A 93,490-nucleotide genomic window follows, 5' to 3' on the forward strand; every position below is an offset into this window, starting at 1 on the left:
GCGGCTGGAGCAGCTCAATCTGTATTGAGGCATAGCCGCCTGTGGCGGCACAAGAATTGGGGCCGCGTCAGCGACCCCGCTAGCCGCTTTGAGCGGCTCACATAATGAAGGCCCCCGGCTTTGCCGGGGGATTGTTACTTCCTGAATAACTAACCGAATTGGCGCGTCTGGCCATTCGCCGTCAAGCTGTGGAATCAGGCGGCTTGAGATATCCTGAATTGTGTTCAGTGCATTTTCAAGCTTCCGACCAATCTCATGCTCGGAGACGAGCCTCGCGAGGGCTTCGACCTGCGCCTTCAACGCCGCGATCTCTTCGCCGAGGGCCGACGAGCTATCCGCCGCCTCGTACAGGCGCAGCGCCTCTTGAAGCCGACCGAGGAAGCGCGAGATCTCCTCACCGCGAGTAGTAACCTTACGCGCTTGTTCGGACTTATTTTCCAGGGTGCGGATTTCCTGGCGCACTGCCGCGAGCTCACCCAACAAGCCATCCACCGTTTCGCGCTGCCGAAGCGTCTCTCGCCCTAGCGACTCAGCGACGCTGGGGTGGGATCGCAGGCGAAATTCGATTCCCTCTAGCGCCTCGCATAGCTGATCGATTCTGGCGCGGCCGGCCTCGCTTGGCTCCAGCACAGTCACCGGTTGCGCCGACGACAGACTGCGAATCCATGAAGACAGACCCAACCGATCGCGCTGAATACGCAGGCCGTTGCCGTAGGCATCGCTGCTTTCGTCCAATCGCCGCAACTCATGCAACCGCTGTCGCGACTGATTGAGATTCGCCACTAGTTTGGACTCAGTTGTGCGCAGTTCCGCGAGCCTAATCATAATGACGTCCATCGATGCCAGCGTGGGAGTCGCAGATATGGTGTCGCTCTGCAAGGCGGCGCGCAGCAAGTCAATCGTTGAAGGCCAATCGTTAGGGACAACTGTTTGTGGCGGCAGCAACCCGTATTCGATTGCAAGGCGTACCCAGGCGAAGCCCTCACGCTGCCACGCTGCCCCCGAGTTTTGCCGAGCCTTCAACTCGCTTTCCTTGCGTCTGAGCAAGCGCTGCATGCGGTCTAGGTCGTGGCGCGCCTGTAGTAGCTCAGGACTGACCGCTCCTAGAATGTAGGGAAAGATGGTCTTCAACTTCTCGCGATGTTCCGTCGTGTCAGCCTTGAAGAACATCACGTCTGGGTTGGCGACGATGTTCTGCGGCTGGAATAAGAAGGCCATCAAGTCGCGGAAGCTCGGACGAAACTTGAAGCGATCTTCAGTGCCGGGCTCGAACTGGAGATTCGACAGCCCTGCCAGCCGGTTCAGGACTGCCTTCACATGCTCGACGTTTTGGTTCTTGGCCTGTATTTCTTGCGGCGGCTCAATCTCCGGTGCTTCAAGAAGGAACATGTCGCCGGAGCTCTTCAGTTCGCCGGGCTCCCGACGCGCAAGTAGCTTCTGACCTTCAACAGTGTCGATCAGCACACCGAACCACGAACAGGTCTCGCGAATCACGCCTACCGGGATCGCACACTTATCGGATCCTAGGCAATAGTCAATGATTGGGATGACTGAAGATTTGCCGGTCTTGGACGCGCCGCTGATGACGTTGACCACGCCGGGCTCGAACTTGACTACCCGCGGCTCGCCGCCGCCTCGTGGCCACAAGATGACCTGTCGCAGTTGAAAGTACATCAGAACTCCACTCTAAGGGTATGGGCCACTTGCTGATCGGTAAGGCCGGCGAACCAATATCCGATCTTTTCGGACGCCGGCGCGATGCGACGAATGCGCTCAGGGAGCAATGGCGCAGCCAAGTTGTCGTAAGGACCTACGGACCACATTGTTGCAGTCGCTGGGTCGATACGAATCAGGCCCGACTGCTCGGCGCGAATAAGCGACTCAAGGCTGAGTTGACGTAGCGGGAGCGCTCGGCCGTGGACGGCAATGAGATCCTCTCGCTGCTCACCCAGTTTGCCAACAAACAGGTGCAGGCCAGAGGCCTTGTGTGTACTCAACACCATCTCCAACGTCGGAGCGTGCAGAATCAGGGGCAAAACTAGGAACGCAAGTGGCAGCGTCGCTGCCTGCCCGTCACGCTCTTGGAATCCCAACCCAAACCTCCATAACACGTAGGCCCCCAACGCCTCGTTTTGGACGATTGCGGATTCGCTCAATCGAACCGGTCGACCAACCTCGGTCATTGTTCCCTCTCCTTGTCCAGAAGGGCCTCGTACTCGGCGTGCCAGCCAAGCAGTCGCCGATCGGCCAGATCGTTGAAGCCCCCGTGAGTGAAGTGTCCTGGCAACGCACGGCTATCAAGCGGCACTTCAAGGACAGAGCAGCGGTTGTAAATCGTCCGTCCTTGAACAACCTCTGTCTTGTCTGCGAATAGGTCCTTCACTTCCCCCTGGATTGCGGCATGCTTCCGCAGCAGCGACGCTTCCCAGTCGTCAAAGCTTCCGTCGTAAACGAGCCCTTGCTCTGCCCACGTCGCCTTGTCGCCCGATGTCCGCATGAAATCGCTGGCCGCGCGAAGCTGCTGCTCTTCCGTCGCCTCGATCAATTGCAACTGTTTGATGAAGTCGGGGCGGTTCTTCAAGACGGCCTTTGCGTCGGCCGGGCTCAGCGCTACGGTGAATGAGGGCAGATAGCCAGGAAGGTTGTTCCTTTGAACAAAGGCGTGGAAGTTCTTCCGGAATTCGGCGACGCTGATCTGCGCGGGAATGCCCTTGCGAATGCGTTGGTCAGCCCACTCCTTGGCAATTCCGATCGCCGACTGGCAGATGACATCAATGGATGCCGAGGGTACTGCGGGGGCCAGAAGGACACGCAAGGGCTCAATCGGATCGGCGTCAACACTGACGGCGGAGAATCGTGAGATGAGCGCGTCACGATGGGCATCGGACGCATCTAAGAAGTTCTGAACGTGCGCCATGCACTTGGGCTGCTGCGCGCGCGCTTTCAGCTTCTTTTCGATCTCCTTGACAAGCGCGTGTACTGCCAGTGGCTCGCCGGCGGCGTGCATGGTTGAGCTAACTTTGCCTGCCCGCGGAGGTGTCACGTAGAGCTGAAACCAGGTCTTGGCGGGGTCTATCCTGCCCGACGCAACTAAGTCGATCCAGTTCGCCAACGCCTTCCAAAGATCCTCGGACCAGTCAGAAAGGGCGTTATGGGACAGGGCGCTTTTACATTGTTCCAAGAGTAACGTCCCGTCGGCATAGTGGACGGCAACGTCGTCCAGCAACTCAAGCGACACACTTGAGTCCAGCGGACTGCTGAGAAGGTGGTAACACAGGCGAACAGGCTGCAATGCAAACCCGAGATACGGCCCGGCCGCGCTGTGCTTGACTAAGCCATTCATATGCGCAGTTCCAGGCCCGCGCAGTCAAGCGCGGCCGACCATCGCCAAATCGTATACTCCATGACGCTCCTCGCGTTTCAGCAGTGCTCAGCTTGTCGCTGGCATGCATGCTTTATTATGCGGAGGTTAGCAGCAATGACACGAGAGTATCAAGATGTGGGACAAGCCCTAGTTCCACTTACTCACTATTCCAGCATCGTATTTAACCAGCTACATGCTGAATTGCTACGACAGCAGATTAACGGCAGTTGGCACGCATTTCCCTTTCAATGAACGAGCAGACATGAGCGACTGCTTTTTGGCAGCGAGATTGGCGAGTCGCAAGTCCGAAACGGCTCGGCAGTTCCAGTTCGCAGTATCGGGAAGCTGCCTGGCGAGTAAGTGACAGGTAACCGTCGCATATCGGCTCATCAGGCAAATGCCGGCGAATGGCAGCAAAGGCCGATCACCTGCCTCTGCTGAAAGGCGGAGGCTCGGCCTGAGCTTGGCTAGATCAGCGACAGGTGTTCTGCGGTCCGCGGACCTTCAGGGCTGCACAACCTCAACGGCTAGGATTCGGTATCGGCGTCAGACAGCACCCGCCCCCCAAGGTGTAGTAACGCCCTGCGACCTTCCAACGGAAGGGAGCAGTCATCCGCCAACAGGACGTCGGCCATGGCTGAGCGACCTGGTTTGCCGAATGGGCGAAATATGCCGCTAAGCTGACATTGCGGAAACCGGATAGAATTTGAGGCCCAACAGCGCACCGATGGCGCAAACAAGCCATGCACCATTCAACTTTGGATTCCCCTGATGGATAGCAACGAGAAGAAGGAACTCAGCGAGTCTGACATCAAGGCCAAGTTCATCACGCCGGCGATTGTCCAGGCGGGTTGGGACGAGATGACGCAAATTCGCCGTGAGGTGACCTTGACGCCGGGCCCGGTCGTCGTTCGCGGCAATCTATCCTCGCGCAATAAGAAAAAGAAGAAATTCGCCGACTATGTGCTCCAGAAGGAAAAGGGCGTACCAGTGGCGGTGGTCGAGGCCAAAGAAAACAACTACACCATCAGCCATGGTTTGCAGCAGGCCCTTGGCTATGCCGACATCCTGGATGTGCCCTGCGCCTTCAGTTCCAACGGCGACGGATTTGCCAGCCATAACAAGGTGGCTGCCGAAGGCGAAGACACTGAAACCGAATTCGGGCTGGATGCGTTTCCCTCGCCAGCGGAACTGTGGGCGCGCTACAAGCGTTTCAGAGGCATTGCAGACGATCAGGAATCCCTCGTCACCGAACCCTATCACGATGATGGCAGCAACAAGGAGCCCCGCTACTACCAGGCCGAAGCCATCAACCGCGTGATCGAGAAAGTGGCCCAGGGCGAAAAACGCCTGCTACTGGTCATGGCCACCGGTACTGGCAAGACCTACACCACCTTCCAGATCATCTACCGTCTCTGGAAGGCCAAGAAGGCAAAACGTATTCTTTTCCTGGTCGACCGCAATATTCTGGCCGACCAGACACTGGTCAACGACTTCAAGCCCTTCGGCTCGGTCATGACCAAAATCCGTAATCGCAAGATCGATCCTTCCTACGAGGTTTATCTGGGCCTGTATCAGGCACTCACCGGCCCCGATGAGGAAGACAAGATATTCAAGTCGGTCAAGCGCGACTTTTTTGATCTGATCGTCATCGACGAGTGTCATCGTGGCAGCGCCAACGATGATTCCGCCTGGAAAGAAATCCTCGAATATTTTGACGGTGCCATCCAGCTGGGCATGACCGCCACGCCCAAGGAAACGAAGTACGCCTCCAACATTACCTATTTTGGCGAGCCGATCTACACCTACTCGCTGAAGCAGGGCATTCAGGACGGATTCCTCGCCCCCTACAAAGTGGTACGTATCGACATCGACAAGGACATTCACGGCTGGACGCCCCCGCCCGGCATGAAAGACGATCTCGGCAACGAGATCGAGCAGCGCGAATACAACCAGATCGACATGGACCGCATCCTGGTGCTCAACCAGCGCACCCGGCTCGTCGCCGAGCGCGTCATGAAGCTGCTCAACGCCACCGACCCGTTCCAGAAGACCATCATCTTCTGCGAAGACATCGACCACGCCGAACGCATGCGCAAGGCCATCGTCAATGCTTCCGGCCAGTTGGCGAAAGCCAATAGCAAGTACGTGATGCGCATCACCGGTGACAGCATCGAGGGCAAGGCCGAGCTGGACAACTTCATCGACCCGGAAAGCAGATACCCCGTCATCGCCACCACCTCGGAACTGCTGACCACCGGCGTCGATGCCAAGACCTGCAAGCTCATCGTGCTCGACAAGACCATCAACTCGATGACCACCTTCAAGCAGATCGTCGGCCGTGGCACGCGCATCGAAGAATCGCAGAACAAATACTTCTTCACCATCATGGATTTCAAGAAGGCCACCGAGCTCTTCAAGGACCCTGATTTCGATGGCGAACCGGTCGTCATCTACGAGCCCGAAGATGACGATGACCCCGTCCCCCCCGATCCCGAAGGCGACGGAGAAGAGGGCGAAGCGGGGGGTGAAGAAGGCGAAATCATCAAGAAGTACCACGTCGGCGGTGTCACGGTTTCCATCATTGCCGAGCGAGTCGAATTCCTCGGTGATGACGGCCAGATGGTCACCGAAAGCTACCGTGACTACAGCCGCAAGAACATCCGCCAGGAGTTCACCTCGCTGGACGACTTCCTGCAAAAATGGAACGGCAGCAAGAAGAAGGCCGCCATCATTGAAGCCCTCGCCGAATACGGCATCGAGCTGCCCAAGCTCGCCAGGGAAGTCGGCAAGGACTACGGCGATTTCGACCTCATCTGCCACATCGCCTTTGACCAGCCGCCCCTGACCCGAGCCGAGCGGGCCAACAACGTCAAGAAGCGAAACTACTTCACCCAATACGGCGACAAGGCGCGTGCCGTGCTGGAAGCCCTGCTCGACAAATACGCCGACGAAGGCATTGTCAGCATCGAGAACAACAACGTCCTCAAGCTTGATCCCTTCAAGCAGCTCGGCACGCCGGTGGAAATCATCAACGGCGTCTTTGGTGGCAAGGCTCAATACGAAGCAGCCTTGCAGGCCCTTGAAACCGAACTCTTCAAACAAGCAAGTTAAGCAACACTGGAATCTCAATGAGCAACGTCAGCGGCATCATCAAATCCATCCAGGACATCATGCGCAAGGATGTCGGCGTCGACGGCGACGCCCAGCGCATCAGCCAGTTAGTCTGGATGTTCTTCCTCAAAATCTACGATGATCGCGAAGCCGAAATCGAACTGCTGGAAGACAACTACAAGTCGCCCTTGCCCGAGCATCTGCGCTGGCGCAACTGGGCGGCCGACCCCGAGGGCATGACCGGCGACGAACTCGGCGACTTCGTGAACCTCCAGCTCTTTCCCACGCTGAAGAACAAGCTTGCCGTCAGCGGCCCTACCGGCGAGCGCGCCAAGGTCATCCGCAACGTCTTCGAGGATGCCTACAACTACATGAAGTCCGGCACCCTCATGCGGCAGGTCATCAACAAGATCAGCGAGATCAATTTCAACAACACGCAAGACCGCCACACCTTCGGCAGCATCTACGAGCAGATCCTGAAAGACCTGCAAAGCGCCGGCAACGCCGGCGAGTTCTACACCCCCCGCGCCGTCACCAAATTCATCGTCGACCGGGTCGATCCGAAGCTCAATGAGAGCGTGCTCGACCCGGCCTGCGGTACCGGCGGCTTTCTCGCCTGCGCCATCGACCACAAGCGCACCCGCTACGTGAAGAACGCGGCGGACGAAGCCGTCCTCGTCGCCAGCATCCACGGCGTCGAGAAAAAAGCCCTGCCGCACATGCTGTGCACGACCAACATGATCCTGCACGGCATCGACACCCCGACCCGGATCGAGCACGACAACATGCTCAGCCGCCGCGCCTACACCGACTACGGCGAGGCCGACCGCGTCAACGTCATCATCACCAACCCGCCCTTTGGCGGCATGGAAGAGGACGGCGTCGAAAACCAGTTTCCCGCGACCCTGCGCACTCGAGAAACTGCCGACCTGTTCATGGCGCTGGTCATCCGCCTGCTCAAGAGCCACGGCCGCGCCGCCGTGGTCCTGCCCGATGGTTTCCTGTTCGGCGAAGGCATGAAGACCCGCCTGAAACAGATGCTGCTGGAGCAATGCCATCTGCACACCATCGTCCGCCTGCCCAATGGCGTATTCAACCCCTACACCGGCATCAAGACCAACATCCTCTTCTTCACCAAAAAGCCCGAGGGCGAATGGCCGGCAAGCAAGGAAGTCTGGTTCTACGAACATCCCTACCCCGAGGGCGTAACCAGCTACAACAAGACCCGCCCCATGCAGTTCGAGGAGTTCGCCAGCGAATGCGCCTGGTGGGGCGACGAAGCCGACGGCTTCGCTGCCCGCGTCGAAACCCCACAGGCCTGGACAGTCAGTCTCGAAGACATTGCCGCCCGCAACTACAACCTCGATATCAAGAACCCGCACGTTGGCAAGCAGATCAGCCACGACCCGGAAGAACTCCTGCAGCAGTATCGGGCGCAGCAGCAGGACATCCAGTCGCTGCGCGACCAGCTCAAGGGCATCCTCTCCGCTGCGCTCACGGGAGCGCAGTGAGCATGGCCGCTGTTGAAACACTAATCACGGATCACCTCGATCTGTGGACCGCCGCCCTCAAACGCAAATCCACCGCCGGCCGGGGCTCGTCCAGCAAGGTCGAGATGTACGGCATCAAGAAGCTGCGCGAGCTGGTTTATGAGCTTGCCGCAAAGGGACTTCTAGTTGCCGGGGGTAGAGATACTCGCAATGATTATTTGAATCTGGGCGAAGTTTCCGAATTTGTAATGGGGCAAGCCCCCGCTGGCAATGAATGCAACAAGGATGGCAAAGGAACAGTATTCGTTAAGACAGGAGAATTCGGCCAGCGCTATCCAGAAATAAAAGAGTGGACAACAAAACCTCTCAAATTTGCCCAGAAGGGGGATGTTCTAATTTGCGTCGTTGGCGCAACTATCGGCAAGCTTAATTTTGGTATCGATTGTGCGATTGGTCGTAGCGTCGCTGCGATCAGGCCAAGTCAAAAAATACTTACAGAGTATTTGTACATTTCATTGGTACCTTTTACGATCAAATTGCGACAGAACTCGAGGGGGTCTGCGCAAGGTGTTATTGGTAAAGCTGAGCTTTCAGCGATAAAGATAAGAGTGCCACCGCTCGCCGAACAACACCGCATCGTCGCCAAAGTCGATGAACTGATGGCGCTGTGTGACCAGCTTGAGCAACATACCGACGCCAGCCTCGGCGCCCATCAAACGCTAGTGGAAACCCTGCTGAGTGCGCTGACCAGCGCCGCCGATCACGCGCAATTCGCCAGCGCCTGGCTGCGCATCGCCGGCCACTTCGACACGCTGTTCACGACCGAAGAGAGCATCGACCAGCTCAAGCAAACCATCCTGCAACTGGCGGTGATGGGCAAGCTCGTCCCGCAAGACCCGAACGACGAACCCGCGAGCGAACTGCTCAAGAAGATCGCCGCCGAGAAAGCGAAGTTGGTGAAGGAAGGCAAGGCCAAAAAAGAGAGGCTTCTGCCACCAGTTGGGGATGCTGAAGCGCCATATAGACTTCCGCAAGGGTGGGCGTGGATCAGATTGGGACAGTGTGGAGTATGTTCAACGGGCAAGACGCCAAGTACCAACGAACCAAAATACTATGATGGAGATATTCCATTTATCGGGCCTGGACAAATATCGATTGACGGAGAGTTGTCGGCACCCGAGAAGTTTGTTTCTGAGGCAGGGTTAGAAGAGAGCACTGAAGCAAAACCCAATGACATTTTTATGGTTTGTATTGGTGGGTCAATCGGAAAAGCAGCCATTGCAGACAAGCGACTGGCGTTCAACCAACAAATAAATGCGATACGCCCAATCCTGCTCTCTTCTAAGTACCTTTATGTAGCAGTTTCCTCGAAACATTTCACCGACGGAGTGATTGCATACGCCACTGGTTCGGCCACGCCAATTATCAATCGATCCAAATGGGAAGAGCTTCCGGTCCCAATTTGCTCGATCCAAGAGCAAATTCGCATCGTCGCCAAAGTCGACGAACTGATGGCCCTGTGCGACCTGCTCAAGTCCCGCCTCAGCGATGCCCAAGCCACCCAACTCCACCTCGCCGACGCCCTCGTCGAGCAGGCCATCGGCTGAGTCACAGGACATGACGCCAGCGCTGCACAAAATCTGGTGCGACGAAGACGAACATTATCGCTACGAGCACTTTGCCGATTTCAACGAGTGGCTGGATAGCGAGGAGGGGCAGGCGGCCAGGATTGACTATGGCGTTGACGCCTTGCCCCAGCCCAGCAAGGCGCTGTTTGCTGGGGACAGAAACGGCTACGACGAAGCGTTCCAGGCGTTTCGCAAAGCCTGTCGTCACGAGGCACTGGGCGAGTCCTGGTTTCAGGAGCAGCTTGGCGATGACCATTGGTTCCAGCGCAATGTGGATCACTTCATTCAGCTAGTCGACCTCATGGCAGCCGGGGCGGTGGTGCCGTTTGTCGGTGCGGGCATTTCGGCATCGGCGGGGTTTTCAAGCTGGAAGGAGCATCTGCGCCACCAGGGCAAAACGGCGCATATCGCTGCCGAACGCATCGAAGAACTGTTGGGTGCCGGCGCTTACGAAACGGTGCTGGAAGAGATCGAGGCTATTCGGGGCCGCGAGGTGTTCATTAACGAAATTCGCGATGAGTTCTCCCGCAACCCCACGATCCCGGATGTGGTCTGGCGCATCTCCGAGTTGTTCACGGATACGGTGATCACGACCAATTATGATCGCTTGCTTGAGCAGTCGTTTGAAACCGGCGAGGCTGGCAGGGTTCAGGTGATCAATGGCCTGAATGCGCTGGAGCAGCCCGATCCGAAGAAGATCACGGTCATCAAGCTACACGGGGATATTCGTGAGCCGAAACGCTGCATCCTCAGCAAGAACCAATATGACGAGGCCTACGGCAACGGCAGCCTGAATCTGCACAAACCCATCCCCAAGCTGCTTGCCTACCATTACAAGAACAGCAGTCTGCTCTTTTTGGGCTGTAGCCTGAGTAATGACCGGACGGTTCAGGTTTTCAGGAAGATCAGGGAAGACATGGGGGAAGAGGAGGAGATCAAACAGCACTTCTCCATCGAGCAAGCCCCGGAGACCCTGGACGGGATCGCCCAGCGCAATGCGGAACTGGCCAAGCTGGGCATCACCCCGATCTGGTTCGAGAAAGATCGGTATGAGCTTGTCGAAAGCCTGCTCAGCCTGGCCAAGAACGAGCTGCGGCACCGGGGTGTCGCGCCTGAGCCGCTACCGGTGGACGAATCGCCCATCAAACTGGCGATGGATCTGAGCCATTTCCTCGGCGACTTCATCGACCTGATGCCCTTGCTGCACTGGCTGCACCGGACTGTTCCTCAGTCCGCAACCGGCCAGTATCTTTCCGCCATGCAGCGGGTGTTTCATGCGCATTCGTTTGCGACTCGGCAGACCGACGAGAATCTGAGGATGGCGCTGGATAATCTGCTGCGCGTGTTGTCGAGTTCGCCGGAGTTTGATGGCTATGCCCATGGAAAACTGTCAGTGGCCTTCAGGTGTCTGCAGCAATATCTGAAGTCGATTGGCGAACGGAATTATCTGGACGATGAGTTTGAGTGGAATATCCACGAACTGTTGACCACTCCTGTATTGCAGCTTGAGCCTCTGCTGGCGCACAAAGCTGGCGGCAGCTTTGATTACCACGCCATACGTTTGATTTTTGCCCTGTTGCAGCACGGAAAGCGGCAGCATGGATCGAAAGAGTCATTCTGCGAATTGCCGGGCGCGGTAAGCCATGAGTTTGGTGACTACATCGCCTTGTCACTGGCTACGAATCTGGGTCTCACGGTTCCTGATCGCCTTGATCAAATCTACACGGGTGACATTCAGAGCCTGTGCGAAGACGCCTGGGAAAACCTGGATAAGCCAATCAACCTCGGGTTTGTCGACCGCGTGAAGTTGATGCTTGCTTCGTTTTTTAACTAGTGGCGAGAGACGATGGCTGTTTGGGAGCGATGCCATGTTTATGTCTGGATATTTCCCCTTGTGTCAATTCCTTATTAGTGACAGCAATTCAGGGGCTCGCTCAGCGGATCTCGGCAAAAAGCGAAGAACCAAATCCTTCAGTTCATCTGGCGAAAGAAGTGCTTCGCTCTTCAGTACTTGTATCAGCGTAGGTAAGGCGCGGAGGTGAGTTGGGTCGGCTGAAAAAATCAGCCTTCTTTTAATGATGTGACTTGTATTGCCCACGAGTATGGTCTCGGCCTTATTTTTGGGCCTACACCCATATCGCTGCCCAATGTTCGTAAAGGCCGAAGTCCGGCCTCATATCCGCTTGAACGCTTTGAGAAAATTTGACGGGTGCTTGCTGAAGCGAATGTGCTCCGGCGAATTCAATGGGCGATTCGTTTCAGTGAATGCAGGGGTTATGTAACCCCAATCGCCAAGAGTTGAAAAATAGACGACATAGTCAATTTTTGCCCCCTGCCACTTGTTCTCGACTCGGATCGATTCGTCTTTGCTCTGAATACTCTTCACCTGTATCCGGTAGAAGCTTTCATCATCTGCCACTACGATATCTGTTTTTTTGCCGTGATCAATCACTGGGATCAGAACCTCCCAGCCATCGCTTAGAAGCCAAGCGGATAAGAGTTGCTCATACGACAACTGTTTGTGAGCGGCCAACGTGGTTTGTTTAAGGACTGTGTTTCTTACAGGCATGACATTACCTTTTCAGGTTATGCCGTACGACAGCCAGATGGGCTTCCTGTATACGGACCGAGGCGGTATACCACCGACCTCCCGATAAGCATCACCGCACTGCAAGTGTCAGTAGAAGAGTAGCAAAGGCTGCCAACCTTGCAGTTCGGGCAGATGCCCGCCTCCTGCATAAATGCCACCTTGGCCCAAAGCGGACCGTGATGCGACTATGGCTAGATTATCTGCCTTGGCATGTGGCTGTCAACGGAACTCTAATCCACAACGTGAGCAGCAAATGATGGTGGTCACGGCTTGCAGCCATTGCTCAGCTGGGACGCCAGGAACCGTTCCGGCCGATCACAGGCCTCTGTTGAGATTCGGTTGCTTTGCCTTATGCAAAGGCCGATTTGCCGACTGTGAGGGCGGTGGAGTCGATATTCAATTTCATAACATCGGGGTCCCCGAACGATACGAAATTGAGTTCGGTGGTCGTGCCCTTCATTTCGATGGCACGAGCACCGAGCCTAGTGCATCTGGTTTCTCGGCCGGCCTCTGTTGCGCTTTGTGGGCGCTATCGTTTGGTTTTGAGATTCTTCCTTGAGCCCAAATAGTCTGTCTTGCCAGGCTCGGAATTCCACTGGATGCCAGTACACTCTGCGACCGATTGCTGTCGGCATAGGCAAAGTCCCGTCGCTGATCCAGTAATTAATGGTGCGCATGCTGACAGACAGGAGTTCCGCTGCAAGTTCTTTCGTTACCAACTTCTGAGGCGTGTTCATATCGATGATGGTGGCCAAAGGTTAGTATAGGCCGACTGTTAGACGATCTGTCTCACCATCTCCTTCACCACGGTGTGCAGTATCGTCCTCAGGCAACGGGATTCTCCCGTCAGGGTGATGCCCAGTTCAGGCCGCTCTGCAATCAGGCGAGCGTTTTCTGTTTCTACTTCGGCGTAAAGCGCTTCGGTTTCCGGCACGATGCGCTGGTGCAGTTTGTCCAGAAGTCGCGTCGCGGTGCCTTTGCTCAGGTTCAGTGCTGCACCGGCCTCAAGAAGCAAGGGGCGCGTGATATCCGAAAAATGCTGAACGCCCAGAATCGGCCAGGCGAGTTGACTCTGCTCCGGCCAGGCCTCCCTGTCGAAAGCGGGCGAATCGTAGCAGGCAACGCTGAGGAGATCGTAGAAGGGTGCGAGTTGTATCCCTTCGTGCGAAACCATGAAGCTCAGGTTTTTCAGGTGAGCATCACTGTTGCCGGTTAAAACGTTGAATACCAGCCAACTGAAGAGTCGGGTGCGCGCCACCGCCGGGCTACGGCAAGCATTGGCCAGGGCGGCCAGATTTTCCATACTGCCCTGACTGTATTTGAAGCTGCGATCCAGCCCCAGCAACTGACAGGCATCAATGACATGGCGGCGTTGCCAGCCATTGCGACCGGAGAAGCGGTCGAAGCGATCGATCAGATAGATGGGCGAGGGAACGTAACGGCGATGGACGGCGGGAACCTCCAAACCGAGGCGTTTAGCCAGACGCATCACAAACCACTCGTTGATGACTGAATGCGGGTAGTCGTCGTCTGGGTGGTCAGGCTTGAGGATGTGGGCGGACGGCGTGCTGCCGGCTGGTTCGTACAATTCTTCGTCCTGAAGCACGACGGCGAGCTTGTGCTGCGCACCGGCCAGGGACATGCGTTTGACCGCGCCGTGGGTCAGCGGGGCCTTGGGCAGTTGGCGGATGCGGTTTTCTAGCGCATGGTCGGTTAGTGGATGCAGGGGCTCGTCTTCGGGGAGCGGACGCTCAGGCGGAAGCAGGGTGATTGACCCCGCAGACTCCGCACCGTACCAGGCAAGCAAACCGAAGGCATCCGCTACATCTAGGTCGGCGTCGCCAGCGAGCAAGCGCCGTTGCCCTTCTTCAGGCAGCAGATTGTCGAAATACCATTGAACCGGGCGCCGCGTTGCGCCATCGAGCAACGGGGCGGTGGTGAGCGGTAGATGGGGGCTGAGGGCAAAGCGCTGACTATCATTGAGCCATGCTTCCGAATACCTGAAGCTCCACAAGCCGTTGACCTCCCGAAGCGTACCGACTTCAGTCTGATTGATCAGCGCGCGTAATGATCGGTCGTTCATGACGGCTCTTCGGGGGCGGTCGGCGATTTGATGTAGGGGGCGACGCTGTCTGGTACGTCTATCGTGACCCGAATCCCCAAGCCTTCGAGCACTTGGAAGAGTTTTCCCCAGCGGACCGAGTCGCTGCCGCGCTCGATTTTCCCCAGGAAGTTCTCGCTGACGCCAATACTCCCGGCGGCATCGTCTTGCCGTATCTTCTGGGCCTTACGGGTGGCGCGGACGATCTGGCCGAGTTCGGCGGCGCTGGCGATGGGTATCTTCATGTTCAATCCTCATGTTTGCAAGGATTCTGCGTCAGGATGCCAAGGTATGCAATGAATCCTTAGCATCGTGCGGATTATTTTTTGTTGCCGCTGACTTTTCGGTGTATCCTCGCAATCGTGAGGATTTCTTTGGGGGCGCTGTGGCGATGTTTGATTTATCTGTTCAGAATAAATTCGAGATGAATACAAATATGCCATTGGTGCAACGATTTTGGCGGCAATCGTGCGTCAATGCGGCAAAAAAGTACTGCTTTTTGTTGCACGCACCTGCACATTGCTGCACAATAGAATCATGATTTTTAAGGGTTTTTATTTTGTTGCCGTGCAGCAAAAATTGGCTAAAACGGGTTCGGGACGCAGGGGTCGCATGTTCGAATCCTGTCACTCCGACCAATTTACTGCTAAGAAAAGAAACAAGCCCTGATTATTCAGGGCTTTTTTCTTTTCTGCCTACGCCGTTCTCGGCAGGTAGTGATCGAATTCCTGAATCAGCGCCGGGGCGGTTTCGTCGAGCAGGAAGTTGCGGAAGTTCATGCCGGCCGGCATCAGTCGTTTGGCGTTCATGTGCACCACGTACCAGGTGCGTTCGATCGGGGTGCCGACCACGTCGAGCAGGCTGACTTCGGCGGTTTTCAGTTCCAGCGGCAGGGTGTGCAGCGACAGCAGGCTGATGCCCATGCCGGCCATGACCGCCTGCTTGATCGTTTCGTTGCTGCCCATGCTGATCGTCCGTGCCGGCGTGAACAAGTGGTTCTTGAACATTTCCTCGGCGACGCGCCGGGAGCCCGAGCCTTCCTCGCGCAGCAGGAAGGTTTCCTGACGCAGTTCGTGCAGTTCGAAGCGGCGCGCCGTGCGCAGCGGATGGTCGGCCGGGGCGACCAGCACGTACGGGTGGCGGGCCATCGGTTCGCCGTGGGCGTCGATTTCGACCGGGATACGGCCCATGATCGCCAGGTCGATGGCGTTGTCCTGCAGCTTCTGCAACAACAGTTCGCGGTTGCCGACGGTGAACTGGACGTCGATGCCGGGATGCGCCTGGGCAAACTTGGCCAGCAGGCGCGGCATGAAATACTTGGCGGTACTGACCAGTCCGACCGATATCTGCCCGGTTTCGGCGCCGGCCAGCGCCTGCAGGCTGGCTTCGGCGTCCTTGATTTCGCCGAGGATGCGCAAGGCGTGATGCACCAGCAGCTCGCCGGCACCGGTCAGGGCGACGCCGCGACCCATGCGCTCGAACAGCGGCAGGCCGACGTTGTCCTCGAGCTGCTTCAATTGCATGGACACCGCCGGCGGCGTCAGGTGCAGCTCTTCTGCGGCGCGGGCATAGCTCAGATGGCGGGCGGCGACGACGAAGATCTGCAATTGGCGCAGGGTCAGGTTGCGGACAAAGTTCATTGGTCGATGAAGTGTTTCCATGAATCGTTCAGGTTTTCCTGACTCTAGGCGGCGCATCGGCGGGCGTCAACGGGTGAGGTTCAAATAGACCATCGGCAGTTGTTCAGGCAGGCGTTCGATGCGGTCGAGAATGCGCCACTGCCGGCCGAAGATCCTGCCGACATAGGCGTCGGCCGCCGGATCGAGACTGAGGCAGAAGCTGTCGATGCCGCTGCCGGCGAGTTCGCCCACCGCCTTGCGGGCGTCGCCCAGCAGGTAGTCCGGATCGCTGACGTCGATGTCGGCCGGCTCGCCGTCGGTCAGTACGAGCAGGATGCGTTTTTCGCTGCGCCGGGCCTCCAGCATGCGCCCGGCGTGCCGCAGCGCGGCGCCCATGCGTGTGGACCAGCCGGCGCTGACGGCGGCCAGGCGCGCCTTGACCGGATCGCCCCAGGCTTCGGAAAAGCCCTTGATGTGATGGTAGCGGACCTCGTGCCGGGTGTTGGAATGAAAGCCGGCAATGGCGCAGGCGTCGCCCAGTTCGTCGATGGCCCAGGCGAGCAGGGCGACGGCTTCGCGGGCGGTATCGAGGATGCTTTGCTGGCCGCCCGGGAGGGTGGCGTTCAGCGACTGCGACAGGTCGATCAGCAGCAGCACGCTGATATCGCGTCCGGCCGTCCGGTGGCTGACCTGGATGCGCGGATCGGGCAGGTGGCCGCTGCGCCAGTCGGTCCAGGCGCGGACGGCGACATCGAGATCGAGTTCGCTGCCGTTTTCCTGGTGGCGGATGCGCACCCGCTCCTGCGGCTTGAGCAGGTCGAGCAGGCGCTTGAGGCGGCAGGCGAGCGGGGCATGCCTGGCCAGCAGTGCGTCGATGTCGGCGGCGTTACCCGGCGGGTGCAGGGCTTCATAGACGGCGACCCAGTCGGGGCGCCAGGTCTGGGCCGTCTCATCCCACTCCGGGTAATGCCGGGGTGGCAGGCCGCTGGGCTCGCTGGCGGCAGCGCTGGGCGGTGGCTCGAAACTTTCTTCCTCGTCGCCGGCTTCGAGATGAATCCACAGGTGGCGGTTGTCGTCGCGGTAGTCGATTTCGGTATCGGCGAAGTGCACCCTGGCGTACTGGTCGCTGGGCAGGCGGCTGCGTGCTGCGTAGGCAAGCGCAATTTCAGCGACAGCCCGGGTGCTCGCCGCGCCGTCGGCCAGGCAGTGCCGGAAACGCCCGGCGAACTCGTCGATCAGCGGATCGGGATCGCTGCCGGTCGGATCGATGCAGGCCCGCGACAGCCGGGTCAGGCGGTGGCGCAGGGTGTTTTCGCTGGCCGCGTCGCAACTGCCCGGCAGTGGTTGCGGGTGGGCGGCCAGCAGGCTGGCGGTGAGGCCGGGGTAAAGCCGCAGCAGCAGGCAGTCGATACGCGCATCTTCGAGCGCTTCGACCGCCAGGCGCTGCATCGGGCTCCAGTTGTCGGCGATCAGCGGCTGGCTCCAGCGGCGATGGCCGGCCATGTGCGCCAGCATCAGCCGGTAACGTGCCAGGCCGCTGCTGCCGGAGCGGTCGTTCAGCACGTCGGGCAGGCGCAGCCCGTCGGCGGCCAGGTAAGGCTGTTGGCGATGCCCGGCGAAGGCGGTCGAATAGGGAACAAGCAGGCTGTCGTCGGCCCACAGGGCGTGCAGACCCAGGCTCAGGCGGCGCTCGACATCGGCAAACAGGGTGCCGCTGCGTTCGCGTTCCAGCAGGTGACGGCTCTCCGGTGTGCGCAAGGCGAAATAGTCGCGTTGCTGCGCCGGATGCTGCGCGGTCAGGCGGATGCCCTGCAGCATCCATTGCCGGACGCCGGCCAGCGGGACGATGGCCAGCAGTTGCGGGGCGCTGCGGAAAAATTCCGGCAAGGCCGGGCTGGGCTCGGTGATCTGGTGGCCGTGGATCGAGCCCGAGGTCCGGTCGGCGAGTTCCAGGGCAATGCACAGGTAGTCGGCCAGGCCGTCGGCGCTGCGCAACTGGCCGACGACGGCGGCGAGCGTCTGCAGCAGCGGGGTGACGGCCGGCGCGTTGGGCGATTTCTGCAGGCTGCGGATCGCCGCCATCAGCGCTGGCAGGGCGAGCGCCTGCGGCACCTGGCGGGCCACGTCCGGCCAGTGTTCGAGAAAGGCCAGCAAAGGCTCGGGGCCGCGCCCGAGTTTGCCGATGGCGCGTGCCGCTGCGAGATATTCCGGCATTTCCGGCGACTTCAGCACCTGCCCGGCAGCGCTCAGGCATTCGTCGAAGACATCGGCGACCACGGCGAAACCGCAGTCGAGCGCGGCCCAGGCCGCCTGCGATTCCGGGCTGGCCATCAGCCGCTGGCGGGCATCGGCAATATTGCGCAGGCCGGGGACTGCCATGTCGTTCAGCCAAAAATCGCGGCGATGGCGTGATCCAGGCTGTCGATCACGTCAATGTCGTCGGTGATCGGGCGGATCATCGCCATGCGGCAGGCGTCGGCCGGGCTGACGCCGCGGACGATCAGGCTGGCGGCGTAGACGACCAGCCGCGTCGAGATGCCTTCATCCAGTCCGTGCCCCTTGAGGCGGCGGCCGGCCTGGGCGAAGTCGACCAGTTGGTCGGCCAACTCGCGGGCAATTCCGGTTTCCGCACAGACGATCCCGCTTTCCAGGGCCGGCGCCGGGTAGTCGAACTGGAAGGCGGCGAAGCGCTGCTTGGTCGATTGCTTGAGATCCTTCACCAGGCTCTGGTAACCGGGGTTGTAGGAAATCACCAGCTGGAAGTCGGGGTGGGCTGCGACCTGCTCGCCCTTCTTGTCGAGCGGCAGCATGCGCCGGTGATCGGTCAGCGGATGGATGACCACCAGCGTGTCCTGGCGGGCTTCGACGATCTCGTCGAGATAGCAGATGGCGCCGAGGCGGGCGGCGACGGTCAGCGGGCCGTCCTGCCAGCGCGTGCCGTTGGCGTCGAGCAGGTAACGGCCGACCAGGTCGGCGGCGGTCATGTCCTCGTTGCAGGCGACGCTGATCAGCGGCCGGCCCAGCTTCCAGGCCATGTACTCGACGAAGCGCGACTTGCCGCAACCGGTCGGCCCCTTGAGCATGACCGGCAGGCGCGCGGCGTAGGCCGCTTCGAACAGCTCGATTTCCTTGCCTTGCGGCTGATAGAAGGGTTTGCGGCAAACCGCGAAGTGGGCGGCATCGTTCATGGCGGACTCCTGGCGGGCGCGGAAGAAAAACCCCGCCGGGGCGGGGTGGGTTAGTGCTTACTTGTGCACGCCGAGCTTGTCGCGCCAGCCCGGGTAGATCTGGTCGGCGTCGTTGGGGAAGGAGGCAAACGCGCGGGCGAACTCCGGATGCTCCTTGGCCCACTCGATCGGGTCGGCCTTGGCCTTCCAGCATTCGTAAGCCTGACGCAGCGACTTGGCGCCGGCGGCCGGGCTGTCGATGTGGCCGTAGGAACCGCCACCGGCCGTGTTGATCACGTTGCCGTGGCCGAGGTTCTCGAAGAAACCGGGCAGGCGCAGCGCGTTCATGCCGCCGGAAATGATCGGTGTCGTCGGCTTCATGCCGTACCACTCCTGGTGGTAAGCCGGGCCGGTATAGCTGTCGCGCTCGATGATGTAGGCGATGGCGCGGTCGTCCTTGTCGCCCTCCATCTTGCCGTAGCCCATGGTGCCGACATGGATGCCGGAAGCGCCCTGCAACCGGCTCATCTTGGCCAGCACGTAGGCGGTGTAGCCGCGCTTCGACGACGGCGAGGTGACGGCGCCGTGGCCGGCGCGGTGGTAGTGCAGGTACTGGCGCGAGAAGTAGCGGCGGGCGGTGGTGACCATGCCCGGGCCGCCGACGTAGCCGTCGACCAGGAAAGCCACCTTGTCGGCATCCGGGCCGAAGGTTTCGAGGATGTATTCGCCGCGGGCGATCATTTCGCCATGGTCGTCAGCGGTGATGTTGGCCGAGAAGATCTTGGCCTGGCCGGTTTCGTCCATGGCGCGCTTCATCGCATCGCGCACCAGCGGGATTACCTGCTTCATCGGGCAGAACACCTGGTTGCCCTGCGGCTCGTCGTTCTTGATGAAGTCGCCGCCCAGCCAGAACTGGTACGCAGCCGCGGCGAACGGTTCGGGGCGCAGGCCGAGCTTGGGCTTGATAATCGTGCCGGCGATGTAGCCGCCGTCCTGCATCGGCCGGCCGAGAATGCGCCACAGGTTGCTGATGTCCACCGACGGGCCGTCGAACAGCTCAATCGCGCGGCGCGGCACGTAGAAGTCGTACATCTTGGCGTGCTCGATGTCGCCCATGCCCTGGTTGTTGCCGATGGTCAGCGTCAGGAAGGAAACGATCATCATCCGGCCGTCGATGACGTTGCGGTCGAACAGGTCGATCGGGTAGGCGATGCGCATTTCCTCGGTCGCCTCGTCGATGTGATAGACCAGCGCATCGACGCCCTTGGTGAATTCGTCGGTGGTGCACACTTCGACATTCGTGCCAGTGGAAGACTCGGCGGCGAAGTGAGCGGCCGCTTCGAGGTAGCCGTAGCCGGCCTTGGGCTTCATCTTGTAGGCGCAGAGAATGTGCTGGCCGCCGGCGATCAGGTCTTCTTCCTTGAGGCTCAGGTCGGCATAGCGGTTCGATTGATCCATCTTTTGTCTCCTTGGTGTATTCGCCGGGTGGCTACGATGGAGACCATATTAGGAAGGGCAAAAGATAAATAACAGTCACGTATTTTTATGGGATTGTTCAGTAATTTCTTATTATTTTGCCGATCCCGCACGGGGAACTTTCCCTTGTCGACCGGTCTAAGCGGCTCCAATCAATCAATGACCTTTTCTGCGGGGTGTTAAATGGATGAGCTTTCCCTGGTCGGCGTCGGCTTCGCCGTGGTGATTTTCGGCATGGCCTGCTTCATGGCCAACAAGCTGGCTTCGAAAAAAGCCTACCACTGAAAGAAAGCCGGGGTTCCCCGGCTTTTTTACGCCGTCTCGTCCGGCGGGCTGAAGAAACAGACCGTGTTGCGCCCCGCGTCCTTGGCTTGATACATCGCCAGATCGGCCTGCTTGAGAATCTCGTCGGGATCGATGCCGTTGCCGATGAACACGCGGATGCCGATGCTGGCCGAGCAGCGGTGTTCAACCTCCTGTCCGGCCGTGTCGCCATGCTTGACGCTCAAGCGGTAGGGTTCGGCCAGCAGGGTGCGGATTTTCTCGGCAATCGTCGCCACCTGCTCGCGTGACACGGCCAGATCGCGATCCAGCTCACGGATGATCACGACAAACTCGTCGCCGCCGAAGCGGGCGACCGTATCCACCTCCCGCACTCCGGCCTTCAGCCGCCTGGCCGCTTCGATCAGCAGCAGATCGCCCGCTTCGTGCCCGTGGAGATCGTTCAGCGGCTTGAAATTATCCAGGTCGAGAAACAGCAGCGCACCGAAAATCCCCGTACGCCGGCTCGACGCCAGACTCTGCCCGAGCCGATCCTCAAGCAGGCGACGATTGGGCAGGCCGGTCAAAGGATCGTAGAACGCCAGCTTCTGTATCTGATCCTGCAGCCGCTTGCGTTCGGTCGTTTCGCGGCTGATCCCGTGGTAACCGGTAATCCGGCCATGCGCATCGCGCTCCGGCTTCGACAGCACCTCCGCCCACAGCAACCGGCCATCCTTGCAGCGATGCTGGACCTCGAAAGTGACCGCGCCGGTGATCGTTCCGTCGGCCTCCTTCTCCTGGCGCTGCTTGATGAGGTTGGTCACCGTCGCGATGCCCTCGTCGGTGAACATCTCGAAAACATGGTGGCCGATCACCTCATCCGCCCTGAAGCCGCGCAGTTTCTCGTCGGTCGGGTTGATGTAGGTGATGAACAGATTCCGGTCGGCGCGCCAGATCACATCGGAAACATCCTCCGTCAGCCGCCGGAACAATGCCTCGCTGGCCCGGAGCGCAGCCAGCTCGTTGCGCATCTGCGCCTGCTTCCAGAGCAGAAACAGCAGAACCGCAAGCAACAACACACCGCCGCCAAGCACTAGCATCCCATCCAACATCACCAGCCAGTCTCCTCTGTTCTCAATCCCGATTGGCATGATGCCTCAACTGGCGGGGAAATGCCGGAAAAGCGCGGCGAAACAGGTGCGCGGGTTCGGTTTGGATTGGCGCATCGTACCGCAGGGAGGGGAGCGGTGGCGATTTTCGGGCAAAAGAGGCGAGTCTGTGGGGCGAGCTGACAGAAGTATTGATCTTGGTCCTACGAGTCAGATTAGATATTCAGTTGCACCGGAAATGATGGGCGGGTAAGGTTGTGCCTGTCCGGTTTCCTTGGGGTGTAAGCAGGTGAATATCAGTGCGAAAGTCTGCGATTCCAACCAGCATGGCCGTTTCCGGGGGGCCTACCTATCTGGGATATTGGGCATATTGCCGTCGACTTCTGGGTTAGCCATTGCATGAACACTGGTATGCCACGTCACGAGGTATGGCGAAAAATGTATCGTGAAAACCGCTATTGTCGGCACCTTAACCAGAAGGAATTAAACCAGCGCATTCGAGACATAGTGCTAAATATGCTTCGCTTGACGCCCGAGGCGAAGATAGGGGTTCCTCCCTTGGAGCCGGCAGGAATGAAGACGATGGAAATCTGGACCCATGTGCTGGAGGAAATGAACCTCCGTCACGGCCCATATCCGAACGGCTTTACACGGGATATTTTTCATTCCGAGCCATTCCCTGACTTTGTTGGAGAACTCGGCAAGAAGGCGGCCGGTGTTCTTGCATCAAGAGGTTTGCGATCAGACGAAATATTTATCAAGTTCGGGAAAGCCGAGCATATGCGGTCTCTTTTCGAAAGAGGGGCTTTGCGCGTGCAATCTGCGAGCTACTACGCCACACCAAGCCACAACGGCGCAATAAAGGATGACGAACTTTCCTTGCCTCTCTCCCTAGCATTGTCGCGTGATGACATCATCAAAGTCGTTCTCAATCCGCAAGACGTGCCGGAAGGGCCCATTGAGCAACGCTTCGATGTCACCTACAACGCTGGCACGGACTACTGGCTGTATTGCGTAAGCAGCGCCGTTGAGCCTCGGCTGTTCGTAGATTTTCAAGCTGACTCGTGTGTCATCATCAAGGATAGAGATCGTTTCCAGCGCCTTCTTACTTTGCAAAATGCAGCGAAGTTTCCAAATACCGGCCATCGTCACGGCGAAGCCGTCTACATCGATCCGCTTTGCCCTTCGACTGTGAAAATTGACGTTCCGATGTCAAAGCACTTCCGGTACGAGTATCAGTGCGAGTACCGCTTTGTGTGGAGGCCAGTAAAGCCGACGGCCAATCTTTCATACGTAGACCTTGAAATCGGTAGTCTTGAAGGTATTGCTGAACTGGTCGTTCTCTAATGCCGAAGCGATGGCTAACCCGTCAGTCGAGAGGTGAGGACGCTCGCTTTCGCGTTAGCCCTCCAAATATGCGCACTCTCCAACTCTTCCTCTGCGCCTCAATTGCAATTTCCATTTCCGCCTGCTCAAGCGACGTTGGTGTGACTGACGTCCAATTTGGATCATTCTCGGGTGTTGGGAGCGGCACCGTAACCTTTCGAGCAACAACTACCTTTTCCAAGGGGCAGGACGTTCAGTTCGGGTGGGCTTTTTCTATGAAGAACCCGCCCCAACAAATCTCTGTTCAGGAAATCGTTGAAGGCCCTTCGGGTACCGTATGGGAGGCGCCACCAAGCGCTTCAGAGGTTCAAGTGACCGACGGAGGAAGAACTGCAACGGTTACGAAAAATTTTTCCAAACCCGGTTCGCCGTTTCTCTTTCACAACTGGTCCATCTCCGAATCGGACCCGCTTGGAAAATACAAAGCCGCACTTCTCATCAATGGCAAACAGATTCGGCAGGTTGAGTTCCAAGTTACAAACTAGCGCAAAACAACCTCTTCTAACCCCCCCAACGAACACCCCGCCAACCCCTCCAGCACCATCCCCGCCCCGCGAAAATTCTGCCCGCGGGTGTATTCGCTGATAGTGACCACGCAGCGCAATCCTGCGGTCAACGCGGATTTCAGGCCCATTTCCGAATCTTCGATGGCCAGGCAGGCGGATGCCGGCAGGGCGAGACGGTTGAGGACCCATTGGTAGATGTCGGGGGCCGGTTTTTTGGCCGGGACGATGTCGCCGGCGCCGATGACGTCGAACCAGCCGGGGGCCTCGGCGCCGAGGTTGGCGCGGAGCAGGGCGTCGACGTTTTCGGGCGTGGTGGTGGTGGCGATGGCTAGGCGGATGCCGGCGTGCCGGGCTTCGCTGATCAGCTGGGCGACGCCGGGGCGTAGCGGTAGCTGGCCCTGATCGACCCGGCGCAGATAGTGCGCGGTCTTGATCTTGTGTAGTTGGCCGACCAGCGCGTCGAAGTCGGGGCGGGCGGCGATGTCCGGGGCGTGTTGCGCGGCGTAGTGGCGGATGCGTTCCTTGCCGCCGGTGATGGCGAGCAATTCGCCGTAGCGCTGTTCGTCCCAGTGCCAGGTCAGTCCGCAGTCGCGGAAGGCGGCGTTGAAGGCCGGGCGGTGGCCGTCGCGCTCGGTTTCGGCGAGCGTGCCATCGACATCGAAAATCAGGGCTTGCAGTTTGTTCATGGCAGCGACGATAGCCACGCGCGCGCGTTCGGGCCAGTCAATCTTGCTGACGCCTGGGTTCAGCGCTATTTAATAAGTCATGCCTTATTTACCGATTAAGAAAGTCTGACTAGGCCTTAACTAAGAAGTCACTTACCTTTGTCTTCAATGCAGTAATACAACAATGATTGGAGACACCATGCATATCGGACGCACCACCCTGTCCAAGTTCGTTATCGAGCAGACGCGCGGCGCGCACAGCGAGATGGGCGCCTTGCTCATCGACGTGGCGGCGGCGGTCAAGACCATTTCCGGTCTGGTCGGCAAGGGCGCGCTGAGCGGCTTTTCCGGTTCGATGGAGTCGACCAATGTCCAGGGCGAGGTGCAGAAGAAGCTGGATGTGTTGACCAACGAGGCCATCCTGCGTCATTGCGAATGGGGTGGCCAGCTGGCCGGCATGGCCTCCGAGGAGATGGACGCGCCGTACGCGATTCCCGCCGAGTACCCGCGTGGCCGCTACCTGCTGATTTTCGATCCGCTCGACGGTTCGTCGAACAGCGACGTGAATGTTTCGGTCGGCACCATTTTCTCGATTCTGCAGCGGTCGACCGCCGGCGACGCCGAGCCGGCCGATTTCCTGCAGCCGGGGGCGCGGCAGGTTGCCGCCGGCTACGCCATCTACGGCCCGTCGACGATGCTGGTGCTGAGCGTCGGCACCGGCACGCACGGGTTTACGCTGCATCGCGAGAGCGGCAATTTCATCCTGACGCATCCCGACATCCGTGTGCCGGAAGCCACCCGCGAGTTCGCCATCAATACGTCGAACGAACGTTTCTGGGAGCCGCCGGTGCAGCGCTATGTCAGCGAGTGCAAGGCCGGCAAGACCGGCATCCGCGAGGCCGATTTCAACATGCGCTGGATCGCGTCCATGGTCGCCGAGGTGCACCGCATCCTGATGCGCGGCGGCATCTTCATGTACCCCAAGGACAACAAGGATCCGGCCAAGCCGGGTCGCCTGCGCCTGCTTTACGAAGCCAACCCGATGGCCATGCTGATCGAGCAGGCCGGCGGCGCGGCCTCGACCGGGCGCGGGCGCATCCTCGACGTGGTGCCGGAAGCGCTGCATCAGCGCGTGCCGGTGATGCTCGGCTCGCGCGAGGAAGTCGAGCGGCTCGAACGCTATCACCACGAATACGATACCGGGGCCGACCGCCCCTTTGCGTCGCCGTTGTTCGCCGAACGCTCGCTGTTCCGCGACTGACGCCGCCCAAGAATTCCATATCCCGGGGAGTCATCCGCCATGTCCGTCAAGCACCCGATCATCGCCATCACCGGCTCGTCCGGCGCCGGCACCAGCACCGTGATGCAGAGTTTCCAGCACATCTTCCGGCGCGAGAAGCTCAACGCCCAGATTGTCGAGGGCGACTCCTTCCATCGCTACGACCGTAAAAGCATGCGCGCCGAGATGAAGGCGCAGGAGGAACAGGGCAACCTCAACTTCAGCCATTTCGGTCCCGAGGCCAACTTGCTGCAGGAACTGCAGGACCTGTTCATCAGCTATGGTCGCGACGGCAGCGGCAAGGTGCGCAAGTACCTGCACGATGCCGGCGAGGCCGAGCCCTGGGGCCAGGAGCCGGGCACCTTCACGCCCTGGCAGGACATTACCGGCGACACCGACCTGATGTTCTACGAAGGCCTGCACGGCGCCTGGGCCGGCGACGGCATCGACATCGCCGCCCAGGTCGATCTGTGCGTCGGCGTCGTGCCCATCATCAACCTGGAATGGATCCAGAAGCTGCACCGCGACCAGAAGATGCGCGGTTATTCGCAGGAAGCGGTGACCGACACCATCCTGCGCCGCATGCCCGACTACGTCAGCCATCTGTGCCCGCAGTTCTCGCGCACCCATGTCAATTTCCAGCGCGTGCCCATCGTCGATACCTCCAACCCCTTCATCGCCCGCGACATTCCCAGCGCCGACGAGAGCATGGTGGTGATCCGTTTCGCCAACCCCAAGGGCATCGATTTCCAGTACCTGCTCAACATCCTGCACGGCAGCATGCTGACCCGCCCGAACACCCTGGTCGTGCCCGGCGGCAAGATGGGGCTGGCGATGCAGATGATCTTCACGCCCATGGTCCTGCGCCTGATGGACCTCAAGCGTCGCGCCTGAGCCACGGAAACTTACCGAGATGGAGAGAGACATGACCACCACCGCATTCCGTCGCGACCTGGCCAACGCCGTCCGCTTCCTGGCCATCGACGCCGTCGAGCAGGCCAAGTCCGGCCACCCCGGCGCGCCGATGGGCATGGCCGACATCGCCGAAATCCTGTGGCGCGACCACCTGCGCCACAACCCGGCCAACCCGCACTGGGCCGACCGCGACCGCTTCGTGCTGTCGAACGGCCACGGCTCGATGCTGATCTACGCGCTGCTGCACCTGACCGGCTACGACCTGCCGCTCGACGAGCTCAAGCGTTTCCGCCAGTTCGGCAGCAAGACCGCCGGCCATCCGGAAGTCGGCCACACGCCGGGGGTCGAGACGACCACCGGGCCGCTCGGCCAGGGCATCAGCAACGCGGTCGGCATGGCGCTGGCGGAAAAGCTGCTGGCCCAGCGCTACAACCGCCCCGGCCACGCCATCGTCGATCACCGCACCTGGGCCTTCCTCGGCGATGGCTGCATGATGGAAGGGATCAGCCACGAAGCCTGCGCGCTGGCCGGCGTGTGGGGGCTGAACAAGCTGGTCGCCTTCTACGACGATAACGGAATTTCCATCGACGGCCATGTCGAAGGCTGGTTCCGCGATGACACCGCCGCCCGTTTCCGCGCCTACGGCTGGGATGTCATCGGCCCGATCGACGGCCACGACGCCATCGCCGTTGCCGCTGCCATTGCCGAAGCCAGGCAGTCGCGCAGCAAGCCGACCCTGATCGTCTGCCGCACCCAGATCGGCTGGGGTTCGCCGAACAAGGTCGGCAGCCACGACGTGCATGGGGCGCCGCTGGGCGCCGCCGAGAACGCCGCCACCCGCGCCGCGTTGAACTGGCCGCATGCACCGTTCGACGTGCCGGCTGCGCTGCGCCGTGCCTGGGACGCCCGCGCCAGCGGCGTGGCGGCCGAAGCGCAATGGCAAGCTGAATTCTCTGCCTACCGCGCGCAATACCCCGAACTGGCCGCCGAATTCGAGCGCACCCAGGCCGGCGGTCTGCCGGAAAACTGGCCCGAAATCCGCGCCGAACTGCTTGCCCAGGCGGCAGCGAAGACCGGCGGCATCGCCAGTCGCAAGTCCTCGCAGAACTGCCTCGATTTCCTGATCGACCGCGTTCCCGAACTGCTCGGCGGTTCGGCCGACCTGACCGGCTCCAACCTGACCGCCGGCAAAGGCAGCGTTGCCTGGCATGCGGCCGGCGAGCGCACGCCGAACTACATCTCTTACGGCGTGCGCGAATTCGGCATGGCGGCGATCATGAACGGCGTCGCCCTGCACGGCGGGCTGATTCCCTACGGCGGCACCTTCGCCGTGTTCTCGGACTATTCGCGCAACGCCATTCGCATGAGCGCGCTGATGCAGCAGCGCGTCGTTCATGTGCTGACCCACGATTCCATCGGTCTTGGCGAGGACGGGCCGACGCACCAGCCGATCGAGCACGTCGGCAGCCTGCGCCTGATTCCCGGTCTCGATGTCTGGCGTCCGTGTGATGAACTGGAAGCGGCAGTGGCCTGGGCCGAGTCGCTGGAGCGCCGCGACGGGCCGAGCGCCCTCTTCCTGTCGCGGCAGAACCTCGACCAATGCGGCGACCGCCCCGGTCGGGCCGAAGAGATTGCCCGCGGCGGCTACGTCCTGCGCGACGCCGACGGCCCCTTGCAGGCGGTGATCATCGCCACCGGCTCGGAAGTCGGCATCGCCCTGGAAGCGCAGCGCGAACTGGCCACCCACGGGGTTGCCGTGCGCGTCGTCGCTATGCCTTGTTGCGAACGCTTCGACCGCCAGAAAAGCGCCTGGAAGCGCGCGGTGCTGCCGCCGGAGGTCGTGCGCATCGCCATCGAGGCTGCGCATCCCGACCCCTGGCGCAAGTATGTCGGCCTGGTCGGCGAGGTGGTCGGCATCGACAGCTTCGGCGCCTCCGCCCCGGCGTCTGCACTCTACGAACATTTCGGGCTGACCGCCCGCCACCTGGCCAGCGTCGTCGTCGAAACCATCGCCCGTGAAAGCGGCAACGACGGCGATTTCTGAACGCGCCAGCGACAAAAGAATTTTTCATAAAATCAGGAGACAAACCCATGCCAATACGGGTGGCAATCAACGGCTTCGGCCGTATCGGACGCATGGCCTTCCGCGCCATCGCCCAGGAGGCCGAGTTTTCCGGGCTGGAGGTGGTCGGCATCAACGACCTGCTCGATCCCGACTACCTCGCCTATCTGCTGACGCACGACTCGGTGCACGGGCGTTTTGCCGGTGAGGTGGCTGTCGATGGCAGCCACCTGGTCGTCGATGGCCGGCGCATCCGCCTGAGCGCCGAGCGCAATCCGGCCGACCTCAAGTGGGGCGAACTCGGCGTCGATCTGGTGATCGAGGCGACCGGCTTCTTCCTCACCCGGGAAAGCTGCCAGGCGCACGTCGCCGCGGGGGCGCGCAAGGTTGTCCAGTCGGCGCCGGCCAAGGACGATACGCCGATGTTCGTGTTCGGCGTGAATCATGCCGACTACGCCGGCCAGGACATCGTCTCGGCGGCGTCGTGCACGACCAACGGACTGGCGCCGGTGGCCAAGGTGCTCAACGACCGTTTCGGCATCAAGCGCGGGCTGATGAGCACGGTGCACGCGGCGACGGCCACCCAGAAAACGGTCGACGGCCCGTCCGGGAAGGATTGGCGCGGCGGGCGCGGCATCCTGGAAAACATCATCCCGTCGTCGACCGGGGCGGCCAAGGCGGTCGGCAAGGTGATTCCGGCGCTCAACGGCAAGCTGACCGGCATGGCCTTCCGCGTGCCGACCTCGGATGTCTCGGTGGTCGACCTGACCGTCGAACTCGATCGCGCGGCGAGCTACGCCGACATCTGCGCGGCCATGCGCGAGGCGGCCGAGGGGCCGCTCAAGGGCGTGCTCGGCTATACCGATGCGGCTGTCGTGTCGACCGATTTCCGGGGCTGCCCGCAGCCGTCGATCTTCGATACCGGCGCCGGCATCGCGCTTGATCCGACCTTCGTCAAGGTCGTCGCCTGGTACGACAACGAATACGGCTATACCTGCAACCTGTTGCGCCTGGCGCGCCACATCACGCACTGAGGAACCCCCATGGCCCTGATTTCCCTGCGCCAGTTGCTCGACCACGCCGCCGAGCACGCATACGGCCTGCCCGCCTTCAACGTCAATAACATGGAGCAGATCCACGCCATCATGCAGGCGGCGGCGGACTGCGACAGCCCGGTCATCCTGCAGGCCTCGGCCGGCGCCCGCAAGTACGCCGGCGAGCCTTTCCTGCGCAAGCTGGTCGAAGCCGCCATCGAGCAGTACCCGGACATTCCGGTCTGCCTGCACCAGGACCACGGCACCTCGCCGGCGGTCTGCCTGCAGTCGATGCGCAGCGGCTTCTCCAGCGTGATGATGGATGGCTCGCTGGGCGAGGATGGCAAGACGCCGACCAACTACGCCTACAACGTCGACACCACCCGCAAGGTGGTCGAGATGGCGCACGCCATCGGCGTTTCCGTCGAGGGCGAACTCGGCTGCCTCGGCTCGCTGGAAACCGGCGAGGCCGGCGAGGAAGACGGCATCGGCGCCGCCGGCAAGCTCGACCACGCGCAACTGCTGACCGACCCCGACGAAGCCGCCGACTTTGTCGCCAGAACCGGCGTCGACGCGCTGGCCATCGCCATCGGCACCAGCCACGGCGCCTACAAATTCACCCGCCCGCCAACCGGCGAAATCCTGGCCATCGAGCGGATCAAGGCGATCCACGCGCGCATTCCCGACACCCATCTGGTCATGCACGGCTCGTCGTCGGTGCCGCAGGAATGGCTGGCGACTATCCGCCAGTACGGTGGCACGATCAAGGAAACCTACGGCGTACCGCTCGAGGAAATCGTCGAAGGCATCCGCCACGGCGTGCGCAAGGTCAATATCGACACCGACATCCGCTTGGCGATGACCGGCGCGATGCGTAAAGCGATGGCCGACAAGCCCGACGAGTTCGACCCGCGCGCCTTCCTCAAGGCCGCCGTGACCGCCGCCCGCGGCATCTGCCGGCTGCGTTTCGAAGCCTTCGGTTCGGCCGGGCAGGCGTCTGCCATCAAACCGATCCCGCTGGATCGCATGGTCGCCCGCTACCGCTGATCTCTACCGATGTTCTCTGCGCGACCCTTGGTCGTTTTCGGGCCCCGCCAGCCGGGGCCATTTTTTTGCTGAGGAAGAGCCCATGAATCCCCTGGAAGCCATCATTGCCCCGAGCATCCTTTCGGCCAACTTCGCCCGTCTGGGCGACGAAGTCAGCAACGTCATCGCCGCCGGTGCCGACTGGATCCACTTCGACGTGATGGACAACCATTACGTCCCCAACCTGACCATCGGCCCGCTGGTCTGCGAGGCGATCCGGCCATGCACGACGGCGCCGATCGACGTGCACCTGATGGTCAAGCCGGTCGACCGCATCGTTCCCGATTTCATCCGTGCCGGGGCCGACCTGATCACCTTTCATCCGGAAGCGTCCGAGCACGTCGACCGCAGCCTGGCGATGATCCGCGACGGCGGCTGCCAGGCCGGCCTGGTCTTCAACCCGGCGACGCCGCTGGACTGGATGGATCACGTCATGGACAAACTCGACGTGGTCCTGCTGATGAGTGTGAACCCCGGTTTCGGCGGCCAGAAATTCATTGCCCAAACCCTGCACAAGGCGCGCGCCGCGCGTGCGAAAATCGACGCCTACCAGCAGTTGACGGGCCGGCGCATCCGCCTCGAAATCGATGGCGGGGTCAATCCCGGCAACATCGCCGAGATCGCCGCCGCCGGGGTCGATGCCTTCGTCGCCGGGTCGGCGGTTTTTGGCGCCGGCCGCGACAGCGATCCGCACCGTTACGATACGATCATCCGGACATTGCGTCAGGCGCTCAAGGAGTCCCCATGAAATTCCGTTCCATCACCTTCGACCTCGACGGCACGCTGCTCGACACCGTCGGCGACCTGGCCGAGGCCTGCCGCCTGATGCTGATCGACCTCGACCAGGCGCCGCGCAGTGAAACCGAAATCCGTCATTTCGTCGGCCGCGGCATGGCCGTGCTGGTCGAACGCTGCCTGACCCGCGACTCGGCCCCCGACGCCGAGCTGATGGCCCGTGGCATCGCCGCCTTTCAGCGGCACTACGCGGCGGTCAACGGTCACCGCACCGAATTCTTCCCCGGCGTCCGCGAAGGCCTCGCCGCCTGGCACGCGACCGGCCTGCCGCTGGCCGTGGTGACCAACAAGCCGGCCGCCTTCACCGAGCCGCTGCTCGAACGCACCGGCATCGCCCATTACTTCCAGGCCGTCGTCTCCGGCGACACCACCCCGCACCGCAAACCGCACCCGGCCCCGCTGCTGCACGCCTGCGCCGCACTCGGCAGCGCGCCCGCCGACAACCTGCACATCGGCGATTCGAAACACGACATCGAAACCGCCCGCAACGCCGGCAGCATGGTGTACTGCGTGCCCTACGGCTACAACGAGGGCGAACCGGTCAATGCCGCCGATTGCGACGCGCTGGTCGCCGATTTGGGCGTGGCGCTGCGACTGGCGTACAGCGCCTGAAATGCAAACAGCCGCCGGCAGGCGGCTGTTGATTGCTGAATGAGCCGGCTCAGCGAACGACCTGGTTCAGCTCGCCCTTGGCGTAGCGCTCGGCCATCTTGTCCAGCGACAGCGGCTTGATCTTGCTGGCCTGGCCGGCGCAGCCGAAGGCTTCGAAGCGGGCGAGGCAGATTTTCTTGGCGGCTTCGCGGGCCGGCTTGAGGTAGTCGCGCGGGTCGAACTTGGACGGGTTCTCGAACAGGTAGCGACGGACCGCGCCGGTCATCGCCAGGCGGATGTCGGTGTCGATGTTGACCTTGCGCACGCCGTGCTTGATGCCCTTGACGATTTCCTCGACCGGCACGCCGTAGGTTTCCTTCATGTCGCCGCCGAACTGGCGGATTTCTTCGAGCAGTTCCTGCGGCACGCTGGAGGAGCCGTGCATGACCAGGTGGGTGTTCGGGATGCGCGCGTGGATTTCGGCGATGCGGTCGATGGCGAGGATGTCGCCGGTCGGCTTCTTGGTGAACTTGTAGGCGCCGTGGCTGGTGCCGATGGCGATGGCGAGCGCGTCGCAGTTGGTCTGGCGGACGAAGTCGGCGGCCTGCTCGACATCGGTCAGCAGTTGTTCGCGGGTCATCACGCCGTCGGCGCCGTGGCCGTCTTCCTTGTCGCCCTTCATGGTTTCAAGCGAACCGAGCACACCGAGTTCGCCTTCGACCGAAACGCCGATGCTGTGCGCCAGTTCGGTCACCTTGCGGGTGACTTCGACGTTGTATTCGTAGCTGGCGACGGTCTTGCCGTCGGCTTCCAGCGAGCCGTCCATCATCACCGACGAGAAGCCGGACTTGATCGCGGCCATGCACACCGCCGGGCTCTGGCCGTGGTCCTGGTGCATGACCACCGGGATGTGCGGGTAGGCTTCGAGCGCAGCCAGGATCTGGTGGCGCAGGAAGGGTTCGCCGGCGTATTTGCGGGCGCCGGCCGAGGCTTGCATGATCACCGGCGCGTCGAGCTGGCTGGCCGCTTCCATGATCGCCCAGACCTGTTCCATGTTGTTGACGTTGAAGGCGGGCAGGCCGTAATCGTGCTCGGCGGCGTGGTCGAGCAGTTGGCGCAGGGAAACGAGCGGCATGGGAACTCCTGTGTTCGGTAAGTTTCGGGATCAGCCCGCTATTTTATTACGGCTGGGTGTTCAGGTGGTCGCCGACGCGGACGATCTTCAGCGTATTGGTGCCGCCGATGCTGCCGATCGGCTCGCCGATGGTGAGCACGATCAGGTCGCCGATCTCGACCACGCCGCGTTCGATCAGCAGGCTCTCGGCTTCGGCCAGCAACTGTTCGCGCTCGGTGTGCTGCTGGGCCATCAGCAGCGGGCGGACTTCGCGGAACAGGGCCATGCGCGACAGCGAAACAACGTCCGGCGTCAGTGCATAGATCGGCACGCCGCAGTTCAGGCGGCTCATCCACAGCGCGGTCGAGCCGGACTGGGTGAGCGCGGCGATGGCCTTGACCTTGAGGTGGTGCGCGGTCCAGATCGCGGCCATGGCAATCGACTGGTCGATGCGGGTGAAGATGCGGTCGAGGAATTCGCGGTCGAGCGTGACTTCGGCCGAGCGTTCGGCCTCGACGCAGATGCGGGCCATCGATTCGACGACTTCGACCGGGTACTTGCCGGCGGCGGTTTCGGCCGACAGCATGACGGCGTCGGTGCCGTCGAGCACGGCGTTGGCCACGTCGGAGACTTCGGCGCGGGTCGGCACCGGCGAGTGGATCATCGATTCCATCATCTGCGTCGCGGTGATGGTCAGCTTGTTCTTGTCGCGCGCCATGCGGATCATCTTCTTCTGCAGCGCCGGCACGGCGGCGTCGCCGACTTCGACCGCGAGGTCGCCGCGGGCGACCATGACGCCGTCGGAGGCATCGAGGATCTCGGCCATGTTTTCAACGGCTTCGACCCGTTCGATCTTGGCGATCAGCACCGCATCGCTGCCGGCGGCGCGCAGCAGCTGGCGGGCCATGTACATGTCGGCGGCGCTCTTGGGGAAGGAGACGGCGACGAAATCGACACCGATCTCGGCGGCGGTGCGGATGTCTTCCATGTCCTTGGCGGTCAGTGCCGGCGCGGTCAGGCCGCCGCCCTGGCGGTTGATGCCCTTGTTGTTCGACAACTCGCCGCCGACCAGCACGCGGGTATGGATTTCCGTGCCGCGCACGGCCTCGACCGTCAGTTTGAGGCGGCCGTCGTCGAGCAGCAGGATGTCGTTGGGACGCACGTCCTTGGGCAAGTCCTTGTAGTCGAGACCGACGCGTTCCTGGGTGCCGAGCTTGCAGGCGGCGTCGAGGATGAAGCCGTCGCCCTGGGCGAGCGTGATCTTGTTGTTCTCGAACTTGCCGACGCGGATTTTCGGGCCCTGCAGGTCGCCGAGGATGCCGACGATCCGGCCGTGCTTGGCGGCGGCAGCGCGGATGCCTTCGGCACGGGCCTTGTGGTCGGCGGCGGTGCCGTGCGAGAAATTCATGCGGACGACGTCGATTCCGGCCTCGACCATGCGTTCAAGAACCTCCGGGGAGGACGAGGCGGGGCCGAGGGTGGCGACGATCTTGGTGTGGCGGGTCATGGTTTGTCTCTTGGGTCGTTGTCTGGCCGGGCGGCCCGGCTATGCTGAAGGAGTTTCGTTGCCGGCGTGTTTCCGGAAATGGGCTTCCATTTCCGCCAGGGGCAGGCCGAGGCGGAACTGTTGTTCGAACAGGTGCATCATCGGGAGTAGTTCCAGGCCGGCCTGGCCCAGGCGCTGGGCGATGTCGTCCTGGCGCAGCAGTGCCTGCATGCGGACGAAGGGATCGTCCGGCTCGGGGTCACGGGCGACGATGGGATTGCCCGGTGTCTTGCGGGCCAGGTCGAGGCGTGCCAGCGCCAGGTCGATCAGCTGTGCCGCGGAGCGTTCGCCATCAGCGGGCGAAGCGGCGATGCCGGCGCTCAGGTTGATCCGCGTCTGCTGGTCGCCGATGGTGATCTTGCGCTCGCTGAAGGCGCGACAGACGCGCTGGGCGAAGGCGATGGCGGTGGCCTGGCTGGTGCCCGGCGAGACGATCACGTAGCTGGAGTCGCCGGTGTGGCCGATCATGTCGTGGCGACCGATTTTTTCGCCGATCACCCGGGCGATGCGTTTGCCGATGTCGACCATGGTTTCCGTGCCGAAGCGGTCGATCAGGCATTGTTCGTTTTCGATGCCGAGGGCGACGCAGCAGGCGGAGAAGTTCTCTTCCGGTGCGTGCGCGGCAATGTCGGCGCACAGTTTGCGGCAGATCGGCGTGCGGCCGGGGAAAGGTTCGTCGGCGTCGTCGCGGCGGCTGTCGGGAAGACCGAGGTTGGACGAAATATCCCAGTTGACCAGGCGGCCGATGCGCTGACGAATCTCGTTGCCGGCCATGCCGCGGACGATGAAGTCGCTGACGCCGCGATCCTTGGCCTGGTCGCGGTTGGGGGCTGTTTCATCCTTGGAAATGAGCAGGAAGAACGGCATGTCGCTGAGACGCTGCAAACGGTTTTCGCGCAGCCGGGAGAGCAGTTCGTAGCCGCTGGTCCGGGTCAGGCTGATCGCCGACACGACGGCGACGATCGAGGCATCAAGGACCAGCGTCTGCCAGGCCGATTCGCCGTCGCTTTCCTCGCGGATGTCGAAGTCATCGCGCAGGTGCTTGACGAGCGCCGTCCTGGCCACCCGTGACGGATCGACGATCAGGATGCGGCGCTTGTCGCTCATGGCGGTCAGCCGGCGGCGCGCTCTTCGAGGACGGCGATGGCCGGGAGCGTCTTGCCTTCGAGGAATTCGAGGAAGGCACCGCCGCCGGTCGAGATGTAGCCGACGTCGTCGGCGATGTGGAACTTGGCGATGGCGGCCAGCGTATCGCCGCCGCCGGCGATCGAGAAGGCCTCGGAGTGGGCGATGGCGGAGGCCATCATCTTGGTGCCGCCGGCGAACTGCGGAAGTTCGAAGACGCCGACCGGGCCGTTCCAGACGATGGTGCCGGCATTGGCGATGATCTCGGCGAGCTTGACGGCGGTCTTGGGCCCGACGTCGAGAATGCGGTCGTGAGCGCCGACATCGTCGATCGATATCTTGTTGGCACGGGCCAGGGCCGAGACTTCGTCGGCGACGACGACGTCGGTCGGCAGCGGCACTTCGGCACCGCGTTCCTTCATCATGTCCATGATCGCGTGGGCTTCCTTGACCAGGTCCGGCTCGGCCAGCGATTCGCCGATGCGCTTGCCGGAGGCGAGCAGGAAGGTGTTGGCGATGCCGCCGCCGACGATCAGTTGGTCGACCTTGTCGGCCAGCGACTTGAGGATGGTCAGCTTGGACGACACCTTGGAGCCGCCGACGATGGCCACCAGCGGGCGCTTGGGGGCGTGCAGGGCCTTGGACAGGGCGTCGATTTCGGCGCCCATGAGCACGCCGGCGCAGGCGACCGGTGCGTATTTGGCCATGCCGTGGGTGGTCGCTTCGGCGCGGTGGGCGGTGCCGAAGGCGTCGTTGACGTAGATGTCGCAGAGCTTGGCCATTTTCTGCGCCAGTTCGTCGTTGTTCTTCTTCTCGCCCTTGTTGACGCGGCAGTTCTCGAGCAGCACGACTTCGCCCGGCTTGACCTCGAATCCGCCGTCGACCCAGTCGGCGATCAGGCGCACCGGCTGGTGCAGCATCTGGCCGAGACGGACGGCGACCGGCATCAGGCTGTCTTCGGGCGTCAGTTCGCCTTCGGTCGGGCGGCCGAGGTGCGAGGTGATCATCACCGCCGCCCCCTTTTCCAGGCAGTAGCGGATCGACGGCAGCGAGGCACGGATGCGGGTGTCCTCGGTGATGTTCCCGGCTTCGTCCTGCGGTACGTTGAGGTCGGCGCGGATGAAAACGCGCTTGCCGGAAACATCGAGGTCGGTCAGTTTGATGACGTTCATGGTCTTCTCCAGAAGGTGGGTTTTATTGTTGATCGGTCCAGTGGCGCGACCAGTGGTCGGCGACTTCGAGCATGCGGTTGGCGAATCCCCATTCGTTGTCGAACCAGACGAAGAGATTCACCAGATGGTTACCGGCGGTGCGGGTCTGGCTGCCGTCGACGATGGCCGAATGCGGGTCGTGGTTGAAGTCGATCGAGGCGTGCGCCTGATCGGACCAGGCCAGGCGCCGGCTCAACGGCCCGGCGGCGGCATCGGCGAGCAGGCGGTTGATGGTCTTGGCCGAAACCGCCTGGCGGGTGTGCAGGGTCAGGTCGATCGCCGAGACATTCAGCGTCGGCACCCGGATCGCCTTGGCGTGTACGCGGCCGGCCAGTTGCGGCAGCAGGCGCTCGACGCCGCGTGCCAGACCGGTCGATACCGGGATGATCGACTGCATGGCGGAACGGGTGCGGCGCAGGTCGTCGTGGTGATAACCGTCGATCAGCGGCTGGTCGTTCATGACCGAGTGCAGCGTGGTCAGCAGCGCCTGGTCGACGCCGATTTCGCGGTCGAGCAGGTCGAGTACCGGCACGATGGCATTGGTCGTGCAGGATGCTGCCGAGACCAGGCGCTGGCTGCCGTTCAGCTCGTCCTGGTTGATGCCGGCGACGATGGTCGCGTCGACGTCCTCGGCGCTGTGGCCGGGGTGCGACAGCAGCAGGCGCGGGCAGCCGGCGGCGAGGAAACGGTTCAGTTCATCGCGGCGGCCATAGGCGCCGGAGCATTCAACCAGCAGGTCGATGCCGTGCTCGGACCAGTCCACATCTTCCGGCGTGCGCGCATGGCTGACGGCGATCGGTTGGCCATCGACGAACAGTTTGCGTTCGCCCAGGCCGATTTCGGCGGGGAAGCGCCCGTGCGTCGAATCGTAGCGGGTCAGGTAGGCGATGCTGTCGAGGTTGGCCGGTTCGTTGATGGCAACGACCTCGAAACGCCGGCGGGCATCGCCTTCGTGCAGGGCGCGCAGGAAGCAGCGACCGATGCGACCGTAGCCGTTGATGGCAAGACGCAATGGCGAGGATGTCGCGGGAGTGGGCGCAGGCACGGGCCGGGATTGGCACTAGGATGAAAGTGGTGATTTTACAGCGATGCAGACTGACTGAACATTGCTAAACGGTCAGGATGTCTGAATTCGGCATGTACTTCTGCTGAGGCCTGGCGGTTTGCCGGCAATTTCTGCCGAGCGTTTGCGCCGGTGGGTGTAAAAAAACGCCCGAAGCGCCGCGGTCCTGTGCTGGGTACGCTATTTGCATGAAGCGCTGGTCGATTTGTTTCAGGCGAGGACGATATGAAAATCGGAACGGATTATGCGGGGGCGGCAATCGGTCTCGGCGGCAGTGCGCCGACCGGGGCGGCGGGGGATTTTTCGGCCGCGATGGCCGATGCCATGGCGGCGCAGGAAGGTGCTGCCAGGGGCGAGGCCAAGCGCCAGCCGACCGAGGCCGAACGCATCGAGGCGGCACGCGAGGCGAGGGCGAATCTGGTCAAGGAACTCGTCGATTTCCTGGAAAAGCCGCTGGAAGTGCATCTGCGCGAAGCGGTAATGAAGGAAATGGGGCTGACCGAGGAGAAACTGGCGGCGATGCCGCCGGCCGAACGCCTGGCCGCCGAGGCCATGATTGCCCAGAAGGTGCGTGAGCGCCTGCTTGAGCGCAAGGATGAAGGCGAGCAGTCGGCGATGGATCAGCCGCTACGCCCGGGCAATGAAATCGTTGCGGTGCCCGACGTGCAATTCTCCGCCGAACGGCTGGCGACGATCATGGCCAACAGCATGGCCACGGTGGCTGGCAAGGCATAAAAAAACCGCCGGGCTGGCCGGCGGTTCTTCGTTGCGCTGGGGCGCCTTACTTGGCGGCCATCCAGGCGCGGGCAGCGTCGAGCATGCGGCAGGAGTAGCCCCACTCGTTGTCGTACCAGGCCAGCACCTTGACCAGCGTCGAGCCGTCTTCGGCCTTGAGCACGCGGGTCTGCGTCGCGTCGAAGGTCGACGACACGGTGGTGTGGTTGAAGTCCGACGACACCAGCGGCTCGGTGTTGACCGCCATGATGCCCTTGAGCGGGCCGTTGGCCGCCTTGGTCATCAGTTCGTTGATTTCTTCCTTGGTGGTGGCGCGCTCGGCAGTGAAGGTCAAATCGACGAGGGACACGTTGATCGTCGGCACGCGCAGCGCGAAGCCGTCGAACTTGCCGACCAGCTGCGGCAGCACCAGGCCGACGGCCTTGGCGGCGCCGGTCTTGGTCGGGATGATGTTGGCGGCAGCGGCGCGGGCGCGGCGCAGGTCCTTGTGGCGGACGTCCACCGTGACCTGGTCGTTGGTGTAGGCGTGCACCGTGGTCATCAGGCCGGACTTGATGCCGATGGCGTCGGACAGCACCTTGGCCACCGGGGCCAGACAGTTGGTCGTGCACGAGGCGTTGGAAACAACCGTCATCGCCTGGGTCAGGATGCTTTCGTTGACGCCCATGACGATGGTGCCGTCGACGTCGTCACCGCCCGGCGCGGAAATCAGCACGCGCTTGGCGCCCTGTTCCAGCAGCGCCTGAGCCTTGGCCTTGGAGGTGTAGGCGCCGGTGCATTCGAGCAGGACGTCGACGCCGTGGTCGGCCCAGTTGATGTCCTTGGGGTTCTTGGTCGAGTAGAAGGCGATCTTCTTGCCGTCGATGATGATGCAGTTCTCGCCTTCGGTTTCGACGCTGGTCGTGAACCGGCCGTGCGTCGTGTCGTACTTCAGCAGGTGGGCGTTGGTCGCCAGGTCGCCGGAGGCGTTGATGGCGACGACGTCGAACTCGCTCTGCAATCCCTGCTCGTAAATGGCGCGCAGCGTGCAGCGACCGATACGACCGAAACCGTTGATTGCAACCTTGATAGCCATGGATCTATTTCCTCTCTGCGTTGGATGTATTGAAATCAGGACAACAGGCTTTTCGCCGTGGCGACGACATTGCCGACGGTGAAGCCGAACATTTCGAACAACTGGCCGGCCGGCGCCGATTCGCCGAAGCGGTCGATGCCGATCACGGCGCCGTGCAGGCCGACGTACTTGCGCCAGAAATCCGGGTGCGCCGCTTCGATGGCGATGCGCTTCTTGCAGGTGCCGAGCACCGAAGCCTTGTAGTCGTCGCTCTGGCGGTCGAAGACATTGGTGCAGGGCATCGAGACGACGCGCGCGGCAATGCCTTCGGCGGCCAGTGCGGCCTGGGCGTCGAGCGCCAGTTTGACTTCGGAGCCGGTGGCGATCAGGGTGATCTGCGCATCGGCGTTTTCGGCCAGCACGTAGCCGCCCTTGGCGATGTCGGCGTCGGCGGCGTTCTGCGTCACCGTCGGCAGGTTCTGGCGCGACAGGGCGAGCAGGCTCGGGCCGTCCTTGCGGTCGACCGCGGAAATCCAGGCGATGGCGGTTTCGGTCGCGTCGGCCGGGCGCCAGACATCCAGGTTCGGGATGATGCGCATCGACGGGATGTGCTCGACCGGCTGGTGCGTCGGGCCGTCCTCGCCGAGACCGATGGAGTCATGGGTATAAACCATGATCTGGCGCTGCTTCATCAGCGCCGCCATGCGGATGCCGTTGCGGGCGTAGTCCGAGAAAACCAGGAAGGTGGCGGTGTAGGGGATCAGGCCGCCGTGCAGCGCGATGCCGTTGGCGATCGCCGTCATGCCGAATTCGCGCACGCCGTAGTAGCAGTAGTTGCCGCCTTCGGTGCGGGTGACGCCCTTGCTGCCTTTGACGAAGGTCAGGTTGGAACCGGCCAGGTCGGCCGAGCCGCCGAAGATTTCCGGAATCGCCGGGACCAGCGCGGCGATGGCGTTCTGCGAGGCCTTGCGGGTGGCGATATTCTCGGCCTTGTCGCGGCAGGCCTGCAGGTAGGCGGCCTTGGTCGCTTCCCAGGTGGCCGGCAGTTCGCCCTTGAGCACGCGACGCTCGAATTCGGCGGCCAGTTCGGGGAATTCGGCCTGGTATTTGGCGAAACGGCGTTGCCAGTTTTCCTCGAAGGCGGCACCGCGGACCTTGCCGTTCCAGGCGGCGTACACGTCGCCCGGGATTTCGAACGGCGGATGGTTCCAGCCGATGTAGGCGCGGGCTGCGGCGATTTCGTCCTTGCCCAGCGGTGCGCCGTGGCAGTCGTGGCTGCCCTGCTTGTTCGGCGAGCCGGCGCCGATCACGGTGCGGCAGCAGATCAGGCTGGGCTTGTCGGTCACCGCCTTGGCGGCGAGCAGGGCGCGTTCGATGGCTTCCGGGTCGTGGCCGTCGACATTGGCGACGACGTGCCAGCCGTAGGCTTCGAAGCGCTTCGGCGTGTCGTCGGTGAACCAGCCTTCGACGTGGCCATCAATCGAGATGCCGTTATCGTCCCAGAAGGCGATCAACTTGCCCAGGCCGAGCGTGCCGGCGAGCGAGCAGGCCTCGTGGGAGACGCCTTCCATCAGGCAGCCGTCGCCAAGGAAGGTGTAGGTGTGGTGATTGACGATGTCGTGGCCGGGGCGGTTGAACTCGGCGGCCAGCACCTTCTCGGCCAGCGCGAAGCCGACGGCGTTGGTGATGCCCTGGCCGAGCGGCCCGGTGGTCGTCTCGACGCCCGGCGTGTAGCCGTATTCCGGATGGCCCGGCGTTTTGGCGTGCAGCTGGCGGAAGTTCTTCAGGTCGTCAATGCTGACGTCGTAGCCGGTCAGGTGCAGCAGCGCGTAGATCAGCATCGAGCCGTGGCCGTTCGACAGCACGAAGCGGTCGCGGTCGGGCCACGCCGGATTCGCCGGATTGTGGCGCAGGTGGCGACGCCACAGCACCTCGGCGATTTCGGCCATGCCCATCGGGGCGCCCGGGTGACCGGAGTTGGCCTGTTGCACGGCATCCATGGCCAGGGCGCGGATGGCGCCGGTCAGGGGATTGAATTTGGGAGGGATGCTGATGCTCATGTTCCGGAAATCCAGCCTGCTGAAAAGCGCGAATTATCGGCGAAAAGCACTGTTTTGGATAGGCTCGTCGCGGGGGCATGCCGGTGTCCGGCATCCCCGGACGGTTGGCGCGATATGCGCAGCGCGTTATGATGATCCGACCAACAATTGCCGCCAGAGGGGCGTCTGCCGCCCTTGTTCAGGCCAACGACAGGAATATTCCGCCATGACGACTTGCCGTATTCGCTATGCCCGCATTGCCGCACCGGTTCTTCTGCTGAGCCTGCTTGCCGGTTGTGTCTCCAACCAGCCGAAGGATGAGGCCAAGCCCGAGCCGGCGCCGCCGGTTGCGGAAAAGAAGGCTGCGGCACCGACTGCCGCCACAAAAACGGCAGCGCCCAAGCCGGCTGGCAAGAACGGTTACGATCTTTCGAAGAACAAGCCGGTTACCGACTCGACCAAGGTGGAGTCAGGGCAGGGCACCATGGTCAAGGGGATCAATAACTGGGAAGGTGAAGTCACCGGTGTGCCGGCAGCGAAAAGCCGCTTCACCAACCTGCGCATCGGCATGTCGCAGCAGCAGGTCGTCGATATCGCCGGGCAGCCGACCGATCAGGGTGCCTATGTGACTGGCAAGGCCTTCATTCCCTTCTATTTCGGCAGCGACCGTTCGCGCTGGGAGATGGTGTACAAGGGCCAGGGACGTCTGATCTTTTCCAATCAGGCCGGCTTCGGTTCCGGTTACTACCTGACCTGGATCATCCACAACGCCAACGAGGGCGGTTACCGCTGATTGGTGCTCGGGCCTGTCAGGGCTATCCCTAATTTGGGCTGACCGAGCCCGCGAGTAGACTGCGTCGCTGAAATGCCGCCCTTCGTGCGGCTTAGGAGGATGACATGCAGCTTCTACTCAAGCTGTCGCGTTTGATCGACGCGTTCAGCGAACGTTTGGGAAACCTGATTTATTGGCTGGTCCTGGTGGCTGTGCTGATATCCGCGGGTAATGCGGTGGTGCGCAAGACCCTGAACATCGGGTCGAACGCCTTTCTTGAAATCCAGTGGTACCTGTTCTCGGCGGTATTCATGCTGGGGGCGGGTTATGTGTTCCTGAAGAACGCCCACGTCCGTATCGATTTCCTGTCCAACCGCTTCTCGCCGCGGGTACGAAATATCATCGATATTGTCGGCATCCTGCTGATTCTCGCGCCCTTGTGCGTGGTCTTCATCGAGTTGTCCTGGCCCTTGTTCCATCGTGCCTGGGTCAGCGGCGAAATGTCGCAGAATGCCGGCGGCCTGGTCCGTTGGCCGGTGTACCTGCTGATGCCGCTGGGTTTCGGTTTGCTGCTGTTGCAGGCCGCATCGGAACTGATCAAGCGTTTTGCCTTCCTCGCCGGCCTGATTCCCGATCCGATCGGCCACAACCCGCATGCGCCGGAGGAAGAGGTACTTTCCTATGAAATTGAGGAGCACGCCGGTCGTGCCCGCGAGGAGCTGCGCTAATGGCCTTCATCGTCGAATACTTCGTGCCCTTGATGTTCGTCGGGCTGATCCTTTTCCTCATTTCCGGTTTCCCGGTGGCTTTTGCCCTGGCCGCGACCGGCCTGCTGTTCGGCACCATCGGCATGGAGGCTGGGCTGTTCCCCTCTACCCTGTTCCAGGCATTGCCGCTCCGCTTGTTCGGCATCATGCAGAACGACACCCTGCTGGCGATCCCGTTTTTCACGCTGATGGGCATCATCCTGCAGAAAAGCGGCATGGCCGAGGATCTGCTTGAATCGATCGGCCAGGTCTTCGGCCCCCTGCGCGGTGGTCTGGCGCTGGCCGTGATCATCGTCGGCGCGCTGCTGGCGGCGACCACCGGCGTGGTTGCCGCGTCGGTGATCGCGATGGGTCTGATCTCGCTGCCGATCATGTTGCGCTACGGCTATAACCGCGCCATCGCTGCCGGGACGATTACCGCTTCCGGCACACTGGCGCAGGCGATTCCCCCGTCGCTGGTGCTGATCGTCATGGCCGACCAGTTGGGTCGCTCGGTGGGCGACATGTATGCGGGGGCAATGATTCCGGCCTTCATGCTGGTCGGGCTTTATGTGCTGTTGATCGTCGGCCTGGCGATTATCAAACCTGAGTGGGTGCCGGCGCTGCCGCCCGAGGCGCGTATCTATCGCGAGCCGAATGGCAGCAGCGGGCAAATGTCCCTGTGGATTCTCTCGGCCGGCTCCTGGGCGGTCGGTGCCTTGCTCTACTTCAACTACAACAGTGTTGCTGCCAGCCTGTTCGGCAGGAAAGGCGAGGCGCCGTTCGACGAGCGTGTGATCTTCACGCTGTCGGTGATCGGTATCGTCGCCCTGTTGCTGGCGATCATCAACAAGAAGCTCAAGCTCGGGCTGCTCTCGGTGCTCGCCGAGCGCGTGACCTTTGCGCTGATTCCGCCGCTGGTGCTGATTTTCCTGGTGCTCGGCACGATCTTCCTCGGTATCGCCACGCCGACCGAGGGCGGGGCAATGGGTGCGGTCGGTGCACTGATCATGGCCCTGTCGCGCCGTCAGCTGTCGATGGTTCTGCTCAAGGAAGCGCTCGACAACAGCGCACGCCTGTCCTGCTTCGTGCTCTTCATCCTGATCGGCTCGACGGTGTTCTCCTTCACCTTCAACGCCGCCGACGGTCACATCTGGGTCGAGCATCTGTTTGACAAGCTGCCGGGCGGACAGATCGGTTTCCTGGTGTTCGTGAACCTGCTGGTCTTCATCCTCGGCATGTTCATCGACTTCTTCGAGATCGCCTTCATCGTCGTGCCGTTGCTGGCGCCGGTCGCCGAGAAGATGGACATCAACCTGATCTGGTTCGGCGTCATGATCGCGATGAACCTGCAGACCTCCTTCCTGACGCCGCCCTTCGGCTTTGCCCTGTTCTACCTGCGCAGCGTCGCGGCCCGGACGGCGTACAAGGATGTGGTCACCGGCAAGCAGATTGAGCCGCTGACGACGCCGCAGATCTACAAGGGTGCCGTTGCCTTCATCATCCTGCAGGTGATCATGGTTGCGCTGCTGATCATGTATCCCGGTCTGGTGACTGGCAACCTGGACGAGAAGGTCAAGGTCGATCTCAACACCATCGAGCTCGATGCGGGGGGGGCTGGCTGGGGCGATGATCCGGGCCTGCCGGAACCGGCTGCACCGTCCGACGCCCAGGCCGACCCGGGCGCCGCCCTGATGGAACAGATGCGGCGCGACGCCCAGCGTTGAATCCGTAGGAAAGAAAAAGCCGTCCCGCTAACGCCGGGCGGCTTTTTTGCGTCTGCGCGCTGGGTGACAGGCGTAAAAAAACCCGCAGACTGGCTGCGGGTTGTGTGGCCTGGTGTTTCGCTTACAGCTTCTGGGCCTGCATGTAGCTGTCGAAACCGGCTTCGGCGAAGCGGAACCACTGGTGCTGCTCGCGGCGGAAAACTTCGTAGTCGGCGTAGATCTTCTTCCAGTTCGGGTTCTTCTCCGACAGTTCGGCGTAGTGTTCCTGCGAGTACTTGAAGGCTGCGTCCATGACGTCCTTCGGCAGGCGGAACAGCTTGGTGCCGCTGGCGACTAGTTCCTTCAGCGCGGTCGGGTTGCGGGCGTCGTACTTGGCCTGCATGTCGACGTGGGCGAAGGCCGAAGCGCACTCGATGATCGCCTTGTATTCGGCAGACAGCGAGTTGTAGGCCTTGTCGCTGACGTACAGCGTCAGCTGCGGGCCGCCTTCCCACCAGGCCGGGTAGGCGTAGTAGCCGGCAACCTTGTTCAGGCCGAGCTTCTGGTCATCGTACGGGCCGATCCATTCGGTTGCGTCGATCGTGCCCTTTTCCAGCGACTGGTAGATTTCACCGGCCGGGATGTTCTGCGGCACACCGCCGATGCCGGCGAGAATGCGACCGCCGAAGCCGCCGATACGCATCTTCAGGCCGTTCATGTCGGCCAGCGACTTGATTTCCTTGCGGTACCAGCCGCCCATCTGGGCACCGGTGTTGCCCATCGGGAAGTTGACGATGTTGTACTGGGCGTAGAGTTCGCGCAGCAGCTTCAGGCCGTTGCCCTGGAACATCCAGGCCGTGGTCTGGCGGGAGTTGAGACCGAACGGGATGGTGCAGTCCATCGCGAAGCTCTCGTCCTTGCCGAAGAAGTAGTACGGCGCGGTGTGGGCGCATTCGACGGTGCCCTGCTGGACGGCGTCGAGGACGCCGAACGGCGGAACCAGCTCGCCACCCGGGTGGATGGAGATTTCGAACTTGCCGCCGGACAGTTCCTTGACCTTGGCGGAGAAGGTTTCGGCAGCGCCGTAGATGGTGTCGAGCGATTTCGGGAAGCTGGAAGCCAGGCGCCAGCGGATGGTTTCACCGCCGGTGACGACAGCCGGTGCGGCCGGGGCAGCGGTTTGTGCTTCTTCTTTCTTGCCGCAGCCACTCAGCAGCAGGCCGGCGCCGGCAGCGGCGCCAAGCGAAGCGGTGGTCAGGAACTTGCGTCTTTCCATGAAGGGTCTCCTCGGTATTGATGCCCTGCAGACGCAGGGCGGATTGATGCAGCGTCTATCGAAGCGAATCGATAGACGCCATGGTCAGCCCATTTGCTTCAATACCGAATTAGGAGATTCCCTAATCGCCGTGGCGCGTCTTTAGTTGCTGTGATAAGCGGTGACGCGGTCGACTTCGGTTTTTGAACCGAGAATCACCGGGACACGCTGGTGCAGGTGCGCCGGTGCGATGTCGAGGATGCGCTGGCGGCCGGTGGTGGCGGCGCCGCCGGCCTGTTCGACGAGGAAGGCCATCGGGTTGGCTTCGTACATCAGGCGCAGCTTGCCGCCCTGGGCGCGGACCTTCTCATCCATCGGGTACATGAAGATGCCGCCGCGGGTCATGATGCGATGCACGTCGGCGACCATCGAGGCGACCCAGCGCATGTTGTAGTCCTTGCCCAGCGGGCCGCTCTTGCCGGCGACCATTTCGTCGACATAGCGCTTGACCGGGGCTTCCCAGAACCGCTGGTTCGACATGTTGATGGCGAATTCCTTGGTTTCGGCGGGAATCTGCACGTTTTCCTGAGTGAGCACGAACTGGCCCTGTTCGCGGTCCAGAGTGAATACCGCGACGCCGTCGCCGACGGTCAGTACCAGCAAGGTCGTCGGACCATAAACCGCGTAGCCGGCCGCGACCTGAGCGGTGCCGGGTTGCAGGAAGGCCTGTTCGGCTGCTTCAGCGGTGGACAGGTCGGCGCCATCCGGGCACTTGAGGACCGAGAAGATGGTGCCGATCGAGACATTGACGTCGATGTTCGACGAGCCGTCGAGCGGGTCGAAGGTCAGCAGGTACTCGCCCTTGGGGAAACGGTGCGGTACCAGGTGCGGCAGGTCCATTTCCTCGGAGGCCATGGCGGCGAGGTGACCGCCCCATTCGTTGGCTTCGAGCAGGATCTCGTTGGACAGCACGTCCAGCTTCTTCTGCGCTTCGCCCTGAATGTTGTCGCTGCCGGCTTCGCCGAGGACACCGCCGAGGCCGCCCTTGCCGATGGCAATCGAGATGGCCTGGCAGGCGCGCGAAACGACCTCGATCAGGAACTTGAGATTGGCCGGGATGCGGCCCTTGTTGCGATGCTCTTCGGTCAGATAGCGAGCCAGCGTGCGCTGTGCCATGGGAACTCCGGACGGGAAGTGAAAACCGGAATTTTACTCCGCCCGGCCGTTGGCGTGCAGGAAGGCGAACGCGGCACCGCTGGTCAGCGGCTTGCTGAACAGGTAGCCCTGCACCTCGTCGCAGCCGTTGCTGCGCAGCAATTCAAGCTGGTCCGGCGTTTCCACGCCTTCGGCGATGACGTTGAGGCCGAGCGAATGCGCCAGCGCGATGGTGCCGAAGGCGATGGCCCGGTCGTTGAGGTCGTGCTCGATGTCGCGGACGAAGGAGCGGTCGATCTTCAGGTGGTCGATGGGGAACAGCTTCAGGTAGGCGAGCGAGGAATAGCCGGTGCCGAAATCGTCGATGGCCAGGCTGATGCCCATGCGGCCCAGACGTTCGAGGATGAGAATGGCTTCCTGCGGGTTTTCCATCACCGAGCTTTCGGTGATTTCCAGTTCCAGCAATTCGGCCGGCAGGCCGGATTCGGCCAGCGCGCCGGCAACGGTTTCGCAGAAGTCGCGGCGGCGCAGCTGGCGGGCCGAGACGTTGACGGCGACACGCACCGGCTTGAGGCCACTGTCGATCCAGTGCTTCATCTCGCGGCAGGCGGTATGCATGACCCAGTCGCCGATCTCGACGATCATTCCGGTTTCTTCGGCGATCGGGATGAAACGGTCGGGCGGGATCATGCCGTCGCTCGGGTGGTGCCAGCGGATCAGCGCTTCGACGCCGGTCGGATGCTTGCCGTCCGAGGCGAACTGCGGCTGGTACACCAGTGCCAGTTCGTTGCGGCTGATGGCGTGGCGCAGCTTGCGCTCGATGTCGAGACGTTCGGTCGCCTGCTGGTTCATGTCGGCGGCGAAGAACTGGTAGTTGTTCCGGCCGGCCGCCTTGGCGTGGTACATCGCGGTGTCGGCGTTCTTCAGGATGCTGTCGCCGTCCGGGCCGTCGTCCGGGAACAGGCTGATGCCGATCGACGGGCTGGTGTGCAGTTCATGGCCCTCGGCTTCGATCGGCGTGCTCAGTGCGTTGACGATCTTGCTGGCGACCAGCGCCGCGTCGGCCGGGTTGTTGATGCCGGGCAGGATGACGACGAATTCGTCGCCGCCGAGGCGGGCCACGAAATCGGTTTCGCGCACCACCTTGGACAGCCGGCAGGCCACTTCGCGCAGCAGTTCGTCCCCGACCTGGTGACCGAGTGTGTCGTTGATGATCTTGAAGCGGTCGAGGTCGATGAACATGATCCCGACTTTCCACTCATGGCGGCGGGCTTCCGGCAGCAACTGGGCCAGGCGCATGAGCAGCGACAGGCGGTTGGGCAGGCCGGTCAGCGAATCATGCTGGGCGATGTGCTGCATGCGCGCTTCGGCTTCCTTGCGCTCGGTGATGTCGGCGAAGATCCAGATGTAGTGCCGGGGCAGGCCGCCGTTGTTTTCCTCGACGCGGTTGGTGCGCAGGCTGGCCGGGAAGCTCTGGCCGTCGTGGCGCTGCATCGAGACTTCGCCGCGCCAGGTGCCGTGCAGGGACAGCTTGGCCTGCAGTTGATCCTGCTTCCAGTCCGGGTCGGCGAGCACCAGGTCGAGCACCGAGGTGCCGAGCAGTTCGCCGGCGTTGCGTCCGGTCATGCTCGACGCTGCCGGATTGAGCGACAGCACGCGGTAATTCTCGTCGGTGACGATGATGCCGGCCGGGGTGTGGTTGAAGACGACCTGGGCCAGTTGTTCGCGCTCGGCGCTGGTGCGCCGTTCGGTGACGTTGGTGTAGATGGTGACCAGGCTGTTGTCGTCCAGCGGCACGCCGCGCACGTCGATGGTCTGGCCGTTCGGCCGGGTGCGCTCGAAATGGTGGGCGACCGGGTGGCGGGCGCGGGTCATCAGCGAACGGACAATCTGCTCCGGGTCGCCGGGGCCGTATTCGCCGCGTTCGGCGTTGAAGCGGAAAATCCGCTCCATGGTCACCGGCGGGTTTTCGAACAGGCTGTCGGGCAGTTCCAGCAATTTGGTGAACTCCCGGTTGTGCAGCAGCAGTTCCTGGTTGCTGTCGAACAGCGTGACGGCGCAGGGGATGGCCTCGATCACCGTTTCCAGCAGCGCGTGCTGGTGCCGCAACTGCTCTTCCGCCGATTTGCGTTCGGTGATGTCGGTGTAGGTGGTGATGAATCCGGCCAGTTGGCCGTTGATCCGCAGGGGCTCGCCATGCACCAGGTGGGTCCGTCCGTTCGGTCGGGTCCGTTCGAAGCGGTGCGGCTGGAATTTCAGGGCCAGCTCGGTGATCCGCCGGACATGGGATTCCGGGTCGCCGATGCCGTATTCGCCCCGGGTCGCCGGAATGCGGATGAGGTCGGAAAAACTGACGCCGTCGACGACGATTTCCGGCGGCAGGCCGACGATCTCGACAAAGCCCTTGTTCCAGACGCGCAGCTTGAGGTTTTCGTCGAAGACGCTGATCCCTTGCGGCATGCTCGATACCACGGCCTGCAGATAGGTCAGCCGCAGTCTGGAGTTGTCGGCAGTCGAGAGGGTGTCGTCGATGTTCAAGGCCGGATCAGTCGAGTCAAGGTAATGGTGGATGATAACCCAAGGTGACCCAGTGGCTTGCTCAGGTATTGCGCCATTTGATCGAACAGCCGATCGATGCGGTCTGCTGCTGCGGGCCCAGGCCGCCGGCGGCAATCATGCGCATGGCCTCGAACAGTTCGCGTGGCGCGTCCGCCGGTCCGGGGTTGCGCCCGGAGGCGTCGAGCCGGCCGCGGTACTGGAGTTCCAGTCCGGCGTTGTAACCGAAGAAGTCCGGTGTGCATACGGCACCGTAAGCCCGCGCCACCGACTGGTCGGCGTCGAACAGGTAAGGGAAGGGGAAGGCCAGTTCCTCGGCCCAGCGCTTCATGTTGGGAAAGGCGTCGTCCGGGTAGGCCTCGGTATCGTTGCTCATGATCGCCACGCTGCCGATGCCGTGTTCGGCGAGTTCCCGACAATCGCGGATGAGCCGGTCGATGATCGCCTGGACGTAGGGGCAGTGGTTGCAGATGAACATCACCAGCAGGCCGTTCGGGCCGCGGCAATCAGTCAGGCGGTAATGCCGGCCGTCGGTGGCCGGCAGCAGGAAATCGGGGGCCGGCTGACCAAAATCGCAGACCGGCGGATTGAGTGCGACCACGATGCTCCCTTCGACAACGCGTTTCGCCGCATAATAGCACCGATGAATCTGCCCCGTTTCTATTGTCGGGAGGCCCTTTCGCCGGGCGCCCATATCGAACTGCCCGAGCCGGTGGCGCGCCACGCCGTGCGTGTTTTGCGCCTGCCGCCGGGGGCGCCGATGGTGTTGTTCGACGGTCGCGGCGGCGAGTATCCCGCCCACATCGAACGCATCGAGAAGGACAAGGTCTTTGCCGAATTGGCCGCCTGGCGCGAGGTCGAGCGCGAGTCGCCGCTGGCGGTGACGCTGGTGCAGGCGCTGCAGGCCGGCGACAAGATGGATTTCACCATCCAGAAAGCGGTCGAACTGGGCGTGCGCGACATCGTGCCGGTGGAGAGCCGGCGCAGTGTCCTGAAGCTGGCCGGTGACCGCGCGGCCAAGCGCGTTGCGCACTGGCAGGGCGTCGCCGCTTCGGCCTGCGAGCAATGCGGGCGTAACCAGGTACCCCTGGTGGCGCCGCTGGAAAGACTGGATCAATGGCTGGCCCGGCCGGCCGACGGCGTGCTGCGCCTGATGCTGGCGCCGGATGCCGAAGAAACGCTGGCCGGCATTGCGCCGGCCAGCCGGGTTCAACTGCTGATCGGTGCCGAGGGGGGGCTCGATCCGCAGGAAGTGATCGCGGCACGACAGGCGGGGTTCCGGGCTGTGCGCCTGGGGCCGCGCGTGTTGCGCACGGAAACGGCCGGGCTGGCCGCGTTGGCCGCCCTGCAGGTGTTGTGGGGTGACTTCAGGGGGGAGTGAAGATGTTCGAAGCGGCAGAGTTGGGACACAAGATCGACAAGGAAACCTTCCGGCAGGAGGTGCCGAAGCTGCGCGCCGCCTTGCTCGACGTTCAGTACGATGTCCTGCAGAAAAAGGAGTTTCCGGTCGTCATCCTGATTTCCGGGGTCGACGGCAGCGGCAAGGGGGAGACCATCAACCTGCTGTATTCGTGGATGGACCCGCGGCACATCTCGACGCTGGCCTTTTCCGGACCGAGCGACGAGGAAGCCGCGCGCCCGGTCATGTGGCGTTACTGGCGTGCCTTGCCGGCCAAGGGCAAGGTTGGCATCTTTGCCGGTTCCTGGTACTCGCAGCCGATTGCCGACCGCATCACCGGCAACATGCGCCGCGCCGAACTCGACGAGCGCCTCGACGACATCAACCGGTTCGAGGCGATGCTGGTCAACGAAGGCGCGCTGGTGCTCAAGTTCTGGTTCCACCTGTCCAAGGACGCCCAGAAGCAACGCCTGAAGGCGCTGGAAAAGGACCCGCGCACGGCCTGGCGGGTGACCAAGGAAAGTTACGACCGGCTGAAGACCTACGACAAGCTGCAGGAAGTGGCCGGCCATGTGCTGCGCGTGACCAATACCGCCAAGGCGCCGTGGATCATCGTCGAGGGGACCGATGATGCCTACCGCTCGCTGACCGTCGGCCGCATCGTTCTCGACGCCATGAAGCGCCGCCTGCAGCAGCCGGTGCCGCAGGTGCCGGTGGCGCCGCCCATCGTCCAGGCGATCGACGGCAGGAACGTGCTCAGCGAACTCGATCTGACGCAGAAACTGGCCAAGAAGGATTACGAAAGCCAGTTGGCCAAATACCAGTCGCGCCTGTCGGAACTGGTCCGCGATCCGCGCTTCACCGGCAAGCATTCGCTGGTGCTGGTCTTCGAGGGGTCGGATGCCGCCGGCAAAGGCGGCAGCATCCGCCGGCTCGGGGCAGCGATGGACGCGCGCCAATACCAGATCATCCCGATTGCCGCGCCGACCGAGGAGGAGCGCGCCCAGCCCTACCTGTGGCGTTTCTGGCGCCATCTGCCGCGTACCGGCCGGGTGGCGATCTTCGACCGCTCCTGGTACGGCCGGGTGCTGGTCGAGCGGGTCGAGGGCTTCTGCAGCGAGGCCGACTGGTTGCGCGCCTACGCCGAAATCAACGACTTCGAGCATCAAATGGCCGGCGCCGGGTGCATCGTGATCAAGTTCTGGTTGCAGATTTCTGCCGAAGAGCAGTTGCGCCGTTTCAAGGAGCGTCAGGACACCGAATTCAAACGCTTCAAGATCACCGACGAGGACTGGCGCAACCGCGAGAAGTGGGATGCCTATGTAGATGCCGTGTGCGACATGGTGGACCGGACCTCGACCGGGCTGGCACCGTGGACGCTGGTCGAGGCCAACGACAAGAATTTTGCCCGCGTGAAGGTCCTCAGGACCGTCTGCGAGCGTATCGAAGCCGCCCTGGATGGCGAGGGGAAAAAGAAGAGCTGATATGAGCGAAAATTCCTACGACGAAAACTTCGTCGCCTGGTTCCGGGCGGTCACGCCCTACATCAATGCCTTTCGCGGCAAGACCTTCGTCATTGCCTTCGGCGGCAAGGCGATTGCCAGCGAGTTCATCAAGACCCTGGCTTACGACGTCAATCTGCTGGCCAGCCTGGGCATCCGGCTGGTACTGGTGCATGGTGCGCGGCCGCAGATCGAGGAAGAGCTGCGCGAGAAAAACCTCGAATCGAAGTACCACCGCGGCTACCGCATCACCGATGCCGATACGCTCGATTGCGTGCTCGATGCGGTCGGCAGTGTCTATCTCGAAATCGAGGCCATGCTGTCGCAGGGCTTGCCGAATACGCCGATGGCCAACAGCCGGATCCGCGTGATCGGCGGCAATTTCATCACCGGCCAGCCGATCGGCGTGCTCGACGGCATCGACATGCATTACGCCGGCAAGGTGCGCAAGGTCGATAGCGAAGGCATCAATGCCCAGCTCGGCCTGGGCAACATCGTCCTGCTCAACTGCGAGGGGCCGTCGCCGACCGGCGAGATCTTCAACCTGCAGATGGAAGAAGTCGCGGAAAGCGTCGCCGTCGCGCTCAAGGCCGACAAGCTGGTGTACCTGACCGACAGCGCCGGCGTCACCGATCGTTCCGGCGAACTGCTCGACGCAGTCACCGCCGATGAAGCATCGCAGTTGTTGCGCGATGCCGACTGGTTGACTTCGGACATGATGCGCTACCTGCCCTGTACCGTCCGCGCCAGCCGCTCCGGTGTCGGTCGCGTGCACCTCATCGGCTATGCCCAGGATGGCGCGCTGCTGCGCGAACTGTTCACCCATGACGGCGTCGGCACCGTGATCACCCGCGAATCGCTGGAAAACATCCGCGAAGCCAAGCCCGACGACATCGCCGCGTTGATCGCGCTGATCGAGCCGATGGAGCAGGAAGGCATCCTCGTGCACCGGCCGCGCGAATTGCTCGAACGCGAGATCGAGCGTTTCTCGATCATGCTGCACGACGGGATCATCGTCGGTTGCGCCGCCCTCTATCCGCACACCGAAGACGAGGCCGAACTGGCTTGCCTGGCCGTCAACCCGGACCACCGCGAGTGGGGTTACGGCGAGCAACTGATGGAACGCATCATCCGCCGTGCCAAGAAATCCGGCATCAAGCGCCTGTTCGTGCTGACCACCCGTACCGAGCACTGGTTCGTCGAGCGCGGTTTCAAACTCGGTACGGTCGATGACCTGCCGGCGGCGAAAAAGGAAATGTACAACTACCAGCGGCGGTCAAAGGTGCTGTTCAAGACTCTATAATCCCCGCATTCATTCCCAAGGAGAACAACATGGCAAGAATGGTCAATTGCATCAAGCTCGGCTGCGAGTCTGAAGGGCTGGACATGCCGCCCTATCCGGGCGAGCTGGGCAAGCGTATTTTCGAGAACGTCTCGAAGGAAGCCTGGCAGCAGTGGATCAAGCTGCAGACGATGATCATCAACGAGAATCGCCTGAATCTCGTCGATGCCCGGCACCGTAAGTATCTGGCCGAGCAGATCGAAAAGCACTTCTTCGGCGACGGCGCAGACCAGATCCAGGGCTACGTTCCGCCCAAGCCCTGATCCGGAAGTTACCGCACCACGACCCCGCTACGGCGGGGTTTGTTTTTTCAGGGACTGATCTGCAGTCCGAGTAGGTAAAGTGCGACCCCGACACCGGGGAGAATTGCGCCGTTGATCCAGAACCAGGCGAGGCGCAGGGTCTTGTCCAGGCTGGCGCCGATGTTTTCGGCTTGCTCGTTGTAGGTTGTTGTTGTCATTGGTGGCTCCCTTGGGTGAGTCGCAAGTCAGGGTGATGATATACCGTTTGGATTCAGAGTGGATGACATTTGTGTGTGTCGTCCGGTTTCGGTGTGCCGATCATCCTGTCATCTTCTGCGCCAGGTAAAACAGCGCCAGGGCTGCCGGCAGGGCGACCGAGGCGGTCAGCAGGCCGGTGCGTTTCAGTCGATTGATCTGTTCGTCGAGGAACTGTTCCATGTCGTCGAACAGTTCCGGGAAGCTTGCAATGTCGTTCGGCTTGGGCATGTCGTTTGACCATCGGGTTGCGGATGGGAAAAGCATGCCGGGCGATGGTTACATGGCCGTGACACAGCATCCTTGCATGCCGTGTGGGTTTAACCGGGCTGAAATATCCGGGCCATACACTTGGCGGCCCCATATTCATGAGCTGTCATCGCCATGCTTACCGTTATCGACCAGGAAGTTTCCGAGTTGCGCACCATCCTCGCCGAGGGGCTGCTCGTGCCGGTATTCCAGCCCATCGTCGATTTCCGGGCGCGTGCCATCTACGGCTACGAGGCGCTGATCCGCGGCCCCGAAGGCAGTGCCCTGCAACGGCCAGACAAATTGTTCGCGGCCGCGCGCCGCGCCGGCTGCTCGCTGGCGCTGGAGCATGCCTGCCGCGAAACCAGCATGCGGGCGTTTGTTGCCCAGTCGCTCGGGGGGCGGCTGTTCCTCAATGTCACGCCCGGCTGCCTGCTGGCGCCGCAACTGATGAACGGGGAAACGCAGGCCTTGCTGCGCGAACTCGGCCTGCCCGCCAACCGCATCGTGCTGGAGTTGACCGAGAACCAGCAGATCACCGATCTGCCGGGCATCCAGGAGGCCTTGCTGCATTACCGCGGGCGCGGTTTCCAGATTGCCATCGACGATCTCGGCGAGGGTTTTGCCAATCTGCGCATGTGGTCCGACCTGCGGCCCGAGTTCGTCAAGATCGACAAGCATTTCGTCCATGGCATTGCCGACGACCGGATCAAATACCACTTTGTCCGGGCCATGCAGGACCTGGCGGGGATCTGCAATGCCTCGCTGGTGGCCGAAGGCATCGAGCGCCAGGAAGACTTCAACTGCATCCGCGACATGGGGATCGCCTGCGGGCAGGGCTACTTCATCGAGCGCCCGGTGCCGGCACCGGCACGTCAGCTGAGCTTGCCGGTGATCACCGCCCTCGACCAGCGACGCGTCGCGCTGACGCCGACTCAGGGCGGACAGGGCAAGGTGCCGACGGCGCGGAATCTGTTGCGGGCCATCGAGCCGCTCCCGCACCTGGCCACCAACGATGTGGCGATCGCCCGTTTCGAGGCCGATCCGGAGCTCTACGTGTTGCCGGTCGTCAACGGTCAGCAGCCGATCGGCATGATCAACCGGCACAGCCTGATCGACCGCTTTGCCCGGCCGTTCCGCCGCGAGCTCTATGGCAGCAAGTCTTGCGAACTGTTCATGGATCATGCGCCGCTGATCGTCGATCAGCATGCCAGCATCCAGGAACTCGCGCTGATGCTGGCTCTGGCGCCGAAGCACTACCTCTACGACGGCTTCATCGTGACCGGCGAGGGCAGCTACCTCGGGATCGGCAACAGCCAGGACCTGATGGCGACGATCACCGAAATGCAGATCAGCGCCGCCCGCTACGCCAACCCGCTGACCCAGTTGCCGGGCAACGTGCCGATCAACGAACACATCGACCGGATGCTCGACGCCGACGTCGAGTTTGTCGCCGCCTACATCGATATCGATAACTTCAAGCCGTTCAACGACAACTTCGGCTATCGCCGTGGCGACGACCTGATCCAGACGCTGGGGCAGCTGATTTGCGATGCCGTCGACGAACGCAACGATTTCGTCGGTCACATTGGCGGCGACGATTTCTTCGTCATCTTCCAGAGTGCCGACTGGGAGAACCGCTGCTGGCAACTGGTGCACGGCTTTGCCGAGCGGACGCAGGCCATGGTCGGTCCGGAAGAACTCAGCCAGGGTGGCTACATGGCCGAGAACCGACGCGGTGAACTGGGCTTTCAGGCCTTGCCGACCCTGTCGATCGGCGCCGTCCGCATCCAGCCGCGCCAGTACGACTCGCACCGGGAAGTGGCTGCGGCCGCCTCAGTCGCCAAGAAGCAGGCAAAGAAACGGGTCAAGGAACAGAGCGAAGGGGTGATCGGCGGCAGCGTGTTTGTCGAGCGCCGTCGCGGCGGCCTGGAGGCAGCCCAGATGCCGCTGCGCCAGTTGAACTGAACAAAAAAGAAGCCCGACTGACGCCGGGCTTGAATGGAGAGATTTGGGGTTTCTGTTTTTGCTGGACGAACTTTAACCCCAGGATGTGACAGGAAAATGACTCAGCCGATCCGGCGCACGCCATCGGCCGTGCCGAGCAGCAGCAGGTCGGCCGGACGCATGGCAAAGAGGCCGTTGGTGACGACGCCGACGATCTGGTTGATCTGTGCTTCCAGGCCTTTGGGATCGGTGATTGCCAGGCCATGGACGTCGAGGATCAGGTTGCCGTTGTCGGTCACGAAGCCCTCGCGCAGCACCGGCTTGCCGCCGAGTTTGGCCAGCTGGCGGGCGACGTGGGCGCGGGCCATGGGGATCACTTCGACCGGCAGCGGGAACTTGCCCATGGTGTCGACCAGCTTGGAACCGTCGGCGATGCAGACAAAGATGTCGGCCACCGCCGCGACGATCTTCTCGCGGGTCAGTGCGCCGCCGCCGCCCTTGATCATGTTCAGGCCGGCATCGACCTCGTCGGCACCGTCCACATAGACCGGGATGTGCTCGACCTCGTTGAGGTCGAGGACCGGGATGCCGTGACCTTCGAGGCGCTTGCGGGTGGCCTCCGAGCTGGCGACGGCACCGCGATAGCGGTCTTTCAGCGGGGCCAGCGCGTCGATGAAGAAATTGGCCGTCGAGCCGGTACCGACGCCGATGATGGCACCTGCCGGCGCCTTTTCGGCAACGTAGTCGGCCGCCGCCTGGGCAACCGCCTGTTTCAGTTCGTCCTGGGTCATGAAAAGTGCTCCGTGGTTCAAGTTGAGGCGCATTTTACCTGTCAAAAAACTTTAATCCTGTGACAGTGCAAAATGGCTAAACTACACATACCGTTTTTACAGGGAGAGTCGCCATGAGCACCACCAAGCAAGCGCCGCGAAGCGCCGCACCGAAGCCCGCCGCCAAGCCCGCCGCCAAGCCCGCCGCGGCCGCCAAAGTTGCCAAGCCGGCGGCTGCCGCCGTCGACAAGCCGGTAGCAGCCGCACCGGCCAAGGCCGCGGCTCCCGCCCGGGCGCGTGCCCCGCGCAAGGCGCCGGCGGTTGCCGAAACCGTTGCCAAGCATCAGAAAGCGCTGGCCGAAGCGCTGGAGCAGGCCGAGGCCATCTGCTACGACCCGCCCCAGGCACCCAAGGCGAAGCCGGTGAAAGCCAACAAGGCCAAGCCGGCCAAGGTGGAAAAGCCGGCAAAAGCCGAAAAGCCCGCCAAGGCCAGGAAGCCGAAGCTGGTGCGCGACAGCTATGCCATGCCGGAAGCCGAATACGCCCAGATCGCCGTGCTCAAGAAGCGCATGGGCGGCCTTGGCGGCGAGGTCAAGAAGAGCGAGCTGCTGCGTGCCGGCGTCGCCGTGCTGGCCGCGCTCAACGATGCGGAGCTGAAGGCGGTCATGGATCGCGTCGAGCGCATCAAGACCGGACGTCCGAGCAAGAAGTAGTAAAGCCTTCGGGAATTCGCCGACGGGCGTGCATCACGGCGTATCGTCGTGGTGCATGCCCAGGCGGCGCATTTTTTCCCAAAGCGTCTTGCGTGAAATGCCCAGCGCTTCCGCCGTGTGGGTCATGTGGCCGGCGTGCTTCTCCAGCGCAATCTGCAGATAATTCTTTTCGCAGGCGAGCAGATAGTCGGCCAGCGATGGTGACAGGCTGCCTTGTCCGTCGCCCCCTTCGAGGCCTTCTCCGAAAAATGCTTCGGCATCGAGCAGAGGGCCTGGCGAAAGAATGCAGGCACGTTCCACGGCGTGCTTCAGTTCACGAATGTTTCCCGGCCAGGCATAGCGGGACAGCACCTGTTCCGTGCACGGATCGATGCGCCGTACTTCCTGTGGATTGGCGCGATTGAAATTCTCGACGTAGTGCCGGAGAAACCAGCGAATGTCGTCCTGGCGTTCGCGCAATGGCGGAATTCGCACCTGGATGACGTGAATCCGGTAGTAGAGGTCTTCACGGAACTGGCCGTGCTCGACCATTTCCTTCAGGTCGCGATGGGTGGCACAGACCAGCTTGAAGTCGACAGCAATCGTTTCCTCCCCGCCGACGCGGGTAATGGCCCTGTCCTGCAATACCCGCAACAGTTTTGCCTGCATCGACAATGGCATCTCGCCGATTTCGTCGAGAAATAGCGTGCCTCCATCAGCCTGTTCGAAATAGCCGCGCTTGGTTTTCCCAGCCCCGGTGAAGGCGCCTTTGTCGAATCCGAAAAGCTCGGATTCCAGGAGGCTTTCGGGGATGGCTGCGCAGTTGACCGCAATGAAAGGCGCCTTGTCGCTGAATGCCAGCTGATGAAACTGGCGGGCGACATGCTCCTTGCCGACGCCGGATTCGCCGGTGATCAACAATGCCGAGGCATGGCGGGCAAGGCGTGGCAGCGATTCGGCGATGCGTCGCATGCTTGGCGAGATGCCTAGCTGGCCGGCATCCCCGCCGCCGAGCATGCCGTATTCTTCGGCCAGTCCGCGGACTTTCTGTACCAGCAGATCGGCATCGAACGGCTTGGTCAGGTAATCGGCGGCGCCGGCCTTGAGCAGTTCGACGGCTCGGTCGATGCTGCCGTGGCCGGTAAGGAACAGGAAGGGAGGCAAACCGTGCAGGCGGTGCGACAGGTCGATGAACAGCTCGGCGCCGCTACGGTCGGGCAGGCGGATGTCGCTGACGACGACATGGTAGCGTCGGCTGCAGAGCGCGGTCTCGGCTTCGCCGGCGGTACGCCAGAGATCAACCTCGAAACCTTCCAGTGAAAAACGCTGGAGCAAGGATTCGCCGAGGATTTCGTCGTCCTCGATCAGACAGATGTGGGGTTTGGCTTCAGGGCTCATGTTCGTGGGGAAGGATCGCGGTGAAGACGGTTTGTGCCGGCTGGCTCTCGACGATGATCTGGCCCCCGAGCTGCTGGACAATCTGGTAGACGATCCACAGCCCGAGACCATGACCCTGCTCGCGGCTGGTGACGAAGGGTTCGAACAGGGTATCCAGTCGCTCCTGCGGAATATGTTCGCCGTCGTTGGCAATCCGGAACATCAATTCGTCGGCCGATGCGCTGATGTCGAGGTCGATCCGGCCGCCGATGGGGGCTGCATTGACCGCGTTGAGGAGCAGGTTGAGCAGTATCTGGCGAATCAATGTCGATGGCAGCGGCAGTGCGCCGTGCAGTTCCCCATGAACCTGCAGTACCAGTTGCCGGGTTCGGGCCTGCGCCTCGACCAGAATCAACACGTCGTTTACGTCCTCCGGCGTGAATGCGCGGTCCTTGGCCTTGGTCTCGACCAGCAAAGCAGCCACGGTCTGCTTGATTTGCAGCAGGCCTCGTTCGAGCAGGGCGAGCGTGGACAGCGTCATCTTGTCCGGATCGGGGGCGTGTTTGCGGAAGGTGTCGATCGCAGTCAGCATGCCGGCCAGCGGGTTGTTGATCTCGTGGGCAATGCCGGCGGTCAGCCGGCCGACCGCTGCCAGTCGCTCGGAAACCAGCATCTGTCGCTCCAGCGCTTCCTTGTCCTGCAATTCGCGGACCATGCGGCGGAAGGCGGTGCCAAGCTGGCCGATTTCGTCGCGGCTTTCCGGCAGATTGTCGAGCTCCGGCGCGCTGACGCTTTGGGGAATCTTGCGCATGGCTTCGGCCAGACGCATCAATGGTTCCCCGGTACGGGTGGCGTAGAACCACGATATCGGCAGGATGATCAGCAGCACCAGCAGGGTGACCAATGCGGCACGACCGACCAGGCGGACAAAACGGGGAAAGAATGTGGATGTCGTGTAACCCTGGATCACATGGCCTAGCGCGACACCATCGGCGAGCAACGGGGTGGCGACGAAGTACAGCGAACTGCCGCCGGTCGGGGTAATCACCTTTTGTCCTGCGCCGCTGTCAGTCACCAGTGCGCCGACAGCGCGGGCCAGCGGCGTGCTGCGACTGGTCAGCGCGTGACCAACCGGGTATTCCTTGGGGCGGGTGGAGACGAAAACCTGTTGGCGACTATCGCTGACGACAATGACTTCGGCCAGCAATTCCGGAGCCTCCGGGAAACTGACCCGGGCCGATTGCAGGATTTCATAGGCCCGCCAGACATCGTCGTGCAGCATCGGAGTGACCAAAGTGTTCGACAGGACGCGCCCGAGATTCTTGGCATGTCCCTCCAGGTTCTGGCGCATCTCGTCGTATTCCCAGACCAGGAGTGCCGAGGTGACGGCAAAAGCGGTGCCGAGGACGGCCGCCATGACCCGCAAGGGAATCTTCCAGCGCAGCGAAAGATCACTGTCGAAGAACATATCAGGCTGCCTCGCGGGCCATCTTCTCGATGCCGTCGAACAGGCTGCGGTCGCCCGGCACGAAACCGTCGAGACGCAAGCGGTTGAGCAGCGTCCTGCCCTCGTCATCGCCAGCCATACCGGTCAGGGTGGCGCGAATCAGCGTCATATCCTCCGGCGGCAGGTCGCGGCGGGCGACGAAAGGCGGGTGGCCCATGAACGGCGAGCGGTCGATGATGCGTGTCGTGGCCGTCAGTTCCGGGCGTACTTCGGCCAGCGTCTCCCAGACGTAGCCATCGACCGCGCCGCCATCGGCGAGGCCGACGCCGACGGCTTCAACAACCTTGCGGTGAGCCCAGGTGAAGAAGGTTCGCGAGAAAAAGGTCGCCGGGTTTTCGCCGCTGCTTTTCAGCAGATAACGGGGGTAGAGAAAGCCGGAATTCGAATCGGGGTCGGAATAGGCGAAGACCCTGCCACGCAGGTCGTTGATGCCCTGAGTGCGCTTGTCGTCATGAGGGACGATCAGGTAGGACTGGTAAAGCGGTCGGCGGCGCCACAGGGGCACCGCAAGCAACTGCAGTTCGTGTCGGTAGCGGACATAGGGGTAGCCGCACAACCAGGCCATGTCGATCTTGCCCGCGCGCAACAGGTCGATGACCTCGCGGTAATTGCCGCGCTGGATGAAAAGCACGGGCCGATCCAGCTTGCGTGCCAGCCAGCGTCGCCATTGTTCGAGAAAGCTGAACTGGTCGTCGAGGAAGACTGGCATCAGGCCCAGCCTGAGCGGTGTGTCGCGGGAAACCGCCCGTGCGTTGGCCGGCAGCAACGAGGCTGTCGCCATGGCCAGCAGCAGGCGTCGGCGCTGGCTGGAAACGCTGGGCGTATCGATCATGGCCGGATGATAAGCGGCATTTGCCCTGGCTTGCCAGTCCCTTTCCGTGCGGGTGAAAAGCGCATGCCAACCGGGTGTTACGTATTCGTAACAGCGTTGGCTGGATGCAATTTTCAGCGTTACGGTTTGGTAACACCGGATTGGCGGTCTGCGCTGGGGATTTGTCTTAGCTGATTGATTGGTTTGGGGTTTTTTTATTCCCCATGTTGCTGGCCCGGCTATTGCAGAGGGGGCTCCGGCAGACAATCAAAAATAAAGGATGGCGGAGATGGAGAGTGCCCGGACGCAAACCGCGGCAGTGACGCAATGGAAGTCCGGCGGCAAGCTGGGTTTCGATGTGGCTGCCTGTCTGCCGGAACGCTTCCCGGGGCAGGCGTGCGGTATGTGTGCCGATGCCTGCCCGACGCGGGCCATCGTGCTCGACGCGGGCAGGCCGGTATTGAGCGGCGATTGCCTGGCTTGCGGACAATGTACCACCCAGTGTTTGACCGGTGCCCTGCGGGTGGATGCCTTCCCGTTGCCGGAGAGTCTGCCCGATCACGCCTGGATTCATATCGACTGCCAGCGCGTCCCGTCATCTTCCGTGCCGGAACACGGCATCCGCGTTCCCTGCCTGGCCGGTTTGTCGGCAGGCTGGTTGGTGCAGGCGGCCAGCCAGCGCGGCAGTGCCCTGCATCTGACCGTGCGCGGCTGGTGTACAGGTTGTGAAGCCGGCAAGAGTTCGCCCAATGGCAGCGCCATGGACAAGCTGATGGCGGCCGTGACCGAAGCGCGTTTATCCCTGTTCGAGTGCGGGTTCGACGAATCGCATCTGCCGGTCATCGATTTCGTGCCGACCGACGATGCCTTGATGGAATCGCTGACCGGGTTGGTTGACGCTACGCCGCCTGTGTCGCGACGCGGCTTTTTCCGCCAGTTGGCCGGTGCCGCAGTAAACGGCGCCCAGGCATTGAAAAATGACGGTGAACCGCTGCCTGCCCCGGTGTTCAGCCTGGCCGGCAAGATCGTGCCGCGTGAGCGTCTGCGTCTGGTTGGGGCCATGGCCACGCTGGCGGCGCGTCACGGGCGGCAGATTCCGGCACGACATCTGCCGCAATTGACGGTGGCCGGGAGTTGCCAGGGACACGGCGTCTGTGCGGCGGTGTGCCCGACCGGGGCGTTGCAGATTGATGCGGCGAGCGACGGCGCCGGGGGGCTCAGTTTCGACCCGCTGCATTGCATCGCCTGTGGTCAGTGTGCCCGCAATTGTCCGGACCGGGCCATCCGGATGCAGCCATTCGGCGGCGATGGCGCCGGCCGCCAGTCGTTGATCCGCTGGCAGTTGTCCGCCTGCCGCACCTGCGGCAGCGAATTCCCGGCGCTCGGTGGGCGCGATCAATGCCCGGTCTGCAGCAAGCAGGCGCTCTTTTCCCGCAGCCTGGCTGGCGGGGTCAACAGTCTTTTTGCCCAGTCGCCGCCCGCGGATGCCTGAGCGAAACGTGCAGCACAAATTTATCGGCGTTTCAGAGGAGGAGAAAAAATGAGCATATTGAAGTTGGGCATCAGCCGTCGTCGCTTCCTGCAGGCGACCGGCGTTGCCGGTGCAGCCGGCGCGACGGCCGGCGGATTCACCGCCTTGGCTCCCTTGTCCGGCGAGGCCAAGGCTGCGCCGGCACCGGCCAGCGGCGATTACCAGGTGGTCAAGAATATCTGCCACCAGTGTCCGGCCCGTTGCGGCATCGATGTCTACGTGACCAATGGTCGCGTGCACTCGATCTACGGCAACACCGACCATCCGATCGCCAATGGCAAGCTGTGCCCGAAGGGCCCGCTCGGCGCCTACATCCTCTACGACCCGGATCGTTTCAAGGGGCCGATGAAGCGTACCAACCCCAAGAAGGGGCGCAACGAAGATCCGAAATTCGTGCCGATCTCCTGGGACGAAGCCTTGCAGATCGCTGCCGACCGTCTCAACAACCTGCGCGACAAGGGGGAATCGCACCGTTTCGCACTGTGTTATGGCCGTGGCTGGGGGGCTTCCTGTGCCGGCTTGCAGGGGACATTCGGCAAGCTTTACGGTTCGCCCAACGTCGCCATCGGCCACTCGTCGATGTGTTCCGACGGCAGCGTCATCTCGAAGAAGCTGGTCGACGGCATCGGCGGCTACAACGCCTACGACTACCGCAATACCAATTACCTGCTGATGTTCGGGGTCGGCTTCCTCGAAGCCTTCCGGCCGTACAACAACAACATGCAGGTGTGGGGCTACATTCGCGGCGAGAAGTCGCCGAAGACCAAGGTTACCGCGGTCGATGTGCACATGAACACGACGCTGGCCAGTTCCGACCGCGCCTTGCTGATCAAGCCGGGTACCGACGGCGCGCTGGCGCTGGCGATTGCCCACGTGATCCTGACCGAAGGCTTGTGGGAGCGCAATTTCGTCGGCGATTTTGTCGATGGCGACAATCGCTTCGTCACCGGCAAGACGGTAGATGCCAATCTCTTCAAGGAAAAATGGGTCAAGGGCCTGGTCGATTGGTGGAACGTCGAGTTGAAGGACCGGACCCCGGAGTGGGCGACCGAAGTGACCAGCATCGCCACCGCCGATATCGTCAAGACGGCGCGCGAGTTCGGTACGACACGGCCGGCGATGGCGCTCTACGAACGTGGTGCCCACGCCCATTCGAACGGTGTGTACAACGGCATGGCGATCCACACGCTGAACGCGCTGGTCGGTGCTTTCTACGCCAAGGGCGGCCTGATGTACCAGATGGGCCCGTCTTACGGTGCGATGCCGGTCAATGCTGACGACTACATGGACGACTGGGCGAAGGCCGGCGACTGGAAGAAGATGCCGCGCATCGACCTGAAGGGCCATGAAGACGGCTATCTGATGGCCAACAACATGCTCCAGGAAGTCGGGCCGAACAGTCTCAAGGGCAACCCGTACAAGCTCGACACGGTGATGTTCTATCTGACCAACCCGGTCTTCACTGCGCCGAACGGCAAGGAATGGGAAGAGGCGCTGAAGGAACTGTTCGTCATCGACACCTCGCCCTTCCCCGGCGAGACGGCGATGATGGCCGATCTGATCCTGCCCGATCATACCTACCTGGAGCGCATGCAGGACGCGCCGACCTATCCCTTCCAGGGCTGGCCGCTGGCGCAGCTGCGGGTGCCGGCCGTCAAGCCGCTGTACGACACCAAGTACTACGGCGACATGCTGATCGAGCTGGGCAAGCGCATCAAGGGACCGATGGGCGATTACTACAAGGCGCTGAACAACACCGAGAACGTCATCCGTCACCTGGCCAAGGGCTTTGAGAAGGATCCCGGCGACAACGGGGTCAATTCCTTCGAGAGCTGGGTCGAGAAGGGCGTCTGGTACAAGAAGCCTTACATCTACCAGCAACGCCAAGGCGAGTTCTACGAGTGGGACGGCAAGGGCTACAACAAGCCGCTGAACGCCGACGCCGTCAAGGAGAAGTTGTTCAAGACCGCTTCCGGCAAGTTCGAGATTCGCTCCTCCGCCATGGAAGCCAAGGCGGACTGGATTGCGGCCAAAACAGGGCGCGACCCGGCCAAGCTGATGTTCCCGCAGTGGGAAGAGCCGAAGCACCCGGGCGGTGGCGACCTCTACATGGTGACGCCGAAGGTCGCCCTGCACGCCGAAGGACGCGGGGCCAACATTCCGCATGCCATCGCCCTGCTGCAGCCGACCATGGGCGGGCGCAACACGGTGTACATCGAGATTCATCCCGAGACCGCCAAGAAGCGCGGCATCAAGGATGGCGACAAGGTCAAGGTGAAGTCCGATCTGGGGCACATCGAGGGCTTTGTCCGCTATTTCGAGGGTGTTCGTCCGGACACGCTGGTCTTCCCGATGGAGCACGGTCACTGGGCACACGGCCGCTGGGCCAAGAACCGGATGCCGGGTCATGGCGGTGAAATCACCGTCAACCAGTCCGACCGCATTACCGGCCAGTGCAATTACTACACCACCAAGGTCAGCATCGAGCGGGCCTGAGCAACGGATACGAGGAGAAGATAAATGGCTAAATGGGGTATGGTCATCGACCTGGAGCGCTGTACCGGCTGCCAGGCCTGCTCGACCGCCTGTGCGCAGGAGAACAACACTGCGCCCGGCGAAAACTGGCAGGACGTCCTGTTCTTCGAAGAGGGCAAATTTCCCAACGTCAAGCTGACCTGGCTGCCACGGCCCTGCCAGCATTGCGAAAACCCGTCCTGCGTCCATGTCTGCCCGACCAAGGCGACCTACAAGACCGAGGATGGTGTGGTGCTGGTGGACTGGAACAAGTGCATCGGCTGCAAGTACTGCATGATCGCCTGCCCGTATGGCGTGCGCTTCTACACCGACACCAAGCCGCTGGTCGAACCGGATGTCAAGCAGGTGTTCAAGAGCGAGGACGGCAAGCACGGCTGGACGCCGCCCTACCGGATGCCGGATGCCAACGAGGACTGGAGCAAGGGTATCGGGGTGCCGCCACCGGGCGTCGTTTCCAAGTGCACCTTCTGCTACCACAAGATCAGCAAGGCCCCGGCAGGCGTACCGGATCTCGACGAGGACATCCCTGAACTGAAGGAATACGTGCCGGCCTGCGTACGTACCTGCGCACCCAAGGCCCGTTTCTTCGGCGACCTCGACAACCCGTCTTCGCACGTCAATCAGTTGATCGCCGAGAAAAAGGGTGTCCGCCTGATGGAGCACACCGGCAACAAGCCGCAGGTGTACTACGTCACCGGCAAGAGCGCGGTCGTGCCGTCCGGGCGCGCCAATGAAGATCGTGATTCCTGAGGAGAATTGCTCATGACTACTGCTGCACGCAAATTGCCCGGCGGTTTCGGGTACCTGGGCGCGGCCGTGCTCGGCTTCGTGGTGACGGCGGGCTTCGTGCTCGCCAACCTGATGTCGAACGGCCACCGCGCCTTCAATACCACCAATGATGGGATCTTCTGGGGCCTGCCCATCGTCGTCTACGACTTCTTCCTGTTGTCGTCGACCGGACTGGCGCTGGTTGCCTGTCTCGGTCTGGTCGCCGGAATCAAGGACTTCATGCCGCTGGTCAAACGCTGCCTGTGGCTCGCGCTGGCCGCGCTGGCCGGCGGCGGGGCAACGCTGTTCCTTGAGCTGGGGGCGCCGTTCAAGGCCATGTACGCGATTCCGTTGAGCTTCCAGACGGCCTCGCCGTTGTTCTGGAAAGTCCTTTTCGTCGTCGTTTTTGCCATCTCGCTGCTATTGCTGCTGGCCAAGTCACTGACTGCGACCGCCGAGCAACTGGCCGAGGGAGCCGTACCCAAGGTGCTGGCCTTCACGGCGCTTGGCGTCACGCTGATTGCCGGTGCGGTATTCGGCATGATGGGCATGCGGCCGTTCTGGTTCGGTGGCGAATTGCCGGTGGTTTTCCTGGTGGAGTCCTTCCTCGGCGCCATGTCCTTCGGCATCTTCTTCACTTACCTCGTGTACGGCTTTTCCGCCGACAGGCTGCCGGCTGGTGTGCGCAAGCTGTTCGACGGCAAGATGAGCGGTCTCTTCGCCATCGTCATCGCGCTTCATGCCGCCTTCGTGCTGGCCCGCGTGTCGACCGGTCTGTGGAGCAACCTCGATGGCTTGCAGGTGTGGAAGGTGATCAGCGGCTCGGCCTTGTTCCAGGTCGAAATCTGGCTGTGCATCCTGCTGCCGCTGGTGCTGATGCTCAAGGAAAGTACCCGTCGTCAGGCCGGCATGCAGATTCTTGCTTCGGCATTGACCCTGGTCGGGCTGTTCATCGGTCGCTACGAATTCATCATCGGCGGTCAGATGGTGGCGCCGTTCAAGGGAAGCTGGACGCACGGCCTGTTGAGCTATACGCCTTCGATGGTCGAGTGGGCCATGCTGGTGATGGCGGTGTGCCTGGCAAATGCCATCTACGCATTTGCCGAGAGCCGTTACTCGATGGATGACTGATTGTTCCAGACTCCGCAACGAGGAGTATGCCCGGCACCCTTGCGGCCGGGCATTTGGTTCGCCGGTTCGGGGTTCCGGACCGGCCTTTTTTCGCATGAAGGAAGAAGCGCATGAACGATCGTATTCACCTGCGTCCCCTGTGCACTGCCCTGGCGGATTTTTACGCCCTGCTGGCGCGAGCCTTTACCCAGCCCGGCGACGGCTATCTTGCCGCCATGCGCGATTCGCTGGTCGCCGACCTGAATGAGTTGCGTCCTGCCATTCCCTGGCTGAGCGGGCAGACCATCGCTGATTTCCGGCAGGCGCTCGACGCCGTCGCCGACGACCTGCAACTCCTGCAGATGTACAGCCGTCTGTTCATCGTGCCGCCGCGACCGGTATCGATCAACGCCGGTCTCTATCTGGACGGTAGCGTCATGGGACGTTCGGTCGATGCGCTGAGCGAAACCTACCGCCAGGCAGGGTTTCAGCGTGCCGATTCGGTGCGCGACCTCGACGATCACCTGTCGTTGATTCTCGAATTTGCTGCCCTGGCCCGTGAGCGTGCGGCCGAAGACGAGACGAATCAGTCGTTCGCCGAGCGTTTCGAAGCGCATTTCCTGCGCCCCTGGCTGCCCAGCTTTGCCCGGGAGCTGAACGAGTCCTGCGAGCATCTGGCATTTGCGCCGGTCTATGCCCATCTGGCGGCGATGCTTCGCGATGTCGTCTGGGCTGGAGAAAATCCTTTGGGCGAAACGGCGGATGCGGCCGCCGACGCGCCCCCGGAAGCTGCCGTGGCACAGGATCACTGCCGGCATTGCGGCAAACCCTTCATCGCCAGCGAGGAAATGCGGAACATGAAGGCCAGCCTGAAGGAAAAAGGGCTGGACGCCATGTTCATGGATGTCTGTCCGGATTGCCGGACTGCCGAGATGGGGTTCAAGACACTGACCCCGCCTGAGCCGCCTAAATACCGATGGGGACTGGACAAGCTCTGACCCGGGTACTGCCCCTGCTGTTCTTGCTGGCGTTGCCGGTGCGGGCGGAGTTCGATGTCGCCGATTACGAGATCAACGCCAGTCTCAAGGATGACCGTCAGCGCCAGCAAACCTCGGCGGAAATCGAAGCCGGTCGTCAGCGCGAATTGGCGCGAGCGGCTGAAGAAGCAGCCCGCAGGCAGGCCGAAGATGTTGCACGGCAGGCAGCCTGGCTAGCCTTGCCGGCAGATGAACGTCTGCTGCGGACCCGCTGCATGCCCTGTCACGGACTGGGTCCAGTCGAGGCAGTGCGACATTCCCTACCAGGCTGGTTGGCCGTTACTTTGCGCATGAAATATGCCAACAAGGCTGAATTGAGCACGGCGGATATCTGGCAGATCAGTCTTCACTTGAGTCGGCGGCTGCCGGCTGGCCGAGCGGATGCAGCGTTCGAATGGGTGAGCTTGCTTGTGGCGATTCCACTGATCTTGATCTACCCGTTGTGGCGCCACCGTCGTCATCAGAGAAGCCAATGAATCGACAGCAACTTGCCTCCTATGTTATTTCCGTGTTCTTGTTGAGTTCTAGCTTGAAAGCCAGGGCGGAGCAGCCGGGTGGCTACGATTCCATTCAGACGGCTACGGCTGCCACGAGGCAGGAGCCAACGCATAGAATCGAGTCGCCGCAAGCTAATAAAAATAGGGTTGCCGGTGTCAAGGCGAAATCGGCAGGAATGCCTGAGCTTCCCACAAGCACCCCGGCTCCGGGAAAGCTGCCGCTTATTTCGCCAGATCGTTTGCCGGACAAACAACTCGGGCTGGGGTGTGCGGACTGACCGGAACATCGCAGAACCTGCAGTACTGTCCGTACTGCAGGCTTGGTTGCGTTGCACTACTGAGCTGACTCAAAGCGCAAGTAAGCTCGATTGACGTTGCCGCGGTGCAGATCGTCGAAATTGCGCAGATGCTTGAACGCGGGTGCATCCTTCAGGGCGTCGACGGCGGCGTCGACGCCGGCCATGTCCTCGGCAGACTGCTTGGTGCCGGCGACGACGAAAGTCAGGTAATCACCCGTCTCGCGCTGCGCCTGAGCGACATCGCAGACCCGGCCGTGGCCCGGGACGATGCGCGCCGGTTGCAGGGCGACGGCCTGATTGAAAGCTTTCAGCCAGGTTTCGGCATTGCTTTCGGGGAGGATGCCGAGCAGGCGGTCGACGTAGATGTGATCGCCGGAGAACAGGATTTTCTCCTTCGGTAACCAGACCACGGCATCGCCGTCAAAGTGGGCGTGGTCGAAGTAGCGCAGTTCCAGCGTCCGGCCACCCAGTGTCAGCGTCTGCGTGTCGCCGGCCAGCGGCTTAGCCGCCGGTGCCGGGGCGGTGCCGTCCATCTGTTCCTTCAACTCATGGGCCAGCGCTTCGATCTGTCCCTTGCCAAGTCGCGCCTGGGTCGTTGCCGTGCGTTGCAGTGCGATGATCTGTGCGCCCTGGACTGCAAAGTAGGCGTTGCCCAGCCAGCGATGATCCTGGCTACCGGTGTTGATCACCCACTTGACCGGTTTGCCGGTCAGTTTGCGGGCTTCGCTCTCAAGCAGCTTGGCAGCCATGGTCGATGCGCCGGAATCGATCAGGATGGTCCCGTCCGGTGTGTCGATCACCCCGTAATTGGCATTCAGGCCGAAATTTTCATACAGTCGCGCGCCAGTCTGACCGATTAGGGCAAAGATGCCATCGCCGAGCTTGCCTACCGTCAGCACGGCTTCGGCGCGAACCGTCTGGGTGAACAGCATCAGGGCGCCAGTCAGCGCAAGCAAAATTTTCTTCATTGTGTAGTCCTCCTCCGTTGGGGAGATCAGTTTATAACCAAGTACTGATTTTTGCCCGATCCGGAACGCCCCCAGCGTGCACGACCTTGCCGTCGACGACCACGCCCGGCGTCGACATCACGCCGTATTTCATGATTTCGGGCAAATCCTCTATTTTCGTGAGGTTGACCGCAACATTGCGTTCAGCGGCGACTTCCTCGATCAGCTTGACGGTATTGCGACAGTTGGCACAGCCGGTGCCGAGAACCTTGATGTCTTTCATGATGTGCTTCCTAAATGACGATGTTGAACAGATAGCCGACGACAATGATGCCGCTGGCGACGATGCCGACGTAGATGGCGATCAGCTTCACCTTGAGCGCTTTGCGCAGGATGATCATTTCCGGCAATGACAGTGCGACCACGCTCATCATGAACGCGAGCAGCGTGCCCATGGCTGCCCCCTTGCCGTACAGTGCCTCGACGATCGGGATGACGCCGGCGGTGTTGGTGTACATCGGCACGCCGATACCGACTGCGGCCGGCACCGCCCACCAGGCCTCCTTGCCCATCAGTGTCGCCATCAATTCCTGCGGCACGTAACCGTGGATGCCGGCGCCGATGGCGATGCCAACCATCACGTAGGGCCAGACTCGGCCAACGATTTCCTTGACGCTGGCCCACGCCGAAGCGAAGCGTTCCGGCCAGGTCGGCGTGGCCATCTCGATGCTCAGCGCAGCGCTCTTCTGTATGGCGAGAACCCAGTCCTCAAGCAGGTGTTCCAGATTCATCCGGGTCAGGATCATGCCGGCGATCACCGCCAGCGCGATGCCGAAAGTGAAGTACAGCGCCGCCACCTTCCAGCCGAACATCGCGAACAGCATCACTATGGCGATCTGGTCGATCATCGGTGCGGCGATCAGGAAGGTCAGCGTGATGCCGAGCGGCACGCCGGCCGACAGGAAGCCGATGAACAGCGGTACTGCGGAGCAAGAGCAGAATGGCGTCACCGCACCGAGCAGTGCAGCAAGTAGGTAATTGACCGAGGCGGCACGGCCCGCCAGCAAGGCTCGTGTGCGTTCCGGCGTGAAGAAGGTATGGATGATGCCCATGACGAATACGACGCCGGTCAGCAGCAACAGCACCTTGGGGGTGTCGTAGAAAAAGAAATGCAGCGCTTCCCCGAAGTGTGTCGTCCGGTCGATGCCGAACAGGCTGATGAGCCAGTTGGCGAACGCGATCAGGTGGCTGTAGGCAGCGATCCAGAGAGTTGTGCAGAAGGCGATCAGGGCCAGCCAGGATGATGTGTGTCTTGGCGGTGAGAGGCGGAGGGCGAGCATGGTTTTTCCCGAAAGGCAGAGGTTGACCGTGTAGACGGATGAGCCGGGAAAAAGACGCAGCTTGCGTGAAACAATTTGGTCATATGCCTGAAATCAAGGGGGCCGGGGCGGCTGATTACACTGCTGGCGAACCATCAACCTGCACCAGGGAGGCCATGATGTCCGACGTCAAGAACGTACTTTTTCTCTGCACCGGCAATTCAGCCCGTTCAATCATGGCCGAGGCCATCATGAACGACATCAGCGTTAACAAGGGACGTTTCCGCGGCTTCAGCGCCGGCAGCATGCCCAATGGCACGGTCAACCCGCTGGCCATCGAACAGTTGCAGAATCTGCACCTGTCGACCGCAGGGTTGCGCAGCAAATCCTGGGAAGAGTTTGCCGTACCGGGCGCGCCGCAGATGGATTTCGTCTTTACCGTCTGCGACAACGCCGCCGGCGAAGTCTGCCCGGTGTGGCCGGGGCAGCCGCTGACCGCGCACTGGGGAATCCCCGATCCGGCAGCGGTCGAGGGCAGCGATTTCGAGAAGCACCGCGCCTTTGTCGAAGCCTTCCGCCAGTTGCGCAACCGCATCGAACTGCTGGTCAACCTGCCGCTCGATAAACTGGATCACATCGCTTTGCAGAAGCGCCTGGATGATATCGGGCGTGTGTCGGAAACGGCTGCCAACGCCTAAAACGGGTCAGGTGATCCGGTTCTTGCCGGCGTGCTTGGCTGAATAGAGGGCGTCGTCGGCGCGCTTGAGAATGGCCTCGGCCGTGGCTTCGCCGTCGCCGACATGGGCCACGCCGGCACTGGCACCGACGGAAACGATTTCGCCGGATACGCTCAGGCGGATCGGTCGGGCGATGGCGGTAATGAAGCGCTGGGCAATCTCGCGCGCGGCGGCGGCACTCGGGCAGTCGTGCAGGATCACGGCAAACTCGTCGCCGCCCATCCGGGTCGCCAGATCATCCTGGCGGTTGACATTGTTCAGACGCGCCCCGATGACGCGCAGCACTTCGTCGCCGGCATCGTGGCCGTAGCGGTCGTTGACCGGCTTGAAACCGTCCAGGTCCATCATGATCACGGCGAAGGGCCGCTTTTGGGCTTGCCAGTTCTGGATTGCCGCTTCCATCGCCAGTTGCAGGCTGGTCCGGTTGGGTAGGTCGGTCAGCATGTCGCGGAAGGCCAGGCGCTGCATCGTTTCCTCGGCTCGCCGGCGCAACGTGATGTCCTCGACGGTCAGGATGGCCATCACCGGTACGATGTCCTCGTGCAGGATCATCGACAACTCGCACAGGATGGGCGTGCCGTCATTCTTGCGCAGCACGACTTCGACCTTGTCGATCAGTTTGTCGCGGGCCTCGCGCAGACGCTGCATCAACGACGACCAGGTGTCCGGATCGGCCCAGATCGGCGACTGGCCGAATTGCGCATGTTCGTTGTCGAGCGGGCCGATGGTGCGGATCCATGCCGCATTGACATTGACGATGCGGTCGGTGTCGATGCGGATCACCGCTGCGGCAATCGGCATGACCCGGAGCAGGTCGAGCAGCCGGCTCTTCATCAGGCGCACAGCGTTGATCAGCGGGGTTTCCGTGCCGGTCGGGGAAACGGCCTCTTCGACCAGGTTGCCCTGGACGATTTGTTGCGCCAGGTTGATCACATGCTGGCTTTCGTAGCCTTCCCGGCGCAGCCAGATGGCCAGGTAGCCCATCATGCCGACGAAGGGCAGGAAGTAGGCAACGTGCAGGCCGAACAGCAGCCAGAACTGGTTGCTGTCGAAAACGAAGATCGGCGCGCCGAGTGCCTGCGCGTAGCCGAGGATCAGGTGGTGCAGGTAGATGACGACGGTGGCGGCGAGTATGGTGCGCCAGTCGCGGTAATAGAGCAGGACACCGATCAGGCCGAAGGCCGAGAAATGTGCTTCGATGTCGCCGCCGGTCTGGTGGATGATCAGACCGGTGAACACCATGAAGGCGCTGGCCATGAACAGGCGCGTCAGCAGCGCGCCCGGCTGCCGGCGTAGCAGCACAAAGGAAAGCAGCAGCGTTGGCACGCCGATCAGCAGCCATTCCATCCAGGTCGAGCGCAGCGGTGCCAGCAGTGCGCAGACCAATAGCAGGAAAACATTCATGCCGACCATGATGCGGTCGGCGCGTATCCGGAACGGCCGCAGCAGTTCGTCGAAGGCCGCTTCGGTGGCGAACGGACGGGCGACTATCATCGGGTGATGCACATGAAACCGAGCCAGGCATCCTGCCAGGCGAAGACGCCCAGCGCCAGCAAGGAATAGGCGAGCCAGCCGGCGACCCAGAGATGGTCGCGGTGGAAGCGCTTGCTGACGGGCTGCGGCCCGTGGCTTGTTGGAGGCATGAGTGGGGTGGGGTTTATCGATGAACGCTCATGCTACGCTGAAGCCACCCGACAAAGCCAGCCGGATTTTCGTTTCAGCGCTTCGGCGGTGGGCGGGGAACGAAGCCTGCGACTTGGCCCTCTGCGTCGAAACAGACCTGACAGCCTTCGATCAAGCGCACCTTCAGGCGTTGGCGTGCCCGTTGCAGACGGGACTTTGCACCGGATAGCGAGATGCCTAGTTTTTCGGCGAGCACCTGCTGCGGCTGCCCAGCGATGTCGCACAGCTCGATCGCTAGCCGGTCAGCGGCTGAGAGTTCGCCAAGTACGCGCGGCAGGCACTGGGTCAGCTGGTCGACCGTTGCTGGCAGTTCGCTTTCGGTGGCGGCCAGGTCGTCGCTAAGTTCGCTTGGTGGGCGGTTGCTGCGCAGGCGGTCGGTCAGTGCGTTGCGGGCGACCTGGAACAGCCAGGCGCGCGGGTTGTCCAGCGTGCAGAAAGCATCGCCCTGGCGCAGCGCGCGCAGGAAGACCTCCTGCAGCAGGTCGTCGGCTTCTGCTTCGCTGTCGAGCCGATGGCGCAGCCAGCCCAGTAGTTCGCCGCGCGTTTCGCGCCAGGCGCGGCTGAGGCAGGGCCGATCGTCAGGCATCGAGTTGCTGCAGACCGGCGACGCCCACCGGCGCGACGGCCAGCCATGGCACCAGCGCACAACGCGGCGCCAGCGTGTCGGCGACGCGGCGGATGAAGGGGATTTCGTAAGCACCGCGCAGCGACAGCAGCGGATCGCGGCTGCCGCTGGCGAGCAGGCTCTGTTCGATGACCCAGGCCCAGGGCCGGATGCCGGCGCGGGCCAGGTCGCCCTGCAGGCGCTCGGCTTCGTGCACCGGCGTCGCTTCCGGTAGGGTTACGACCAATACATGGGTAAAGGCGGGGTCGCGTAGGCGCGGCAACAACTGCGTCACGGCGGCCGGCATTTCGCCGCGGGTGCGCAGCACCTCGCGATGGTAGGCCTCGGCGGCGTCGAGCAACAGGATGGTGTGGCCGGTCGGCGCGGTGTCGAGGACGACGAAACCCTCACTGCCCCGATCGACCTCGCGGGCGAAGGCGCGGAAGACGGCGATTTCCTCGGTGCATGGCGAGCGCAGGTCTTCTTCGAGCAGCGCCAGCGCGCTGGCGTCCAGTGTGCCGCGCGCCTTGCTCAATACTTCTTCGGTGTAAGCGGCGACTTCGGCGGCAGGGTCGATGCGGCTGACCGAGAGCCCGGTAATTTCGCTGCCGACGGCAGCGGCGACATGGGCGGCCGGGTCGGTGGTCGATAGGTGCACCTTATGTCCACGCCGGGCCAGCGCGACGGCGACGGCCGCAGCGACGGTGGTCTTGCCGACGCCGCCTTTACCCATGGTCATGACCACGCCGTGACCGGCGCTGGCCAGTTCGTCGATCAGCGCGCCGAGGCCGGCGGGCAACGGGGTGCAGGCGTCGCTCGGGCGCGTTGGCGTGGCGACGGCAGCCGGATCGACGATGGCGCGTAGGGCGTCGAGCCCGACCGTGCCGCGCGGCAGGAAGGGCACGACCTGGCGCGGCAGCCCGGCCAGACCGGGCGGCATGGCGAGCAGGGCAGCGCTGCTGCGCTGGTCCATGGCCTGGGCGATGGCGTCGTCCGAACTGGCCGAGAACAGACCGTTGACGATCAGGTGCAGGTTGCCGACACCAAGTTCGGCCAGTTCGTGACGGGTGCGCTCCGCCTCGCGCAGCGCCGCGCTGTCGGCCCGGGCGACCAGGACGACGCGGGTCTGCGCCGGGTCGGACAGGCGGTCGACTGTCGCCGCGTACAGCGCCTTCTGCTTTTCCAGCCCGGCCAGCGGGCCGAGGCAGGAAGCGCCGCCCTGGTTGCTGTCGATGTAGCCGCTCCACGCCGACGGCAGCGTCAGCAAGCGCAGCGTGTGGCCGGTCGGCGCGGTGTCGAAGATGACGTGGTCGAAGTTTGCCGTGGCGCCGGCGTCGCCGAGCAGCTTGGCGAACTCGTCGAAGGCCGCAATCTCGACCGTGCAGGCGCCGGAGAACTGTTCTTCCATGCTCTGGATTGCCGCCGCCGGCAGGATGTTGCGGTAGGGGGCGACCATCCGCTCGCGGTAGGCGGCGGCCGCCGCCTCCGGGTCGATGTTCAGCGCCGACAGGCCGGGTACGCCGCGTATCGGCGTCGGCGTGCCGGCGAGCGCCGTTTCCAGCACTTCATCGAGATTCGATGCTGGATCGGTACTGACGATCAGCACCCGTCTCCCCTGTTCGGCCAGCGCCAGTCCGGTTGCGCAGGACAGCGAGGTCTTGCCGACGCCGCCCTTGCCGGTGAAGAAGAGGTAACGCGGTGTGTCGTTCAGGTCGATCATGGCTAGTCCTCAGCAGCAGCCGGATTTCGGCGAGCAGCAGGATTTTTTCGGCGCTTCTTCGCCACCGCTCAACGTCAGGCCGAGCTTCTGCGCCAGTTGGGCGCGCGAGGGGTAGAGGCCGGTGGTGACGATCTGGCCGTCGATGGCGATGATCGGCAGGCGGTCGATGCCGGCTTCCATTTCCTTGACCACCGCCGGATTGGCGGCGAAGGCCTGCGGCTCCTGGCCGAGGTTGTAGCGCTGCACGGTAACGCCTTGCTCGCCGATCCAGGCCAGGTCGGCGGCGAACTGGACGAGGATGGGATCGACATCGACGCCGCAGACGCCGGTCGAGCAGCACATGGCGGGATCGTAGATTTCGAGTTTCTTCATTTCAGTCTCCTGTATTCAAAGGGCTTTTTCGTACCAGGTCTTGGTCGAATTGACCATCTTCACCAGCCACAGCATCACCGGCACCTCGATCAGCACGCCAACGACGGTGGCCAGCGCAGCGCCGGAGTCGAAGCCATAAAGGACGATGGCGACGGCTACGGCGAGTTCGAAGAAGTTGGAGGCGCCGATCATCGTCGACGGCCCGGCGACATCATGCCGGACGCGGAATTTTCGGTTCAGCCAGTAGCCGATGCCGGCGATCAGCAGCCCCTGGAGGAAGATCGGCACGGCCAGCATGCCGATGATCAGCGGCTGCTCGACGATGGCTTCGCCCTGGAAGGCGAACAGCAGCACCAGCGTCGCCAGCAGCGCCATGATGGTGAACGGGCCGATGCGTTCCTGCGCCGCCTTGAGCGCCGCTTCGCCGTTGCGCAGGAAATGCTTGCGCAGCCCCTGGGCGATGGCCAGCGGGATGACGATGTACATCACCACCGACAGCAGCAGCGTGTCCCACGGTACCGGGATCGCCGAGACGCCGAGCAGCAGCGCGACGATGGGGGCGAAGGCGAAGACCATGACCAGATCGTTCAAGGCCACCTGCGAGATGGTGAAGTTGGCGTTGCCGCGGCACAAGTTGCTCCAGACGAAGACCATCGCCGTGCACGGCGCCGCGCCGAGCAGGATCAGGCCGGCGATGTAGCTGTCGAGCTGGTCTGCCGGCAGGTAAGGGGCGAAAACGTGGCGGATGAACAGCCAGCCGAGCGCCGCCATGGTGAAGGGCTTGACCGCCCAGTTCACGAACAGCGTGATGCCGATGCCGGCCTTCTGATCCTTGACCTCGTGGATGGTCGAGAAGTCGATCTTCATCAGCATCGGCACGATCATCACCCAGATCAGCAGGCCGACCGGGATGTTGACCTGGGCCACTTCCATCCGGCCGAGCGCCTGGAAGGCGGCCGGGAACCACTGGCCGAACAGGATGCCGGCGACGATGCAGAGCACCACCCAGACGCTGAGGTAACGCTCGAAAAAGCCCATCGGGGCTCCGGCCGCCTGTTTGGCGGCAACACCGCACTGGGCGCTCATGCTTCGCTCTCCTGGTGAATCCGCTTGGCGGCCGCGGCGACTTCGGCTGCGCTCAGGCTTTCCAGCGGCAGGGCGACGAAGGCCTCAACGCGTTGGCGCAGCTTGCGGTAAGCGTCCTCGAAGGCGGTACGGCGCGCTGCCAGCGGCTCGACGTGGGCCGGGTCATCGATCCCCCAATGGGCGGTGGTCGGGTGTCCGGGCCAGATCGGGCAGGCTTCACCGGCAGCCGATGCGCAGACGGTGAAGATGTAGTCGATGTCCGGCGCGCCGGGGGCGGCGAATTCGTCCCACGACTTGCTGCGCGCTTCGGGCAGCGGAATGCCGTGCTTTTCCAGCGTTTCCAGGGCCACCGGGTTCACTTTTCCGGACGGCTGGCTGCCGGCCGAAAAGGCGCGGATACGGCCCTGGCCGAGGTGGTTGAACAGTGCCTCGCCGAGGATGGAGCGGGCAGAGTTGCCGGTGCATAACACCAGCACGTTGATGGTTTTGGCAGTCATGGATTGTTCTCTGTGGTGGCGCAGGTATGGATTTGCTCGCCGCAGGGTTCCCCGGCGCAGCAGTGTTCGGTCAGGTAGCCGAGTAGTTCGTTCATCGCCGGGTAGTTGGCGATGTAGTAAATGAAGCGACCTTCCTGGCGGTTGCGGATCAGGCCGGCGTTGCTCAGTTCCTTCAGGTGGAAGCTGAAACTGCCGTTGGCTTCGGCGTTCAGGTGGCCGGCCAGGTCGGCGACGCATAAACCCTCCGGTCCGGCCTGGACAAGACGGCGAAAGATGCGCAGCCGGGTTTCGTGGGCAAGTGCCTTGAGGGCATTGGTAGCGAGTTCGATATCCATATTTACAGAATAGTCAAAATGTCGTGCGAAGACAAGCCGCATTTTCAAATGCGGCAGGGGTCGGGGATCAGACCGCGAACTGCAGCATCGACTCGCGCAGGCGATCGGCCTGTGTCGCCACCTGGTTGGCCGAGGCCGACGATTCCTGTGCTGCTCTTGCGCCGCGTTCGATCACCTGCGCCATGCGCTCGGTGTTCTGGGCGATCTGTTCGGCGGCGAGCCGCTGTTCCCCGAGTACCTCGACGATTTCCCGGGCAGCGACGGCAGAGCGTTCGCAGAAGGATTCGATCCTGGCGATGGCGCTTTCGGCCTGCTCGGCCAGTTCGGTCCCTCGGCGCGAGCGTTCGGCGGTTGCGGCGACGGCCGTGCTGCTGGTTTCGGCGGCATTGCCAAGCTGCGTGACCAGGCTTTCGATCATTCGCGTGGTGTCGGCGGTGCGGGTAGCCAATTTGCGGACCTCATCGGCGACGACGGCAAAACCTCGGCCGCTGTCTCCGGCGCGGGCGGCTTCGATGGCGGCGTTCAGCGAGAGCAGGTTGGTCTGCTCGGAGATTTCCTTGATTTCCCGGGCGAAGCCGGAAATCTGCCGGGTGTGCTGCTGCAGTTCCAGCATTGATGCCGTCGATGCCCGCGCTTCGGCAGATATGTTGCCGATTTCGTTGATCGCCTGATGAATGATCCGGCCGCTTTCGACGGCGGTTTCGCGGGTGATTCGCGTGGCGTCGGCGGCGCTGCCGGCACTTTCGGCCATCACCGCGATGGCCGTGGTCAGTTCCTCGATGGCTGCCGTGATCATCGCGGCCGAGTCGCTTTGCAGGCTGTTGGCTTCTGCCACTTCGCGAGCCGACTGGCGCAGCGCCAGGGCGTTGCCGGAAGTCGTCTCGGCGCCCTGCTTGACGTCGCCGATGAGCAGGCGCAGGCGTGTCTGCATGTCGTCGATGGCGGCGACCAGCGAGTTGGCGGCGGCCTGCCCGGAGCGCATCGGCTGGGTGAGATCGCCGGCGGCAACCCGGCGCGTGGCGGCGACGACCGGTTCCAGTTCACCACCCAGGCGATGCAGGATGTGGCGACCGACAAGCGCGGCCAGTGCCAGGAAAAACAGCGAGCCGAGTACGCCGACGGCGAGCACCAGCAAGGCATTGGCGGTGAAGCGTTGTTCGGCCAGTTGTGCGGAGCGCGTGACGCTGTCGCTGCTGGCCTGGCTGATCGCAGCGAAGGTGGCGCCGAGTGCATCGACCAGCGGCTGGTCGGCATCGCGAATGCCGGCGTCGACCATCAGGATGTATTTCGGCTCGCCCGGCTCGTTGCTGGCGAGAACGTCGTCGTAGCGCAGATTCAGCTCCTCGGCTAGTTTGCGGATTTCACTGCTGCGTCCCAGCGGCGGAAGTTCGCCGGCGCGCTGCATGGCCTCGAGTTGTTCAAGGGCTTGCCAGAAGGATTGCCGTCCGGCGAGAAATTCGGCGTGTCCCTTGTCGAATTCGCTGCTCATGAAGTTGCGCAGCAGCATGTTGTTGAGCCCACGCTGTTGTGCCTGAAAGGCGTTGCGGGCGGCGCTGACATGGTTGAGTGCCTGGCTGGTCCGGCTAACCTAGCCCGAAACCTCGTGAATGTCGTTGCGAAACCCCTGAAGCGAGAACAGGGCGGTCAATAACAGGACGATACCGAGAGCGCTGCCAACACCAACGATGGCCAGCAGTCCTCCGCGGATGGACAGCGAAGCAAGATGTTTCACGATTGAAATTCGCCTTAAGTAACAAAATCATCAGCTTAATCGGCAAATATTTCAGGGAATTTACGGGCTTGGTAGGCAATTCGGCTTTATTACAGACTGTCATCCGGTTGTAACAAAGGCTGGTTAATCTGCGTTCTGTCATCTTTCACCCACGCAGGAGTTACCTCATGTTCAAGCAATCCAAGATCGTTTCCGCGCTGGCTGTTGCCGGCCTTACCCTGTTCGGTGCGCAGGCAGCGTATGCCCAGATCGTCAAGATCGACGGTTCGTCGACCGTTTATCCGATTACCGAAGCCGTTGCCGAAGACTTCCAGAAAGCCAAGAAGAACGCCATCAAGGTGACGGTTGGCATCTCCGGTACGGGCGGCGGTTTCAAGAAGTTCTGCCGTGACGAAACCGATCTGCAGAACGCCTCGCGTCCGATCACCGCCAAGGAAATGGCCGACTGCAAGGCCGCCGGTGTCGAATACATCGAAATGCCGGTTGCCTACGACGCGCTGACTGTCGTCATCAACCCGAAGAACACCTTCCTCAAGCAAGCTACCGTCGAAGAGCTGAAGAAGATGTGGGAGCCGGCTGCCCAGGGCACGATCACCAAGTGGAACCAGGTTAACCCGGCCTGGCCGGATGCGCCGATCAAGCTGTTCGGCGCCGGTGCCGATTCGGGGACCTTCGAATACTTCACCGAAGCCATCGTCGGCAAGGCCAAGTCCTCGCGCGGTGACTACACCGCTTCCGAAGACGACAACGTGCTGGTCCAGGGCGTCTCGCGCGACATCAATGGCATCGGTTACTTCGGTTACGCCTACTACGCCGAAAACATGGCCCGCCTGAAGGGGCTGCCGATCGTTAATCCGAAGACCGGCAAGGCGGTCGAGCCGTCCGGTGCCAACGTCGAAAACGGTTCCTACGTACCGCTGTCGCGTCCGATTTTCGTCTATGTCAAGGCCAAGTCGATGCAGAAGCCGGAAGTTCGCGAGTTCGTCGAGTTCTACATGAAGAACGCCGACAAGCTGATCCGCGAAGTGAAGTACGTGCCGCTGCCCAAGGCTGCTTACGAAGGCAACCTGAAGCACGCCAAGGAAGGCAAGGTCGGTACGGTGTTCGGCGGTCATAATGAAGTCGGTATCACCGTCGAAGAAATCCTGAAGCGCGAAGCGAAGATGTAAGTCGCACTCGGCGGGCGCTTGCTGCCCGCTGCCGAACAGGCCGGTCCGGTAACGGATCGGCCTTGTTTCCGAGAGGTATCTTCAAGTGAATCACGCCATGTCCGTAAATTCCGCTTCCGATCTGCATCAGGTCAGCGACCGCCTGGCACACAATGCCATGCGCCATGTCAGCGAGCGCATCATCGAGATGCTGTTGTTTGCCGCTGCCGCCGTTTCGGTACTGACTACCGTCGGCATCGTCTATGTGCTCGTTTCCGAGTCCATCCACTTTTTTCAGCATGTCCCGCTCATCGACTTTCTGACCGATACGCAGTGGACGCCTTTGTTCGATGATGCCCATTACGGCATCATGGTGCTCATTTCAGGGACGCTTGTCTCGTCAGGCGTGGCGCTTTCCGTTGCTATCCCGATGGGTACGATCATTGCGATCTATCTTTCCGAATTCGCCAACACGAAAGTGCGTGAAGTGGCCAAGCCGGTGCTTGAATTGCTCGGCGGCATCCCGACCATCGTTTTCGGCTATTTTGCCCTGCTGATCGTCACCCCGTTGCTGCAGAAAATCTTCCCGGAACTGCCGGGCTTCTCGCTGCTGTCGGCCGGTCTGGTCATGGGCATCATGATCGTTCCCTACATCGCCTCCCTGTCCGAGGATGCGATGCGCGCGGTGCCGATGAGCATGCGCGAAGGCTCCTACGCAATGGGGGCGACCAAGTTGTATACCGCGATCCACGTTGTCGTGCCGGCAGCCATTTCCGGCCTGGCCGCTTCCTACATCCTGGGTATTTCCCGGGCGGTCGGCGAAACCATGATTCTGGCGGTTGCCGCCGGCATGCAGCCGAACCTGACCTGGAACCCGATGGAACCGGCTGCGACCATTACTTCCTACATCGTCCAGGTCGCCCTGGGTGATCTGCCGCACGGCTCGATTGGTTACCAGACCATCTTCGCCGCCGGCCTGACCCTGCTGCTGATCACGCTGATGTTCAACATCGCCGGCCAGTGGCTGCGCCGTCGCTATCGTGAGGCCTACTGACATGCAACCGATGACTACCGAACAAATCCGCGTGTTGATCGCACGCGGCAAGTTGAAAGACACGCTTTTCCAGGGGCTTGGCATCATCTGCCTGTCCATCGGCTTGCTGGTGATTTTCCTGCTGGTCGGCGACATGCTGATGCGTGGCCTGGATCGACTCAATATCGAGTTCTTCACCGAGTTCGCATCGCGTCGCGCCTCGCAGTCCGGCATCCTGTCGGCCTGGGTCGGCACGCTTCTGGTGATGCTGGTGACCGCAGCGGCTGCCGTACCCCTCGGCGTCGCCGCCGGCATCTACCTCGAGGAATACGCCAAGCGCAACTGGATCACCGACATCATCGAGATCAACATCACCAATCTCGCTGCCGTCCCGTCCATCGTCTATGGCCTGCTCGCGCTCGGCATCTTCGTCTACACCTTCGGCTTCGGCCAGAGCATCCTGTCGGCTGGCCTGACTCTGGCGCTGCTGATCCTGCCGATCGTCATCGTCGCTACCCGCGAAGCGATCCGCTCGATCCCGGCGATGATCCGCGAAGGGTCGATGGCGGTCGGCGCGACGCGCTGGCAGACCTGCCGCTATCACATCATCCCCTACGCCATGCCCGGCATCCTGACCGGCGTCATCATCGGCCTGGCCCGTGCCATCGGCGAAACCGCCCCGATCATCACCATCGGCGCGCTGACCTTCATCGCCTTCCTGCCGCCGGCACCCTTCTCCGCGACAGGTGTGGATGGCGCCAGCGCCGGCCTGTTCGACTGGGTGATGTCGCCCTTCACCGTGATGCCGATCCAGATCTTCAACTGGACCTCGCGTCCCGACCCGGCCTTCGAGGTCAATGCGGCTGCCGCCGGCTTCGTGCTGATGGGCATGGTGCTGACGATGAATGCCATCGCCATCTATCTGCGTTACCGCATGCGCAAGAACATCAAGTGGTAAGTCCTGCGGACGACCGCAGCTAACGCCGAGAAACCGAATATCGAAATGGAATCGCAAATGCAAACACACGACAAGCCCCAGCTCAAGGCCGAAGCCCGTAACCTGAATTTCTATTACGGACAGACGCAAGCCTTGAAGAACATCAACATGCCGATTTATGACAAGAAGGTCACCGCGCTGATCGGGCCTTCCGGTTGTGGCAAGTCGACTTACCTGCGCAGCTTCAATCGCATGCACGACCTCTACCCGGGCAATCGCTACGAGGGCGAGATCCGCTTCTTCCCGGACAACAGCAACCTGCTTTCGGCGGATGTCGATCCGATTGAAGTGCGGATGCGTGTTGGCATGGTTTTCCAGAAGCCGAATCCCTTCCCCAAGACCATCTATGAGAACGTCGCTTACGGTCTGCGTGTCCGTGGCGAGAAAAACAAGCGGATACTCGACGAAAAAGTCGAGAACGCCCTGCGCGGTGCGGCCATCTGGGACGAGGTCAAGGATCGTCTTCAGGATCTGGCGCCCAATCTGTCCGGTGGTCAGCAGCAGCGTCTGTGCATCGCCCGTGCGCTGGCGACCGATCCTGAATTGCTGCTGTTCGACGAGCCGACCTCGGCGCTCGACCCGATTGCCACCGGTGCCATCGAGGAACTGGTGCACGAACTGAAAACACGCGTGACGATCCTCATCGTCACGCACAACATGCAGCAGGCGGCCCGCGTTTCCGACTATACGGCCTACATGTATCTGGGTGAGATGATCGAGTTCGGCAAGACCGACGAAATCTTCATCAAGCCGCAGGACAAGCGTACCGAAGACTACATTACCGGCCGCATGGGCTGAGGAGCAGGAAAATGAACGAATCCCAACACGTTTCCAGCCAGTTCGACGAGGATCTCGGTCGTCTGCGTACGCATGTGCTGCAGATGGGGGGGCTGGTCGAAACGCAGATTTCTGCGGCCATCGAGGCCTACACGACGGGCGAGATTGCCAGCGTGAAGACCATCGTCGAGACCGACCGCAAGGTGAACGACCTGGAAAAGGCCATCGACGACGATTGCGCCCACATCATCGCCAAGCGTCAGCCGACGGCTTCCGACCTGCGCCTGGTGCTCGGCATCAGCAAGATCGTCACCGATCTGGAGCGGGCCGGCGACGAAGCCAAGAAGATCGCCAAGGGCGTGCGCCGCATCTACGACAACGGGCATCTGCCAGCCCAGTATGGTGTCGGCATACGCCACCTGGCCGAGGCTGCACTGGCGATGGTCAGGCAGGCACTCGATGCCTTCGCCCGGCTCGACGGGGCGCTGGCCGTCAGCGTCATTCGAGCCGATGCCGATGTCGATGTCGAATTCAAGTCGATCATCCGTCAGTTGATTACCCATATGATGGAAGACCCGCGTACCATTACGACCTCGATCGATATCATCTCGATCTCACGGGCCATCGAGCGCATCGGCGATCATGCGAAGAACATTTCGGAGCAGGTCATCTTCGTTGTCGAGGGTCGGGATATCCGTCACAACAAGGAGGCGATCAAGTGACACCGACGATTCTGGTCGTCGAGGACGAACCGGCGATTCAGGAACTGGTTGTGATCAACCTCAAGCACGCCGGTTTTCTCGTCGTCCGAGCGAGCAGTGCCGAAGAGGCCGATTCGGCCATTCGCGCTGCTTTGCCCGATCTGATCATCCTCGACTGGATGCTGCCCGGGCAGTTGGGCGTTGCGCTGGCAAAGAAGATTCGGGCTGACGAGCGGACCCGTGAAATTCCGATCATCATGCTGACCGCCCGCGTCCATGAAGAGGACAAGGTCCAGGGGCTGGATGCCGGCGCCGACGACTACGTCACCAAGCCGTTCTCGCCCAAGGAACTGGTTGCCCGGGTCCGTGCCGTGTTGCGCCGCCGGGCGCCGCATCTGGCCGGCGAGGCCGTCGAAATCGGCGGCCTGCAACTCAATCCGGCGACCCATCGCGTGCTTGCCGACGGTCAGCCGATCGAGCTGGGGCCGACCGAATTCCGCCTGCTGTTTTTCTTCATGACCCATGCCGAGCGGGTTTATACGCGTGCGCAGTTGCTCGACGAAGTCTGGGGCGACCATGTATTCATCGAGGAACGCACCGTCGATGTCCATATCCGTCGCCTGCGCGCAGCGCTCGAACCCTCCGGTCATCAGGAACGGGTCGAGACCGTGCGTGGTACCGGGTACCGTTTCCGGGGAGCCTGAAACAAGGTGCAACGAGCGCTTCTCTATGGTGTGTTCACGGCGCTGGTTTCACTGCTGCTCGGTTATTCCGTCGAGCCCTGGATGGGCTGGGTGCTCTTCTACACGGGGCTCAGCGTGCATCTGGCGATGCACTACCGGAATTTTTCCCGGCTGGAGCGCTGGTCGCGCAAACCGGTGCTCGATGCCAGCCTGGAAGGTGATGGTGAATGGGACAGGGTTTTTCGTCGCCTTTACCGACATGAGAAGGAACTCCTGGAAAAAATCGAGCGGCGCGAACGGGAGATCGCCCGGCTGATAGCAGCCGTTCATGCGATGAATGACGGCATCGTCCTGCTGGATGCCGAGTTCCAGATACAGTTCTGCAACAAGACGGCAGAACGCCAGCTTGATCTTGCCCTGGCGACCGATCGCGGTGCGCCGATCGCCAATATCGTCCGCCAGCCAGCCTTTGTCGATTACCTCGACAGGGCCGATTTTTCGCGTCCGCTGACACTGCGCCTGGATCGCTATTTCGAGCGCGTGCTGTCGCTTTACCTGATCTCCTACGCCGAAGGTCACTGGCTCCTGCAGGTCAAGGACATCACCCAGACCGACCGCCTGGACAGCATGCGGCGCGATTTCGTCGCCAACGTCTCGCACGAATTGCGCACGCCGCTGACGGTGCTTTCGGGCTTTGTAGAAACCCTGCAGGAAATCGAGGTCGACGAGGATACCCGCCGGCATTACCTGCAACTGATGGGCGAGCAGTCGCAGCGCATGCAGTCGATCGTCCAGGACCTGCTGACCCTGTCGTCGATCGAATCGGCGCCGCCGCCCGAGGATCAGCTGGTGGACATGGACAGCCTGGTCGACAAGCTGCGTCGCGATGCCGAAGCCCTGTCCGCCGGGCGCCATCACATCGTGCTCGACAGCCAAGGTCAGGGCGACCTGGTCGGCGCCGAATCGGAGCTGGTCAGTGCGCTGGCCAACCTGGTTGCCAATGCCGTGCGCTATACGCCGGCCGGCGGCACGATCACGCTGATCTGGCGGATTTCGCCGGAAGGCGCGGAATTTGCCGTCCAGGATACCGGCATCGGTATCGACGCCAAGCACATCCCACGCCTGACCGAGCGTTTCTACCGCGTCGACCGCGGCCGTTCGCGCGATGCCGGCGGTACCGGCCTCGGCCTGGCCATCGTCAAGCACGCGCTGAGCCGTCACCAGGCGACGCTCGAAGTCAGCAGCGAACCCGGCAAGGGCAGCCGCTTTGCCGCCTGCTTCCCGGCCAGCCGGGTGCGTTGCGAGTGAAGCACTCCGTCACGGTTTTGTAATCTCGCCGTCACCGGGGCTTCATGCGCCGCCGCTATCGTGGCGGCATGCCAAAAGTCAGAAGCCTGTTTTTATCCGACATCCACCTCGGCACCCGGGCGTGCCAGGCGGACAGACTCCTCGATTTCCTGCGCGAACATCCGGCCGAGCAGACTTTCCTGATCGGCGACATCGTCGATTTCTGGGCCATGAGTCGCAGCATCTGCTGGACGCAGGCACAGAACACCGTGGTCCAGAAACTGTTGCGTCGGGCGCGTTCCGGCGATCGCGTGGTGTTCATCCCCGGCAACCACGACGAGGCGCTGCGCGATTACTGCGGTGTCGTTTTCGGCGACATCGAGGTGGCCGACGAACTGGTGCATGAAACCGCCGACGGACGTCGCTACCTGCTGATCCACGGCGACCAGTTCGATCAGGTCACGCGCCACCACCGCTGGGTCGCGGTGCTGGGCGACAAGGCCTACGACCTGCTGGTCCGGCTCAACCACTGGCTGTCGTGGATACGCCGCAAGCTCGGCCGGCCCGGCTACTGGTCGCTGGCCGGTTACGCCAAGCGGCGGGTCAAGACGGCGCTCAACTTCATTTTCGATTTCGAGGAATCGGCCGTTCATCACGCCCGCGAGCGCGGGCTGGACGGCGTCATCTGCGGCCACATCCACTGGGCCACGATCCGCAAGATCGACGGTCTGGATTACATCAACTGCGGCGACTGGGTCGATTCCTGTACGGCCATCGTCGAGCACTTCGACGGTCGGCTGGAACTGGTCGAGTGGGGCACCGCCCCGGCCCGGCCGCTGGCCCTGGCCGCGCCCCGGCGCGAAGCCGAAGAAGACATGGCGGAGGCCTGAAATGCGCGTACTGATGGTGTCGGATGTTTATTTTCCCCGCGTCAACGGGGTGTCGACCTCGATCGAAACCTTCCGCCGGACGCTGGCCGGGCAGGGCGTCGAGGTTCGCCTGGTGGTGCCGCGTTACGGCGATGAGCCCGACGAGCCGGGCATCGTCCGCGTGGCCGGACGACCTGTGCCGCGCGATCCGGAAGACCGGCTGGTCGGCTGGCGGGCGATGCACCGGGCGGTGCTGGCCGCGTCGGCGGATTGCGACGTGATTCACGTGCAGACGCCCTTCGTTGCCCACTATGCCGGGCTCAAGGCCGCCCGCCAACGCAACCTGCCGGTGGTTGCCACCTATCACACGCTGTTCGAGGAATACGTCGAGCATTACGCGCCCTTCCTGCCCGGCAACTGGCTGCGTGCCCAGGCCCGGCGCCTGTCGCGCCGCCAATGCAACGCGCTCGATGCGGTGGTCGTGCCGTCGACGGCGATGCGCGAACGTCTGCAGGCTTACGGGGTGACGGTGCCGATGCAGGTCTTGCCGACTGGAATCCCGCTGGCCCAGTTCGCCGGTGGCGACGGGCTGGCCTTCCGGGCGGCCCACGACATTGCGCCGGAGCGGCCGGTGGCCTTGTTCGTCGGCCGGGTCGCCCACGAAAAGAATATTGCCTTTCTGTTCGACGCCTTGCGCCATGCCCATCGTCAGCAACCCGACATCCTGCTGGTGGTTGCCGGCGAGGGGCCGGCGATGGGCGAATTGCAGGCCCGGGTCAGCGAACTCGGCTTGAACGACGCCGTGCGTTTCATCGGCTACCTCGACCGCCAGCGCGGCCTGCCCGATTGCTACGCAGCGGCCAATGTCTTCGCCTTTGCGTCGCGAACCGAAACCCAGGGGCTGGTCCTGCTCGAAGCGATGGCCGCCGGCCTGCCGGTGGTCGCCCTGTCGGAAATGGGCACCGCCGACATCCTCGATAGCGGCCGCGGTTGCTTCACCCCACCCGACGATGCGCAGGCCTTCGGCGAAGTGCTCGGCCGGATACTGGCCAATCCGGCGGCCTGGGGGCATCTGGCCGACGAAGCACGCGGGCTGGCCGACGACTGGTCGGATACCGCCATGGCCAGCCGCCTGGCCGACTGCTACCGGGACTTGCTACGGTCACGCAGGGCGGCATCGGCGCCGGTCACGGCCGGCGCCTGATTCGCCTCAGATTTCCTCGATGACCGGCAGCATCCGGTCAACGGCGCGCAAGCGCTCGGCCATCACGCGCATCACCTGCATGGCGAAGAAGGGCGTGTTCTGGACCAGGAACTGGAAACGCTTCTCGTCGATGGCGACGAATTCGCAGTCGCTCGTGGCCAGTACGCTGGCCGAGCGCGGGCCGGGCGATACCAGACCCATCTCGCCGACGATACTGCCGTGCTGCAACTGCTCGACGACGCGGTTGTTGACCACCACGTCGGCGCTGCCGCTGGCCAGCACATACATCAGGCCGCCATCGTCGCCTTCGTTGAACAGGGTCTCGCCGGCCGGCACGCGAACGATGGTTGGGTTGTGGGCAAACAGTTCGAAGAAAACCATGCTGCTTTCCATAGGAGTTGGGATGCCCCATTTTTAGCACGCCGATTTGCTGGCAGTATTTCACAGCAGTGACAAAGCCATGCGGCTTGATCCAGCGCAAATCGGGTGCGGCTAAAGGCGCAGCAGGATGATGCCGAGTACCACCGCGCAGCCGGCCAGCAGTCCCTGGCGCAGGCGGCCTTCCTTGAACCACAGGCTGCCGATGAGGACGGCGAAGACCACCGAACTCTCGCGCATTGCCGCGATCATCGCCACCGGTGCCTGGGTCATTGCCCACAGGACGGCGGCGTAGGCGGTGGTCGAGCATAGGGCACCCGCCAGCCCCAGGCGCCAGTGCGTGCGGAAATGTTCGAGCATCGGGCGACCCCGGCGCCGGTACTGCCAGGCCAGGATGAGCAGCGGCTCGCACAGGTACAGACAGCAGGCGTAGGCCAGCGCATTGCCGGCAGCGCGTGCGCCCATGCCGTCGACCAGTGTGTAGGCGGCGATGATCAGTGCGTTGAGCATGGCGGCCCGGCTGGCCGGATGGGCGATGATCCGCCCAGGGGTGAGGCCGCCGGCCAGGCCGATGCCAAGCACGCCGGCGCAGATCGCGGTGATGCCCAGCCAGTCGCCCAGGCCCAGGCTTTCGCCGAGCAACGGCGCGGACAACAAGGCGACCAGCAGCGGCGGCAGGCCGCGCATCAAGGTGTAGCTGACGGCCAGTTGCCCGCCGTCGTAGGCGCGCATCAGCCAGGCGATATATACCGTGTGCAGCAGTGCCGAGGCGAGAATGTAAGGCCAACTGGCAGCATCGGGCAGGCCGATGAATAGCAGACCAATGCCGCCCAGGGTGCCGCTACAGGCATGCAGCAACAGGGTGTACAAGCCCTTGTCGCCGGCGCCGCGAATCAGGGCGTTCCAGCCGGCATGCAGCAGGGCTGCCGCGAGCACGACGAGGATGACGGTACTGCTCAGTTCGCTCACGGTCGCTCGCGATCAGGCGGCATCGGCCTTGCCGTTCAACTCACCGTCGCGCAGCATGCGTTGCCGGCCGCCCTGGGCGTGGGCATAAAGCGCTTCGGCGGCACCGGCGCCGTCGCCGGCGGCGAGCCGGTCGACGATGGCCGTGTGTTCGTCGGCAAAGTGCGGGATGGCCTGCGGTGCCAGCAGGTTGCGTCGGCGGAACAGGGCCAGTTGCTTGACCAGACGGCGGTAAACCTCGTTCAGGGCGCGATTTCCGGTCATCTCGACAATGCGGTCATGAAAGGCCAGGTTGAGCCGGTGGAAGGTATCGACGTCGTTCGTGCCGGCGGCGGTCTGCATGCGTGCGGCGAAATCACGCAGTTCGGTAAGTTGGCCGGCGTCGATGCGTTCAGCCAGGAGGCGGCCGGCGGTGGCGTCGAGGCCGGCGCGGACGGCGTAGATGTCGGCGGCTTCCGCCAGTTCGATCTCGCGGACATGGGCACCGCGGTTCTTTTCCTGGCAGATCAGGCCGTTTTCTTCGAGGCCGCGCATGGCCTCGCGCAGCGGCCCGCGGGAGATGCCGAAGCGTTCAGCGAGCGCGGCTTCATTGAGTTTGCTGCCGGGTGGCAGTTCGCCCGACAGGATCAGGTTTTCCAGCGCCTCGCCGACCAGGCGTGGCAGGGAGGTGCGCTGGACCAGCGCGAGCACGCTGCCGGCTGGCAGGGAAGGGGATTCGGACATGGCTGTCTGGGCAAATTCAAAAGCCGCATTGTAATTCATTTGCTCGTTTGTAGATTGTCAACAATCTGCAATAAACCGTCATTAAGATGTGTTCAGTCTAGTTCGACGGGATGTCAGTCCGATGACAGACCGGTCAGCAGGAACCCCCCCTTCACCCATTCCCGGAGGAAATCCGCATGAAACTGAAGCAACTCATCCGCAGTTTTGCCGTTGCCGGCCTGGCCCTGGCCATGCTCCCGGCGCACGCCGAGAAGACTGTCCTCAACGTGTATACCGCGCTCGAAACCGATCAGCTCAAGGCCTATCAGGAAGCTTTCAACAAGTCGCATCCGGACATCGAGATCAAATGGACGCGCGATTCGACCGGCATCATCACTGCCAAGCTGCTGGCTGAGAAGGCCAAGCCGGTGGCCGACGTGATCATGGGTGTTGCTGCTTCCAGCATGGTCGTCTTCGATCGCGAGAAGATGCTGCAGCCGTATGCACCGGCTAATCTGAAGGCGCTCAACCCGCGCTTCCGTTCCTCCGGTACGACGCCGACCTGGGTCGGCATGGACGTCTGGGGTGCGGCGATCTGCTACAACGTCGCCGAAATGCAGAAGCAGGGCCTGCCCCGCATCGAAAGCTGGAAGGATCTGCTGAAGCCCGAATTCAAGGGCAAGATCGTCATGCCCAACCCGAATTCCTCGGGCACCGGCTTCCTCGACGTCACCGCCTGGCTGCAGATGTTCGGTGAGAAGGGCGGCTGGGAATACATGGACAAGCTGCACGAGAACATCGCGGTATATACCCACTCCGGTTCCAAACCCTGCGTGATGGCCGGCGCCGGCGAGTTCCCGGTCGGTATCGCCTTCGAATACCGGGCCAACACGGTGCGCGCCAAGGGCGCCCCGATCGACATCATCTTCCCCAAGGAAGGTCTGGGTTGGGACATGGAATCGATCGCCATCGTCAAGGGCACGCCCAAGCTTGACGCGGCGAAGAAGCTCTCGGACTGGGCGACCACCCGTGAAGCCAACGAGTTGTACGCAAAGAACTTTGCCGTTGTCGCCATGCCCGGCATCGCCACGCGCCTGAAGTACGTGCCCAACGACTACGAGCAGCGCCTGGTCAAGAACGACTTCGAATGGATGGGCAAGAACCGCGACGCCATCCTGGCCGAGTGGCAGAAGCGTTATTCGACCAAGTCCGAACCGAAGAAGTAAATCCTTCCCGACAACCGTCCGTGCCCAGTGGGGACGGACGGTTTTTTCATCTTGCGAGGTTTCATGGCCCATCTCGACATCCGCCGGCTGAGCAAACGCTACGGCCAGTTTGTGGCGCTCGATCACATCGAACTCGCCGTGGACGAAGGCGAATTCCTGGTCCTGCTCGGTCCGTCCGGCTGCGGCAAGAGCACCGTCCTTCGCCTGATCGCCGGCCTGATCACACCAAGCACCGGCCGCCTGGAATGGCAAGGTGCCTCACCTGCACCAAAGCGCGAACCCGCCATCGGCTTCGTGTTTCA

87 protein-coding genes are annotated in these 93,490 nt (G+C 62.3%); 41 read left to right on the plus strand and 46 right to left on the minus strand.

What is annotated here, in order from left to right; all coding sequences use genetic code 11:
* The 3 genes from Q0799_RS13535 to Q0799_RS13545 all read right to left on the minus strand — a co-directional run.
* On the minus strand, positions 1–1,674 hold a 1,674-nt coding region (locus tag Q0799_RS13535), incomplete at its 3' end, for a hypothetical protein (protein WP_298399263.1).
* Positions 1,674–2,183: a three component ABC system middle component gene (locus Q0799_RS13540; protein ID WP_298399266.1), complete on the minus strand. Its 510-nt coding sequence runs from the start codon at positions 2,181–2,183 to the stop codon at positions 1,674–1,676. The genes Q0799_RS13535 and Q0799_RS13540, both read right to left, overlap by 1 nt.
* A complete protein-coding gene (locus tag Q0799_RS13545) occupies positions 2,180–3,343 on the minus strand; it encodes an ABC-three component system protein (RefSeq protein WP_298399270.1) in 1,164 nt (387 codons plus the stop codon). The genes Q0799_RS13540 and Q0799_RS13545 overlap by 4 nt, the downstream gene beginning before the upstream one ends.
* A gap of 792 nt (positions 3,344–4,135) precedes the next feature.
* Here Q0799_RS13545 and hsdR point away from each other — a divergent pair.
* From hsdR to Q0799_RS13565, 4 genes are read left to right on the plus strand one after another with little or no spacing between them, the layout of a single operon-like run.
* Positions 4,136–6,478 (plus strand): EcoAI/FtnUII family type I restriction enzme subunit R, encoded by a 2,343-nt coding sequence (hsdR, locus tag Q0799_RS13550; protein ID WP_298399272.1) that lies wholly within the window; start codon positions 4,136–4,138, stop codon positions 6,476–6,478.
* A 17-nt stretch (positions 6,479–6,495) separates the two neighbouring features.
* A complete protein-coding gene (locus tag Q0799_RS13555; protein WP_298399274.1) occupies positions 6,496–7,989 on the plus strand; it encodes a class I SAM-dependent DNA methyltransferase in 1,494 nt (497 codons plus the stop codon).
* Between the two features lie 2 nt (positions 7,990–7,991).
* Positions 7,992–9,575, plus strand: a complete 1,584-nt coding sequence (locus tag Q0799_RS13560) for a restriction endonuclease subunit S (protein ID WP_298399276.1) — start codon at positions 7,992–7,994, stop codon at positions 9,573–9,575.
* A 10-nt stretch (positions 9,576–9,585) separates the two neighbouring features.
* Complete coding sequence (locus tag Q0799_RS13565) at positions 9,586–11,430, plus strand: SIR2 family protein (protein WP_298399278.1); 1,845 nt, start codon at positions 9,586–9,588, stop codon at positions 11,428–11,430.
* Between the two features lie 339 nt (positions 11,431–11,769).
* Here Q0799_RS13565 and Q0799_RS13570 read toward each other — a convergent pair whose 3' ends face one another.
* The 9 genes from Q0799_RS13570 to Q0799_RS13605 form a co-directional block, all read right to left on the minus strand.
* Positions 11,770–12,165 carry a group I intron-associated PD-(D/E)XK endonuclease gene (locus Q0799_RS13570; RefSeq protein WP_298399281.1) on the minus strand — a complete coding sequence of 132 codons (396 nt, stop codon included), beginning with the start codon at positions 12,163–12,165 and terminating at the stop codon, positions 11,770–11,772.
* A gap of 503 nt (positions 12,166–12,668) precedes the next feature.
* Positions 12,669–12,923, minus strand: a complete 255-nt coding sequence (locus Q0799_RS15205) for a helix-turn-helix domain-containing protein (protein ID WP_366940786.1) — start codon at positions 12,921–12,923, stop codon at positions 12,669–12,671.
* A 38-nt stretch (positions 12,924–12,961) separates the two neighbouring features.
* Entirely contained in the window at positions 12,962–14,269 is a 1,308-nt protein-coding gene (locus Q0799_RS13575) for a HipA domain-containing protein (RefSeq protein ID WP_298399283.1), read from the minus strand.
* Entirely contained in the window at positions 14,266–14,532 is a 267-nt protein-coding gene (locus Q0799_RS13580) for a helix-turn-helix domain-containing protein (protein ID WP_298399286.1), read from the minus strand. Before Q0799_RS13580 ends, Q0799_RS13575 begins: the two co-directional genes overlap by 4 nt.
* A 450-nt stretch (positions 14,533–14,982) precedes the next feature.
* A complete protein-coding gene (locus Q0799_RS13585; RefSeq protein WP_298399288.1) occupies positions 14,983–15,927 on the minus strand; it encodes a LysR family transcriptional regulator in 945 nt (314 codons plus the stop codon).
* A gap of 66 nt (positions 15,928–15,993) precedes the next feature.
* On the minus strand, positions 15,994–18,285 hold the full coding sequence (locus Q0799_RS13590; RefSeq protein ID WP_298399289.1) for a nitric oxide reductase activation protein NorD: 2,292 nt from the start codon (positions 18,283–18,285) through the stop codon (positions 15,994–15,996).
* A gap of 5 nt (positions 18,286–18,290) precedes the next feature.
* Positions 18,291–19,094, minus strand: a complete 804-nt coding sequence (locus tag Q0799_RS13595) for a CbbQ/NirQ/NorQ/GpvN family protein (protein WP_298399290.1) — start codon at positions 19,092–19,094, stop codon at positions 18,291–18,293.
* Between the two features lie 57 nt (positions 19,095–19,151).
* Positions 19,152–20,531 (minus strand): ribulose-bisphosphate carboxylase, encoded by a 1,380-nt coding sequence (locus tag Q0799_RS13600; RefSeq protein ID WP_298399291.1) that lies wholly within the window; start codon positions 20,529–20,531, stop codon positions 19,152–19,154.
* 329 nt (positions 20,532–20,860) lie between these two features.
* Positions 20,861–21,922 (minus strand): sensor domain-containing diguanylate cyclase, encoded by a 1,062-nt coding sequence (locus tag Q0799_RS13605; RefSeq protein ID WP_298399293.1) that lies wholly within the window; start codon positions 21,920–21,922, stop codon positions 20,861–20,863.
* 579 nt (positions 21,923–22,501) lie between these two features.
* On the opposite strand from Q0799_RS13605, the gene Q0799_RS13610 reads away from it, so the two are divergent.
* Complete coding sequence (locus Q0799_RS13610) at positions 22,502–23,266, plus strand: hypothetical protein (RefSeq protein WP_298399295.1); 765 nt, start codon at positions 22,502–22,504, stop codon at positions 23,264–23,266.
* Between the two features lie 140 nt (positions 23,267–23,406).
* Entirely contained in the window at positions 23,407–23,790 is a 384-nt protein-coding gene (locus Q0799_RS13615) for a hypothetical protein (RefSeq protein ID WP_298399298.1), read from the plus strand.
* Here Q0799_RS13615 and Q0799_RS13620 read toward each other — a convergent pair.
* Positions 23,787–24,497 (minus strand): HAD family hydrolase, encoded by a 711-nt coding sequence (locus tag Q0799_RS13620; RefSeq protein ID WP_298399300.1) that lies wholly within the window; start codon positions 24,495–24,497, stop codon positions 23,787–23,789. The genes Q0799_RS13615 and Q0799_RS13620 overlap by 4 nt on opposite strands.
* A 178-nt stretch (positions 24,498–24,675) precedes the next feature.
* On the opposite strand from Q0799_RS13620, the gene Q0799_RS13625 reads away from it, so the two are divergent.
* The 7 genes from Q0799_RS13625 (at position 24,676) to Q0799_RS13655 (ending at position 32,259) form a co-directional block, all read left to right on the plus strand.
* Positions 24,676–25,737 carry a class 1 fructose-bisphosphatase gene (locus Q0799_RS13625; RefSeq protein ID WP_298399303.1) on the plus strand — a complete coding sequence of 354 codons (1,062 nt, stop codon included), beginning with the start codon at positions 24,676–24,678 and terminating at the stop codon, positions 25,735–25,737.
* Between the two features lie 39 nt (positions 25,738–25,776).
* On the plus strand, positions 25,777–26,649 hold the full coding sequence (locus Q0799_RS13630; protein ID WP_298399304.1) for a phosphoribulokinase: 873 nt from the start codon (positions 25,777–25,779) through the stop codon (positions 26,647–26,649).
* 31 nt (positions 26,650–26,680) lie between these two features.
* Complete coding sequence (gene tkt, locus Q0799_RS13635; RefSeq protein ID WP_298399306.1) at positions 26,681–28,714, plus strand: transketolase; 2,034 nt, start codon at positions 26,681–26,683, stop codon at positions 28,712–28,714.
* 47 nt (positions 28,715–28,761) lie between these two features.
* The gene (gene gap / locus Q0799_RS13640) at positions 28,762–29,766 is read left to right on the plus strand and encodes a type I glyceraldehyde-3-phosphate dehydrogenase (RefSeq protein ID WP_298399308.1); all 1,005 of its coding nucleotides are present in this window, start codon (positions 28,762–28,764) and stop codon (positions 29,764–29,766) included.
* 9 nt (positions 29,767–29,775) lie between these two features.
* Complete coding sequence (fba, locus tag Q0799_RS13645; RefSeq protein WP_298399310.1) at positions 29,776–30,813, plus strand: class II fructose-bisphosphate aldolase; 1,038 nt, start codon at positions 29,776–29,778, stop codon at positions 30,811–30,813.
* A gap of 82 nt (positions 30,814–30,895) precedes the next feature.
* The gene (gene rpe, locus Q0799_RS13650; protein ID WP_298399313.1) at positions 30,896–31,600 is read left to right on the plus strand and encodes a ribulose-phosphate 3-epimerase; all 705 of its coding nucleotides are present in this window, start codon (positions 30,896–30,898) and stop codon (positions 31,598–31,600) included.
* On the plus strand, positions 31,597–32,259 hold the full coding sequence (locus tag Q0799_RS13655; protein ID WP_298399315.1) for a phosphoglycolate phosphatase: 663 nt from the start codon (positions 31,597–31,599) through the stop codon (positions 32,257–32,259). Before rpe ends, Q0799_RS13655 begins: the two co-directional genes overlap by 4 nt.
* Positions 32,260–32,308: 49 nt before the next feature.
* Here Q0799_RS13655 and fba (Q0799_RS13660) read toward each other — a convergent pair whose 3' ends face one another.
* The 5 genes from fba (Q0799_RS13660) to Q0799_RS13680 are packed head-to-tail and all read right to left on the minus strand — an operon-like array spanning position 32,309 to position 38,279.
* Positions 32,309–33,373: a class II fructose-bisphosphate aldolase gene (fba, locus tag Q0799_RS13660; protein ID WP_298399316.1), complete on the minus strand. Its 1,065-nt coding sequence runs from the start codon at positions 33,371–33,373 to the stop codon at positions 32,309–32,311.
* 46 nt (positions 33,374–33,419) lie between these two features.
* Positions 33,420–34,859: a pyruvate kinase gene (pyk, locus tag Q0799_RS13665; RefSeq protein WP_298399320.1), complete on the minus strand. Its 1,440-nt coding sequence runs from the start codon at positions 34,857–34,859 to the stop codon at positions 33,420–33,422.
* A 39-nt stretch (positions 34,860–34,898) separates the two neighbouring features.
* The gene (locus Q0799_RS13670) at positions 34,899–36,005 is read right to left on the minus strand and encodes a diguanylate cyclase (RefSeq protein WP_298399322.1); all 1,107 of its coding nucleotides are present in this window, start codon (positions 36,003–36,005) and stop codon (positions 34,899–34,901) included.
* 5 nt (positions 36,006–36,010) lie between these two features.
* Positions 36,011–37,195: a phosphoglycerate kinase gene (locus tag Q0799_RS13675; RefSeq protein ID WP_298399324.1), complete on the minus strand. Its 1,185-nt coding sequence runs from the start codon at positions 37,193–37,195 to the stop codon at positions 36,011–36,013.
* 22 nt (positions 37,196–37,217) lie between these two features.
* Entirely contained in the window at positions 37,218–38,279 is a 1,062-nt protein-coding gene (locus Q0799_RS13680) for a glyceraldehyde 3-phosphate dehydrogenase NAD-binding domain-containing protein (RefSeq protein ID WP_298399327.1), read from the minus strand.
* A gap of 243 nt (positions 38,280–38,522) precedes the next feature.
* Here Q0799_RS13680 and Q0799_RS13685 point away from each other — a divergent pair, with 243 nt between their 5' ends.
* Positions 38,523–39,032, plus strand: coding sequence for a hypothetical protein (locus Q0799_RS13685; RefSeq protein ID WP_298399329.1), 510 nt, complete (start codon positions 38,523–38,525; stop codon positions 39,030–39,032).
* 46 nt (positions 39,033–39,078) lie between these two features.
* Here Q0799_RS13685 and gap (Q0799_RS13690) read toward each other — a convergent pair whose 3' ends face one another.
* Positions 39,079–40,107 carry a type I glyceraldehyde-3-phosphate dehydrogenase gene (gene gap / locus Q0799_RS13690; protein ID WP_298399332.1) on the minus strand — a complete coding sequence of 343 codons (1,029 nt, stop codon included), beginning with the start codon at positions 40,105–40,107 and terminating at the stop codon, positions 39,079–39,081.
* Positions 40,108–40,142: 35 nt separating this feature from the next.
* Positions 40,143–42,146 (minus strand): transketolase, encoded by a 2,004-nt coding sequence (tkt, locus tag Q0799_RS13695; RefSeq protein WP_298399334.1) that lies wholly within the window; start codon positions 42,144–42,146, stop codon positions 40,143–40,145.
* A gap of 205 nt (positions 42,147–42,351) precedes the next feature.
* Between tkt (Q0799_RS13695) and Q0799_RS13700 the strand changes: the two genes are divergently transcribed.
* From Q0799_RS13700 to Q0799_RS13710, 3 genes are all read left to right on the plus strand, one after another.
* Positions 42,352–42,918, plus strand: a complete 567-nt coding sequence (locus Q0799_RS13700; RefSeq protein WP_298399336.1) for a hypothetical protein — start codon at positions 42,352–42,354, stop codon at positions 42,916–42,918.
* Between the two features lie 104 nt (positions 42,919–43,022).
* Positions 43,023–43,625 (plus strand): TRAP transporter small permease subunit, encoded by a 603-nt coding sequence (locus tag Q0799_RS13705; protein WP_298399338.1) that lies wholly within the window; start codon positions 43,023–43,025, stop codon positions 43,623–43,625.
* Positions 43,625–45,370 carry a TRAP transporter large permease subunit gene (locus Q0799_RS13710; RefSeq protein WP_298399340.1) on the plus strand — a complete coding sequence of 582 codons (1,746 nt, stop codon included), beginning with the start codon at positions 43,625–43,627 and terminating at the stop codon, positions 45,368–45,370. The genes Q0799_RS13705 and Q0799_RS13710 overlap by 1 nt, the downstream gene beginning before the upstream one ends.
* A 121-nt stretch (positions 45,371–45,491) precedes the next feature.
* Here the strand turns inward: Q0799_RS13710 and Q0799_RS13715 are convergent, their stop codons facing one another.
* From Q0799_RS13715 to Q0799_RS13730, 4 genes are all read right to left on the minus strand, one after another.
* Positions 45,492–46,625, minus strand: a complete 1,134-nt coding sequence (locus Q0799_RS13715) for a TRAP transporter substrate-binding protein (RefSeq protein ID WP_298399341.1) — start codon at positions 46,623–46,625, stop codon at positions 45,492–45,494.
* Between the two features lie 141 nt (positions 46,626–46,766).
* Complete coding sequence (locus Q0799_RS13720; protein ID WP_298399342.1) at positions 46,767–47,780, minus strand: class 1 fructose-bisphosphatase; 1,014 nt, start codon at positions 47,778–47,780, stop codon at positions 46,767–46,769.
* A gap of 33 nt (positions 47,781–47,813) precedes the next feature.
* Entirely contained in the window at positions 47,814–50,297 is a 2,484-nt protein-coding gene (locus Q0799_RS13725) for an EAL domain-containing protein (protein ID WP_298399344.1), read from the minus strand.
* A 61-nt stretch (positions 50,298–50,358) separates the two neighbouring features.
* Positions 50,359–50,916 (minus strand): thioredoxin family protein, encoded by a 558-nt coding sequence (locus Q0799_RS13730; protein WP_298399346.1) that lies wholly within the window; start codon positions 50,914–50,916, stop codon positions 50,359–50,361.
* Positions 50,917–50,958: 42 nt separating this feature from the next.
* Here Q0799_RS13730 and Q0799_RS13735 point away from each other — a divergent pair, with 42 nt between their 5' ends.
* Genes Q0799_RS13735 through Q0799_RS13750 form a run of 4 tightly spaced genes read left to right on the plus strand, consistent with a single transcriptional unit; the run spans position 50,959 to position 54,821 of the window.
* Positions 50,959–51,696 carry a 16S rRNA (uracil(1498)-N(3))-methyltransferase gene (locus tag Q0799_RS13735; protein WP_298399348.1) on the plus strand — a complete coding sequence of 246 codons (738 nt, stop codon included), beginning with the start codon at positions 50,959–50,961 and terminating at the stop codon, positions 51,694–51,696.
* A 2-nt stretch (positions 51,697–51,698) separates the two neighbouring features.
* Positions 51,699–53,198: a polyphosphate:AMP phosphotransferase gene (pap, locus tag Q0799_RS13740; protein WP_298399349.1), complete on the plus strand. Its 1,500-nt coding sequence runs from the start codon at positions 51,699–51,701 to the stop codon at positions 53,196–53,198.
* A 1-nt stretch (position 53,199) separates the two neighbouring features.
* A complete protein-coding gene (gene argA, locus Q0799_RS13745) occupies positions 53,200–54,519 on the plus strand; it encodes an amino-acid N-acetyltransferase (protein ID WP_298399351.1) in 1,320 nt (439 codons plus the stop codon).
* A 29-nt stretch (positions 54,520–54,548) separates the two neighbouring features.
* A complete protein-coding gene (locus tag Q0799_RS13750) occupies positions 54,549–54,821 on the plus strand; it encodes an oxidative damage protection protein (protein ID WP_298399352.1) in 273 nt (90 codons plus the stop codon).
* 47 nt (positions 54,822–54,868) lie between these two features.
* Here Q0799_RS13750 and Q0799_RS13755 read toward each other — a convergent pair whose 3' ends face one another.
* Positions 54,869–55,018, minus strand: coding sequence for a hypothetical protein (locus Q0799_RS13755; protein ID WP_298399353.1), 150 nt, complete (start codon positions 55,016–55,018; stop codon positions 54,869–54,871).
* Between the two features lie 100 nt (positions 55,019–55,118).
* Positions 55,119–55,286: a hypothetical protein gene (locus Q0799_RS13760; RefSeq protein WP_298399354.1), complete on the minus strand. Its 168-nt coding sequence runs from the start codon at positions 55,284–55,286 to the stop codon at positions 55,119–55,121.
* A gap of 153 nt (positions 55,287–55,439) precedes the next feature.
* Here Q0799_RS13760 and Q0799_RS13765 point away from each other — a divergent pair, with 153 nt between their 5' ends.
* A complete protein-coding gene (locus Q0799_RS13765) occupies positions 55,440–57,272 on the plus strand; it encodes a GGDEF domain-containing protein (protein WP_298399355.1) in 1,833 nt (610 codons plus the stop codon).
* 101 nt (positions 57,273–57,373) lie between these two features.
* Here Q0799_RS13765 and rpiA read toward each other — a convergent pair whose 3' ends face one another.
* Positions 57,374–58,042, minus strand: a complete 669-nt coding sequence (gene rpiA, locus Q0799_RS13770; RefSeq protein ID WP_298399356.1) for a ribose-5-phosphate isomerase RpiA — start codon at positions 58,040–58,042, stop codon at positions 57,374–57,376.
* 113 nt (positions 58,043–58,155) lie between these two features.
* On the opposite strand from rpiA, the gene Q0799_RS13775 reads away from it, so the two are divergent.
* On the plus strand, positions 58,156–58,734 hold the full coding sequence (locus tag Q0799_RS13775) for a hypothetical protein (RefSeq protein ID WP_298399357.1): 579 nt from the start codon (positions 58,156–58,158) through the stop codon (positions 58,732–58,734).
* 33 nt (positions 58,735–58,767) lie between these two features.
* Here Q0799_RS13775 and Q0799_RS13780 read toward each other — a convergent pair whose 3' ends face one another.
* Genes Q0799_RS13780 through phnD form a run of 3 tightly spaced genes read right to left on the minus strand, consistent with a single transcriptional unit; the run spans position 58,768 to position 62,429 of the window.
* Positions 58,768–60,111 carry a sigma-54 dependent transcriptional regulator gene (locus tag Q0799_RS13780; RefSeq protein ID WP_298399358.1) on the minus strand — a complete coding sequence of 448 codons (1,344 nt, stop codon included), beginning with the start codon at positions 60,109–60,111 and terminating at the stop codon, positions 58,768–58,770.
* The gene (locus Q0799_RS13785; RefSeq protein ID WP_298399359.1) at positions 60,101–61,558 is read right to left on the minus strand and encodes a HAMP domain-containing sensor histidine kinase; all 1,458 of its coding nucleotides are present in this window, start codon (positions 61,556–61,558) and stop codon (positions 60,101–60,103) included. The genes Q0799_RS13780 and Q0799_RS13785 overlap by 11 nt, the downstream gene beginning before the upstream one ends.
* A 1-nt stretch (position 61,559) precedes the next feature.
* Positions 61,560–62,429, minus strand: coding sequence for a phosphate/phosphite/phosphonate ABC transporter substrate-binding protein (gene phnD / locus Q0799_RS13790; RefSeq protein WP_281983335.1), 870 nt, complete (start codon positions 62,427–62,429; stop codon positions 61,560–61,562).
* A 268-nt stretch (positions 62,430–62,697) separates the two neighbouring features.
* Between phnD and Q0799_RS13795 the strand changes: the two genes are divergently transcribed.
* The 6 genes from Q0799_RS13795 to Q0799_RS13820 all read left to right on the plus strand — a co-directional run bounded on the left by Q0799_RS13795 (position 62,698) and on the right by Q0799_RS13820 (position 69,865).
* A complete protein-coding gene (locus tag Q0799_RS13795; protein WP_298399360.1) occupies positions 62,698–63,900 on the plus strand; it encodes a 4Fe-4S binding protein in 1,203 nt (400 codons plus the stop codon).
* A gap of 48 nt (positions 63,901–63,948) precedes the next feature.
* Positions 63,949–66,435 carry a molybdopterin-dependent oxidoreductase gene (locus Q0799_RS13800; protein ID WP_298399361.1) on the plus strand — a complete coding sequence of 829 codons (2,487 nt, stop codon included), beginning with the start codon at positions 63,949–63,951 and terminating at the stop codon, positions 66,433–66,435.
* Positions 66,436–66,459: 24 nt separating this feature from the next.
* Positions 66,460–67,224: a 4Fe-4S dicluster domain-containing protein gene (locus Q0799_RS13805; RefSeq protein ID WP_298399363.1), complete on the plus strand. Its 765-nt coding sequence runs from the start codon at positions 66,460–66,462 to the stop codon at positions 67,222–67,224.
* Positions 67,225–67,236: 12 nt separating this feature from the next.
* Entirely contained in the window at positions 67,237–68,373 is a 1,137-nt protein-coding gene (gene nrfD, locus Q0799_RS13810) for an NrfD/PsrC family molybdoenzyme membrane anchor subunit (RefSeq protein WP_298399365.1), read from the plus strand.
* Positions 68,374–68,483: 110 nt separating this feature from the next.
* On the plus strand, positions 68,484–69,350 hold the full coding sequence (locus Q0799_RS13815; protein ID WP_298399368.1) for a molecular chaperone: 867 nt from the start codon (positions 68,484–68,486) through the stop codon (positions 69,348–69,350).
* Positions 69,329–69,865 (plus strand): hypothetical protein, encoded by a 537-nt coding sequence (locus tag Q0799_RS13820; protein ID WP_298399370.1) that lies wholly within the window; start codon positions 69,329–69,331, stop codon positions 69,863–69,865. Before Q0799_RS13815 ends, Q0799_RS13820 begins: the two co-directional genes overlap by 22 nt.
* Before the next feature lie 355 nt (positions 69,866–70,220).
* Here the strand turns inward: Q0799_RS13820 and Q0799_RS13825 are convergent, their stop codons facing one another.
* The 3 genes from Q0799_RS13825 to Q0799_RS13835 are packed head-to-tail and all read right to left on the minus strand — an operon-like array spanning position 70,221 to position 72,472.
* Positions 70,221–71,153, minus strand: coding sequence for an MBL fold metallo-hydrolase (locus Q0799_RS13825; protein WP_298399372.1), 933 nt, complete (start codon positions 71,151–71,153; stop codon positions 70,221–70,223).
* Between the two features lie 31 nt (positions 71,154–71,184).
* Positions 71,185–71,415, minus strand: coding sequence for a thioredoxin family protein (locus Q0799_RS13830; RefSeq protein ID WP_076094341.1), 231 nt, complete (start codon positions 71,413–71,415; stop codon positions 71,185–71,187).
* Between the two features lie 10 nt (positions 71,416–71,425).
* Complete coding sequence (locus tag Q0799_RS13835) at positions 71,426–72,472, minus strand: permease (protein ID WP_298399378.1); 1,047 nt, start codon at positions 72,470–72,472, stop codon at positions 71,426–71,428.
* 155 nt (positions 72,473–72,627) lie between these two features.
* Here Q0799_RS13835 and Q0799_RS13840 point away from each other — a divergent pair, with 155 nt between their 5' ends.
* Positions 72,628–73,149, plus strand: a complete 522-nt coding sequence (locus Q0799_RS13840; RefSeq protein WP_281985054.1) for an arsenate reductase ArsC — start codon at positions 72,628–72,630, stop codon at positions 73,147–73,149.
* A 6-nt stretch (positions 73,150–73,155) separates the two neighbouring features.
* Here Q0799_RS13840 and Q0799_RS13845 read toward each other — a convergent pair whose 3' ends face one another.
* From Q0799_RS13845 to Q0799_RS13890, 10 genes are all read right to left on the minus strand, one after another.
* Positions 73,156–74,682: a diguanylate cyclase gene (locus tag Q0799_RS13845; RefSeq protein ID WP_298399379.1), complete on the minus strand. Its 1,527-nt coding sequence runs from the start codon at positions 74,680–74,682 to the stop codon at positions 73,156–73,158.
* Positions 74,679–74,831: a hypothetical protein gene (locus Q0799_RS13850; protein WP_281985058.1), complete on the minus strand. Its 153-nt coding sequence runs from the start codon at positions 74,829–74,831 to the stop codon at positions 74,679–74,681. Before Q0799_RS13850 ends, Q0799_RS13845 begins: the two co-directional genes overlap by 4 nt.
* Before the next feature lie 74 nt (positions 74,832–74,905).
* A complete protein-coding gene (locus Q0799_RS13855; RefSeq protein WP_281985060.1) occupies positions 74,906–75,457 on the minus strand; it encodes a sigma-70 family RNA polymerase sigma factor in 552 nt (183 codons plus the stop codon).
* A complete protein-coding gene (gene arsA / locus Q0799_RS13860; RefSeq protein WP_298399380.1) occupies positions 75,450–77,195 on the minus strand; it encodes an arsenical pump-driving ATPase in 1,746 nt (581 codons plus the stop codon). Before arsA ends, Q0799_RS13855 begins: the two co-directional genes overlap by 8 nt.
* Before the next feature lie 9 nt (positions 77,196–77,204).
* Entirely contained in the window at positions 77,205–77,567 is a 363-nt protein-coding gene (arsD, locus tag Q0799_RS13865; protein ID WP_298399381.1) for an arsenite efflux transporter metallochaperone ArsD, read from the minus strand.
* Positions 77,568–77,582: 15 nt separating this feature from the next.
* Positions 77,583–78,653 (minus strand): ACR3 family arsenite efflux transporter, encoded by a 1,071-nt coding sequence (arsB, locus tag Q0799_RS13870; protein WP_298399383.1) that lies wholly within the window; start codon positions 78,651–78,653, stop codon positions 77,583–77,585.
* Positions 78,650–79,150, minus strand: a complete 501-nt coding sequence (locus Q0799_RS13875; protein WP_298399385.1) for an arsenate reductase ArsC — start codon at positions 79,148–79,150, stop codon at positions 78,650–78,652. Before Q0799_RS13875 ends, arsB begins: the two co-directional genes overlap by 4 nt.
* Complete coding sequence (locus Q0799_RS13880) at positions 79,147–79,485, minus strand: metalloregulator ArsR/SmtB family transcription factor (RefSeq protein WP_298399387.1); 339 nt, start codon at positions 79,483–79,485, stop codon at positions 79,147–79,149. Before Q0799_RS13880 ends, Q0799_RS13875 begins: the two co-directional genes overlap by 4 nt.
* A 67-nt stretch (positions 79,486–79,552) precedes the next feature.
* Positions 79,553–80,992 carry a methyl-accepting chemotaxis protein gene (locus Q0799_RS13885; RefSeq protein WP_298399389.1) on the minus strand — a complete coding sequence of 480 codons (1,440 nt, stop codon included), beginning with the start codon at positions 80,990–80,992 and terminating at the stop codon, positions 79,553–79,555.
* An 81-nt stretch (positions 80,993–81,073) separates the two neighbouring features.
* A complete protein-coding gene (locus tag Q0799_RS13890; protein ID WP_298399391.1) occupies positions 81,074–81,217 on the minus strand; it encodes a hypothetical protein in 144 nt (47 codons plus the stop codon).
* Positions 81,218–81,384: 167 nt separating this feature from the next.
* On the opposite strand from Q0799_RS13890, the gene Q0799_RS13895 reads away from it, so the two are divergent.
* From Q0799_RS13895 to Q0799_RS13935, 9 genes are all read left to right on the plus strand, one after another.
* Positions 81,385–82,386 (plus strand): PstS family phosphate ABC transporter substrate-binding protein, encoded by a 1,002-nt coding sequence (locus tag Q0799_RS13895; protein WP_298399393.1) that lies wholly within the window; start codon positions 81,385–81,387, stop codon positions 82,384–82,386.
* Between the two features lie 97 nt (positions 82,387–82,483).
* Positions 82,484–83,419, plus strand: coding sequence for a phosphate ABC transporter permease subunit PstC (gene pstC / locus Q0799_RS13900; RefSeq protein WP_298399395.1), 936 nt, complete (start codon positions 82,484–82,486; stop codon positions 83,417–83,419).
* 10 nt (positions 83,420–83,429) lie between these two features.
* Entirely contained in the window at positions 83,430–84,356 is a 927-nt protein-coding gene (gene pstA, locus Q0799_RS13905) for a phosphate ABC transporter permease PstA (protein ID WP_298399397.1), read from the plus strand.
* 57 nt (positions 84,357–84,413) lie between these two features.
* Positions 84,414–85,193 (plus strand): phosphate ABC transporter ATP-binding protein PstB, encoded by a 780-nt coding sequence (gene pstB, locus Q0799_RS13910; RefSeq protein ID WP_298399399.1) that lies wholly within the window; start codon positions 84,414–84,416, stop codon positions 85,191–85,193.
* A gap of 11 nt (positions 85,194–85,204) precedes the next feature.
* Positions 85,205–85,894 carry a phosphate signaling complex protein PhoU gene (gene phoU / locus Q0799_RS13915; RefSeq protein WP_298399401.1) on the plus strand — a complete coding sequence of 230 codons (690 nt, stop codon included), beginning with the start codon at positions 85,205–85,207 and terminating at the stop codon, positions 85,892–85,894.
* Entirely contained in the window at positions 85,891–86,577 is a 687-nt protein-coding gene (gene phoB / locus Q0799_RS13920; RefSeq protein WP_298399404.1) for a phosphate regulon transcriptional regulator PhoB, read from the plus strand. Before phoU ends, phoB begins: the two co-directional genes overlap by 4 nt.
* A gap of 6 nt (positions 86,578–86,583) precedes the next feature.
* Positions 86,584–87,864 carry a phosphate regulon sensor histidine kinase PhoR gene (gene phoR / locus Q0799_RS13925; RefSeq protein ID WP_298399407.1) on the plus strand — a complete coding sequence of 427 codons (1,281 nt, stop codon included), beginning with the start codon at positions 86,584–86,586 and terminating at the stop codon, positions 87,862–87,864.
* A gap of 68 nt (positions 87,865–87,932) precedes the next feature.
* Entirely contained in the window at positions 87,933–88,733 is an 801-nt protein-coding gene (locus Q0799_RS13930; protein ID WP_298399409.1) for a UDP-2,3-diacylglucosamine diphosphatase, read from the plus strand.
* 1 nt (position 88,734) lies between these two features.
* A complete protein-coding gene (locus Q0799_RS13935) occupies positions 88,735–89,916 on the plus strand; it encodes a glycosyltransferase (protein ID WP_298399411.1) in 1,182 nt (393 codons plus the stop codon).
* Between the two features lie 6 nt (positions 89,917–89,922).
* On the opposite strand, the gene Q0799_RS13940 is transcribed toward Q0799_RS13935, so the two are convergent.
* The 3 genes from Q0799_RS13940 to Q0799_RS13950 form a co-directional block, all read right to left on the minus strand.
* Entirely contained in the window at positions 89,923–90,297 is a 375-nt protein-coding gene (locus Q0799_RS13940; RefSeq protein WP_298399413.1) for a Crp/Fnr family transcriptional regulator, read from the minus strand.
* 111 nt (positions 90,298–90,408) lie between these two features.
* On the minus strand, positions 90,409–91,263 hold the full coding sequence (locus Q0799_RS13945; RefSeq protein ID WP_298399415.1) for an EamA family transporter: 855 nt from the start codon (positions 91,261–91,263) through the stop codon (positions 90,409–90,411).
* Positions 91,264–91,275: 12 nt separating this feature from the next.
* Positions 91,276–91,983, minus strand: a complete 708-nt coding sequence (locus tag Q0799_RS13950) for an FCD domain-containing protein (RefSeq protein WP_298399417.1) — start codon at positions 91,981–91,983, stop codon at positions 91,276–91,278.
* A gap of 176 nt (positions 91,984–92,159) precedes the next feature.
* On the opposite strand from Q0799_RS13950, the gene Q0799_RS13955 reads away from it, so the two are divergent.
* Both Q0799_RS13955 and Q0799_RS13960 read left to right on the plus strand, forming a co-directional pair.
* Positions 92,160–93,188 (plus strand): putative 2-aminoethylphosphonate ABC transporter substrate-binding protein, encoded by a 1,029-nt coding sequence (locus Q0799_RS13955; protein WP_298399419.1) that lies wholly within the window; start codon positions 92,160–92,162, stop codon positions 93,186–93,188.
* A gap of 63 nt (positions 93,189–93,251) precedes the next feature.
* The coding region (locus tag Q0799_RS13960; RefSeq protein WP_298399421.1) for an ATP-binding cassette domain-containing protein at positions 93,252–93,490 on the plus strand (239 nt) is incomplete at its 3' end.

This window comes from uncultured Azonexus sp. (genome assembly GCF_937982035.1).
GTDB lineage: Bacteria > Pseudomonadota > Gammaproteobacteria > Burkholderiales > Rhodocyclaceae > Azonexus.

What these genes read in the sequence shown, in the direction of transcription:
- Q0799_RS13540 (WP_298399266.1), bottom strand. Translation starts at nt 2,183, where the DNA reads ATGACCGAGGTTGGTCGACCGGTTCGATTGAGCGAATCCGCAATCGTC.
- Q0799_RS13545 (WP_298399270.1), bottom strand. Translation starts at nt 3,343, where the DNA reads ATGAATGGCTTAGTCAAGCACAGCGCGGCCGGGCCGTATCTCGGGTTT.
- hsdR (WP_298399272.1), top strand. Translation starts at nt 4,136, where the DNA reads ATGGATAGCAACGAGAAGAAGGAACTCAGCGAGTCTGACATCAAGGCC.
- Q0799_RS13555 (WP_298399274.1), top strand. Translation starts at nt 6,496, where the DNA reads ATGAGCAACGTCAGCGGCATCATCAAATCCATCCAGGACATCATGCGC.
- Q0799_RS13560 (WP_298399276.1), top strand. Translation starts at nt 7,992, where the DNA reads ATGGCCGCTGTTGAAACACTAATCACGGATCACCTCGATCTGTGGACC.
- Q0799_RS13565 (WP_298399278.1), top strand. Translation starts at nt 9,586, where the DNA reads ATGACGCCAGCGCTGCACAAAATCTGGTGCGACGAAGACGAACATTAT.
- Q0799_RS13570 (WP_298399281.1), bottom strand. Translation starts at nt 12,165, where the DNA reads ATGCCTGTAAGAAACACAGTCCTTAAACAAACCACGTTGGCCGCTCAC.
- Q0799_RS15205 (WP_366940786.1), bottom strand. Translation starts at nt 12,923, where the DNA reads ATGAACACGCCTCAGAAGTTGGTAACGAAAGAACTTGCAGCGGAACTC.
- Q0799_RS13575 (WP_298399283.1), bottom strand. Translation starts at nt 14,269, where the DNA reads ATGAACGACCGATCATTACGCGCGCTGATCAATCAGACTGAAGTCGGT.
- Q0799_RS13580 (WP_298399286.1), bottom strand. Translation starts at nt 14,532, where the DNA reads ATGAAGATACCCATCGCCAGCGCCGCCGAACTCGGCCAGATCGTCCGC.
- Q0799_RS13585 (WP_298399288.1), bottom strand. Translation starts at nt 15,927, where the DNA reads ATGAACTTTGTCCGCAACCTGACCCTGCGCCAATTGCAGATCTTCGTC.
- Q0799_RS13590 (WP_298399289.1), bottom strand. Translation starts at nt 18,285, where the DNA reads ATGGCAGTCCCCGGCCTGCGCAATATTGCCGATGCCCGCCAGCGGCTG.
- Q0799_RS13595 (WP_298399290.1), bottom strand. Translation starts at nt 19,094, where the DNA reads ATGAACGATGCCGCCCACTTCGCGGTTTGCCGCAAACCCTTCTATCAG.
- Q0799_RS13600 (WP_298399291.1), bottom strand. Translation starts at nt 20,531, where the DNA reads ATGGATCAATCGAACCGCTATGCCGACCTGAGCCTCAAGGAAGAAGAC.
- Q0799_RS13605 (WP_298399293.1), bottom strand. Translation starts at nt 21,922, where the DNA reads ATGTTGGATGGGATGCTAGTGCTTGGCGGCGGTGTGTTGTTGCTTGCG.
- Q0799_RS13610 (WP_298399295.1), top strand. Translation starts at nt 22,502, where the DNA reads ATGGAAATCTGGACCCATGTGCTGGAGGAAATGAACCTCCGTCACGGC.
- Q0799_RS13620 (WP_298399300.1), bottom strand. Translation starts at nt 24,497, where the DNA reads ATGAACAAACTGCAAGCCCTGATTTTCGATGTCGATGGCACGCTCGCC.
- Q0799_RS13625 (WP_298399303.1), top strand. Translation starts at nt 24,676, where the DNA reads ATGCATATCGGACGCACCACCCTGTCCAAGTTCGTTATCGAGCAGACG.
- Q0799_RS13630 (WP_298399304.1), top strand. Translation starts at nt 25,777, where the DNA reads ATGTCCGTCAAGCACCCGATCATCGCCATCACCGGCTCGTCCGGCGCC.
- tkt (WP_298399306.1), top strand. Translation starts at nt 26,681, where the DNA reads ATGACCACCACCGCATTCCGTCGCGACCTGGCCAACGCCGTCCGCTTC.
- gap (WP_298399308.1), top strand. Translation starts at nt 28,762, where the DNA reads ATGCCAATACGGGTGGCAATCAACGGCTTCGGCCGTATCGGACGCATG.
- fba (WP_298399310.1), top strand. Translation starts at nt 29,776, where the DNA reads ATGGCCCTGATTTCCCTGCGCCAGTTGCTCGACCACGCCGCCGAGCAC.
- rpe (WP_298399313.1), top strand. Translation starts at nt 30,896, where the DNA reads ATGAATCCCCTGGAAGCCATCATTGCCCCGAGCATCCTTTCGGCCAAC.
- Q0799_RS13655 (WP_298399315.1), top strand. Translation starts at nt 31,597, where the DNA reads ATGAAATTCCGTTCCATCACCTTCGACCTCGACGGCACGCTGCTCGAC.
- fba (WP_298399316.1), bottom strand. Translation starts at nt 33,373, where the DNA reads ATGCCGCTCGTTTCCCTGCGCCAACTGCTCGACCACGCCGCCGAGCAC.
- pyk (WP_298399320.1), bottom strand. Translation starts at nt 34,859, where the DNA reads ATGACCCGCCACACCAAGATCGTCGCCACCCTCGGCCCCGCCTCGTCC.
- Q0799_RS13670 (WP_298399322.1), bottom strand. Translation starts at nt 36,005, where the DNA reads ATGAGCGACAAGCGCCGCATCCTGATCGTCGATCCGTCACGGGTGGCC.
- Q0799_RS13675 (WP_298399324.1), bottom strand. Translation starts at nt 37,195, where the DNA reads ATGAACGTCATCAAACTGACCGACCTCGATGTTTCCGGCAAGCGCGTT.
- Q0799_RS13685 (WP_298399329.1), top strand. Translation starts at nt 38,523, where the DNA reads ATGAAAATCGGAACGGATTATGCGGGGGCGGCAATCGGTCTCGGCGGC.
- gap (WP_298399332.1), bottom strand. Translation starts at nt 40,107, where the DNA reads ATGGCTATCAAGGTTGCAATCAACGGTTTCGGTCGTATCGGTCGCTGC.
- tkt (WP_298399334.1), bottom strand. Translation starts at nt 42,146, where the DNA reads ATGAGCATCAGCATCCCTCCCAAATTCAATCCCCTGACCGGCGCCATC.
- Q0799_RS13700 (WP_298399336.1), top strand. Translation starts at nt 42,352, where the DNA reads ATGACGACTTGCCGTATTCGCTATGCCCGCATTGCCGCACCGGTTCTT.
- Q0799_RS13705 (WP_298399338.1), top strand. Translation starts at nt 43,023, where the DNA reads ATGCAGCTTCTACTCAAGCTGTCGCGTTTGATCGACGCGTTCAGCGAA.
- Q0799_RS13710 (WP_298399340.1), top strand. Translation starts at nt 43,625, where the DNA reads ATGGCCTTCATCGTCGAATACTTCGTGCCCTTGATGTTCGTCGGGCTG.
- Q0799_RS13715 (WP_298399341.1), bottom strand. Translation starts at nt 46,625, where the DNA reads ATGGAAAGACGCAAGTTCCTGACCACCGCTTCGCTTGGCGCCGCTGCC.
- Q0799_RS13720 (WP_298399342.1), bottom strand. Translation starts at nt 47,780, where the DNA reads ATGGCACAGCGCACGCTGGCTCGCTATCTGACCGAAGAGCATCGCAAC.
- Q0799_RS13735 (WP_298399348.1), top strand. Translation starts at nt 50,959, where the DNA reads ATGAATCTGCCCCGTTTCTATTGTCGGGAGGCCCTTTCGCCGGGCGCC.
- pap (WP_298399349.1), top strand. Translation starts at nt 51,699, where the DNA reads ATGTTCGAAGCGGCAGAGTTGGGACACAAGATCGACAAGGAAACCTTC.
- argA (WP_298399351.1), top strand. Translation starts at nt 53,200, where the DNA reads ATGAGCGAAAATTCCTACGACGAAAACTTCGTCGCCTGGTTCCGGGCG.
- Q0799_RS13750 (WP_298399352.1), top strand. Translation starts at nt 54,549, where the DNA reads ATGGCAAGAATGGTCAATTGCATCAAGCTCGGCTGCGAGTCTGAAGGG.
- Q0799_RS13755 (WP_298399353.1), bottom strand. Translation starts at nt 55,018, where the DNA reads ATGACAACAACAACCTACAACGAGCAAGCCGAAAACATCGGCGCCAGC.
- Q0799_RS13760 (WP_298399354.1), bottom strand. Translation starts at nt 55,286, where the DNA reads ATGCCCAAGCCGAACGACATTGCAAGCTTCCCGGAACTGTTCGACGAC.
- Q0799_RS13765 (WP_298399355.1), top strand. Translation starts at nt 55,440, where the DNA reads ATGCTTACCGTTATCGACCAGGAAGTTTCCGAGTTGCGCACCATCCTC.
- rpiA (WP_298399356.1), bottom strand. Translation starts at nt 58,042, where the DNA reads ATGACCCAGGACGAACTGAAACAGGCGGTTGCCCAGGCGGCGGCCGAC.
- Q0799_RS13775 (WP_298399357.1), top strand. Translation starts at nt 58,156, where the DNA reads ATGAGCACCACCAAGCAAGCGCCGCGAAGCGCCGCACCGAAGCCCGCC.
- Q0799_RS13780 (WP_298399358.1), bottom strand. Translation starts at nt 60,111, where the DNA reads ATGAGCCCTGAAGCCAAACCCCACATCTGTCTGATCGAGGACGACGAA.
- Q0799_RS13785 (WP_298399359.1), bottom strand. Translation starts at nt 61,558, where the DNA reads ATGTTCTTCGACAGTGATCTTTCGCTGCGCTGGAAGATTCCCTTGCGG.
- phnD (WP_281983335.1), bottom strand. Translation starts at nt 62,429, where the DNA reads ATGATCGATACGCCCAGCGTTTCCAGCCAGCGCCGACGCCTGCTGCTG.
- Q0799_RS13795 (WP_298399360.1), top strand. Translation starts at nt 62,698, where the DNA reads ATGGAGAGTGCCCGGACGCAAACCGCGGCAGTGACGCAATGGAAGTCC.
- Q0799_RS13800 (WP_298399361.1), top strand. Translation starts at nt 63,949, where the DNA reads ATGAGCATATTGAAGTTGGGCATCAGCCGTCGTCGCTTCCTGCAGGCG.
- Q0799_RS13805 (WP_298399363.1), top strand. Translation starts at nt 66,460, where the DNA reads ATGGCTAAATGGGGTATGGTCATCGACCTGGAGCGCTGTACCGGCTGC.
- nrfD (WP_298399365.1), top strand. Translation starts at nt 67,237, where the DNA reads ATGACTACTGCTGCACGCAAATTGCCCGGCGGTTTCGGGTACCTGGGC.
- Q0799_RS13815 (WP_298399368.1), top strand. Translation starts at nt 68,484, where the DNA reads ATGAACGATCGTATTCACCTGCGTCCCCTGTGCACTGCCCTGGCGGAT.
- Q0799_RS13820 (WP_298399370.1), top strand. Translation starts at nt 69,329, where the DNA reads ATGGGGACTGGACAAGCTCTGACCCGGGTACTGCCCCTGCTGTTCTTG.
- Q0799_RS13825 (WP_298399372.1), bottom strand. Translation starts at nt 71,153, where the DNA reads ATGAAGAAAATTTTGCTTGCGCTGACTGGCGCCCTGATGCTGTTCACC.
- Q0799_RS13830 (WP_076094341.1), bottom strand. Translation starts at nt 71,415, where the DNA reads ATGAAAGACATCAAGGTTCTCGGCACCGGCTGTGCCAACTGTCGCAAT.
- Q0799_RS13835 (WP_298399378.1), bottom strand. Translation starts at nt 72,472, where the DNA reads ATGCTCGCCCTCCGCCTCTCACCGCCAAGACACACATCATCCTGGCTG.
- Q0799_RS13840 (WP_281985054.1), top strand. Translation starts at nt 72,628, where the DNA reads ATGATGTCCGACGTCAAGAACGTACTTTTTCTCTGCACCGGCAATTCA.
- Q0799_RS13845 (WP_298399379.1), bottom strand. Translation starts at nt 74,682, where the DNA reads ATGATAGTCGCCCGTCCGTTCGCCACCGAAGCGGCCTTCGACGAACTG.
- Q0799_RS13850 (WP_281985058.1), bottom strand. Translation starts at nt 74,831, where the DNA reads ATGCCTCCAACAAGCCACGGGCCGCAGCCCGTCAGCAAGCGCTTCCAC.
- Q0799_RS13855 (WP_281985060.1), bottom strand. Translation starts at nt 75,457, where the DNA reads ATGCCTGACGATCGGCCCTGCCTCAGCCGCGCCTGGCGCGAAACGCGC.
- arsA (WP_298399380.1), bottom strand. Translation starts at nt 77,195, where the DNA reads ATGATCGACCTGAACGACACACCGCGTTACCTCTTCTTCACCGGCAAG.
- arsD (WP_298399381.1), bottom strand. Translation starts at nt 77,567, where the DNA reads ATGAAGAAACTCGAAATCTACGATCCCGCCATGTGCTGCTCGACCGGC.
- arsB (WP_298399383.1), bottom strand. Translation starts at nt 78,653, where the DNA reads ATGAGCGCCCAGTGCGGTGTTGCCGCCAAACAGGCGGCCGGAGCCCCG.
- Q0799_RS13875 (WP_298399385.1), bottom strand. Translation starts at nt 79,150, where the DNA reads ATGACTGCCAAAACCATCAACGTGCTGGTGTTATGCACCGGCAACTCT.
- Q0799_RS13880 (WP_298399387.1), bottom strand. Translation starts at nt 79,485, where the DNA reads ATGGATATCGAACTCGCTACCAATGCCCTCAAGGCACTTGCCCACGAA.
- Q0799_RS13885 (WP_298399389.1), bottom strand. Translation starts at nt 80,992, where the DNA reads ATGCTGCTGCGCAACTTCATGAGCAGCGAATTCGACAAGGGACACGCC.
- Q0799_RS13895 (WP_298399393.1), top strand. Translation starts at nt 81,385, where the DNA reads ATGTTCAAGCAATCCAAGATCGTTTCCGCGCTGGCTGTTGCCGGCCTT.
- pstC (WP_298399395.1), top strand. Translation starts at nt 82,484, where the DNA reads ATGTCCGTAAATTCCGCTTCCGATCTGCATCAGGTCAGCGACCGCCTG.
- pstA (WP_298399397.1), top strand. Translation starts at nt 83,430, where the DNA reads ATGACTACCGAACAAATCCGCGTGTTGATCGCACGCGGCAAGTTGAAA.
- pstB (WP_298399399.1), top strand. Translation starts at nt 84,414, where the DNA reads ATGCAAACACACGACAAGCCCCAGCTCAAGGCCGAAGCCCGTAACCTG.
- phoU (WP_298399401.1), top strand. Translation starts at nt 85,205, where the DNA reads ATGAACGAATCCCAACACGTTTCCAGCCAGTTCGACGAGGATCTCGGT.
- Q0799_RS13930 (WP_298399409.1), top strand. Translation starts at nt 87,933, where the DNA reads ATGCCAAAAGTCAGAAGCCTGTTTTTATCCGACATCCACCTCGGCACC.
- Q0799_RS13935 (WP_298399411.1), top strand. Translation starts at nt 88,735, where the DNA reads ATGCGCGTACTGATGGTGTCGGATGTTTATTTTCCCCGCGTCAACGGG.
- Q0799_RS13940 (WP_298399413.1), bottom strand. Translation starts at nt 90,297, where the DNA reads ATGGTTTTCTTCGAACTGTTTGCCCACAACCCAACCATCGTTCGCGTG.
- Q0799_RS13950 (WP_298399417.1), bottom strand. Translation starts at nt 91,983, where the DNA reads ATGTCCGAATCCCCTTCCCTGCCAGCCGGCAGCGTGCTCGCGCTGGTC.
- Q0799_RS13955 (WP_298399419.1), top strand. Translation starts at nt 92,160, where the DNA reads ATGAAACTGAAGCAACTCATCCGCAGTTTTGCCGTTGCCGGCCTGGCC.